This is a genomic window from Necropsobacter rosorum, from assembly GCF_964241405.1.
In the GTDB taxonomy this organism is placed as follows: domain Bacteria; phylum Pseudomonadota; class Gammaproteobacteria; order Enterobacterales; family Pasteurellaceae; genus Necropsobacter; species Necropsobacter rosorum.
On the sequence record NZ_CAXSXF010000002.1, the window covers coordinates 173,015 to 288,357 of the forward strand.

The following is a 115,343-nucleotide window of genomic DNA, read 5'->3' on the forward strand; positions in this document are numbered from 1 at the left end:
CCGCTTTCGCCAACGGATGACCGGCGCCCTGCTCCAGCCCGGCTGCCAGTTCGATAACCTGCATATCGCCAAAACCGTTAAAACAATGCAACCCTGTCACAAGCGGTTCGCCTTTGGTCAGGGTACCGGTTTTATCGAATACTACCGTATCCGCGGAAGCGGCTTTTTGCAACGCATCGGCGTCACGCACCAGCACGCCCAGTTCCGCCGCCCGTCCGACCCCGGCAATAATCGACATCGGTGTCGCCAGTCCTAACGCACACGGACAGGCAATGATCAGCACCGTGGTGAAAATCACCAACGCATAGGATAACTGCGGTGCCGGCCCGATAAAATACCAGATCAGCGCGGCAAGCAAAGCGATACCGATCACCACCGGCACAAATACCGCCGCAACTTTATCGGCGATCTGCCCGATTTGCGGTTTACTGCTTTGCGCCTGACGCACCAGTCTGATGATATTCGCCAGCGTGGTCTGACTGCCGATTTGCTCGGCACGGAATAATAAGGTGCCGTCGGTCACGGTGGTACCGGCGCTGACTTTATCGCCCGGCTGTTTTTCAACCGGCAGCGGTTCGCCGGTCAGCATACTTTCATCCAGCCAGCCGGCGCCTTGCTCAATAATACCGTCCACCGACACCCGATCACCGGTTTGTAAACGCAAAAGCATCCCCTGTTGTACCTGCTGCAACGGAATTTCACGCTCGCCCTGTTCGTCCACCACTTTGGCAGTGGGCGGCGTTAAATCCAGCAATCGTTCCAAGGCAGTGGAAGAACGCTGTTTGGCTTTGGCTTCCAGCATTTTACCGATATTGATCAAACCGATAATCATCGCGCTGGCTTCAAAATACAGATGGCGTGAATTTTCCGGGAAAAAGGTCGGATAAAGGCACACGAACATGGAATATAACCATGCGGTTCCGGTGCCCAGCGCCACCAGCGTATCCATGGTGGAGGTGCCTTTGCGCAGATTTTGTAGCGCTTTGCGGTAAAAATGACCGCCGGTGAAAACCATCACCGCCAAGGTTAATAACCCCAGCAACAGCCAATAATAATGATTTTGTTCAGTCACCGACATATCGCCGAACAAGCCCCAGAAGGTTAAACCGAAGCCCAAGATCAGAGCGATGATACCCTGCCATTTGCGTTGTGCGATTTCATGCCGAATCTGGGTTTGCTGTTTTTCACGGCGGATCTGTTCATCTTCAATCAGTTCTGCGCCGTAACCCGCCTCGACTACCGCATCAACCAACGCAGCGGGCTGCGCCTGTCCGAAAACCAGTGCGGTTCGTTCCGCCAGATTGACTTGCGCATTATTCACGCCCGGCACCGCTTGCAACGCTTTCTGAACTTTCAGCACACAGGCGGCGCAGCTTAATCCGTCAAGCAATAATGTCACCTGATCCCCTTGATTTTCCGCTGCCACAGGATCAGGATTCACCACCGGTTCGGCAGTTTTTTCCGGCAGCGAAGCTACTTTGCCTCGGAAGCCAACACCGCCTGATAGCCGGCCTCTTGCACGGCGTGAATCAAGACCTGCGGATCAACCTCGCCGACTACGGTGGCGCGTTCCAGCGTCACATCCGCGCTTTGTACGCCGTCAATCGCTTGCAACGCTTTAGTGACCGATTTCACGCAATGCTGGCAGGATAATTCGCTTAATGCTAAAACTGTGGTTGTCATGTTGATACTCCTTAGTTAACAAGATGGGTTAATCTACGCGGCTTAGCATAAAGCTTAACCTTAGGTTAAGGTCAAGCGGTATTTTTCTCACTCTTTTTATTCGGCGAGAATGCCTTAGAAACGCTGCTTAACGGACGCTATATTACGGCGTCCGCACTTTATCTGTTTTTAGAGACCGGAAACGGCGGGCAGAATGAAGGTAATAGACGGTAGATTTTAAGCAAAAACCAACCGCGCTTTTCCGCTGTAAACGGTGGCACGTCCTTCGCGGGCAAAACCAATCAGCGTTAAATCGCTTTGTTGCGCCATTTTCACCGCCAGATCCGTTGCCGCGGAAATGGCAATCAGCATTTCAATGCCGCAGGTGGCGCTTTTCTGCACCATTTCATAACTGGCGCGGCTGGTGACTAATACAAACCCCGTCGGTTTGTGCTGTTTGGCATGCCAGCCCAGCAATTTATCCAGCGCCACATGACGGCCGACATCTTCACGCAGCGCCAGCAGTTCGCCGTTCGGGGTAAAAAATGCCGCCGCATGGGTCGCCCCGGTTTGCCTGCCGAGGGTCTGCGCGGCATAAAGTTGTTGCAGGCAATCGTCAAGCCGCATTAAATCAAACGTAAAAGTGCGGTCTAAAACCGGCAAGTTTTTATACACCTGGTTTAGCTGTTCGCTGCCGCAGATACCGCAGCCGGTACGTCCGGCAAGCGTGCGGCGTTTTTCTTTCAGCAGAACGAAACGACGCGTCGCCAGTTCGATATGCACTTCAATACCATTGACAACCGGCACAATCTCAATGTCGTAAATCTCCGCCGGACTTTGGATTATCTCTTCAGCCAGCGAAAACCCGAGTGCGAAATCCGCCAAATCATGCGGCGAACACATCATCACCGTATGCGATATGCCGTTATAAACCAAGGCGACCGGCACTTCCGCGGCGACGGATTCCTTTTTTTGCTGATAATGAAAGGTTGATTCCGCGTTTCCGGATTGTTCCTTGTTTGTTAATTTTTTGAAAAAATTAATTGCAATTTCTGTGATCCATATCACGTTTTGTTGTCAACTCCATAAAATTAGTTATAGATTATTGCTCAAAAAATAGGTATTCTAGGTCGGATTTTTAGCGCTTCGCGCGCTATACTATCAAATCTATCCGACTACGAAAAAGAATTTACGCCATTTTTATTCGCCGAATATACAAGTTTTCGGCAAAAAAACAACTCTACTACTTACACTAAAGGAGTGATTATGCAGATCACTAGAAGAAAATTCTTTAAGATCTGTGCAGGCGGTATGGCGGGAACATCTGCGGCATTGCTGGGTTTTGCCCCGGCGACGGCGCTGGCGGCTCCCCGCGAATACAAACTATTACGCGCCCAAGAAACACGTAATACCTGTACTTACTGTGCGGTAAGCTGCGGTATGCTGATGTACAGCACCGGCAAACCGGCGACCAGTCTCAGTTCTCATACCGGCACAAATACCCGCAGTAAACTGTTCCATATCGAAGGCGATCCCGATCATCCGGTCAGCCGCGGAGCGCTGTGTCCGAAAGGCGCCGGCGCACTGGATTATGTCAACAGTGCCAGCCGCAGTCTCTACCCGGAATATCGTGCACCCGGTTCCGATAAGTGGGAGCGTATTTCCTGGCAGGATGCGATAAAACGCATTGCCCGTCTGATGAAAGACGACCGCGATGCCAACTTTATCGAGAAAAACGAGGCCGGCAATACGGTGAACCGCTGGACAACCACCGGCATTCTGACCGCCTCGGCAATCAGCAATGAGGCGGCATTATTAACCCATAAATGGATTCGCATGCTTGGCATGTTGCCGGTCGGCAACCAGGCCAATACTTGACACGGACCAACGGTAGCAAGTCTTGCTCCATCATTTGGTCGCGGTGCGATGACAAATAACTGGGTTGATATTAAAAACGCCAACCTTATCCTTGTGCAAGGCGGTAATGCGGCTGAAGCACATCCTGTCGGTTTCCGCTGGGCGATTGAGGCGAAGAAAAACGGTGCGAAAATCATCGTGGTTGACCCGCGCTTTAACCGGACTGCGGCGGTGGCGGATTTCTATACCCCAATCCGTTCGGGATCAGATATCGTGTTCTTAATGGGCGTGGTGAAATATCTGCTGGATAACGATAAAATTCAGCATGAGTATGTCAAACATTACACCAACGCATCTTACCTGATCAACGAAGGTTATAAATTTGAAGACGGTTTATTCTCCGGCTTTAATGAAGAAAAAAACAGCTACGATAAATCAAGCTGGTCTTATCAATTAGACGAAAACGGTTATGCCAAACGGGATATGACCTTGCAGCATCCGCGCTGCGTATTGAATATTCTGCGCGAGCACGTTGCACGTTACACGCCGGAACTGGTGGAGCAAATGTGCGGTGTAAAACAGAAGGATTTCGCCTATATCTGTGAGGAAATTGGCAAAACCGCTGCGCGCGATAAAACCATGACGCATTTGTATGCGCTGGGCTTTACCGAGCATTCTATCGGTACGCAGAATATCCGTTCGATGGCGATTATCCAGCTCTTGCTGGGGAATATCGGTATGCCGGGCGGCGGGATTAATGCGTTACGCGGTCACTCTAACGTGCAGGGTACCACGGACATGGGCTTGCTGCCGACGTCATTACCCGGTTATATGCGTTTACCGAACGATAAAGAAACCTCTTACGAGCAATATATTGACGCCATTACGCCGAAAGATATCGTGCCGAATCAGGTAAATTATTATCGTAATACGTCGAAATTCTTCGTCAGTTTAATGAAGTCGTTCTATGGCGATAACGCCACCAAAGAAAACGGCTGGGGATTTGATTTCTTACCGAAATTCGAACGGCTTTATGATCCGATTACCCATATTCATTTAATGAACGAAGGAAAAATGCACGGTTATATTTGTCAGGGCTTTAACGTGTTAAATTCCCTGCCGAATAAAAATAAAACCATCGCCGGTTTAAGCAAGCTGAAATATCTCATTATTTTAGATCCGTTGCAGACCGAAACTTCCGAGTTCTGGAAAAACTTCGGTGAATCCAATGATGTGAACCCGGCGGACATTCAGACTGAAGTGTTCCGTTTGCCGACCACCTGCTTTGCGGAAGAAGACGGCTCAATCGCCAACTCTGGCCGTTGGGCGCAGTGGCACTGGAAAGCCTGCGATCAACCGGGAGAAGCCTTACCGGATGTAGATATTCTTTCGATGCTGCGTGAAGAGATGCTGGAACTGTATCATCGCGAAGGCGGTCGCGGACTGGAATCGTTTGAGGCGATGAGATGGGACTACATTCAATCGCATTCACCAAGTGCGGAAGAATTATGTAAAGAACTGAACGGTTATGCGTTAGCCGATCTCTATGATGACAACGGCAACCTGATGTATAAAAAAGGACAATTGCTCAACGGATTTGCGCATCTGCGCGATGACGGTACGACCTCATCGGGTAACTGGCTCTATGCGGGACAGTGGACCGAAAAAGGCAACCAAACGGCAAACCGTGATAATTCCGATCCGTCCGGGCTGGGTTGTAATATTGGTTGGGGCTTCGCATGGCCGGCAAACCGCCGCGTGCTGTATAACCGCGCCTCACTGGATATTAACGGCAACCCTTGGGATCCGAAACGTCAGCTGATTAAATGGAACGGTAAAAACTGGAACTGGATGGATGTGGCCGATTACGGCGCCATTCCGCCGGGCGCGGATACCGGGCCGTTTATTATGTCCGCCGAAGGGGTCGGTCGTCTGTTTGCGGTGGATAAGATCAACAGCGGTCCGTTGCCGGAACATTATGAGCCGATAGAAAGCCCGATCGGCACTAATCCGCTGCACCCGAATGTGGTGAGCGATCCGACTACGCGTATTTATCAGCAAGACCGTGAATTTATCGGTTCAAGCAGCGAGTTCCCGTATGTCGGTACCTCCTACCGCTTGACCGAGCATTTCCACAGCTGGACGGCGCAATCCGCCTTAAATATCATCGCGCAGCCGCAACAGTTTGTGGAAATCGGTGAAGCGCTGGCGGCGGAAAAAGGGATCGAGAAAGGCGATATGGTCAAAGTTACCTCCAAACGCGGCTATATTAAAGCCGTCGCTGTCGTCACGAAACGGATTAAGGCATTAACCATTAACGGACAGACCGTCCACCAAGTGGGTATGCCGATCCACTGGAATATGAAAGCGCTGAACGGTAAAGGAAACCGCGGTTTCTCCACCAATACGCTGACACCGTCTTGGGGTGATTCCAATACTCAGACACCGGAATACAAAACCTTCCTGGTGAACATCGAAAAAGTGACTGAAAGCGCAGGAGGTGCAAAATGACATCATCGGTAATGACGCAGGATATCGTCAAAGTCTCCGCCACCTCAGGCTATACGCCGCCACCGCATGCGCGTGATCATAAGGTTGAAGTGGCGAAACTGATCGATGTGACTACCTGTATCGGCTGCAAAGCCTGTCAGGTGGGATGTTCCGAATGGAACGATATCCGTTCGGCGGTGGATGCGAAATGCGTCGGCGTTTATGACAATCCGACCGATCTGAACGCAAAAGCCTGGACGGTGATGCGCTTTAACGAAGTGGAAGAAAACGATCGTCTGGAATGGCTTATCCGCAAAGACGGCTGTATGCACTGCACCGAACCGGGCTGTTTGAAATCCTGCCCGGCACCCGGTGCGATCATCCAGTACGCCAACGGTATTGTGGACTTCCAGTCGGATAAATGTATCGGTTGCGGTTATTGTATCGCCGGTTGTCCGTTTAATATTCCGCGTATGAATCCGGAAGATAACCGGGTATATAAATGCACGCTTTGTGTCGATCGCGTGTCTGTCGGCCAAGAACCGGCCTGTGTGAAAACCTGCCCGACCGGCGCCATTCGTTTCGGTTCCAAAGAGGAAATGAAAGTCTATGCGGAACAACGTATCGTCGATCTCAAATCGCGCGGTTACGACAATGCCGGACTTTACGATCCGCCGGGTGTCGGCGGCACCCATGTGATGTATGTGCTGCATCATGCCGACAAGCCGGAACTTTACTCCGGCTTGCCGAAAGATCCGCACATTTCACCGACCGTCACATTGTGGAAAGACGTACTCAAACCGGTTGCGGCAATCGCCATGGGCGGTCTGGCGTTGGCCGAAGTCGCCCACTACCTCACCGTAGGGCCGAACGAAGAGGAAGATGTAGAAGACCACAGCGAACAGTTTGAGGCAGAAGACAGAGGGGGAAAACATGAGTAAATTCAATCTCAGCAATGACACGAAAATCGTGCGCCATAAACCTTTGGCGCGGGTGAGTCACTGGTTCCTCGTGATCTGCTTTTTCTTAACCATGTTCACCGGCGTTGCGTTCTTCTTCCCGGATTTCGCCTGGTTGCATGAAATTCTCGGTACGCCGCAACTTGCGCGTGCCGTGCATCCGTTCACCGGCATTATTATGTTTATCTCGTTTATTATTCTGGCCTTTATTTATTGGCATCATAATATTCCGGAGAAAAACGATATTCGCTGGCTGAAAGGCATCAAACAGGTGTTGCTCGGTAACGAACATGCCGTGGCTTACAACGGAAAATACAACCTCGGACAGAAAATGCTGTTCTGGACGTTGATCCTCGCCATGCTCACCTTGCTGACCACCGGTATCATTATGTGGCGACAGTATTTTTCCCATAATTTCCCGATTCCGGTCATACGCGTTGCGATTTTGCTCCATTCCGCCAGTGCGTTTGCACTGTTTACCGGCATTTTGGTGCATATCTACATGGCATTCTGGGTAAAAGGCTCAATCCGCGGTATGGTGGAAGGCTGGGTGACGGTGCGCTGGGCCAAAAAACACCATCCGAAATGGTTTAAAGAAGAAGTGCTGCCTGAATTGGAAAAACAGGCAAATAACCCGAAATAACCCTGAAAAGTGCGGTCGAATTTTTATAAATTTTTAAATTTTTCACCGCACTTTCTTTTAATATAAAGACAATTATGGCAATCCGAATTTTACCCGAAGCAGAAATTCAAAAGGCGACTGACTCCTACCAGCGCCCTGCGTTACTGTTTTCGAATCCGAAAAATATCTATTCCCGCCGCGCCGCACGCTTAAAAGCGCTGGCGGAAAATCATCCGTTGGCGGATTATCTCAACTTCGCCGCCACCGTCGCGGAGGCCCAGCTGGATGTGTTAAATACCCTGCCGCTGGCAAAAGATCAGCTGACAAATCAAACATTAGCGCAATATGTGCCGCTCAATACCGCCACTTGGCAGCGTGATCCCTATTGGATTAAAGCGCTGCACGCCCTGCTCGCCCGCTTGAAAAGGGAGGCAAATGAGACGGTTAAAGACGTCATCGAAAGCCTTGAACAGTGCTCCGATGATGCGCTGGAACAAATGGCCGATGCGCTGTTGGCGCAAAATCTGTCCGAACAGCTTGCCGATAAGGCGGTGTTTCTCTGGGCGGCATTATCCCTGTACTGGGCACAACTCACCGAGCAAATTCCGCACGGGCATAATTTAGAAAATACGCAGCAACTGCATCACTGTCCGGTTTGCGGCTCGGCGCCGGTATCCAGTCTGGTCCATTTCGGTGCGTCACAAGGTTTGCGTTATCTTCATTGTTCCCTGTGCGAAAGCGAATGGAACGTCATGCGCGCGCAATGCACAAACTGCGCGCAGGACGGTAACGTCTCCTATTGGACATTAGATAACGAAATGGCGGCGGTGCGCGCGGAAAGCTGCGGCGACTGCAATAGTTATCTGAAAATTCTCTTTCAGGAAAAAGATCACAATGTGGAACCGGTGGCAGACGATTTGGCGGCGATTTTTCTGGATATCGAACTGGAAGAAAAAGGCTTTGCACGAAGCGGTCAGAACCCGTTTATGTTCTCTGCCGCAGACACGAAATAACACGCCGGATAGCCCGCATCATCCACCGTTATAACCGAGCCCAAAAGCTGCCTCCGCTGGCAAATCGGAGGCAGCGCCGAGATAAAATGCCCGCCGATTAACCGCCTGTTTGCCGGTTTTTGGTTTATTTTCAGTAACAAAGCCTCTATACTTGTACTATTGTGAAACATAAGAGAGAGGAAAACATGACATTTCAGGCCATTGCTTTTGACCTTGACGGCACCTTATTAAACAGCCAGGGACAGATTTTAACTTCAAGCCAACGCGCCATTCAAAACGCCCGTGAAAAAGGCATTAAAATTATTTTAGTTACCGGGCGCCATCACACCGCCGCTCGCCCTTATCATTATCAATTGGGCTTAGATACCCCGATTATCTGCTGTAACGGCACCTATATTTACGATGTCGAAACGGACAGTATGCCGATTGCCAATCCGCTGTCCAAGGCTCAGGCGGCGCAGGTTATTGAAGTGGCGGAAAAATACGGTACGCATTTATTAATGTATTCCCGTGATGCGATGAATTACCTGCAACTTAATGATCATATGAGAAAATTCAGCCAATGGGTAGCCGGCTGTCCCGAATCCGTACGCCCTCACCTTCAGCAAGTGCAGGATTTCCGTCAGCTGCTGGAAAAAGACAATGAGGTGATCTGGAAATTTGTCGTCAGCCATCCGGATCGAGCTGTTATGGAACAAACGGTTGCGGCACTGCCGGCAGCAGATTTCAGCTGCGAATGGTCTTGGATAGACCGCGTCGATATTGCCAAAAACGGTAACAGTAAAGGCAGACGTCTGCTTGAATTACTGAATACATGGAAAATCGATCCGAGAAACGTTATTGCCTTCGGTGATAATCATAATGATATCAGCATGCTGACTTCCGCCGGACTGGGGATCGCCATGGGCAATGCCGAACCGGCCGTCAAACAGCAAGCCACTCTGGTTACGCTATCCAATGATGAAGACGGAATCGCCGCCGCACTGGCCGAACATCTTTAATTATTATTCCCCGGTAAAAGCCGTAAGTATAATACTTACGGCTTTTTTACAGATGATAAAAAATATAACGTTATTCATCATTCTCTATCCTCGCTTAAATTTTTATTGCCCAAACAAACTGTCCGATAATAAAGCGCCGTAACATTTCCCATTAAATGAAATAAAAGTTAATAAGCTGAACATTTGATATATTAAATTTCAATCCCTTTACAAAAGTTCAGCAGTAAATATTTTTACTTCGTTTATCAAAAACCTGAAATTTGTGATTAATCTCACGATTTTTAGATCTTTTTATTAAATCCATGTGAGATCGATCATATATTCAGGGATTCCTATATTGAGCAAATAATCATTATTTGTTAGTTTGTTCAAAATAATATTAATAAGGAAGCCCACATTGCGATAAACGGATTTATTTAACATTTCTATCTGCATAAGCTAAAGGAGATTGATATGAAAATGAAGTTAATCAGACACCTCGCCATATTAATGGCACTCCCTATGATTGGCTTTTCTGCTCAGGCAAAAGAGCTGATTGTCTCAACCACTGCCAGCGCCGGATCTTTACAATACAATACCACCCAGCATTTTGTTGATACGGCAAACGAAAAATTATCCGCCGTAAAATCCGATTACCAGCTCAAATTTTTTGGTTCAGGCCAGCTGGGTTCCGATAAAGATACTCAGCAGAAATTAAAACTGGGTACGATTAATATCGCTTTATTATCATCCACCTTAGCAACCAATATTCCTCAAATGGCTATTTTTGAATTACCGTTTCTGATCACCAACCGCGCGCAATTAGCTAAAGTCGAAAGCGAGGTGTTTTATCCTTATATTGCGCCGGAAGCGGAGAAAAAAGGTTATAAAATTATCGGATTATGGGAAAACGGATTTCGAAATATTACCAATAACAGCCGCCCGATTAATAAACCGGAAGATTTAAAAGGTTTGAAAATCCGCACGCCGAACAGTTCATGGCGGTTAAAAATGTTTAAAGCCTGGGGCGCAAATCCGACACCGATTCCGTTCGGTGATGTATTTATCGGGTTAAGAACCGGTGTAATAGACGGTCAGGAAAATCCGCTCACCAATATTTATGCCGCAAAATTACAGGAAGTACAAAAATATCTGAGTATGACTAACCATGTTTATTCTCCGGCTTATTTAACCGCCGGAACGCAGTCATATAAAAAACTGCCGGCAGAGGTCAAAGAAATTATTGAAGCTGCGGCAAAAGAAGCGCAATCATGGGCGTATCATGAAGCGGAACAATTGGATAAACAGTTGGAAATGAAGCTCACCGAAAGCGGTATGCACTTAAATGTCGTTGATATTTCAGCCTTTATTGACGCCAGTAAACCGATTTATCAGGAATTTACAACCGAAGTGCCTAACGGTAAGTTCTTATTGGAAAAAACTCAAGACGCGATTAAATAATACACATTGGGATCATACTTATGGAAAGATTATTTAATGTCGTGAAGAAAATTCTAACCATCATTTCTTCATTAATTCTGGTCGCGTTGGCAATAATCATTATCCTGTCCATTTTCAGCCGCTTTTTCGGTGTGTCGCTGCATTGGTATGATGAAATTGCGGCGATTTTGCTCGCTTGGCTCACCTTTTACGGCGGGGCATTATGCGCTATTAATCGCAGCCATATGGGATTCGGCAATCTGGTCGCCTCAATGCCGCTTGCGCTGAAAAAAGCGGTATTCGTTTTAAATGAAATCATTATTATCGGTTTCTTTGCCCTGCTGGCATGGGCCGGTTTTTACATTTTATCCGTTTTCGGCGAAGAAACGCTGACCAGTCTTGATTTTATACCGTTAGCGGTCACCCAATCCGCCTTACCGATCGGTTGCGTATTATTCATTATTGCGGAGCTGTTATCCATGCCAAAAGCATTTCATGCGATCATGGCGGGTAAAACGCAAGACGATGAAGAAATCGAACAAGCACTAAAAGACGTCACCGACAGTGCGGATATGCAAATGGCTAAGGAGAAAATACAATGATTGCATTTTTAGTGTTAATCGGCTTAATTTTACTCGTTATGATCAACGTGCCGATTGCGGTTGCCATCGGCGTGGTCTCCGTGCTGGGCATGTTAGCCACAAACAGCTTCGATTCCGTTTATAATATCGCATTATCGATTTTTGACGGTGCCGCCAACTTTTCCTTATTGGCCATTCCCCTCTTTATCTTAGCCGGCACCTTAATGAATACCGGGGGCATTTCGGTCAGGCTGATCAATTTTGTTAATGCTATTATCGGTTTTATTCGCGGCGGACTGGCGATGGTTAATGTCGGGGTCTCGATGATTTTTGCCGAAATCTCCGGTTCTTCCGTGGCGGATGTTGCGGCATTGGGGTCGATTTTAATTCCGGCAATGAAAAAACGGGGTTATAAAGCGACCTTTTCTGCCGCCGTAACCTCTTCCTCCGCCTCACTGGCGGTGATTATTCCGCCGTCACTACCAATGATTATTTACGGCGCCATGGCCGATGTATCGATTTCCAAGCTCTTTATTGCCGGCTTAGCCGCCGGCGGACTGGCATCCATCGGCATGTTTATGGTCTGTTACTATTACGCGGTGAAATACAATTTACCGCGGGAAGAATCCTTTAGCCTGCGTAAATTGTGCGAATCCTTTAAAGACGCCATCTGGGCATTAACCCTACCGGCAATTATTTTAGGCGGTATCATCAGCGGTTTCACCACCGCCACGGAAGCCGCCGGACTAGCCGTATTGCTGGCATTGATCATCGGTTTCTTTATCTATAAAGAGCTTACTTTCGCTTCTTTCCGTAAAGCGGTGGTAGAAAGCGTGAACGGTACTTCCGTTGTGATGTTATTGGTAGCGACTTCCGCCGCCTTGGGATTATTTCTGACCGAGCAGGAAGTTCCTCAGCATATGGCATCCGCGATTTTAGGCATCTCGGATAATAAATATATCGTACTCATGATGCTGAATATGATGTTATTTATTATCGGCATGTTCCTGCACGGTGCCGCCGCCATTATTCTGGTCGTGCCGATTGTAATGCCGCTTATCGCCCAATTGGGTATCGACCCGATTCATTTCGGCATTATCCTCACCTTAAATATCGCCGTGGGACAACAAACGCCTCCGGTGGCCAGCGTACTCATTACGGCTTCATCAATCGCTAAAAAAGATATCTGGAGCGTCACCAAAGACAACCTGTGGTTTATTTTAGTGTTGTTGTTTACATTAATGGCGGTCACTTATATCCCGGCCTTAACCGTGGGAATGGTCAATCTGTTGTACTAAAATAGATGCTTAACATCACCTCATAATATATGGGGTGATAATTTTGTCTTTTTTATTGCCAATATATTTCCGACGAATGTTGCAAAAACGCTGAAATTTTTCACCGCACTTTTAGCGCAATAAGGTTCATCAAGCTCATTTTTAAACCCGATTGAAACAGCCGCCAAAATGCAAGAAGGAAAGAAAAAGTGGAAAATAAAAAACTGCAAGCGCTTGGGTTTAATCCCTTTCTGCTTACAGTTTAATAAAATGGCGGAGGAAGTGAGATTTGAACTCACGGAGGGCGTAAACCCTCGCCGGTTTTCGAAACCGGTGCCTTCGACCGCTCGACCATTCCTCCATGCGATTTGGCAAAATATAGTACAGATAAGGTCGCGAGTAAATCAAAAAATCATATTTAGTCTATTAAAAGCTGATAATTTATTCGTTTCGGGTGAATTTCAAACAACAGCAATGAAAAAGATGCCGCCGATACATTGACTTTTAATAGGTTAACCAGTACTTTATGGCAATGTATTGATTATTACACAGGAGATTTTATGCAATCACGAATTATTGTTGACACCAGAGAAGCATCGGTTTTAGCAACCAATAAAGTATTACGGAATACCTATTTTCTGCTTGCTTTAACATTGACTTTCTCCGCTCTCGTGGCTTTTGCGGCAATGGCATTTAATCTGCCGCCGTTGCATTACGGTATTTTATTGATCGGTTTTTATGGATTGCTGTTTCTAAACAACGCCTTGGCTAATAGCGCATGGGGTATTCTGTCCACATTTGCGCTGACCGGATTTCTGGGTTATTCCCTCGGTCCGATATTAAACGCTTATGTCGGCGCAGGATTAGGTGAGCTGATCGTTTTCGCCCTTGCCGGTACTGCAGCGGTATTTTTTGCCTGCTCCGCTTATGTTTTAACCACCAAAAAAGATATGTCATTCCTATCCGGCATGATGTTTACCCTTTTCATCGTGCTGATTGTCGGAATGATTGCAAGTTTCTTCTTTAATATGCCGGGATTTTATGTCGCGTTAAGCGCATTATTTATCGTGTTCTCCAGTATGGCGATTTTATATGAAACCAGCAATATTGTGCACGGCGGCGAAACCAATTATATTCGTGCCACAGTCAGTTTATACGTATCGCTGTATAATATTTTCGTCAGTTTGCTAAACTTACTGCGTATTTTTGGCAGCGACGATTAGTTATCGGTTCAATAGGTAAATTCAACGCCCCTTTACAGGGGCGTTTCCGTATAATAACCACATTCAGCACAGTGTAAAATTATGTTAATCGTAAATGAGTTACAAATTGCAACGGATTCGGAAGGCTATCTGCTTGATCTGAACCAATGGTGTCCTGAGGTGGCGTTGGCCATCGCACAGCAGGAAAATCTGACATTAACCGACGCCCACTGGGAAGTTATTCACTTCGTGCGGGCGTTTTATCAGGAATATAAAACCTCCCCGGCAATCCGAATGTTAGTTAAAGCCATGGCACAAAAACTGGGAGAAGAGAAAGGAAACAGCCGCTATCTACAGCGCCTTTTTCCGGACGGGCCGGCAAAACAGGCCACCAAACTGGCCGGCTTACCGAAACCGGCAAAATGCCTGTAATTTAAAATTTGATAATCATTATCATTTACAACAAATTAATAACCCTATATAATGTGCCGGCACTTAACAACTTATATTTAAAGGAGAAATTATGTCACGCTTATTGCTATTGATTAGTGCCGCATTGTTTACATTGTTCAGCCTGCCGGGCTATGCCAAGTTTAAGGTCGTCACCACATTCACCATTATTCAGGATATTGCACAGAATATCGCCGGTGATGCCGCGACGGTCGAATCCATTACGAAACCCGGCGCGGAAATTCATGATTATGAACCCACTCCGAAAGATATTGTAAAAACCCAATCCGCGGATCTGGTCTTATGGAACGGTTTAAATCTGGAACGCTGGTTCGAACGTTTCTTCCAGAATGTTCAGGATAAACCTTCCGTTGTCGTCACCGAAGGGATTACACCGATTTCAATTTTTGAAGGCCCCTATAAAAACGCCCCGAATCCGCACGCCTGGATGTCGCCGACCAACGCGTTAATTTATATTGAAAACATTAAAAACGCATTGGTGAAATACGATCCGCAAAATGCCGATACTTATCGCCGCAATGCAGAAAATTATGCCCAGCAAATCAAAGCATTGGATGAGCCGCTACGCAAAAAACTGACGCAGATCCCGCAGCAGCAACGCTGGCTGGCGACCAGCGAAGGCGCATTCAGCTATCTGGCGCAGGATTACGGTTTGCAGGAAGTGTATTTATGGCCGATTAATGCGGAACAGCAAGGCACCCCGCAGCAAGTGCGTCATATGATCGATCTGGTGAAAAAACATCATATTCCGGTTGTCTTCAGCGAAAGCACCATTTCGCCAAAACCGGCACAACAAGTAGCAAAAGAAAGCGGTGCGAAATACGGCGGTGTGCTTTATGTGGATTCCTTATCCGCCGCCGACGGCCCGGTACCGACATACATCGATTTACTCAATACCACCGTCACCACCATTGTAAAAGGATTTGAAAAATAATGTCGTCTCAAACCCCAGCTTCGATTTCGGTTGAAAACGTAACAGTACGTTACAACAACGGTCATACTGCCATTCATGATGTCTCCTTTGAATTGCAGGGCGGCACGACCTGTGCCTTGGTTGGGGTGAACGGCAGCGGAAAATCCACCCTGTTTAAAAGCCTGATGGGATTAATCAAACCGCAGCAAGGTACCATTCGGTTATGCGGTTTGCCTATCTCTCAGGCGTTAAAGCAGAACATGGTGGCCTATGTCCCGCAAAGCGAAGATGTGGACTGGCAGTTTCCCGTGTCGGTTTACGACGTTGTGATGATGGGACGTTACGGCTATATGAATTTCCTGCGGATACCGAAAATCCTGGATAAACAGGAAGTTCAGCGCGCTATGCAGCGGCTGGGTATCGAACACTTGGCAGCGCGGCAAATCGGTGAGCTGTCGGGCGGTCAGAAAAAACGGGTATTTCTCGCCCGCGCGCTGGCGCAGCAAAGCCGTATTATTTTACTGGACGAACCCTTTACCGGCGTGGACGTGCAAACAGAAAACGCCATCATGGATTTATTGGCGCAGTTACGCACCGAAGGGTATCTCATTTTAGTTTCCACCCATAATTTAGGTTCCGTTCCCGATTATTGTGATCAAGTGGTAATGATCAACCGCACCGTACTGGCAAAAGGCAGCACGGAAACCACCTTCACCCAACAGCACCTTGAATTGGTGTTCGGCGGTGTGCTGCGTAATGTTAAACTGCTGGGACGCGATCTGCATGATGATGAAGACAGCCGTTCAGTGACCGTATTAACGGATGATGAATTGCCGGCGGTGTTTTACGGGCAGACGAAAAATGATCCGCCGGCGCCGATCACGAAAGAACATCCGGCCGGGACGGAGCATGACAAAAGCCGGTCGGCTAAGGAAAACCCCGCATGTTAGCGACGTTACTCGAACCGTTTTCCTACGACTATATGTTAAAAGCGCTGATTTTAAGCGCCACCGTAGGGGGAATCTGCGCATTCTTGTCCGCCTATTTAATGCTGAAAGGCTGGTCGCTGATCGGCGATGCCCTTTCTCATTCCGTGGTTCCCGGTGTGGCCATTGCTTATTCACTTGCCCTGCCCTATGCGCTGGGCGCATTTTTTGCCGGAATTTTAGCCGCACTTTCGATTCTGTGGATCAAATCCATTTCAAAATTGCGCGAAGACGCCATTATCGGCTTTATCTTCACCACCTTTTTCGCCATCGGATTGCTCATCATCTCGTTAAATCCGACCTCGGTCAACGTACAGGAAATTATTTTAGGCAACATTCTCGGTATTGCCGACGAAGACATTATTCAGGTTGCCATTATTATTGCAATTTGTCTGGTTTTACTGCTGATCTTCTGGAAAGATCTTTTATTGGTATTCTTTGATGAAACCCATGCCGCTTCCGTCGGGTTATCGCCGTTTTATTATAAACTGCTGTTTTTCGTCTTACTCAGCGCCTGCGTGGTCGCCGCCCTACAGACTGTCGGCGCCATCTTGGTCATCGCCATGGTGATCACTCCCGGCGCAACGGCATATTTATTAACCGATCGTTTTAAAACGCTGGTCGCTATCGCCGTCTCGCTCGGCATTGTTACCAGCGCACTGGGGGTTTATGTCAGCTACTATCTGGATGGCGCCACCGGGGGATTAATTGTCTGTTTTCAGACCGCACTTTTTCTTATGGCTTTTTTGTTCTCGCCTAAATACGGTTTACTCGCACAAAAACGCCCGGTCACACAGGCGGTGTCGCATGAATAATATCCTCGACTGGTTTCTTGAACCCTTTGCCTACCCTTTCATGCAAAACGCGCTGTTAACCGCGCTTATCGTGGCGATTATCTGCGCCGTGCTGTCCTGTTATCTGATTCTGAAAGGCTGGGCGCTGATGGGCGATGCCGTTTCCCATGCGGTGCTGCCCGGTATCGTACTTGCCTATTTACTCGGCCTGCCGCTTGCCGTCGGCGCCTTTGCCTCCGGTCTGACCTGTGCGTTAAGCATCGGCTATTTAAAAGAAAACAGCCGCATTAAAGAAGATACCGTGATGGGGATTGTCTTTTCCGGCATGTTTGCATTAGGTCTGGTGCTGTTTACTAAAGTGGATACCGATCAGCATCTTATGCATATCCTGTTCGGCAATCTGCTCGGCGTCAGTTCAGCCGAATTATGGCAGACCTTTATCACGGCCGGCCTGATTTTACTTCTCATCTTACTGAAAAGACGGGATTTTCTGCTTTATTGTTTTGATCCCAGCCATACCCGTGTTGCCGGCCTGTCTCCGCGTCTGTTGCATTACGGCTTACTCATCTTACTGGCGCTCACCATTATCAGCGCAATGCAGGTAGTCGGCGTGATTCTGGTGGTGGCGATGCTGATTTCACCGGGTATCACCGCTTACACCCTGAGCAAACGCTTCGATACTATGCTGATCATCGCCGTGTCGGTTTCGATTACCACCAGTATTCTGGGCACTATTATCAGCTATCATATCGACGGTGCGACCGGCGCCTGTATTATCCTGTTACAGGCGGTATTCTTCCTGCTCGCATTATGCTACAGCAAGCTGAAAAACCGTTAATGGCGCACGGAAAACTCGTTAAACGTTTGTTCACCGCTATAATCCTGCTCGATGACACGTTTCACCACGGCGGTGCGCGGCCCTTTTTGCAGCCAGCCGCGTAATGCCTCAAGCTGAGATGGCGAGCCGATTGCCACCACCTGTACGCTGCCGTCGGGCAAATTTCTGACCATACCGCGCACGCCGATTTTAACCGCCTCGCGCCAAGTAAAAAAACGAAAACCGACGCCCTGCACCATGCCATAAACGGTAAATTGTTTCTTTAACATATTTTCCTCCGTCATTTGCTTATCGCCGTTCAACTCAGGTAAAAAAATAAAAATTTTTCCTTGAAAACGAATTTTCCTATTTCCATTTTTCTTAAATTAGAATAGCATACGGCTAACACTTTATCGAATAGAGTGCGTTAGAATTAAAAGACATTATCCCATCATAGAGGAGCAAGTATGAAATTTCGGTTCGCTGCATTGGCTAGCGCAGCTTTATTAACCAGCACGGCAAGCTTTGCAGGTGTTGTGAGCAGCTCATCAAACGTTGATTTTCTGGCTATCGACGGACAAAAAGCAAGTAAATCATTATTAAAATCAGCCAAATCTTTTAATGTTAATGATACTCAAACCCATCAGGTTGTGGTTCGCGTCAGCGAAGTGGTGAAAGCCGGTTCCGATCGTTCATTATTCGAATCCAATCCGGTTATCGTCACCTTCCAAGGTTCGGCCGAAGATATCGTCATCTCCGCGCCGCGCATTGAAACCGAACGTGATGCCGCCGCCTTTAATCAGAAACCGGAAATTATGGTGAAAACCGTATCCGGTAAAGCGATTTCAAACAAGCAGGACACGTTAAAACAGGAAGGCTTTTTGCCGGGCGCCAATTTAATTGAAAATCTTTCCGAATATAACGCTTCCGGTGCAACGGCTTCCGTGCCGTCATTGGCAACCAGTGCGATTCCTGCCGCCGTGCCGGGATTTGCCAAAGCGCAAAAAGGTAAAGTGGTGGTACAGGGCGAAAACGTGGCTGAACAGCAGCTGCAATATTGGTTCCAGCAGGCGGACAAAGACACTCAGGCCCGCTTCCTTGACTGGGCGAAAAAACAAAAATAATTTTTTGTTTTGATGCTTATCTTGATCTTAAAGTGGGCCCGGTTGCTCACTTTTTTATTATGGAGACCGCTATGCAAACCACTACCCGCCAATTAGCGCCAGTCAAACACATTGCGCTGGTCGCCCATGATCACTGTAAACAGGATCTGATAAACTGGTGTAAAAACAACCGCACTTTATTGCATCCGCATCAACTGTACGCCACCGGCACCACCGGCAATCTGATTAATAAAGAAACCGGACTTACCATCACCAGTCTGCTCAGCGGGCCGATGGGCGGCGATCAGCAGCTCGGCGGCTTAATCGCCGAACAGCGCATTGATTTGCTGATTTTCTTCTGGGATCCGATGAATGCGGTGCCCCATGATCCGGATGTCAAAGCGCTGATGCGTATTGCGACCGTCTGGAATATTCCCATTGCGATGAACATGGCCAGTGCCGATTTTATAATAAGCTCGCCTTATTTCAATCAGGCGATCGATATCCGGATTCCCGACTATGCCGATTATCTAAAAGTGCGGTTAAAATAACCGCACCTTAAGGAGAAAATATGGCGTTAATTTTAAATATCCTGAATTTTATCCTCGGCGGCTTTGCCACCACATTAGGCTGGCTGTTCGCCACTTTCGCCAGCGCGCTTTTGATTATCACGCTGCCTTATACCCGCAGCTGCTGGGAAATCACCAAAATGTCGCTGGTGCCGTTCGGTAACGATATCGTTCATGTGAAATACCTTGAACCCACCAGTGCGGTCTGCAATACCGTCGGTTCGGTATTAAACCTGCTGTGGTTTGTGTTATTCGGCTGGTGGCTGTGTTTATTGCATATTATGTCGGGCATTACCCAATGCCTGACCCTGATCGGCATTCCGGTCGGTCTGGCCAACTTTAAACTGGCGGGCATCGCCCTGTTTCCCGTCGGTCAGCGTGTCGTTCCGAAAGAATTTGCCGAACTGCTTCGCCAACAGTACGCGCAGCGCCAGCTTGAAAAGCAATAAGTGAGCAAGATGCGAATGAATAACTGGCTTAATGCAAAAGTCATCGCGACGATTCCCATTTTTATCGCCGTCAATATCGCCGCCGTCAGCGTCTGGTGGCTTGATCTTTCCCAGCAAAGCATGCCGTTGGTGCTGGGCATTATTGCCGGCGGTCTGGTCGATCTGGACAATCGCCTGACCGGGCGGCTGAAAAATATTTTTTTCACCCTGATCGCCTTTTCCATCTCCTCGCTCAGCGTACAGCTTACCTTAGGCAAGGGGGTCGAGTTTACCCTGTTGATGACGGTGCTGACCTTTATCTTCACCATGCTCGGTGCGTTAGGGCAGCGTTACAGCACGATAGCCTTCGGCACGCTGGTCGTTGCGCTTTATACCACGCTGACCTATTTTCCCGGCACCCTGTGGTACCTCAATCCGCTGCTTATTTTATGCGGCACCCTGCTTTACAGCGCGGTGACTATCGTAGTTTACCTGTTTTTCCCCAATCGGCCGGTGCAGGAAAGTGTGGCGCGTTCCTTTATCGCCTTAGCCGAATATCTGGAAACCAAATCGCTGTTTTTTGACCCGGACGATATTGAACAGCTGGAAGACAAACAAATCCGGCTGGCCATGAAAAACAGTAACTTGATTACCGCGTTTAATGCCTGCCGCACCGCGCTGTTCTACCGGATTCGGGGGCAATATCGCCACAGCCGCACCAGTAAAATGATCAAATACTATTTTGCCGCGCAGGAAATTCATGAACGCGTCAATTCCAGCCATTTCGATTATCACATCCTCGCCGAACAATTAAAAAACACGGATCTGATATTCCGCATTCAGCGCCTGCTCGAATTACAGGCGCAGGCCTGCCGCGATATTGCCGCCAGTCTGCAACAGACCCGGACTTACCGTTATGATCCGCGGCTGGAAAAAGCCATTGCCGGGATCAATCAATCTTTAGAGCATTACACCCAATTTAAAACGGCCGAACCGCGACAGCTGATCGGCATCAAAAATCTGATCAATAATCTGCAAGGCGTCGATTGGCAGCTCAAGCATCTGGAACAGGAACAAAGCGCCGATAAAGTGCGGTCGGAAAACGCACAGATTCATACGGAACAGATTACCGGGTTAAAAAATATCCGGCTTGCCATTGTCAGTCATTTGAGCTTTGATTCACAGCTGTTTCGGCATGCCGTCCGCTTATCCATCGTCGTGTTTATTGCCTGCGCAATCGTTGAATTTTTTCAACTGGATCGCGGTTATTGGATTTTGCTTACCGCGGTGTTCGTCTGCCAGCCAAATTATTCCGCCACCAAATTACGCCTTAAACAACGCATCATCGGCACGATTTTAGGCGTGATTGTCGGTTCGCTGCTGCCTTATACCCAGCCGACCATCGAATTACAGCTCGGCTTAATCGTTGCCACCAGCGCGCTGTTCTTCTTTTTCAGAACCAATAATTACAGTTTTTCCACCTTTTTTATTACATTGCAGGTGCTCATCAGCTTTGATGTTATCGGTTTCGATATTCACACGGCCATGTATTCCCGCCTGCTGGATACCTTAATCGGCGCCTTTATCGCCTGGCTTGCGGTGTCCTATTTATGGCCGGATTGGAAATATCTGCAACTGAATAAAGTGATTCGTCAGGCGATTAAAAGCGATGCGCGGTATTTACTGCATATCATCAGCCAATTGCAGTTCGGTAAAAGTGACAATCTGAAATACCGTATTGCCCGGCGTAGAGCCCACGAATATGCCACCGCATTAAGCGCGACCTTATCCAATATGAATAACGAGCCGAAGCGTTATCGGGATTATCTGCAAGAAGGGTTTGAACTGCTGAAGCTGAATTATTCGCTGCTCAGCTATATTTCCGCGCTCGGGGCTTACCGTAACAATATGCAGCGAATGCAGCAGGATATTCGCTTTCTGGCCGAATTTTACCCTATCGCCAAAAAATTAATTTATGCGCTGGAACATATTGAAGAACTGACGCCGGCTCTGTTTGACAAATTACAGCGTAACATTACCGCGGCGTTAAACCAGTTTAATGCCGATCAAAGCGAAAATGTCAACCAATCGGAATTAAGTATTCCGCTCCAGCAGCTGAATCTGATAAGCCAGATTCTGCCGCCGTTATATGCGGCCTTTCAACGTCAATCGCATAGCCACGGCGCTGCACAACCGGCCTCAGACATCCAGTAATACCAGAATCGCCGCATCACCGCCCCATTGTTTCGGCGCCTGATGCAGCGCTCTCACGCGAGGGTGCTGCACCAGCCAACGGGGAATCTGGCGTTTCAGCGTATAAGTGCCATAACCGGTCATCACGCCGGCGCAATAAATATGTTCCTTTTCACAAGCCTGAATCAGCGCCGCCAGTTCGGTTTTCGCCTCTTGTTTGGTTAATCCGTGCAAATCCAGAAAGATCTGCGGCGAAAAATCACCGCGCCGCAGCTGTTTCAGCAAATAGGCATCTTCATTTTCACGCAAATATTTCACCGCACTTTCTTCGCTCAGCAGCGGTTCATACTCATCAGAAAAAAAGAATAAGGTATCCTGCGTTTCGCGTACCGCGCGCATTTCGGCTTTGCGCTTTACATGATTTAGTTTAGGGAGCACGACATTGTTCTGCATCAACGGTTTAACCCCCTTTACCGTTGCGCGAAATAAGGCGATATCTTCATCTTTCAGCATAGTTATCTCTGTTATCATTCAAATCGGGCTTAATCATATCACAGTTATATGATATAAATAGCGCCTGAAAACATAGTAACAAACGGGAATATCCATTGAATACCGCAACATTTAATCAACCGCTTATCGAAACGATCGCTCAAGACCGCCCGCACGACGATCTGCATACCATCAAAGATTTTTTACGCTGGACATACAGCACGTTTAACCGGGCCGATATTTATTACGGCCATGGCTACGATAACGCTTGGGATGAAGCGCAGCAGCTGATTTTCGCCGCATTGCAGGTCGCGCCCGATATGCCGCAGGCGTTATACGACGCCCGGCTTACCCGGTCGGAAAAAACACAACTCATTGAGTTGGTCGTCGCCCGTCTGCAAAAGCGTATTCCCGTGGCCTATCTGACCAATCGCGCATGGTTCTGCGGTCTGGAATTTTATGTTGATGAACGCGTTATTATTCCCCGCTCGCCAATCAGCGCCCTGATACAGGATCGCTTCAGCGGATTACTGAATAAAGAACCGACCCGTATTCTTGATATGTGTACCGGCAGCGGCTGTATCGCCATTGCCTGTGCGCAGCAATTTCCCCATGCGGAAGTCGATGCGGTGGATCTCTCGCTGGATGCCCTGAATGTGGCGGAAATCAATATCGACCAATATCATCTCAACCACCGGGTATATCCGATTCAGTCGAATCTGTTTACCGATTTAGCGACGGATAAATACGATTTGATCGTCACCAATCCACCTTATGTGGATGCCGACGATATTGCCGATATGCCGCAGGAATTTCACTATGAACCGGAAATGGCGCTCGGCTCCGGCCACGACGGGCTGCATATTACCCGACAGATTTTAGCCAGCGCATCGGATTACCTGGCAGACGACGGCATATTGGTATGCGAGGTGGGCAACAGTATGGTGCATCTGAGCGCACAATTCCCGCAGGTTCCTTTTCAGTGGCTCGAACTGAAAAACGGCGGGCTTGGAGTATTTGCCATCAGCCGGGCGAATTTGCTGGCTTACCAAGCCGCATTTAAACAGGCGGTTTGCCAACCGCGCGATATATAAAAGCGATCGGTCACTCAAACCGGAATCACGCATTAAAAAAGCCCTGTAATTTACAGGGCTTTTTTGCGCCATTGCCGCACTCAATCGTGCTCGGCTTTCGTAATTCATTCATTTCTTTCGTTTTTCCCTTCGCCATTTCGTGAAATAAATCACATTTTCTTACCTTATTTTCGCGTATATTGACGTTTAAATCTGATTACCTTACCAATAAAAAGGAGAAACTATGAAAGAAGAAGTCAATCCCAAAATGTTGATCGCAGGCACTATTTCCCTGTTATGCGCCATTATCTTTTTCGGCGGTTTTGCGAAAGACTGGTGGGGCGGTATTTTCGATTTCGGCAAGCTGACCGGACAATTTCCGGAATGGTTGAAAACCGCCGGCGGCTCGAGTGCGAAAGGCGGTTTCTTATTTGCCGTCACCCTGATCCCCAGTGTCATGCTGGCATTAGGCTTTGTGGCGATCTTTGAACATTACGGTGCGCTGGCGGCGGCATCAAAATGGCTAAGCCCGATTTTAAAACCTTTAATGGGCATTCCGGGAGTTTGTTCCATTTCATTAATCGCCAGTACACAAAGCACCGATGCCGGCAGTTCAACCACCAAATTTTTGTACAATGAAAGAAAAATCACCCATAAGGAACTGTTGATTTTTTCCGCCTTTCAATTCAGTGCGGGTGCATTATTAACCAACTTTTTATCTTCTTTTGCGCCGTTATTGCAAGTCAGCGATCAATCCGGCGCTGTTGCACCGGTGTCTATCGCAATGTGTTTAGGCATTATTTTTATTTTCAAAATATTCGGCGCCAATCTGATGCGTTTATATGTGAAAAAATTTGTTAAGGATGATGAGGAAACCGTATGAGCGGCAATGAAACAAAATTAGTCACCGACATCTTCGTCGAAGGGGCCAGAAAAGGCTGGAATATCGCTATTCACAGCACCGTGCCGAACGTGCTGATGGCATTTGTGATTATTTATATTCTCAACACCTCAGGCTTATTAAAATTTATCGGCGAATATATCGGCTTTATTATGGCGCCGTTAGGCTTGCCGGGCGAATCCATCGCCGTTTTTCTGGCCGCATTTTTAAGCTGGGGCGGCGCGGCCGGCGTGTTGGTCGCACTGGTGCAGGAAGGCACCTTAAATGCACAGCATATCGCCATTCTGCTGCCGGGTATGGCGCTGGTCGGCTCAACCGTGCAGTATATGGGCAGAGTGCTGGGCGTTTTGGGCATACCGGGAAAACATTATCCCGCCTTATTCGGTATTTGTCTGATCAATGCTTATCTGGCAATGTTATTAATGCGCTTTATCGTTTAATCAGGAGAACAGATTATGCAAAATGAACAACTGAGCACCTTTCTTGCCGAATTAAAAGAGTTAACCGAGATAGAAAGCCCGACCGCCTCGATTGAAGGAGTAAACCGGGTCGCCGATTGGTTTATCCGCAAAGCGACCGCACAAGGGTTAGCATACCGAAAAATTGCCTTAAACCCCAACGTGGCGGACAGTTTGCTTATCAGCAATAATCCCGATGCGGCGCAGTTCGATATACTTTTTATCGCGCATATGGATACGGTTTTCCCGGTCGGCACGCAACAAGAGGTCCCCTTTACCCGGCAAGGCGATCGAGTCAACGCCTTAGGCGCAATCGACGATAAGTCCGGCGCGTTATTAACCTTTTATCTTCTGCAGGAATTGGATCTGAACCGCTATAACATCGCCGTTTATCTTAACTCGCACGAAGAAATCGGCTCGCTGTACGCCAAAGAAAGTATTCGGCAATATGCGCGCAAATCCCGGTATTGTTTCGTGATGGAACCGGCGCGCGAAGACGGTTCCATGGTGGCGACAAGAAAAGGGGTGATCACCTACGATATCGAATTTCACGGTGTGGCGGCACATGCGGGAAATTGCCCGGAAAAAGGCCGTTCGGCATTGGTGGAAGCGGCCAATTTTATTGTCGAATTCGCCAAACTGAACGATTTTACAGCCGGACATACCTTCAATTGCGTCATCACAAACGGCGGCAGCGCACATAACGTGATTGCGGATTTCGCCTCGCTGACCATTGAAATGCGTTATAAGCAACCCGCTTCGGTCGACTATTTCAATCAGCATTTAAACCGCCTATTAAATAATCCGCGGGTGGAGGGCGTCAGCGCCAAGAAAACCTTAGTCAATGACGAAGCGCCGATGATTGATGAAGTTAATCTGCCGAAAATAAAACGGATTTTCGCTCAGGCGGGAGACGAATTGCAAATACCGGTAAGCTGGGTTGATGCCGGCGGCCTCAGCGACGGCAATATTGCCGCGTCCGTCGGCTGTCCGACCATCGACGGATTAGGCCCGACCGGCGGCAATATGCACGCCAAGACGGAATATCTGGAGATCAATTCCGTGGTGCCGAAATGCAATCTTTTGCTGGCGGTCATTAAAAAACTGTTTTCCGCCTGATTGCCGACAATCCTGCCCGGATGCGATAACGCGCCGGGCAAAAAGTGCGGTGGTTTTTTTGACCGTTTTTATCGTTGCCGCTGCGCTAAACAAACACGCGTTGCACCAGAAACATATATAATCCGGTACCGACCAGCATGGAAAGAAACATGTTCTTTTTCCAGAAATGCAGCAGCAATACGACGGCGCCGGCGATAAAATCCGGTGCGCCGTGATAGCCGGCGGTGAGATCGATATTTTTATAACAATACACCACCAGCATACCGAACATCGCGGCAGGCAGAACTTTGCCCAAATAACGGATATATTCAGGAATCGGGCGGTTAGCCGGAAATACCCAAAACGGCAGCAGGCGGGATAATTGCACGGCCAGCACGGCAACGCCGATTGTGATCACTTGTTCGACGAATGTCATTTACTCCTCCGCCTTTGCCAGTTTTGTTGCCAATTTAGGACGCCGCACGGTTAAAATGCCCCAAATGCCGACTAAAGTCGGGATTAAAAAATGCGCTTTGCCGACCGCGATCAAACAAATCAGCGCCAGCCCTAAGCCCAGCAACGAGCTTTCGTGATTTTTTTCTTTCATCCAGTTTTCGGCGAAAATAATCAGAAACAACGCCGTCATGGCAAATTCCACGCCTTTCAGATCAAGCGGCAAAATGCTGCCGAACAGATTGCCCAAACCGGCGCCGAGAATCCAATAACATTGCAGGTACAGGGTCACAAAAAACATATACCAGCCTTTATCTAAGTGCGGTGGAATTTTCGCCATATAATTGAGCGAAAAACTTTCATCCACCAAGGCGCTGATTAAATACCAGCGCTTTTTCCCGATATGCGCACCGTACTTTTCCAGCATGGATATGCCGTAAAAAATCTGACGGCCGCTCACCATTAAGGTAATCAAAAAAATATGCAGCGGCGCAAAGGACGCCACCAGCGCACCGGCGACAATAAATTCCACCGAACCGGCATAAATTAATGCCGCCATTAACACCGGATACAGCACATTAAAACCGAGGGCTTTCATATATAACCCGTAGGCGATCCCTAAAAACAAAAAGCCGATCATCATCGGCACGGAATAAGGAAACGCCGCTTTTGCCGCCGCCCAAACCGGGCTGACATTTTTTACATCCGACATACTACACACTACGCTAACACAGATAATCCCGGCAAAGTCGAAAAACTTTGTGTTTTCACCGTTTGATAAAAATCATCCACAAACGCCACCTCCGCATCCGCTTCCCGAAACGCGGCGTACAGATTACTGTACAGCCCCTTGTCGGTGATTTGGCGCGCCACCACATAACCGCGATCCAAATAGGGTTTCGCCGCCCAGAACGGTAACGCGGCAATTCCGCGTTTACTGGCCACCAGCTGAATAATCGCAATGGTCAGTTCGCTGGTGCGCCGCACCGGATTAATGCCTTGCGGTTGCAGCACTTTGCGCAACAAATCCAGCATATCGTCCGGCACCGGATAGGTGATCAGCGTTTGATCGATAAAATCTTCCGCCTGCCATACGGCTTTAACCGCTAACGGATGATCCTTTGCACAAAGCCCTACCATTTCATAAGAAAACAACGGTTTATGAATAATGCCCGCGGTCTCCTCAATTTCCGACACTACCGCCCAGTCTGCCCGATGCGTCAGCAGCAAACCGACCGTATCGGTATGAAAACCGGATACAATATCCAGCTCCACCAACGGCCAATCGCGGCGAAAACTATCCATTGCCGGCATCAGCCAGTCAAAGCAGGTGTGGCACTCCACCGCAATCCGCAGCTCGCCCGCCTCGCCCTGCTTGACCCGCGCCAGATCGCGCTCGGCTTCCACCACTTTGGGCAAAATTTCATCGGCCAGTTTAATCAGTCGTTCGCCGGCCGCAGTAAAATGCAGCGGCTGGGTTTTACGCTCAAACAGCGGCAGACCGTATTGATCTTCCAGCAATTTGATTTGGTGGGACAGCGCCGACTGGGTGAGATAAACCCGTTTCGCCGCCAAAGAGACGCTGCCGGTTTCTTTCAGAGCTAATAAGGTCTTCAAATGGCGTAATTCAAGAAAGATCGGTTTCATTAAAAATCATTCGGGGAAGCAAAAAAAGATGGGCGGAATTATACCGAAAAAACCACCGCACTTTAAGCAAAAAAGCGCGTTATATGCCGATAAAGCGCAATCCTTGTCACTATCGTTCATTGTCATAAAAGTGCGGTGGTTTTTTCGGCTGTTTTTCAGCGGCGAATAACCGAGCATGACAGGTCATCGACTGCATGCGGTTCACTAAAAGATAACAATTTAATTAACATTTAATAACAAAAAATGTGGCGATAATCACAAATCGCTAACAACGCCGAGATTTTGCTTGCCAAATAAAATAATCGGAGGATAATCGCAATGAAGATAAGAATTACTTTTATTTAGATTGGAAGTCATATGTCCGCACCTCAGTGTTATCGTTATATCCTCTGTCTTTTCAGTTTCTTTTTTATTTATTCCGCCCATGCGGCTGACAATTACCAGCAATGGGTCGCGGACATTGAACATCGTCTGGATAAAACCGCCGAGCTGTATCAGCAAAATAATATCGACGATGCCCGCACCGAAGTACAAATGGCGTATTTTGAAGTGTTTGAAAATCTGGAAGGTCCGATTCGGATTAATTTTTCCGCCCAAAAAAGTTACCAAATGGAAGCCACGTTCGGCGAAATCCGCAAAATGATCGGTCAGGAAAAGCCGTTCAGCGAAGTAAAAACCAAAATTGACGGGCTGAAAGCCGAATTGCAGGAGGTATTGCCTTCGCTGGCGGAAGGCCACCAGCTGAACGCCTCCGCTCAGCATGAAGTCTATGATCACCCGGATATCGCCCAGCATTGGCAGCAAAGTTTTAAAACTATCGACGATCTTCTGGCGCAGGCCATCAGCGCGTATCAGCAAGGCGACTACGCCGCGGCGAAAAAACAGGTGCAGCAGGCGCAATATGACGGCTATAAAAATTCTGAAATGGAAATGTCTATCCGCCAAAACCGTTCCGCTGCGGTTTCCTCCGCTATCAACCAGCAATTTTACGATTTAATCAAACTCAGCGAACAGCCTGATCAGATCAATGCGCTGGGTTATCAGATTACCCTGTTGCTGCAAGATATTGAAGAGCAGTTACCGAATTTGCCGACCACCCGTGAAAGCCAAGCGGTGAGCGCGCAGAGTGCGCCGCAAAACAGCGACGATAATGTGCCGGATCAGGATTGGGCGCAAGTCGCCGCCGAGGTGAATACGCAAATCCGCCAAGCCATTGCCTTATTTGAGCAAGGCGAAAGCAAAAAAGCCATGCTGGCGGTGCAGGATACTTATTTCGATGTGTTTGAAAACACCGGCATGGAAAACAAAATCGGTTCCCGTGACAGCAACTTCAAAGCACAGCTGGAAGGCTATTTCACCCGTTTGGTCAGCCTGATGAAAGCCGGCGAAAGCAGCGAGAAGTTACATCAGCAGGCGGACGGTTTAGCTCAAGGATTAAGCAAAGCGGTGGAAATGTTACAGGGCGGCGAACAAAGCGATTGGTCGATGTTTATTTACAGCCTGTTGATTATTCTGCGTGAAGGGCTGGAAGCGTTGCTTATCGTCGCGGCTATCGTGGCGTATCTGGTGAAAAACAATCATCAGGATAAGCTGCCGGTCATCAAACAATCCGTTTATGTGGCGTTAATCGCCAGTGTGATCACGGCCGCCGTCTTCCAGCTGCTGTTTTCCAACTCGGGCGCCAGCCGCGAACTGCTTGAAGGCTTTACTATGATGATCGCCGTGGTGATGCTGTTTATGATGAGTTACTGGCTGCTGTCCAAAGTGGAAGCGCAAAACTGGAAGCGTTATCTGGAAGGCAAACTTTCCGCCGCGCTGACCACCGGCTCGTTAATCGGTTTATGGCTGACCAGTTTTCTGGCGGTGTACCGTGAAGGGGCGGAAACCGTGCTGTTCTATTATGCGCTGGCGGGCGATGCGTCAAGTGCGGTCAGTTATTTATATCTTTTCGGCGGTTTTATCGTCGGCGCCCTGCTGCTGGCGGTCTGCTATTTCATTATGCGTTACACCGTGGTCAAACTGCCGTTAAAACCATTTTTTATGTTCACCGGTTCTTTCATGTATTTAATGGCGTTTGTCTTTGCCGGTAAATCGGTGCTGGAATTGATCGAAGGCAAATTATTTGAACCGACGCTGGTTTCAGGCATTCCTGAAATTTCCTGGTTAGGAATTTATCCTTATGTGGAAACGCTGATTCCACAAGCCGTTTTACTGATTGCCGCCGTATTTGCGCTGTGCTATATGAAATATCAAAGCAAAAAATCGGCGTAATTCGTTTCACCACACAATGTACTTACAGGAGACATAACCTATGAAAAAAACCTTGTTAGCAGCAACCTTACTGGCTAGCATTTTAACCGCCCCGTCCGCATTGGCGTTTAAAGAATATCCGATCGGCGAAGCGGTGACCATGAATGAAATGGAAATCGCCGCGGTTTATCTGCAACCGGTGGATATGGAGCCGCGCGGCATGGGGCTGTCGGCCAAAGATTCCGACATTCACCTCGAAGCGGATATTCATGCTACCAAAGGTAATAAAAACGGATTCGGCGAAGGCGAATGGATGCCGTATCTGACGATTAACTACACGCTGGTCAATACCGATACCGGTGAAAAACAGGAAGGCACCTTCATGCCGATGGTCGCCGGCGACGGCCCGCACTATGGCGCCAATATTAAAATGATGGGCGTCGGTAACTATAAACTGACTTATCATATCGATCCGCCGCCGAAAGCGGGGATGCATCGTCATACCGACGAAGAAACCGGCGTGGGTCGCTGGTGGAAACCGTTTGATGTCAATTATGAATTTAAGTTTACCGGCTTAAATTAATGACGGAGACAGGCGCGGACAGCGGTTCGCGCTTCAATTGATCGCATAAACAGACACCTGTCGCATAAGGTGTTTTGTCGTTTTAGAAGAAAACGAATTTTTATCTCCCGGCGGTAACGGAACGATTATGAATTATTACTTTGTCTTTCTCTTACAGGCTATTTTGCCGCTTGCCGTGTTACTCGGCTGCAACTGGGCAAACTATGCCGACATCAAATTAAAAAAACTGGTATGGCTCAGCCTGTCAGGCTTTGCGTTGGGAATAGTGATTTGTTTAAACTACCCTGCCGGCCAACAGGCTAATCTGGCGCTGAATCTGGTGCTGCTTGCCGCATTCGTGCTGTTTTATGTCAGCCAGTTTTTCCGTTCCGCCCCGCTGGCTTACGGCTGGCAGTTTATCTTTTGTCTTATCGCTGGCATTCTGTGGGCGAAAGATCCGAATATTGAAGCCATCACCAATACCGATGTGATCAATACGGATTTTATTCTGCATGTAAGTGCGGTCGTTTTAGGTCTGTTTTTCTGCATTTTTATTATCGCATGGCTGAATATTCTGTTTAAACAAAGTCAAACTCCGCCAAAACTGACCGCACTTCGTCCGCTTGTCATCACGCTTGTCACCCTTTTGCTGATTACGCCGCTTATCGGTGAGCTCTTATTGACCCTGATGAAACTGCAAGTCATTGAACTAACTAAAATGCGTTTAAGTTTTGTCGCCAAGGCCGGCAATGTAACGACCTTTTTCAATTATATCAACGGCGTTATTCTGTGTTGCGTGCTGATTTGCTTTATCTGCGCAGTATATGCGCCGCGCCGTGCCGCCGTGCAAGCAGAAAACCACCCCATTGAAAAACGCAAAAAAGCGGCGTTGTTGCGCAATGCCAAACGTACGCTCGTCTGGGGATTGGCGGCGCTGCTGATTCTGCTGAGCGCGCAGCTTTACTGGGATAAAGTCGCTTCGCAGCCGCCGCGCCTTTCCGAAGCCACGCCGGTATCGCTGGATCAGGATGAAAATATCCGTATTCCGGTCGAGCAGGTCAAAGACGGCAAACTGCACCGTTTCGTCTGGATCGCCGGCGACGGTAAAGCGGTGCGCTTTTTTATCATCAATCGTTCCAATAAAACCGTCAGTCTTGCCGCAGTGTTCGACGCCTGCATTTTGTGCGGCGATCAGGGCTATGTGATGGAAGGCGATCAAGTGGTTTGCGTCGGTTGCGGCGTGCGTATGTTTATCCCGTCCATCGGTAAACCGGGCGGCTGCAATCCCGTCCCTATCGAAAACTGGCAGCAAACCGCACACGAGGTGATCATCAGCCGCAAAAGTCTGGAAGACGGTTTAAATTATTTCTCCACCATTGTTGAGCTGGAAGTGGTCGATCCGGTGGACGGCAGCAAACTGAAAAACACCACCACAGAATATAAATATACCCACCAAGGCAAAACCTATTTCTTTGCCAGCGAGCAGAATCTTAACCGCTTCCGCGACGCGCCGGAGCAGTATTTACCGGCAACGGGAGGACAGCACTGATGTTGACCCGTATGCTATTTCAATCCTGGCGGCACGGCTTAAAGCGCAAACTGCTGGCGATCATCACCATTTTTCTGGCGGCGGGACTGGTTTCCGCCCTGCTTGCCGTTTCTATCGACATCGGCGATAAAATGGCGCGCGAGCTGAAATCCTACGGCGCCAATATTCTGGTCGAGCCCGCCAGCAGCGCCGTGCTGCCTGACGATGTCAACGGCAGCAGCGCCCTTTCCACCCAAGATTTTCTGGATCAGAAAGAATTGCCGAATGTGAAAGATATTTTCTGGCGCAATAATATCGTCGGTTTCGCCCCGTTGCTGAGCGCCGAGGTGGAAGCAGAAAATCTGTCGCAGCACAAACAGCAAAGCGTTGCGGTGCTGGGCACATTTTTTGATCATCACATCGCCATTCCCGACGAAGAGGATTATCACACCGGTCAGCGCATTATCAGCCCTTACTGGCAAGTGGAGGGAGACTGGGTGGACGACAGCCGCGATCAATTCGGCGAGTTTGTGCCGGCGCTGATCGGCGCGCAGCTGGCGAAATCCAGCGGCTGGAAAATCGGTGATCGGGTGGCATTATATTATCATGAAGGCGACAGCCGGCGCAGTATCCGCATCGCGTTAAGCGGTATCCTGTCCACCGGCGGCAATGAAGATCAGCAACTCGTGCTGCCCTTAAGTGCGGTGCAAAATCTGCTGGATTTAGAGGGCAAAATTCAGGGTATTAAAGTTTCCGCGCTGACCGTGCCGGAAAACGAACTGTCACGCAAAGCCCGCGCCAATGCCGATGCGCTGGCGGCGGAAGAATACGATCGTTGGTATTGCACCGCTTATGTCTCCTCCATTTCTCATCAATTGGAAGAAGCCATTTCCGGCGCTGTCGTGCGGCCGATCTGGCAGGTGGCGGCCTCGGAAGGCGTGGTGATTGAAAAAATTCAGTTACTGCTGGCGGTGGTGACCGTCGCCGCGTTAATCGCAGCGGCAATGGGGATCGCCTCACTGATGACCACCACCATTATCGAACGCGGCAAAGAAATCGGTCTGATGAAAGCGCTGGGCGCTTATCAATGGCAAATCGTATTGCTGTTTTATTGCGAAGCGGTGATCAGCGCGCTAATCGGCGGCATACTGGGCTGTGCGGCGGGTTGGGGATTGGCGAAATTTATCGGCATTACCCTGTTCGGCGCACCGCTCAGTTTCGCTTGGATCGTTATTCCCTGCGTACTGGTTTTGTCGGTGGTCATCGCCTTAGTCGGCACTTGGTTCCCGGCACACCGCATCGCACGCTTATATCCGGTGGAGGTGCTGTATGGCCGTCAATAGTGCAAAGGCGATGTTTTGGCGCTTGATTTTCAGCGCTTTACGGCTGCGCCTGCAACGGGTGTTGATTATTTTTGCCGCGCTGACCGTCGGCGCCAGTATCGTCACCGCCATGGCGGCAGTCTATTTTGACATTAATACCAAAATGAGCCAGGAGCTGCGCACGTTCGGGGCCAATTTTTATATCGGTTCCAGCAGCAGCGGCCTGATCAACGAACGCGAAATCAAACAGATTCTGCACCATGCGCCGCCCGCGCTGATTACGGCGGCAAGCCCTTATCTTTATGGCGTAGCCCGCGCCGATTTAGAAAAAATCGTGCTGATGGGCGTATGGTTTGAAGATATGCGCACGCTGGCGCCGTACTGGCAAATCAACGGGTCGGCCATCGGCGTGAATTTCGACCAACGCAACGCGATGATCGGCAAAACCCTGGCAGAACGGCTCAATCTCAAGGTCGGCAGTAAAATTACGCTCAGTAAAAACGCCGTTGAAAAACATACCTTTAACATTAAAGCGATCGTCGAAAGCGGCGATGCCACGGACAACATGCTGATTGTCAGTCTGGAATTTGCGCAGGATTGGCTGGAAAAAGACGGGCTGGTCACCAACGCGCTGCTGAATGTGAAAAACGATCAGGGGCAGGTGGAACAATTCGCCGCCCGCCTCCAACAGCGTTATCCCGATCTGGAAATCCGCCCGATTCGCAAAGTATCGGCATCGGAGGGGCAGATTCTGAATAAAATTAAAGGGCTGATGGGCTTAATTTCACTGGTGATTCTGGTGCTGGCAACGCTGTGCGTCAATACCACGCTGATTGCTATCGTCGGCGAGCGGGCGAAAGAATTCGCCCTGCAAAAAGCGCTCGGCGCCCGGCCGCAGGATATTATCCGCCAAATCGGCACCGAGATTCTGATTATCGCCATCTGCGCCATCGTCGCCGGGCTTATCATCGGTTATCTGCTGGCGCAAGTACTTGGCATCACCGTCTTTAAGGCTTATATTGATATGCGCCTGCCGGTGATTCCGATTACCGTCCTGCTTTCCTTAATTGTGGCGTTTATCGCGGTTATCGTACCGACCCGCCGGGCGCTGCAAATCCAAATGGCCAATGTATTAAAAGGCGAATAATAATGACTAATTATGTAATCGAAACTCAGCATCTGTATAAAAGATTCGGTCAGGTGACCGCACTTGAAGATATTAATATTCAAATAGCCGAAGGCGAATTCGTCGCCATTATGGGCGCCTCCGGTTCGGGCAAAACGACGCTGATGAACATTCTGACCGGTCTGGATACCGCCAGCGCAGGCAAGGTGATGTTAGACGGCATTGATGCCGCGCAACTTGATGAAAGCGGACGGCAGCGTTTCCGGGCGGAAAAAATCGGTCTGGTTTTTCAACAGTTTCACTTAATTCCTTACCTGACCGCGCTGGAAAACGTGATGCTGGCGCAGCATTATCACAGCGTGGTGGACGAAGCGGCCGCCAAAGCCGTGCTGCAACAGGTGGGGCTGGAACACCGTATCGATCACCGGCCGAGTCAGCTTTCCGGCGGCGAACAGCAACGGGTTTGCATTGCCCGCGCCCTGGTTAATCAACCGCCGGTCATTTTTGCTGACGAACCGACCGGCAATCTGGATGAAAAAAATGAAAAACTGGTGCTGGATCTGCTAACGACGCTGAATCGACAAGGCCGCACCGTCGTGATGGTCACGCATAATCCGGAACTGGGAAAACTGACCGATCGCACCATTTTTCTGCAACACGGCAAATTTTTACGCGAAGAACATAATCACTCATGACGAAACCTTATTTGTTGCGCAAAACCCTGCTGATAAGTGCGGTGATTTTCGGCTTAGTTTCCTGTAAAGACGACATTGCCGAGGTCGGCGCGCAGGCACCGGAGATTGCGGTGTTCGATCTGCAAGGCAATGCAGTGCATCTGGCCGATCTGCACGGCAAAATGATATTGCTCAATTTTTGGTCAGAAACCTGCGGCGCCTGCATTTTCGAACTGAAAACATTGCAGAAACTGGCACAGCGCCATCCGGCCAAAATGCAGATTTTAGCCGTGAATATCGACGGTGAAAAAAGCGATACCGCCGCGGTGGCAGAACATCATCAGATTCAGCTGTCGATCGTGAAGGATCAACTGCATATCACCGCCGAACGCTACGGGTTGGTCGGCACGCCAACCTCCTTTGTCATTGACCCGAACGGCAAAATCCTTTATAAATTCGAGGGGTTAATTCCCGACGAGACCCTACAACAACTGTTTAAAGGCTGATAATGAAAACACGCTACTCTATCCTGACATTACTACTGACATCCTCTCTGGCCGCCAGCGTACAGGCGGACACTAATCTTGAGCGCGGCAAACGTCTGTTTAATCAAAGCTGCGCCATCTGCCACGGCAAACAAGGCGAAAAATCCGCCTTAAATCAATCCATCCACATTAATACGCTGAAAACTGACGAAATTATCACCGCACTTGAAAAACGCAAAGCCGGAGAAATCGTCGGCGCCGGCAACGCCGCCAAATCCCGTCTCAATCCTGAAGATATGCAGGCCGTCGCCGATTATATTCAGAGTTTGAAATAAGGCTCGGCGGGCGCCTTTGCGCCCGTTTTCTCTTTCTATATACAAATTGAAACAAGAATAATTTTCATTTATAATTCAGCGATTCAAATCAAGTAATCATCAACGGTGAATCGCAGTGTTTCAACTCAATCAGGTTTTCTTTTCGATTTCCGACCGCACTTTACTGGCGCCTACCACGCTGTCTTTGCAAACCGGCAAAGTTTACGGGCTTATCGGACATAACGGTTCAGGCAAATCCACGTTGCTTAAACTGATGGCACGCCAGCAGCCGGCAAGCGGCGGAGAAATTCTGCTCGCCGGTAAACCACTCGGCAATTGGCATCATCGCGATTTTTCCAAACAGGTTGCCTATTTACCGCAACACTTGCCTTTAGGTACCAGTCTGACAGCCGTCGAATTGGTGGGTATGGGGCGTTATGCCTGGAATGGTTTGTTCGGGCGCAAAACTGAAACGGATCAGCTGGCAATACGGCGCGCCATGCAACTGACCCGGACGGAAAAATTTACCCAACAATTTGTTGATACTCTGTCGGGTGGTGAGCGCCTGCGCGTCTGGCTGGCGATGTTATTGGCGCAGCAAAGCCGCTTTTTATTGCTGGATGAACCCCTTGCGCCGCTGGATATTGCTCATCAGGTGGAGGTAATGCAATTGTTGTACAACCTGAGCCGGGAGTTAAATCTCGGCGTTGTGATCGTGATTCATGATATTAATCTGGCGGCACGCTTTTGTGATCAACTTATCGCATTGCACAGCGGCCGCATACTGGCGCAAGGAAACGCGCGTCAAATCGTCAATACCGAATCATTACAGGCAATTTACGGGATTCGGCTTAATGTTATCGATCATCCTCATTGTGATCGTCCGGTGAGTTTTTATTGATATGCGTTACATGCTGCTTTTTATCTTCGGCTGGCTGCCCTTGTTGGTACAAGGAATACAAACACCATCGCACAGCGCTTATGCCACTCTTGACTGGACGGTGGCGGAAACCCTTATCGCGTTAGAACAACCGCCGCTGGCGATGGGCGAGGTGAAAAGTTATCAACGCTGGGTCATAAAGCCCGAACTGCCGGATACGCTGATCGATCTCGGTATTCGTATGCAGCCTAATCCTGAACAAATACTGGCCTTATCGCAAATGTTACAGGGTAAACCGCTTTCTTTTATTAACAGCAGTTTTTATGCTTCTGTGACGCCAATCTTAGAAAGATTTGCGACCGTGGAAACGGTCGATTTTTACCGGCCGGGTAATGCGTGGCAAAATATTATCCGCGCCACCTATCAAATCGCACGCTTGATTGGCAAAACCGAAAATGCGGATCGGTTACTGAACCGATTTCAACAAAAACTCGCCCAAATCCGACCGCTCTTACAACGCTTTACTGATCGCCCGATCATTTTGGTGCAGTTTATTGATACCCGCCATTTACGCATTTATGCCGAAAACAGTCCTTTCGGCGCGGTGTTACAGCAACTCGGTTTTCACAACGCCTGGCAGGGCGAACATAATGATTGGGGTTTTCAGACTATTGAGGTGACACAGCTGGCGGCATTTCCCGCCAACAGTCGATTTGTCGTTATAAAACCTTATCCGGCCGATATTGCCACCGCACTGCGGCATAATACCCTGTGGCAACATCTCGGCATGGCACAGGACCCGCTGATTCTGCCCGCAGTGTGGACGTTCGGCGCTATTCCTTCAGCGCAGCGTTTTACCGAGTTACTGGCGCACGGTTTATTGCACGGAGGCGAAGCATGGTAAAAAATCAGCGTTTATTTTTCTGTGCGTTAAGTTTAATTTTCGTGATGCTGCTAATCACGTTATTAACGCGCCAGTTACCGGATAATCAATCCTTATGCGCGCTTTTTCTGCCGAGCGAATCGCTGGAACTGTTACTGCTGCAAAGCTATACCTTACCGCGTATCTGTATCGCCCTTCTCGCCGGCGGTATATTGGGCAGCGCCAGCCTTTTATTGCAGCAGGTCAGTGCAAATCCGTTGGCTTCCGATAACACCATCGGTATCAGCGCCGGAGCGCAATTCAGCCTGTTTGTCTGTGCAATTTTTATGCCGGACTGGCTGGAAAAAGGCACAAGTTTTATTGCCGTGATCGGTGCCGGTCTGAGTCTGCTCTTAGTGTTGGCGCTGGCATGGCGGAAAACCATGTCGCCCTTATTATTAATTCTGGCCGGTTTAGTGGTAAATCTTTATTTTGGTTCTTTCAGCGCCATGATGATGTTGTTTTATCCCGAAGAAAGCCGCGGTTTAGCCCAATGGGGTGCGGGTTCGCTGGTACAGGAAAGCTGGCGCGACAATCAATGGCTGTTTATGCAATCCTTACCTTTATTCGTACTGATCGCGTTGTTGCAACGGCCGTTCGCCATGTTGTCGCTAAACGAAGACAATGCGCGCAGTCTGGGTGTGCCGGTCGGCCGCCTGCGTTTTATCGGCATTCTTATCAGTGCATATTTAATCGCAGCCGTGGTCAGTGCGGTGGGCATGCTGGGTTTTATCGGGTTAGCCGCGGCAACGCTGGTGCGCCAGTTAGGCATTCGTACCTTCCCGCGCCGCCTTATCGGCGCATTTACTGTCGGCGCCTTATTGTTGAGTATCACGGACTTATCGCTGCAATTACTCACCTTGTTCAAACAAATTAATTTACCGACCGGCGCTGTCACCTCATTATTAGGTACGCCGTTGCTGCTATGGCTGATGTTCAAAACTTTACCTGACGACGGACGGATTTTGCAAACGCCATATCAAATCAAACGAATATTTAAACCGCACTATCCGATTATCCTGAGCCTGATATTATTCTCCGCCGTAGGCATCGCGCTTAGCCTCGGCAAAAGCGGTAACCAATGGCATTGGTCAGCCTTTTCCGATCCGTTATTGGCACTGCGTTATCCGCGCATTCTGACCGCCGCCGCAGTGGGCGTGTTATTAGCCACTGCCGGCGTACTCATGCAGCGCCTGACCTTAAATCCAATGGCAAGCCCGGAGCTGTTGGGGGTATCTTCCGGCACCGGTATGGGTATTTTGGTCGCCTTATTTTTCTTTTCCGCCATCCGGCCGGCGACCTTTTGGGCGGCAGGGATCATCGGTGCAATCATCGCATTATTTATATTAAGCGCCATAAATCAACGCAACGGCATGCGGCCGGAAAAAGTGCTGTTGACCGGAATAAGTTTATCGGCGCTGTTCAGTACGCTGCAAAGCATCGCGATCGCCGGCGGTGATCCGCGTGTCAGTCAGTTGATCGCCTGGACATCAGGTTCCACGCAGCAGACAGATTTTACATTCGCTTTACCGTTTTTCTTCCTCACTCTCGGTCTATTGGCGTTGAGTCTGATTTTCTCACGCTGGCTGGAATTGCTGGCATTACAGGCACCGATCGCACAATCGCTGGGGTTAAACCTGTTGCAGACACGGCGAGTTTTGATTCTATTCAGTGCGCTGTTAACCGCACTTGCAACATTGATTATCGGTCCGTTAAGTTTTATCGGCTTATTGGTACCGCACTTAACCCGATTCTTAGGGGTAGCCAAGGCGTCGCGACAAATTCTGTTTTCCGCCTTATTGGGTTGTTTGATTATGATCATCGCCGATTGGTTCGGACGTCAAATCTTATTTCCTTATGAAATCCCCGCCGGTTTGGTCGTCACCTTAATCGGCGGCTCCTATTTCTTAATTGCAATGCGAAAAATTTAACCCTCTACGGCAAATGCCGTGTTTTATTTTACTTACTATAGGAAAGCTAACATGAACAAAACATGTATTTATACCGGCGTTGCAGGCGCTGTGCTGCTTGCACTTAATTCCGCCTATGCGGAAGACAAACGGGAAGGACTGGAAGCAATTGAAGTCGTCGGTTCCGTAGTTAAAAGCGGCAAAGTGGAATATCTGTCGCCGAAATCCGTCAATACTATCGACAGTCGGCAGATCGCTGATATGGCCGTCAGCCAGCTTGATGCCGCATTACGTTATGAATCGGGTACCTCCGCCCAAACTTATGGTGCGGATCTAGATGACAGCGATTGGTTAAAAATCCGTGGTTTCGACGCCACCGTCACGCTTGACGGTTCTTCCTTTTATAAAGGCGGGTATTCCGGCTGGAATCCGGATCTATACGGTTTTGAAACGATAGAGATTATCAAAGGCGCCGATTCCTTAACTTATGGTTCGGCCAAAACAGGCGGTCTGATAAACCTCGTCAGTAAACGACCGACTCAACAACCACAGGGCGAATTTAAAGCCAAAATAGGCAACCGTAGCGAACGCGGTTTAAGTCTGGATATCAGTGACAGCGCAGCGGATAATCTGCGTTATCGCTTAGTGGGTAATTATAATAAAAAACACGGCGAAACTAACGGCACCTGGCTGGAACGTTATTATTTTGCCCCAAGTCTGACCTGGGATATTTCTTCCCGTTCATCGTTAACCCTGCTTGCCAGCCTACAAAAGGATGTGGGCGTACCGACAACATCCTTTTATCCGCTGATCGGCACACTGGATACCTCTGCCGGCACAATCTCCCGTCGTACTAATCTTGGCGATCCGACGACAGATTATATGGATCGTAAAGAATATTCTGTCGGGTATGAATTTAAACACGATTTCGACAGCGATTTAATTTATACTCAAACCTACCGTTTTAACGCGGATGATCGCCGTCAATTGTCCGGCTATTACGGCTGGGTATCCGCATTTCCAATGATTCAGCAAGGTTCGCTGTTCGTCGATGTCCTGACCCGTAATCACACCTTTGACAACCGGTTAAGCAAAACCTGGCATTTTGACAGCGGTGAAAATACCTTGCTTGGCGGTATTGAATATAAACATAACAGTGCAAGCGGTAAATACGGCTATGGTTCGGGTAACGCGTTAAATGCGCTTGCACCGACTTATGCGGGAATCCCAGAACCGAACGTTAATCCTTATGAGGCGAAGCAACGCCAGTTAGGTTTCTATTTACAGGATCAACTCAATATCGCCAATTGGCGTTTTTCCGCCGGCTTGCGCCATGATCGCGCACGCGGCGATTCCGATACGTTCGGTAAAAAAGACAGTTATCGAAATAATGAAACTTCTTATTCCGGCGGCATGATGTATGTTGCCGAAAACAGATTATCACCTTATTTCAGTTATTCCGAATCATTCGAACCGGTTGTAGGAAATGACGGTCAAGGTAAACGTTATGAACCGCTGAAAGGCAAGCAATATGAAACCGGTATTAAATATCTGCCAAGCTTTATCGACGGGAAATTCTCCGTTGCCTATTTTCATCTTAAGGAAGAAAACGGTTTGGTACAGACCGGCGCAATTACGACGCAAGCAGGTAAACAACGCAGCCGCGGTGTTGAAGTCAACGGAGATTTCAATCTGACTGACAATATTACCATCGCGCTGGCTTATACCTATACCCGGGCCGAACAAGACAAAACCGACGGCACGGAGGTTCGCAAACCGCTGATTCCGCGGCATACGGCATCGGTTCGTACTGGTTATACCTTCAAACATAACAGGCTGGACGGATTGCTATTAGGCGCGGGATTCCGCTATATCGGCACATCCAATGATGAAATAGGCAATCCGGGATATAAGCTGCCGGCAGTCACGTTGTGGGATGTCATGCTGAAATATCCGCTGGCTCAAAACTGGGTACTACAGGCCAATATTTCCAATCTAACCAATAAAAAATACCTGTCAGGCTGTTATTACTCCTGCTACTACGGTGAAGGGCGCAAAGTGACAGCGGAAATTACCTATAAATGGTAAAAAAATCGACCGCACTTTGAAAGTGCGGTCGATTATTATCGTATTTCCGTCAGCTTCTGTGGAGAGTAAAAATCCGCTTATACTAAGCGGATATTATCGCTTGCCGTTAGGCCTGCGGGTGTCTTTCCGCCACTTCGGCTAACAAGGTTTGCAGCTCGCCTTGCTGGAACATTTCCAGCACGATATCGCAACCGCCGATTAACTCGCCTTCAACCCATAATTGCGGAAAGGTCGGCCAGTTGGCATATGCCGGCAGTTCGGCGCGGATATCCGGATGTTGCAGAATATCTACATAACCGAAAGGAACTTTGCAATTGATCAGCGCTTCCACCGCTCTGGCGGAAAAACCGCAAGACGGGAATTTCGGCGAGCCTTTCATATAAAGCAGAATCGGGTTTTCACTGATTTGTTTTTTGATTTTATCTAGGGTTTCCATAATCGTCCTCGTATCGAATGAAGTGCGCTGATTGTAGCATAAGCCCGGGCGGATACCAATAACCCGACCAACATAATCAACTATTACCAGCTACCGCCGGCACCGCCGCCGCCAAAACTACCGCCACCGAAGCCGCCGCCGGAACCACCGCCAAAACCGCCATCGCCGAATCCTCCGCCGATTCCGCGATTGCTGCGCCGCCCGATGGTGGACTGACGGCGCAGTATCTGCCCGTTGTGGTTATTGGTCGGGCTGATATAGGGCGTGTTACGCCAACGTATTTCCCCCAAAATCACGATCAGCACAAAAATTGCGATCATGATAAAGGGAATATATTCCCCCATATCGTTCTGCGCTTGCTGCGCGGGGTCAAATTCGCCTTTGCTGGCGGCGATAATCTCATCCAGACCGTTGCTGATTCCGCGTGCATAATTGCCCTGTTTGAATTGCGGGGTAATCTTGTTGCGGATAGTCTGCGATAAAAAAGCATCCGGCAATACGCCTTCCAGCCCCTGTCCGGTGGCGATAAAAATTTTGCGGTCGTTAACCGCAATCAGCATTAATACGCCGTTATTCAGCTGTTTACGCCCGATTCCCCATTTATCGCCCAACTCGAAAGCATATTGCGCGATATCATATTCGCCAGTGGTGGCAACCAGAACCACGGCTATCTGAGAGCTGGTTTCCTGCGAATAGGCAACCAGTTTGGTTTCCAGTTGCTGCTTTTCGTTCGCGGTTAAGCGATTCGTGTAGTCATTCACATAACGAAACGGGTTCGGTGCGGCGGGAAAATTCGCTGCCGAAGCCGTAACGCTGAGCAAAACGCAGAAAAAAACCACCGCACTTTGTATCCATTTAGTCATGAATGATCACCTCATTGTCCAATTCATTGCTATCGTCCGGCTGAACCGGAAAATGCAGCGCCAACTTATCGGCAATACGCGCAATGGTACGAACCACGCCCTCGGTATATTGATGTTGTCCGAAATCCGCCGTCATCAACGCACATTGCTGTCGCCAGAAATCGTCACCGACATATTGATGAATGCCCGAATCGCCGATCACTGCGCACTGATGATCCTTATACGCGATATAAATCAGCACGCCGTTATGCGCCTGCGTGGCATACATTTCCAGCTGTTCGAAAATCTGCAATGCCCGTTCGATTACGGACAATTTTCTATCCGCTTGCGTCATATGGCGTTCAATATAAACCCGCAACTCCGCCGAGGTTTGCGCTTCAAGGTGCGCTATTGCAGCTTCAATCTGTTGTTTTTCAAAGGGAAGGCTTGAGAATAACGGCATAATATCAACCGGCTTTTAGTTAAAACTGACCACAGGGGCGTTTTCCGAACCTGCTGCGGATTTAAAATAAGGTTTTTCTTTGAACCCTAAAAGCATTGCGGCCAGTTTGGTCGGGAACTGACGGACTTTCTGATTGTATTCGCGCGCCGCCGCATTAAACGTATTGCGTGCCACATTAATACGATTTTCGGTACCTTCCAGCTGCGCCTGTAAGTTCATAAAACCTTCATGCGCTTTTAATTCGGGATATCTTTCTACGCTAACCAGTAAACGAGACAGCGCAGATCCTACATTCGTCTGTTCCTGCTGGAATTGCGCCAGCTGTTCTTCCGTCATATTACTCGGATCAATTTTTGTCTGGCTCGCTTTCGCCCGCGCTTCAATAACCTGAGTTAAGGTTTCCTGTTCAAAATTCGCCTGACCTTTTACGGTATTGACTAAATTCGGAATTAAATCCGCACGGCGCTGGTATTGGGATTCTACATTAGCCCAAACCGAGTCGATTTTTTCTTCCGCCTGAACCAGACCGTTATAGCTACTCATTAAGGTAAAACCCGCCACAATGACGACAAGAATAACAACTAACCATTTTTTCATTTTATAGTTCCTTTACATTCACAATATGCATGCTTTAATTTTTATCTTCGGGCTCATCAAATTGAAACCCCTCAATACGACAAAAGACCTAAACTTTCGTTCAGGTCTTTTAATCAATTTACTAAAGCGTTAACAAAAAATTATTTGTTACCTTTAACAGCGATTTCTACACGACGGTCGTCAGCTAAACATGCGATTAACGCTTTGCGTGCTTTAACTGAATCACATTTGTTGCCTGTTACAGGGTTAGCTTTACCGTAACCGGTCGCAGAGATAGAACTTTGAGCAACACCTTTAGATACTAAGTAGTTAGCTACTGTATCTGCACGACGTTGAGATAATTTCAAGTTGTAAGCTTCGGAACCGATGCGGTCAGTATAACCGGCAACAGCAACCTGCGGAGCGTTCAATTGAGCGATTTCACCGTAGATACCGTCTAATACGCCCTGCGCTTCAGGTTTTAAGTTAGCTTTGTTGAAACCGAAAGTAACGTCTGAATTCAAAGAGAAAGTTTTGCTTACGATTTCAGGCGCAACAACCGGTGCGGCACCCTGACCGAAACGGTAAGATAAACCGGCAGTTACAGAACCGATCCATGGAGTATAGTCAACACGGTTACCGTGAGCGTCTTCTAATTTACCAACGCTGTTAACCCATTGATATTCAACGCGTAATGCTAATTCTGGTAATGATGGCAAGCTGTATTCAACACCCGCAGCGAATACTGGAGATACTTTCAGGCTGTGGTTGCGAACTAAGTCGTGGCTGTTGCCAACAGAATCAATTTCTTCGCCTTTTTTAGCTTTGTAGTCAGAACGGATTAATGCAGCACCTACACGACCGTAAACATCTAAGCCTTCTAACACTTCATAGCTACCTTTCAAGCTTAAGTGTGCACCGTGGTTAGTGTGTTTAGCTACAGTAACGCCTTCTTTACGTAATTTAGCACGACCAAAATCATCGTAGCCTAATTCCACAGCCAAACCTAAGTTGTCTTGGTTAAGAATTTGGTAACCGCCGAATACACCGTAAGTTACCGAGTTACGCAAATAACCGTAACCTGCGTCTTCAGCTTGTGTATAACCATCGTGGAAAGATGCCCAACCAGCTTTTGCACCAGCGTAGAAAGTGTTTGCTTGTGGAGCTGCTTGTGCTACTGAAGCTGCTGCTAAGCCAGCGATTGCTAATGCGATTGCAGTTTTTTTCATTTGGATGATCCTCTATTTAGTCATCAATAATATTAAAAATTAAAGTTCCATCTAAATTTAGCTGAAACCTAAACACGATTTAGTGTTATTTCGATCTTAAACCCTTTTTATAAAAAAACAAACTTTTTTTATAAGAAATAAACTTTTTTCAGTTTATCCGGTCTAAGGCCTGTATCAATCTAGAGCGGAAAAACCGTCTCTATTCTGCTTTTGATTAATCGGTTCTTCTTATTCATTATTAGAGGAACCGTTCAAAAGTGAGTACATTATCATCCCGAAAAAACATAAAATCAAACCTTTTTTCCTCTTTTAGCTCAAAAAACGAACAATCAAACCATAAAATAGTTTATTTTTTGAACTTTTCCTCAATTCCTCATTAACTTCATACGAAGTATTTTATGCTATCGAATAACCGCTTTACATGCGGATTATCGGCAGAAAAATTTTCTAACTTAACCGCTTATCTATGTTAAAATCTCAGCGTTTTGCCAATACCCGACTTTCCGCTTTATTATAGAAAGAGTAATAAAATGCTACCTCGTTTAAAAGACATTCCTCAATTGGATCCGCTGGTTTCCGATTATCTGCAGAATTTAACCGACCAACATTTTGAAGGCGATATCGCATCCAATTATGCCGACCGTCTCAGTCTGGCAACGGATAACAGCGTATATCAGCAACTGCCGCAAGCCATCCTGTTTCCGAAAAGCACGGCGGATGTGGTGCGCCTCACCAAACTGGCGCAACAGGATAAATACCGCTCATTGACTTTCACGCCGCGCGGCGGCGGTACGGGTACCAACGGACAGGCGATTAATCATAATATTATCGTCGATCTTTCCCGCCATATGACGCGCATTCTGGAACTGGATGTCGAACGGCGTCGGGTAAAAGTACAGGCCGGTGTGGTCAAAGATCAGCTTAATCGTTTTTTAAAACCTTACGGTCTGTTCTTTGCGCCGGAACTGTCCACCAGCAACCGCGCAACCTTAGGCGGAATGATTAATACCGACGCATCCGGACAAGGCTCGCTAAAATACGGTAAAACCTCCGATCATGTGCTGGGCTTACGCTGCGTGCTGATCAACGGCGAAATCTTGGACACAAGTGCGGTCGAAAGCGACGGATTTTTAGACCATTTGGCTCAGCAGCCGCTTTCCGCATTAAGCAAACAACTGCATCGGGAAATATTCCAGCGCTGTAAAGCAAAACGGCAAACCATCATCCATGATTTGCCGCAGCTCAATCGTTTTTTAACCGGCTATGATTTAAAAAACGTGTTTAATGATGACGAATCCGAATTCAACCTCAGCCGCATTCTGACCGGTTCGGAGGGCTCACTGGCGTTCGTCTGTGAGGCGACATTGGATCTCACCCCGATTCCGCAATGCCGCACCCTGATTAATATAAAATATAATTCATTCGACGCCGCACTGCGTAATGCGCCTTTTATGCTTAAAGCAGACGCGCTGTCGGTGGAAACCGTGGACAGCAACGTACTGAATCTGGCTAAGCAGGACATTATCTGGCATTCCGTCAGCGAATTATTGACCGAAGACGAAAACCGGCCGATTCTCGGCTTAAATATTGTGGAATATGCCGGCAATCATAAACCTCTTATCGACAATCAAGTCGCCCGGCTGTGCGCCCGTTTAGATGAGAAAATCGCCGCCGCGCAGGACGGCATTATCGGCTATCAGGTGTGTACCGATTTATCCTCCATCGAACGCATTTACGCCATGCGTAAAAAAGCGGTCGGCCTGCTGGGTAATACGCAAGGCGCCGCCAAACCGATTCCTTTTGTGGAAGACACCTGCGTACCGCCGCAACATTTGGCGGACTATATCGCCGAATTTCGCGCCTTGCTGGACAGTCATCAGCTGCAATACGGCATGTTCGGCCATGTGGATGCCGGCGTGCTGCATGTGCGGCCGGCGCTGGATTTATGTGATAAAGAGCAGGTGATGTTATTTAAAAACATCTCCGATCAAATCGCCGCCCTAACTCATAAATACGGCGGTTTAATCTGGGGCGAACACGGCAAAGGCATGCGTTCTCATTACGGTGAAACCTTCTTTACGCCGGAATTATGGCAGGAGTTGCGTTACATTAAATTTCTGTTTGATCCCGACAACCGCCTAAATCCGGGCAAAATCTGTACTCCGCTGAATCACCAAGCATCGCTCTACTCGATCCTTTCGCCGATGCGCGCCGATCAGGATCGCCAGATTCCGATTCAAATACGGGAAGCCTTTCCCGGCGCAATGAATTGCAACGGCAACGGGTTATGCTTTAACTTTGATGAACACAGCATTATGTGTCCGTCCATGAAAGTCAGTAAAAACCGGGTTTATTCGCCGAAAGGACGGGCTGCTATGGTACGCGAATGGCTGCGCCTGATGGCAAAGGAAAACGTACAGCCGGCGCAGTTGGATTTTCGTCACCGCGAGGTAAAACTCACCGATCTGGTGCAACGGCTGCGCAACAGCCTGCGAAAACGCCGCGGCGAATACGATTTTTCTCACGAAGTCAAAGCCGCCATGGATACTTGTCTGGCGTGCAAAGCCTGTGCCAGCCAATGCCCGATAAAAATTGATGTGCCGACCTTCCGGGCGCAGTTCTTTTATCTTTATCACCGGCGTTACCTGCGTCCGCTGAAAGACTATGTGGTTTCAAATGTAGAGTTCGCCGCCCCGTGGATGTCGAAAGCGCCGAAATTCTTCAACTTTTTTACCGCGGCCAAAGCAAGCCGACCGCTAGCGGAAAAGCTGCTGGGCATGACGGATTTACCCTTGCTCAGCACCCCGACATTACAGCAGCAACTGGTAGAAATCGGTTATCAGGGCTATTCGCTGGAACAGCTTGAAAGCCTAAGTGCGGTGCAAAAACAGGATGTTTTGCTGATTGTGCAGGATCCGTTCACCTCATTTTATGATGCCAAAGTGGTGGCCGATTTTATCGAACTCAGCCGGCAATTAGGCTATAAACCGATTCTGCTGCCCTTTAAACCGAACGGCAAAGCGCAACATATTAAAGGCTTTCTGGCGCGTTTTGCCAAAACGGCCAAAAATCAGGCGGAGTTTTTAAATCGCATGGCGCAAACCGGCCTGCCGCTGGTGGGCGTTGATCCTGCCATCGTACTGTCCTATCGCGATGAATATCAGGAAGTGCTCGGCAATGCGCGCGGCGATTTTCAGGTGATAACTGCGCACGAATGGCTGAACAGCCAACTGCACAGTGAAAAATTACAACGTGCGGTCAAAAACTGCACGAAAAATAACCGCACTTTATCGTCGCCGTGGTATTTATTTCCGCATTGCACCGAAACGACCGCAATGCCGAACAGCCCGAAAGAATGGCAGCGGATTTTTTCTGCCTTCGGTCAACAGCTGCAAACCGAAACCGTCGGCTGCTGCGGTATGGCCGGCACCTTCGGGCATGAAACCCAGCACCTTGAAATGTCAAAGACGATTTATGCGGTGTCATGGGCGAAAAAACTGGCGGACAAAGACCCCGAGCGTTGTCTGGTCACCGGGTATTCCTGCCGCAGTCAAGTTAAACGCATGCAGCACTGGCAACCTAAACACCCGCTGCAAGCGCTATTGGGGATCGTAAAACAGGCATGAAAATCTGGAAAAAATCATTAACATTACAACAGCTTAATCAAATGAATGCGCATTGTGCGGTGGCTCATCTCGGCATCACGTTCAGTGCGCAAGGCGATAACTGGCTGGAAGCCACCATGCCGGTGGATCAACGCACCACTCAACCGATGGGCTTGCTGCACGGCGGCATTTCCGTCGCACTGGCCGAAACCGTGGCGTCAATGGCTGCGTTTTGCTGCGTTGATGAGCCCTGTGCGGTCGTTGGTCTGGAAATTAACGCCAGCCATTTACGCCCGGTCAGCAAAGGTTATGTCACCGCGCGCGCCACGCCGATTCGGCTGGGAAAATCCACTCAATGCTGGCAAATTGACATTAAAGATCAAACAGATAAACTATGCTGTAGTTCCCGTTTAACAGTTTCCGTGGTTAATCAATGAGTAAAAAAACCGGCATTATTCTTTCCAATCTGGGTACGCCCGACGCCCCGACACCGCCTGCAATCGCACAATATCTCCGGCAATTTTTGACTGATCCGCGAGTGGTGGATCTGCCCCGCTGGCGCTGGCTGCCGTTATTAAAATGGGTTATCCTGCCGCGCCGCGCCACGCGTATCGCCAAAACCTACCAAGCAATCTGGACGGAACAAGGCTCGCCGTTAGCGGTGATCAGCGAAAAACAAAAACATGCGTTACAGCAAGCCTTAAACGCCCGGCAGATCGAAGCGGTGGTGGAAATCGGCATGACTTACGGTAATCCGTCCATGGAAAGCGCGCTGCAAAAGCTGGCCGATCAGCAGGTGGAAAAAATCATCGTGCTGCCGTTGTATCCGCAATACAGCAGCACGACCACCGCTGCCGTGTTCGATGTTTTTGCTGCGGCAATGAAAAAACAGCGGCGCATGGTGCCCTTTGAGTTTATCCATTCTTATCATCTGAATGAACATTATATTCACGCTCTGCTTCAGTCGATTAAAGTGCGGTTTAAATCCGATGAGTTTTTGCTGTTTTCCTTTCACGGAATTCCGCTGCGCTATGAACATCAGGGCGACAATTACCGCGAATATTGCAAACAAACGGTGCTGGAAATTGTTGATCGCCTAGGGCTGACGGAAAACCAGTGGGGCTTGTCTTTTCAATCCCGTTTCGGCCGAGAGGAATGGCTGCAACCTTATACGGACAAGCTATTAACCCATATCGCCGCCCGGCAGGGGGTACAGAAAATCGCGGTGATTTGCCCGGGATTTGCCAGCGATTGTCTGGAAACGCTGGAAGAAATCGATGGGGAAAACCGCGCCTTGTTCTTGCGCAGCGGCGGCACGTCGTTTCAATATATTCCGGCCTTAAACGCCGCGCCCGCGCATATAAACATGATGCTGGAATTGATCCGCGCCCGTCTGTAAACGCCCGGCCGACAATATCGCCGCACAGCAAAAGGGCGCCCCATGCGCCCTTTATCCTTCAAATATCCTTCAAACGGCAAATGCCATCTGCCGTTTACAGCACTTAGCCGAGCACCTGAATCAGCACCGCATCGTCCTGCGGTTCAATCAGTTCGCCGACTTCAAATAACTCAATATTCTGCTGACCGGCGACGGCGAAAACGTCCGCTTCCGCCTCCGGTTTTACCGCAATCAGCAAGCCGCCGGAGGTCTGCGGATCACACAAAATCGCTTTCTGCAACTCCGTCATCGGGCCGATTTTATGCCCGTAGCTGTCGAAATTACGGCTGGTGCCGCCCGGTATGCAACCTTTTTCAATATAGCGCGGCACACCGTCTAATGTTTTGATTTTATCGAAATACACTTTCGCATTTAAATGGGAACCTTCGCAGATTTCGGACAAATGTCCCAACAGGCCGAATCCGGTGACATCGGTCATCGCCGTCACGCCTTCAATCTCGGCGAACTGACTGCCAATACTGTTCATGCGGCACATCACTTCAGTGGCTAATCCCGCATGTTCCGATTTGAGTTTTCCTTTTTTCTCCGCCGTGGTCAGCACGCCGATCCCCAACGGTTTGGTCAGATACAATTTACAGCCGGCTTGTGCGGAAGCGTTCTTTTTGACTTTTTGCGTGTCGATAATGCCGGTTACCGCCAGCCCGAAAATCGGCTCCGGTGCGTCGATAGAATGACCGCCGGCCAGCGAAATCCCCGCCTGCTGACAGGCAAAACGACCGCCCTCCACAATCCGGCGGGCAACGGACGGCGGCAATAATTTAATCGGAAAACCGAGAATAGCAATGGCCATAATCGGCTTGCCGCCCATCGCAAAAATATCGCTAATCGCATTCGTTGCGGCAATGCGGCCGAAATCGAACGGATCATCAACAATCGGCATAAAAAAATCGGTGGTGCTGATAATCCCGATGTTATTGCCGATGTCATAAACTGCGGCATCATCTTTGGTTTCGTTGCCGACCAGCAGATGAGGGTCAAGCCGTTTTTCCATGGTGGAATGCAATATGGTTTCCAGAACTTTCGGCGAAATTTTACAACCGCAGCCTGCACCGTGGCTGTATTGTGTCAGCCGAACCGTATGCGCGACGGTTTCCTCCAGCTCACTTTGAACTTCATTAAGATGTTGTGGTGAATGTTGTGCTTCCATATTTTTTCTCCCGCGAGTAATAAAATGACAAGTGGTTTTCGCATTATACGCTTTTAGATATAAAGTGCGGTTAATTTCGATAAAATTTTTCAGCGCCGCTTCACGCCATCTTCGACCGCCGCTTAATAAATTTTTCTTTTCTCTTCCGATTAATGGGTTAGAATACTCCGAAACAGCACTTACTGAATGGCAATGAATAAACGTAAACGCCCGACCCTACAGCATATCGCCGATCATCTCGGCATTACCAAAATGACGATCAGCCGTTATTTGCGTAATCCCGCTTCCGTCGCACCGGATACCCGACAGAAAATCGCCGCGGCAATAGAACAGTTCGGTTATATTCCGAACCGGGCGCCGGATATTTTATCCAATGCGAAAAGCCGTGCCATCGGTGTGCTGCTGCCCTCGTTGACCAATCAGGTTTTTGCCGATGTTCTGAAAGGTATTGAACTGATTACCGATAATGCCGGTTATCAAACCATGCTGGCGCACTACGGTTACAGTGAGCAAAAAGAGGAACAACGCATAGAAAGTCTGCTGTCCTACAATGTGGACGGACTGATTTTAGCGGAAAATCAGCACAGTAAACGCACGCTGAAAATGCTGGAAGTGGCCAATATTCCGGTGATTGAAATTATGGACTGTAGCGCCGTGGGGATCCGCCAGAGCATCGGTTTTGATAATATTGCCGCGGCGCACTCCATGGTGGAAACGATGATTAAACGCGGGCATAAACACGTCGTTTATTTTACCGCCCGTATGGATAAACGGACGAAACTAAAAATGCAGGGTTATGAACAGGCCATGCGCAAATACGGTTTGCAACCGCACAGCCTGATCACCGAACAACCCTCGTCGTTTACCTTGGGGGCTACGCTGTTACGCCAGACGCTGCATCAATATCCCGCAACCGACGGCATATTCTGCACCAACGACGATTTGGCCATCGGTGCGTTATTTGAGTGTCAGCGATTGGGAATAAAAATACCGCAGCAAATCGCCATCGCCGGCTTTCATGGGCATGATGTGGGGCAATCCATGACGCCGCAGTTAGCCACCGTCATCACGCCGCGGCTTGAAATCGGCAAAACCGCGGCGCAAGAGCTGCTAAACCGCCTCAATGGTATTCCGCAGCAAAGCAGTATGATCAATTTAGGCTATCAGATACATTTGGGCGACAGCATTTAGCGCATAAAAAAGGGCGACAATCAGTCGCCCTTCATTGTTTAACGGCTTTCCGGCGCCGGTATTTTCGGCTGCGTAAAACAGCGCAGTAAAAGATAACCGATGATCGCCGCCGCACCGGAACCCAGCAGAATACCCAGACGGGCGAAGGTATTTAATTCGCTGTTGCTGCTGCCGAAGGCAAGGCCGGATAAAAACATCGACATGGTAAAACCGATTCCGCACAATACCGACACGGCAAAAACCTGCTTAAAGTTGATGCCCTCGGATAATCTGGCAATCCCCAATTTGACGCCGAAATAACTGAATAAAAACACGCCGAGCGGTTTACCCAGCAATAACCCCAAGCTCACGCCCAAGGTTAGTGGCGATGTCAGGGTTTCCCAGCCCATGCCCGATAAAGACACGCCCGCATTTGAAAAGGCAAATAACGGCAAAATAAAAAACGAACACCACGGCGCCAACGCATGTTCCATATCATGCAGCACTTTACGTCCGCGTTTGCCCTTCAACGGCACACAAAAGCCGATGATTACCCCGGCCAATGTCGCATGCACGCCGGATTTTAACACTGAAACCCATAATACCAGCCCGACAATCGCATAGGCGCCCAGATTGGAGACTTTAAAACGGTTCAACAAAATCAGCCCGATAATAGCGATGGTCGCTAATATTAATGCGCGGGTACTCAAATCATGAGAGAAAAATAAAGCGATCACCACGATAGCGCCCAAATCATCAATAATCGCTAACGCCAGCAAAAAGATTTTCAACGCAAAAGGTACCCGGCTGCCTAACAGAGCCAGCACTCCCAGCGCAAAGGCAATATCCGTCGCCATGGGAATCGCCCAGCCGTCCTGATAGGCAGGAAAATCCCGGTTAATCAACCAGTAAACCAGCGCGGGAACCACCATACCGCCCAATGCGCCGATAGCCGGGAAAATCGCTTTCTGGTAGCTGGAAATCGCACCGACCAATAATTCGCGTTTCACTTCCAGCCCGACCAGAATAAAAAACACCGCCATAAACCCGTCGTTCACCCACATTAAAAGCGGTTTATTAATTTCGACGATCGAACCGAATTGCACCACCACCGGCGCATCAAGAAAATCAAAATAGAAGTGACTTAACGGAGTATTTGCCAACAAAATGGCAAATGCGGCGAAAAACAGCAGCATGATACCGCTGGACGACTCGAGTTTCATAAAATACTTAATATATTGAACCATTTACTCTCCTAATAAAAATAATAAAAAACATATATTCTTTTAACATAAATATTAAATTTCGGTCAACAAAAATCCGATTTATTCATTGTTAAATTAAAAATAAAGTGCGGTCGGTTTTCTGTTAAAAATCCGACCGCACTTTTCAGCGCCTGATCAATCAGGTTACAAACAGTTCTTCTCACCACGCGACAGGCTGATTAAACCGGAACGCACAATTTCAATAATCGGGCTTTCTTCTTTTACCGTCGCCACGAAAGCATCAAGTTTATCTTTAGTGCCAACTAATTGAATAGTATAAGATTTTTGGCTCACATCGACAATTTGCCCGCGGAAAATTTCCGTCAGACGTTTCAGCTCATCTCTTGAGGTTCCCTGCGCTTTGACTTTGACCAGCATAACTTCTCGCTCAACATGGTCGCAATCGCTCAGATTCATCACCTTGAACACATCCACCAATTTATGCAGCTGTTTTTCGATCTGCTCCAGCACCTGCTCATCGCCATAGGCTTCAATGGTCATGCGCGATAAGGTCGGGTCATCGGTCGGCGCCACGGTCAGGCTTTCGATATTAAACGCACGTTGGGAAAATAAGCCGACGACACGCGACAATGCGCCCGATTCGTTTTCCAATAAGACTGATAAAATTCTACGCATTATGCACTCTCCGGTTTAGTTAAAATCATCTCATTCATTGCGCCGCCGCGAATCTGCATCGGATAAACATGCTCCGTTTCATCCACTCTCACATCCACAAAAACCAGCTTATCTTTCTGCGCAAACGCCTGCGCCAGCTTTTCTTCCAGTTCGTCCGGCGTATCTATCTGAATACCGACATGCCCGTAGGCCTGGGTGAGTTTAACGAAATCCGGCAGCGAATCCATATAAGACTGCGAATGGCGCCCGGAATAGATCAAATCCTGCCATTGTTTTACCATGCCGAGAAAACGGTTATTTAAGCTAATAATCACCACCGGAATCCCATATTGCTGTGCGGTGGAAAGCTCCTGAATATTCATCTGAATACTGCCGTCGCCGGTGACACAAACGACGGTTTCCTGCGGATAAGCCAGTTTCACACCGAGCGCGGCCGGTAAGCCGAATCCCATGGTGCCGAGACCGCCGGAGTTGATCCAACGACGCGGCTGTGCAAAAGGATAATGCAGCGCAGTAAACATTTGATGCTGACCCACATCGGACGCCACATAGGCGCGTCCTTGAGTGAGGCGGTAAACGGTTTCGATCACTTGCTGCGGTTTAATCACCTGACTATGGCGATCAAACTCCAGACATTTTCTTGCCCGCCATTCTTCAATCTGTTTCCACCAATCGCTCAGATCCGCCTGCGATCTGACCAGATTTTCATCTTCCAACAAGGCTAAAAATTCATCCAGCACACTGTCGGCGCTGCCGACAATCGGGATCGCCGCCGGCACATTTTTGGAAATCGAGGCCGGATCGATATCAATATGAATCACCTTGGCATGCGGGCAATATTTTGCCAGATTATTGGTGGTGCGATCATCAAAACGAACGCCGATGCCCAGAATCAAATCGCTGTGGTGCATTGCGGTATTGGCCTCGAAAGTGCCGTGCATGCCCAGCATGCCCAGAAACTGTTCATCGGTTCCCGGATAAGCGCCCAGCCCCATTAATGATGACGTAACCGGCAGATGCAGCCGCTTGGCAAACTGTTTCAACTGTTCATGACAGTTGGCCGTAATCGCGCCGCCGCCAACAAACAGCACCGGTTTTTTCGCCACCAGTAAGGCTTTCAGCGCTTTTTTTATCTGACCTTTATGCCCGTGTACCGTCGGATTATAAGAACGCAGAGCAATATCTTCCGGATAATGGTAAGGATATTTATGGTTCGGATTCACCACATCTTTCGGAATATCGATCACCACCGGGCCGGGCCGTCCGGTCGAGGCGATATAAAATGCCTTTTTAATGACGGCGGGAATATCCTCCGCACGTTTAACCAGAAAACTGTGTTTTACCACCGGACGCGAAATGCCCACCATATCGCATTCCTGAAACGCGTCGCTGCCGATAAGATTCGACATTACCTGACCGGAAAAGATCACCAACGGCACGGAATCCATATAAGCGGTGGCAATGCCGGTTATCGCATTGGTGGCACCCGGTCCGGAAGTGACCAGCACGCAGCCGACCTCACCGGTGGCGCGGGCATAGCCGTCCGCCATATGTACCGCCGCCTGTTCATGACGCACCAGAATATGATCAATGCCCGCTAAGGTATGAATAGCGTCATAAATATCCAGTACCGCACCGCCGGGATAACCGAAAACATATTTAACGCCCTGATCGCGCAGGGACTGCACTACCATTTCTGCACCGGATAATTTTTTCATTTTCACCTCTCAAATTCACCGCACTTTTCCTGCCGGCTGACTGTTTAATTTCTGTCGATATTTTTACCCGAATCAGAATGGCTTGTCTATCAAAATTTACGCAACGAACCTTATAAAATAACAAATTTTACAGATTTAAATATTGTTTTTATGAAAAATAAAGAATTTTATAAATAAAAAATCACTTAAATACAAAAAAATGCGACTTTATGCCGCATTTTATAAATTACACAAAATTAAATATTTTTATTCGAAAGCGTGATAATGATCGCAAATCAGCGCTTCTTAAACAGGAAAATCAAGGTCGCTAAGCTCGCCCCGGTCGCAATAAATCCTAACAGTCCCGACTGCGTCACGCCGACGATGAGATAGCCGACAATAGTCGCCGCGGCAACCGTGAGCGCATAAGGCAGCTGAGTCGTTACATGATCCATATGATTACATTTCGCTCCGGTGGAAGATAAAATCGTCGTATCGGAAACCGGAGAACAATGATCGCCGCACACCGCACCGGCCATCACCGACGACAGACAAGGCAGCATTAACTCCGGCGCGGCATTTGCCGCAATGGCAGCGGCAATCGGCAGCATAATCCCGAACGTTCCCCAGCTGGTGCCGGTTGAAAACGCCATCACCGAGGCTAAAACAAACAACAGCGCAGGCAGTACGGCGACCGGCAGATTCCCCGACACCAGACCGGACAAATAAGTCCCGGTTTTCATATCGCCGACCACATTATTAATCGTCCAGGCAAAACACAGAATTAAAATGGCGCCGAGCATGGATTTCATCCCTACCGACCAGGATTTCACATAATCCGCCATGCTGATCTGACGGTCAAACAAAATGCACAGCGTGACCATCACAATGGAGGCGGAACCGCCCACAACCAGCGAAATGCCGACGGTCGTATTTTCAAAGGCGCCCAATACTGAAAACGGTTGTCCTTGCGCCGCCAGTGCCTGATTACCGGTGTATAACATGGTGGAAACCGTTGCGGCGATTAACACGATGATCGGCAAAAACAGATTACGCACATGGCCGGTGACGCCGGACTGCACGTCTTCGCTTTCGTTGCCCTTTTCCAGCGCCCGCTTCTCATGTCTTGCCATAGAACCGATATCAAAGGAAAAATAGGCCACGAAAAACACCATCAGAATGGAAAAAATCGCATAAAAGTTCATCGCACTCATCGCCATAAACGCACCGATCGGCGAATAATCCGTCATCGCATACGAGGCGAGCAAGCCGGAAATCAGCGTAATAATATACGCCCCCCAACTGGATACCGGCATCATTACGCACATCGGCGCAGCGGTGGAATCCAGAATATAGGCCAGTTTGGCGCGCGAGACATTGAATTTATCCGTAACCGGACGGGCAATTGCGCCCACCGCCAGACTATGAAAATAATCGTCGATAAAAGTGACGAAAACCAGCGACGCCGCCATCAGTTTCGCGCCGCGACGGTCTTTAATCCGCTTCTGCGCCCATTCGGCAAAAGCCCGGTTACTGCCCGAGGCGGTTAAAAGTGCGGTCAGAATACCCAATAATAATAAAAATAAAATGATATTGATGGTGTCGAAATTCAGACCGTCTTCACCGCGATACACCAGCGAAGCCACATTACCGAATAAATAAGTCAGCGCATCGCCGGGATGAAAATCCGCCAGCATGAATGACCCGACAATAATCCCGACACTTAACGACAAAATCACTTTACGCGTAATAATTGCCAGCAATAAAGCCAGAATCGGCGGTACAACCGACCACAAGGAGGAGGAATAATCTACAAGTTCCATTTATGTTCTACCTAAAAATAAGGGAGAACCACTGAAGTTAACTATTTTAAAGGATGGGTATGATTTAAAATAAAAAGGCAGGTAAACAAGTCATGACCTAACCTAACCAGTAGCGCTCCATAGTGACTAACAAGACTATGACAGTGACGTCTCTTTCGATGACGCCCCCAACCAATTAAGATGACTCTTAACTGATTTCGGCAACCATTCCTTTCCTTTTCCCTCATCGCTATCCACTCAGAAAAAATACTTATAATAGCTGCACCTCTACATACATAGGACGCAGCAAAGATTACAATAAGTTGATAAAAATGCCAAGAGCAAAAATAAAAATTTTTTATTTTTTAACCGCACTTTTCGCCTCCCCATATAAAAAAACAGGTGATTTAATTTAAAATAAGATTTACCTTACCGCATATTTTCGTTATTATGCAGCGACCGATTTAAATCTCTTTTATTAATTCTTAATCATTCCAGAGGAATAAAAATGAGCGAAATATTAAAAACATTAACAAATATTCGCAGTCTGCGTGCAGCGGCCCGTGAATTAACATTGCCACAATTAGAAAGTATTTTGGATAAATTACAAGCCGTTGCGACGGAAAAACGGGAAGCCGCCGCCCGCTTACAACAGCAGGAAGCCGAACGTCAGGAACGGATTGAAAAATACAGAGCATTATTAAAACAAGACGGCATCACCGCCGAAGAACTAGCCGAAATCCTGAATACGGAAGCCACCCCGCCACGCAAAAAAAGAACGCCGCGCCCCGCCAAATACCGCTATACCGATGAAAACGGCGAAAGCAAAACCTGGACCGGTCAGGGAAGAACGCCACGCGCGATTCAAAATGCGCTGAATGCGGGAAAATCATTAACTGATTTTGAAATTTAACCGCATTTATTATTTATCCGAAACCCATATTTAATTATATTTATGGGTTTTTGCTTTTTTATCACCTGACACGCACTGCGGCACAATATTATGATCGAAAATAAAATATTACTGACCGATTGTCCTGACGATAAAGGTTTAATCGCCAAAATTACCAATATTTGTTATAAACACCAGTTGAACATTATTCATAATAATCAATTTGTGGATTTTGAAACCAAACATTTTTTTATGCGTACCGAATTACAGGGTATTTTTAATCCGGAAACCTTACTCGCGGATTTGGCATTCAGCCTGCCGCAAGGCACCAATAACCGCTTAATCGGTGCCAAGCGCAAACGGATTGTGATTCTGGTCACCAAAGAAGCCCATTGTCTCGGCGATATTCTGATGAAAAACTATTACGGCGGTCTGGATGTGGACATTGCCGCGGTCATCGGCAACCATGAAACCCTAAGAAGCCTCGTAGAGCGCTTTGACGTGCCGTTTCACTGCGTAAGCCACGAAGGCTTGAGCCGGGTTGAGCATGACCGGCTTCTGGCGGAAAAAATCGACCAATACGCCCCGGATTACATCGTACTGGCAAAATATATGCGCGTGCTTAATCCCCAGTTTGTCGCCCGTTATCCGAACCGAGTGATTAATATTCATCATTCCTTCCTGCCGGCGTTTATCGGCGCCAGACCTTATCAACAGGCTTATGAGCGCGGAGTAAAAATTATCGGCGCGACCGCCCATTTTATTAATAACGAACTGGATCAAGGCCCGATTATCATGCAAAACGTGATCAATATCGACCATACCTACAGCGCCGATGCCATGATGCGCGCAGGGCGTGATGTGGAAAAAAGCGTGCTGACCCGCGCGCTGGATCTTGCGCTGCACGATCGGATTTTTGTCTATCAAAATAAAACTATCGTGCTGTAAAAAGAAAAAGTACGGTGAAAAGAAAAAGTGCGGTAAAAAACACCGCACTTTTTTCATGACCTTTATTCTTCCGCTACGCCGTCCAGACTGTCGGAAAATGCCTGCAAGCCCTGTGCATTGCCGGATTTCACCATATTCTGCATCGCTTTCGTCGGTTGGTGAAGCAGCTTGTTGGTCAGTTTATAGCTCAGTTCCTGTAACAGGCGCTCAGGGTTTTCGCCCTGCTGTAGGGATAACAGCGCTTTTTCCAATAGCTCCTGACGGATTTGTTCGGCGCTGTTGCGATAAGTGCGGATCAAGCCGGAAAACTGATGCACTTTCAGCCATTGATAAAAATCCTGATTTTCCTGCCGGATAATCGTTTCCGCCTGCGCCGAGGCTTGTTCCCTGCGGCTGACATTGCGCTGGATAATATGCTGTAAGTCATCCACCGTATAATGATAAACGCTTTCCAGCTCGCCGACGGCTTCCTCCACATCGCGCGGCACGGCAATATCCACAATCAGCATCGGTTGATAATGCCGCTTTTGCTGTGCCTGCCGCACCATATCCTGCGTAATCAGAATCTGCTGGCTGCCGGTCGAGCTGATAATAATATCCGCCAGATCCAGGCCTTGCTGCAATTCAGGTAATGACAACACCTGAATATACTGATCCGTCTCCAGTTTTTCGACCAGCGCCTGCGCGCGGGCTAAGGTGCGGTTTGCAATAGTCAGGCTTTTTACTCCGTGACGCAGCAAATGGCGGCTGACCAGTTCTATGGTTTCCCCGGCGCCGACCAACAGGATGTTCAGTTTGCGCAGGCTATCGAAGATTTGACGCGCCAGCGTACAGGCCGTATAAGCGACGGAAACCGCATTTTCACCGATATCGGTTTCCGTGCGCACCCGTTTGGCCGTGGCGAAGGTTTTCTGAAACAGCCGCGAAAACTCACCGGATACCGCACCGTCGTGGCGCTGATAAAACTGCTCACTGATTTGATATGCCTGTTTTACCTGACCTAAAATCTGCGGCTCGCCCAATACCAGAGAGTCCAGCCCGCAGGCAACGCGCATTAAATGCGCAGTAGCCTGTTGATTTTGCGCCGAATACAGGCAATCGTTCAGATCATCCACGTTTAAACCATGCGCCCCGGCAAACCAGTTGATACAGCGTTGCTGCCACTGCGCGGCTTCCTGCGGCGGGATCTGTTTATTATGCAAATACACTTCCGTGCGGTTGCATGTGGAGAGGATTACCGCGCTGTCGGCCAGTGCGGACTGCCGGATTTGCCGTAATGCCAAAAGCCGCTTTTCATCAGAAAAAGCGACCTTTTCACGCAATGCCACGGAAGCGGTTTTATGGTTGATACCTAACACAAGAATTGTCATAAATTTGTTGAAAATTGACCGCACTTTGCGCTCAACATCCCCACACACTCAAAACGGAAAAATAAATCCCTGTCATTTTAAGCAATTATGTTCACTGTAGCAAATCGGATTCTTTATTTTTGATCAGAATAACCTGATTTGATTAGAAATTATCTTTCGCTTTGCGCAAGGCGGTAAATTCCGCCGCCGTGGTGGCCTGTAAAAACGGATTAATGGTTTTCTCAAAGCCTAATGTTGTCGGCACGCTGGGCTGATTCGCCGCCCGCCATAATTTAACCTGTTCCTGATAGCGGCGCACTGCGACCTGATTGTGCGCCAGCGTGGCGGCAAAAGCCAGATTGCTCAGGGTATATTCATGCCCCGGACACAGGAGCGTTTCATCGGGCAGCGCTTTCAGCCGTTGCAGCGAGGCAAACATCTGCGCATAATCGCCGCTGAATACGCGGCCACAGCCGGCGGAAAACAACGTATCGCCGCAAAATAAATGTCCGTCGATCACAAAACTGACATGCTGTGCCGTATGTCCGCCGCAGGGGATGACCTGAATGCGGTAATGGGCTGTGCGGATTTCGCCTTGGTCAACAATTCGGGTTGCGCCTTTATCCGCCGTTTCCGCCGGGCCGAAAACCGGTAGTTGCGGATAAGCCTGCTTAAATGCCGCCACGCCGCCTACATGATCATCATGTTTATGCGTCAGCAGCAGCGCCTCCACCGTCAGTTGATGCTGTGCTAAAAAGTCGAACAACGGCTTCGTTTCCGGAATATCGATCACAATTACGGGCAAATTTTCTCGTCCGTAAACCCAAATATAGTTATCATGAAGCGCAGGAATCGGAAATAACATGCAATCATCCTCGAGGTTAATAATGAAATGGAACGCAAAATACCCCACCGCCATGAATCAGCCTACCAGCTGGCAGCAGTTACAGCGCGGCGATCAGTATTGTAATGCACTTAACCGCTATTTTGCCAATTGGTTTGCGAAAATTCCCGGCGATCAGCTGTTAAAAATCGGTGGCCTTAGCGCCGCAATCCGTTGTGATGCAGCGCGCTGTCACCAAATGGTTGTGTCCGCCGAAATCGATGAAAATCTGACCGCACTTTGCGCCGCTCAGTCTCTCTCGCTGATACAGGCAAGCCCGCTGGAGCTGCCTTTCGTTGAAAACGCCATTGATGCCTGTCTGATGATCAATATTTTAAATTTCAGTCAGGATCCGCACCAGATTCTGCGCGAAGTCAACCGCGTACTCCGTGATGACGGCTATTTGTTTATTTCACTGTTTAATCCGTTCAGCCGACTGTTGTTTAAGCGCTCGCTCGGTCTGAAACATCAAACGCCTTTTCCTTTCCGGCAATATTTACTGTGCCGGGTTATCGATTGGCTGGAACTGCTGAATTTCGATATTCTGGCGCAACAGCATTTACCCTTGCGCCCTGAACAGCGGCTGTTTTCGCCATTAACCGTAATCTGTGCGCAAAAACGCGTATATCCGCTTACCCTGCAACCGCAGAAAATGGCCTTTCGCACCGCCGGCAATCTCGAACCGGCAAGCGCCTTTAAGCAGATTAAGGAAAACTAAACGGCAAAATGCGCTCTGCACGGGCAAGCGACGGTAGATTATACTTGCCCGCCCCGCCAAACTCCCCTATTATGCACAGCTTTAACCCACAAGAGAAAAGCCCATGACAGCACAAACCTTTATTCCCGGTAAAGATGCCGCCCTTGAAGAAAGTATCGCCAAATTTCAACAAAAACTGACCGCACTTGGCTTTCATATTGAAGAAGCCTCGTGGCTGAATCCGGTGCCGAATGTCTGGTCCGTGCATATTCGCGACAAAGACTGCCCGCAATGTTTTTCCAACGGTAAGGGTGCCAGCAAGAAAGCCGCGCTGGCCTCTGCGCTGGGCGAATATTTTGAACGTCTGTCCACCAATTATTTCTTCGCCGATTTTTATCTCGGTCAGGACATCGCCAACGGCGATTTCGTGCATTATCCGTCGGAAAAATGGTTTCCGATTGAAAATGACGCCCAGCTGCCGGAAGGCATATTAAATCAGGAACTGCTGGATTATTATGATCCCAATCATGAACTAACGCCGGAATTGCTGGTCGATTTGCAATCCGGCAACGCGGAGCGCGGCATTGTGGCGTTGCCTTATGTACGCCAGTCGGATCAACGCACGGTTTATATTCCGCAAAGTCTTATCGCAAATCTGTATGTGTCCAACGGCATGTCCGCCGGCAATACCCTGTATGAAGCCCGCGTGCAAGGCCTGTCGGAAGTGTTTGAGCGCTATGTGAAAAATAAAATTATCGCCGAGGCGATCAGCCTGCCGTTGATCCCGCAACAGGTGATGGCGCGCTATCCTTCCGTGCAGGCGTCAATCCGGAAAATGGAAGAGGAAGGTTTTCCGATTTTGGCTTATGACGCCTCGTTGGGCGGCCAATATCCCGTCATTTGCGTGATTTTACTGAATCCGCACAACGGCACTTGTTTTGCCTCTTTCGGCGCCCATCCGAACTTTCAGGTGGCATTGGAGCGCACGGTAACGGAATTATTGCAAGGGCGCAGCTTAAAGGATCTGGATGTGTTCACCCCGCCGTCGTTCAATAATCATGATGTGGCCGACCATGCCAATCTGGAAACTCATTTTATTGATTCCAGCGGGCTGATTTCATGGGATTTGTTCAAACAAGAGGCGGATTATCCGTTCGCCGATTGGGATTTTTCCGGCGATACCCATCAGGAATACGATAATCTGATGGCGATTTTCCGGGCGCTGCAAAAAGAGGTATATATTATGGATTACACCCATCTGGGTGTGTACGCCTGCCGCATTATCGTACCCGGCATGTCGGATATTTACCCTGCCGATGATCTGATTTACGCCAATAACAACATGGGCATGGACTGGCGGGAAATTTTGCTGGATCTGCCGCATTTCCATCACGACCGCGAAACCTATCAGGAACTGCTGACGGAGCTGGATGAACAAGGCATTGACGATGCCACCAGAGTGCGTGAATTTATCGGTATTGTCGCCCCCGCTCAATCGGGCTGGACAACGCTGCGCATCGGGGAATTAAAATCCATGCTGTATCTGGCCTTGCAGGATCTGGACAATGCGCTGGAATGGGCGAACTGGACATTAAATATGAATGCTTCGGTTTTCAGCGCCGCGCGCGCCAATTATTACCGCTGTTTAATCAGCTCTCTGGAGCTGTTTGCCGACCAAACCCGCACACTGGAACAATACCGCATGGTATTTGAGAAAATGTACGGTAAAACGGCGCTGGAATTTGCCTGGCAAGCCATACAGGGCGGCAATCCGTTTTACGATTTGCCCGCCGACGACGAACGACTACAGCATTTTCACGCTCATCAGAAATTGCTGACCGCCTATGCAAAACTGCAAAAAGCAAAACGCGAAAACTGGCGCTAAACCGCTCTTTGTGCACATCGGCGCGTAAAAGGCTGCGCGCCGATTTATCATACTGTGATCCGGCGCAAAGAAATCAATTCAATTTAACGTTATGCTAACAAACGATCTTTTTCGCTCACACCTATAAGGAGTATATTATGCAAAGTTGGACTGGCGAAATGTGGCAGGCTGCGCTTATCGGTCTGGTTGTCGGCGTAATTATCGGGTATCTGCTGTTACGTTTAACCAAAGGTTCGGTGAAAAAACAAGTGAAAACCGAAGCGGAACTACAGCAGGTCAAAAACGAACTCGGTACTCAAAAACAACAGCTGGAAAAACATTTCGCCGAAAGCGCCGAGCTGCTGAAAACCCTGGCACAGGATTACCAGAAACTTTATCGCCATCTGGCTTCATCATCCACCGCAATGCTGCCCGAACTGGCGGATAAGGCATTATTCACGCAGAATCTTATCGTGCATAATAACGAACCGGACGAACATACCGCTCAGAATAAAGACGGCCAGCCGCGGGATTATTCCGAGGGTTCTTCCGGCATTCTGAAAGCGGAAAAATAACCGACCGACAGCCTACAATGGCGAATTTCGGATTCGCCATCGTTATGCCCTTGCCCGTCCGTCGCTTATACGGCGACGACATAAATACATCACAACGCACCGGCAGCTTAGCCTGCCGCAAGCGATAAACGCAAATCAAATCGACCGCACTTTTTATTTTATGCTATCATAACGCCGATTTAACTTTACCGGTTTACAGAGAATGACTATGACCAATCACATCCAGCCGCTTGATCCCGATAGCGCAATTGATATCGCCTACGATATTTTTCTTGAAATGGCGGGAGAAAATCTCGATCCGGCAGACATTCTGCTGTTTAACCTACAGTTTGAAGAACGCGGCGCCGTTGAATTCGTCGAAACCGCCGAAGACTGGGAACAGGAAATCGGTGTCCTGATTGACCCCGAAGACTACGCCGAAGTCTGGATCGGCCTGCTCAACGAACAGGATGAAATGGACGATATTTTCGCTAAATTTTTGATATCTCACCGCGAAGAAGGGCGAGAATACCATATCATCTGGAAAAAATAGCGCAGCGTTAAACTCAAAGTGCGGTGGTTTTTTGATTGAAATTTATAAATTAATCTTAATAGTTGTAACGCCCATTTATATTTCGCAATGTTATAATCAAGTTACAATAAGTTATCTGAAAAGATTAACGCAAAGCTCTACCCCTCTAAATCTTGATTTAGAGGGGTATCTTTTTTAGATAAAAATTAATCCTTATAGAAAGGGATTTTTAGCGGACAAACAAAAAACCAGAACATTATCTGTTCTGGTTTTCTATCTCTTTGAAAATTTCAAAGTACTGTAATATGGTGTCCGTGACAGGACTTGAACCTGCACTGCCCGAAAGCATTAGAACCTGAATCTAACGTGTCTACCAATTCCACCACACGGACGTCAACTTTTGATGGAATGAATTCTAGCACAACAAATTTGAAAATTTAACTACAAAATGCAGATATTGTTTCAATAGCGCAGAATTTAAGCATAAACGCGATAGTGCGGTCGTTTTTTCTTCGTTTTCTGCTGAAGGTATAAACTACGTTAAAAATCACCGCACTTTTATAGCGCAATATACTCCAGTTTTACTTCGCCCAAATACGCCAGCAGCTCTTCCGCCATTGTGCGGTAAGACAGGGTGAGCGGTCGTTCCACCAGTACGACGCGCGCAATATTTTCCACTTCATTGCCGTTTAACAATAAATAGTTCAATGCGCTTTGCAATGCCGGCAGGCTCGGATTAAAGGCGGCATTTTCCGCATAGCTGCCGTGAAATATTTGTTGATCCTGCAATTGAATCGCCACTCCGGAATAACAGCGGGAATAAGGCGCATGCGCACGGTTAGCGGCCTGAACTGCGGTGCGGACAAGCATGTCCTGGGTGGAGAATTGTAATCCGTGATCTTCCTGATCAAATAAACGATGAGCAATATTCAAATCCTTCGGCCCGAACGCGTCGGGTAAATATTGATCCAGTAAATTATTCTGATTATGCGGTAAATGGATGCGTAATATGTCGGCGCTGTTCAATTCGTTCATAAACTGACGACAATGGCCGCACGGCGTGTAATTTACGGTAATATCGGTCAGGCGCGTTTCATCGCGCATCCAAGCGTGCGCAATGGCGCTTTGCTCGGCGTGGATGGTTTGCTGAATATGTGTGGCGCAGAATTCTTGATTGGCGCCGAAATAAAAATGTCCGCTTTCGCCTTTTGCCACGGCGCCTACGCTGAAATGAGAAATCGTCGGATTGGCATAACAGGCGCTGAGCGGCAACAGCGCCAATGCCAGCTGTTTATCCGTGATGCGATATTTTTCACACAAATGGCGAACCACAAAGTGCGGTAAAAATCCCTGAAAATGCTGCTCGCCCAGAATATGCCATAGATCCTGAGCCAGGGTTTGATTTTCCATTTGACTTAACGCCTGCCGGATGCGCTGCGAAATGTGTTTTTGTGCCTGAGTGTTCATAACGGCTCCTCTCTGAATAAACCGGAATAGGGTTATCATAGAGAATAATGAGGCGAAAATCCCTGATGGAAATTCGATTCTGTGAGATGTATCAAAGATTTAAATTATCTGTGCGGAATTTTTAATCAGGCGCCGTGCGATGACGCCTGAGAACATGTGCCGTCAATGGCGGCGATTGTCATTAGCCTGTTGCAGCAGCTGGCGGCTTTCGTTCAGAAACTGCTGTGAATAGTCGCCGAACCATTGCCGTACCCGGTTAAAACAATCAATAAAGCCTTGTTTATCGCCGTTTTCAAAAAATGCCAGACTTTCCGCATAACTTTGTTGCAGACTTTCGATGACCGCCAGATTTTCCGGTTTATCCATAATAATATCGGCGTACAGTGCGCCGTCCTGGGCGAATAAGCGACCGATCATCGCCAGCTCCAGCCGATAAATCGGTGAAGACAATGCCAGTAACTGAGACAATTGTACCGGCTGCTTGGATAAATGCAGGCCGTTGGCGAAGGTGGCAAAATGGCGCAGCGCCTGCACATAAGTCATACTGCGGTCATGTTCGGCGGCATCCGCCTGATAGATTGTCGCTCCCCAGATCCGAATCTGATCCAGCAGCCACTGATAACGCGCCGCATCGCGCCCCTCACAGCACACCACCACCTGCTTTGCCATACTGGCGATATCCGGGCCGAACATGGGGTGTAACCCCACCACCGCACCGCGATGCACTTCCAGCATTTTTGCTAACGGCGCACGTTTAACCGAGGTTAAATCGGTCAGCAGCATGTTTTCCGTTAAATACGGTTTCAGCCGTTCTATGGTTTCCACGGTTTTGACAATCGGCACTGACACAATCACCACATCGGCGCCGGCTAAAATCGTTTCCGCCTGCGCCCAATCCTGACTGCCCAGCGCCTGCACCGTATAACCGGACAGAGTTAAATAACGTCCGAATAATGCCCCCAGCTTCCCTTTGCCGCCGACAATCACAATTTTTCGGATAGCGGGATTGACGGTTTTAAAGCCGAACTGATTTTCCCGGCTATAGGATTCGCGCATTAAACGGCGCAACACATCTTCTATCAGATCCGCCGGCACACCGATTTTTTCCGCCTCCCGCCGTCTTGCCGCCAGCATATCCGCCTCCCGTTCCGGCGCATAAATCGGCAAGCCGTGCCGGTGCTTGAGTTCACCGACTTGCTTTACCAGCGCCAGTCGTTTGGCAAATAATTGTAATAATTCCCGATCCAGAGTATCGATTTCGGTTCTCAGTTCTTTCAGCGCATCCACTTATTGATTTCCTTATGATATAAACCATCCCGTTCAGGGCAATCATTATAACAACAACGAGACAATTCGCGCGGTTTAAATCATGCCTTTTTGCCTAATGCCGCCGCCATAGTTCTTAACAGCCGCTCCGAAGTGTCCCAATCGATACAGGCGTCGGTAATGGATACGCCGTATTGCATGTCGCTGACCGGCTGCTCCGCACTTTGATTACCGGCGTAAAGATTACTTTCCAGCATTAAGCCAATAATGGCGCGGTTACCGTTGACAATCTGGCGCACCGCCTCTTCCGCCACCGCCGGCTGACGGCGATAGTCTTTATTGGAATTGCCGTGGCTGCAATCGATCATAATCGCACTTTCCAGCCCCGCCGCATGCAATGCCTGCTCACACTGACTGACAAATTCCGCCTGATAGTTCGGATGTTTGCCGCCGCGTAAAATCACATGGCCGTCCGGATTGCCCGCGGTATGCAGTAAATTCACCTGTCCGCGCTGGTTAATGCCGATAAAACTGTGTCCCATCGACGCGGCTTTCATCGCGTTAATCGCGGTTGCCAGACTGCCGTCGGTACCGTTTTTGAATCCTACCGCCATCGACAGCCCGGATGCCAGCTCGCGATGCGTCTGCGATTCGGTAGTACGCGCGCCGATTGCCGACCAGCTGAACAGATCCGCCATATATTGCGGAGTAATCGGATCCAGCGCTTCAGTCGCCAGCGGCAAACCCATTTCCGCCAGTTCCAGCAACAACTGGCGGGCAATGTGCAAGCCGTGTTCCACATCAAAACTGCCGTCAATTTTCGGATCGTTAATCAACCCTTTCCAGCCGACGGTGGTGCGGGGTTTTTCAAAATACACCCGCATTACAATGTATAATGTCTCTTTCAATTCATCGGACAGCGCTTTCAACCGCTGCCCGTACTCCACCGCAGCAAGGGGATCATGAATGGAGCAAGGGCCGATAACCACCAATAAACGGTTATCCTTTTTATGGATAATATCGGCAATATCGCGGCGCGATTGTTCGATTTGGCGGCGCAGTTCCGCCGGTAGCGGCAGCTTCGCTTTTAATTCGTGCGGGGTAATCAACACTTTTTCATGCACAATATTCACATTATGGATACTGTCTTTGTGTGTCACGTTCATCATTTTCGCTTTCCTTTTTTGTAAATTTTTATATACATCAAATGTACGGATTAAATTACACTTAAATACACTAAAATTCAACCGCTTTTATCACTTTTTTCTTTTTGCCAAACATAAAGCCGGATAACATGGCGTGCTATCCGGCTTTCAAAAGTGCGGTGATTTTTTTCTGCGTTTTCTGCGTTTTCTGCGTTTTCTGCGTTTAGCGCACGGTAGCGCAATTTATACAGTACAGATACTGCCCTTTCGGGTCATTAAACCGCTCCAGCAGATTCAGCTGCTTTCTGATTTGCCCGAATTCCTGCGGGAAAACGATAAATTGCGCCACCGTCTGTTTCAACAGGTTTTGACTGCCGCGTTTGAAATCGCTCATCAACATGCCTAAGAAAGAGTTATCCTCTTCCGTCAGCCATTCGACGGCAAACTGCGCCACCTGTTTTTCTGCGCTCCGTTTGCGGTTAACCAGCTCGCCGGCCTTATTGACTGCGGCATCAAAATCGCCCAATTCATCAACCAGCTGATGCTTATACGCCTCCGTGCCGAGCCAAACCTGCCCCTGCGCAATGCTGTCGGCCTGCGCTTTCGGCATATTGCGCCCTTTGCTGACTAAAGAGAGAAACCGATCATAACCGTGCTCGATTTCCAGCTGCATAATCTCGCCGTTGAGCGACGGCAATCCGCTGAAGGCCGAACCGCGGCTCAGTTCCGTCGTCGCCACGCCGTCGGCCGAAATGCCCGCCTGTTTAATGGTGTTTTCAAAGGTCGGGAACAGCGCAAAAATGCCGATCGAGCCGGTAATCGTATTCGGATCCGCCACAATATAATCCGCCGTGCTTGCAATCCAATAACCGCCGGAGGCTGCCATTCCGCCCATCGACACCACCACCGGCTTGCCGGCTTGTTGCAGATTATCCACTTCCTGACGAATCAGCTCCGAGGCAAAGGCGCTGCCGCCCGGGCTGTTGACCCGCAGCACCACCGCATTGACCGCCTCATCCTCATAAGCCTGACGCAATAACGCCGCGATACTGTCGCCGCCCACATCCTGATCTTCACTGTCACCGTCGATAATGGTGCCTTCCACATTGATCACGGCGATTTTATGCTCACCGTCCGCCGTCATCCGATCCGGCAAACTCGCCAAATAGCGATCCAGCTCAACGGATTTCACCTCACCGTCGTCATTTTTGCCGAAAAGTGCGGTCAGTTTTTGCTCTAAAGTGAATCTGTCGGCAACCTGAGTAACCAGATTACGCTGTTTCGCATAAGCCGTACTGTCGCCGCCCAACGCCTGCAATTGGCGCAGATAGGTCTGACCTTCCGGCAAAACCGCCTGCGGCGTAATGCTGCGGTTATGGGCAACGGTGGCTTTGTAACTGTGCCACATTTCCCCCAGCCATTGCTGCATATTGGCTTTGGCCTGCGCCGACATATCGTCGCGCAAAAACGGCTCCACCGCGGATTTATAGGTGCCGACGCGGAAAACATGCGGGGTTATCGCCAGTTTGTCCAGCAGAGATTTAAAATACAGATTTTCCGCCGACATGCCTTCGATCGCCACCTGACCTATCGGATTGAGATAAATCTCATCGGCATAACTGGCCAGCAAATATTGTTTCTGCGTATAGTTATCCGCATAAGCGATAACCGGTTTGCCGCTTTGTTTGAAGCGTTCAATCGCTTTGCCGACATAATTCAGCGCCGGCAAATCCGCCCCGTCAAAGCGGTTCAGATCCAGCACCAGCCCTTTAATGCGTTCATCCTGCGCGGCGGTACTGACCGCATACACCACATCAAAGGTGGAAATCTGGCGCGGCACATATTGGTTATCCAGCTGTTTCAGGGTGTTGCGCCATGACATGCTGTCATCACGGTTATCCGCCAGATAGCCGTCGAGATTCAGCATCAGCGCGCCCTGATCGCCGTTAAGCGCCGCATTTTCTTTATACACCAGTCCGGCCGTCAGGCTGATTATCGTCCCAAGGAATAAGACAAAAAATAAAAACACCACATTCATGACCAAATCACGAATAAAATTCAGCATTCGCCAACACAATTTCAGACATTTAATAATAAGTCGCATAATTTCTCTGTCAGGTTTAATAACAAGCTCAACATTCAGCGCCATTGATGCGCCGTTTTATTTTACGCCGAAGCGGCGCCGTCACCAAGGTTCATAACATATCACAACCCACCATTTCAATAAATCCGAATTAAAAAAATATGCTAAACTAGACCGCACTTTTTACTACATTGAAAGGAAGAATTTATGGACGCACTACATTTGCTGACCACCCGCCGTTCGGAAAAAAAACTGCAACCGCCGGCGCCGAATAAACAACAGCTGGAACAGATTTTTCAGGCCGCGCTGCACGCCCCGGATCACGGCAAATTACAGCCTTACCATTTTGTGGTGATCGAAAAAGACGGCCTGCCGCGCTTTGCCGCGCTGCTGAAAAGTGCGGTGCATGAATTTAATTTAGGCGAAGAGCGGTTAAAAAAAGCCGAGGATTTGGCCTTGCGCGCGCCGATGATCATCGCCGTCGTTGCCAAAATTAATACCGACATCGCCAAAGTGCCCGCCTGGGAGCAAACACTGGCTGCCGGCTGCGCAACCTATGCTATGCAGCTGGCGGCCAATGCGCAGGGGTTCGATAACGTATGGGTAACCGGCCCTTGGGTAAACGGCAACGACCTGCGCAATGCGTTAGGTTGCACTGAAAACGATAAGATTATCGCGTTTCTGATGCTGGGCCGCGGCGAGGAAAAAATTCCGCGCGAACCGAAAGCGGCGGATTTCCGCCACTTGGTCAGCTATCTGTAATCCGCCGGCAGGACGGATTAAAAAATCCGTCTTTTTTTACCGCACTTTTAACCCGCTTTAATCACAATCGGCGCGCCTTTTTATTAAAAAATCCGTCTTTTTTTTACCGCACTTTTTAACGGGTCAGAATGGCCTCAAAGCGTCCGCTGCGTTTCAGTACGCGTGCCGCGGCGCGATCCAGATTTGTTTTCGTGACAATCTGATCCAGCTGCTGATACAAATAAATCAGGCGCGGCGAATGATCCAAGCGGTAGCTCTGTTCGATCTTTTCCGCCACATACAGCAACGAATCAAACTGCTGTTTAATCTGTATTTGCTTTTCCGCCCGTTTTTTTGCCACTTCCTGTTCGCTTATCCCCTGTTCGGCCAGTTGATCCAAAATCCGGTGAGTTAAATCCAGCAACGCGTCCGCCCGTTCCGGCGCACAGCTGAAGGTGATTTTGCCTTCAATCTGCGTGCTGTGCGGCTCCTGCGACAACCAAGTGTTGACGGAATAAATGCCGCTTTGTTGCTCGCGTAACGTGATGCGCAGTTTTTCCTGCATAATATCGGCCAACACCTCCAGTAGATATTCGTCTTCCGCCCGCCAGTGATTTTCCGCAGTTAAATATAATTCCACTTCGGCTCTCGGCTCCGTCAGTCCCTTAAGCACAAAGCGCTGCGCCGGCACGCTGGCGCGCAACGGCCGGAAAGTGCGATGCTGGCGTTTAACCTCGACATTGGCAAGGTATTTTTCCGCCAGCGATTTAACGGTCGCCTCCGGCACATCGCCGATAATAAAATAAGTGAAATCCGTTTTTCCGTTAATCATGCTCTGGTATAAGCGGGATAAGGTTGCGCCGTCGGCATTCAGGCTCTGCGCCTTATGCCGGCTGTACACGGTTTCCGAGCCGGGATAACGCCGTGCGGCCACCGCCTGCATAAATTCGGTTTCTTTATCGGCGTCGGCAAAATACTGTGCGGTTTCCTGTTTGTATTGCCGCCACACGCGTGGCGAAATCGGGCTGGCAGCCAGTTTGAGACGAAACAATGTCATCAGCGTTTCCAGCGCATCGGTTTTGCCAACGCCCACAAAGCCCTGATAATCGTCATTCAATAAGGTGGAAAAGACCAACTGCTTTTGGGTAAATAAATGCTGCATTTGTTCCTGTGACAACGTGCCGATTCCCGTCTCGTCCACCATGCTCACGGCGGCGCGCAGCCGGTGATAATCCGCCTGCGCCACGGAACGCAATCCGCCGTCGGTCAGCGCTTTAAAATACACCTGTCCCGGTTGCTTATCCGAATAATGGTAAATCAGGCGGCTGCCGTTGTGTAGGGTAAATTCCGTAATATTGCCCTGCGGATGATAAACCGCTTTGCTGACCGGCGCCGGCGGCAGATTTAACGGTGGCAACAACGCGTTATGTTCCGTGCGCGCCGCCGTTTGTTGCGTTGTGGCGGCGGCATGTTCCCATTGGCGTTCAATATCCGTCACGTTAAACGGCAGCTTTTTCGCCGGATAAGGTTGCGTAATCAGCAGCAGCTTCGCCGGCTGCGCCATGAGCTGACGAAAATCGGCGTTCACCTCCGCCGGCGTCACGGTCGCTAATAGTTGCCGGTTTAATTCGTATCTGTCGCGCGGGTTTAAACTGACCTGTTCGTTTGCCGCAACCGGGATTAAATCATCCGCCAGCTTTAAACTGCCGACCCGGATTTCCAGCTGTCTTTCATTCCGCTTTTGCAGACGCGCAATTTCATCCTGCAATTCCTGCTCACTAAAGCCCTGTTGTTTGAGGTCGGCAATAAAACCGAACAGCGCGGTAATCGCATCCTGATAGCGGGTATCGGACAGCTGCACGGAAAACAGATGCTGAATATTATATTTGCCCGGATGGCGCTGATAAAAATTCGCAGAACTGACCGCACTTTGCCGGTTTTCCCATTGTTGCAGTCTGACATTCACCAGCCGAATCAGAATCTGGCGAATCAGTTCCGCACGATATTCCGCGCGGGTATTTTGCGCGGCAAACTCGGTGAATAAACTCAGTTCAATGGAAGGCGAACTGATGCCTGCCTCGTCAATGGTGGCCAGACGCCAACGGTTAATCAGCGGAATCCGGTAGTCGATGTTTTCCAGCGCCGGCAACGGCGCCGCCGATGCCGCTAATTTCGTGTTCAGCAAGGCTTTTATATGGCGTTTATCAATATCGCCGACCACAATAACCGCCATATTATCGGGGCGATACCATTTGCGGTAAAAATCCTTCACCCGCCGGGCGGAAACGGTTTTTATCACATCAACATCGCCGATAGGATCTCGTAATACATAGCGTGAGCCGGCCATTTCCAGCGCACTTTTTTTATCCCCCAGACGCAGCATCGGGCTTAAGCGCGAACGCCATTCTTCCAGCACCACGCCGCGCTCTGCCGCCAAATCATCCGGCAGGACGGTGACATGGTTCATCCATTCGTGAATCACTTCAAAAGCCAGCGCCAAACGCGCCGGATCATTATTCGCCAGATTTAAGGTATAAACCGTATTCTCGAAATCGGTGAAGGCATTAATATCGCGGGCGAATTTCATCCCCAGCCGTTCCAGCGCATCGATAATCTGATTTTGCGGAAAACGCCGGGTGCCGTTAAACGCCATATGTTCGACAATATGCGCCACGCCTTTCTGATCATCCTCTTCGTTCATCGAACCGGCATTCACCACTAAACGAATATACACCCGGCCGGCGGGCTGATCATTGGGCATAATATAATAGCGTAACCCGTTATCCAGACGGCCATAAGCGATGTCCGGATCAAAGGGCAACGCCTGTTCGTCCCGATCCGGCACCAGCGCGCTATGACAACCGGACAGCAGCAATAAAGTCAGGCAATAAAATAGATATTTTTTCATAAACATCACGATAGAAAAATCATCTGCGCACATTATCGCGCAGATGTTGTTATGATCATCGGTTAGAAGTTATAGCCGACTTCCAGCCAGAACTCACGACCGGCACTGTAAATCCCGTATTCATCGGAGGTGGAAAGACTTTTCGAGGATTTCTGCCGCACTTTATTCAGCACATTTAACACATCAAGCTGAAGATAGGCGGAATGCGTACCGCTCAGCGGCAGCTGCCAGCGCACGCTGCTGTCCCATTGATAATGCGTGCCGTAGTCAAAAGAGCGATAACGCGAAATGGGTTCGGCATCGGAATTTATCTGCTCATAACCTCTTATCGGTGCTTTCACATACAATCTGTTCGACCAAGTGATCGCATAATCCGGTATGCTCATATCCAGCCCGGCGCGCACAATCCAGTCTTCCGTACTGCTGTTGACTTTTTGTTCCATTTGCCGCCGCGTCATGAATTTACCGTCTAAATAAACCCGCTCATCCGGATTGAGATCTTTATTCAGGTCGGCGCGTTTGGTATTCAGCCAATCAAAGCCCAGACTGGCGTTCCAGTAGCTGTTTCCCCATTCCCAAGGCTCAATATTATTCAGTTGCAGGGTGTACACATCCACACCGAAATCATTGCCGTTACGATACACGGTTTTGCGGTTATCGCGTTTTAGTACGATGCGGTTTTTATTTTTACGGTGAATATAATTCAGTTTCAGCGCCCAGTTGGCAATATGCTGTTCAAAGCCTAAACTCAGTTCATCGGCATAAGGCGTTTTCAGCGAGCCGAATGCCTGATGCTGTCTTGAAGTATCGTTATTCAGGCGTAAAATTTCATTGGTGAGTTTAAAGGAGGAAAAAGACCGCCCGTAATAGCGATTCAGACCTAAACTGAACTTGGTGTCCGCCCAAGGGCTATAACGCGCCACAAAGCGCGGTGCGATATTGTTGTTTTTTAAGTAATCGTCCCGTTCGGCGCGAATACCCGGACGCAATTCCACATTCCGCCATGTGATTAAATCCTCCGCATAAAAGACGATATTCCGATAGTCGGTTTTCACCCTGCCGGCCGGCACGGTTTCTTCCAGCAACACTCTGGGAGCGGAATCGGGATAAATATCAATCACTTTAGTCTTCACCGGTTTCGGCCGGTGAAAGCGGTAAGCGGTTGCCTGATAGATAGCGCCCAAGGAAACGGAATGGCCGACATTACCCCAATGAAACGGATTTACGGCATATTCGGTGGAAAAATGCAGATTCCGCTGCGTCAGCTCGCTGTCGCCCCAACCGCCTTTTTCATAGCTGTATAGCACATCATAATTATCATCATAGACAGAGACGGTTTCCACACTGTCGGCGCGCGATTTACGTTTATCAACAAACTGATCATAGGCCAAGGTATTGGTCAACACGCCCGAATCAAAGGCGTGTACCCAGGATAATGTCATGCCGTAGGCATTATGATAATCATCCACGTTATTGTCGATATTATCCTGATAATATTTGGTTTCTTTATAACCGGAATAACGCAAGCCCAGCTCGAAACGATTCGTATCATCCGGCGTATAATTAAAATTCAGCAATGCCGTATCGGCCAGACGCGAATGGTTTTCTTTGTCCAGCTGAGCCGGTTTATCTTTTTCCGGACGAATCAAGCGGTTCTGTTCAATCCGGCTGGTTCGGCGGCTGAAGCCGAACACCATGCCTAAGTTATCGGTTAATCCTTGTTCCGCCGTCAAAGCGAAAAACTGTTTACCGTATTTCGGCTGAAATATCGCCGCACCGCTATTATCCGGCCGAACCTGAGCCAGGGTTTTGCGTAACGACTCATCGGTTTTCATTCTTGCCCAGGACGAATGCGTCGTACGGTATTTTAAGCCGACCCGATTGTGGCCGTCATATTGTTTGGTTTTCGCCACCACCGCACCGCCGGTAAAACCGCCCAAACTGGCGGAAATATTACTGTCATGCAGTTCTACTTTCGAGAGCATCGTCGCATCAAAAAAATACGCCTGAGTGCTGCTCAGCCCCGGCACCGTCTGCAATGAGCCGTCAAAAATTTCGCTGTCAACGGTCAAATCATTATTTATGTTTACATTATCCACAAAATAAGCGGTTTGATTCGCATCCGCGCCGTTAATCGAAATATTCTCCGGCTTAATTTCGCCGCGCGACAAGCCGTCTTTGTCGCTGTGTTCATAGCGCACATGCGGATCAGAAGCCAAATAATCGGAAATATTGCCGTTTGCCGCCGGTGTTTTGCGCATCTCTTCGCGGCGAATGGTCTGAGTTGAGGATAAAGAGCGGTTTTGTTCGCCATAGACGACAATCTCTGCCAGTTTATTATTGGAATCGGCATTACCGGCCTGTGCGGCATATAAACCGGTGGATAATACGGAACTGATGAGCGCCGCAACCAGATTTTTATTGTAATTAAACATTAAATGGTCCCTTAAAAGATAAAATTAAGTAAATGATAATTATTATCGTTTTAATTTTAAATTAAACGGACTTTGGAGTAAAGAAAAGATGATTAAATAAAATCTGATATTAAACTTCAGTTTATGGAAAGGAATAAAAAACGCCGGAACAGGCTGCCGGCGTGGGGGTTATTTATTGATTAGCGTTAAAAATTCTTTGCGGGTTTCCCGATCATTGAGGAAAATACCGCCGAATGCCGAGGTGACCGTGTAACTGTTGGTATCCTTGATGCCGCGACATTTTACACAAAAGTGCGTGGCTTTGACATATACCGCCACATCTTCCGTCTCCAGAATGGTTTGAAACGCCAGCAGAATCTGTTCCGTCAGCCGTTCCTGTACCTGCGGGCGCTGGGCGAAAAAAGCCACCACACGGTTAATTTTAGATAAGCCGATCACCCATTTTTTCGGATAATACGCCACCGAAACCATACCGTCGATCGTCACGAAATGATGTTCGCAGGTGCTGGTCAGCGTCACATCATTCACTAACACCATTTCGCTGACTTTCATCCGGTTTTCGATATTGGTGATTTTAGGGAAATTGGCGTAATCCAGACCGCTGAAAATTTCATCGACGAACATTTTCGCCAGACGGGCGGGCGTTTCTTCAAGGCTGTCGTCGCTTAAGTCTAAGCCGATTAATTTCATCACTTCGCGCATATGCCGTTCGATGCCCGCGCGCCGTTGTGTTTTTGTCCGGTTAAGTGCGATTGTCGGCGTTTCTATCCCTTTTTCTATCAGCGCACGACGCACCTTCTCCGCTTCTGGTGAAATACTACTCATTTCCCGCTCCATGAATGATTAATCCGGCTATTCTACCAGACAACAAAACAATAATAAAATGAGAATAATCGTTAGATCCTATGAAAAAAATAAGTAAAATAATCGGGTATTTTATCGAAAAAGGAATCTGCTATGCTCAGTCTCGCTCAAGCTTTAAACCAAATGTTGGTACAACTGCCCTCCCCGTCATCCGCTCATGCGAAAATCATCAAGCTGGATCAGGCGGTTAACCGCATCTGCGCGCAGGATGTGGTTTCGCCCATCAATGTTCCGGCGTTCGACAATTCGGCGATGGACGGCTATGCCGTGCGCCTGTCGGATTTACACCGCTCCATGCGTTTGAACGTGATCGGAAAATCCTTTGCCGGCAGCCCGTTTCAGGGCGAATGGAGCGCACAAAGTACGGTGCGGATTATGACCGGTGCGATGCTTCCGCCGGGCACCGACGCGGTAATTATGCAGGAAGAGGCGGAATGTCACGCCGACGGTACCGTCACCTTTAAACAGATGCCGAAAGCCGGACAGCATATCCGTCGCTGCGGCGAGGATATCAAACAAGGCGAAGTGGCATTAAAAAGCGGCGAAAAACTGACCGCACTTTCCCTGCCGCTGCTCGCCTCACTAGGCATTGCCGAGGTGGCGGTGCTGCCGCGCCTGAAGGTGGCAATTTTATCCACCGGCGATGAGCTGGTGCCGGTAGGTCAGCCGTTAAGCACAGGGAAAATTTACGATACCAACCGTTTTAGCGTTAAACTGATGCTGGAAAAACTGAACTGCGAAGTGCTGGATTACGGCATTTTGCCCGACGATGAACAACAGTTCGAACAGGCGTTTATCGCCGCCCAGCAACAGGCGGATCTGGTGATTACCAGCGGCGGGGTTTCCGTGGGCGAAGCGGATTTCACCAAAACCGTGCTGGAAAAAATCGGTCGGATTAATTTCTGGAAAATCGCCATCAAACCGGGCAAACCTTTCGCTTTCGGTAAGCTGGAAAATGCCTGGTTCTGCGGGCTGCCGGGCAATCCGGTTTCCGCGTTGGTGACCTTTTATCAATTGGTTCAGCCGGCCATCGCCAAATTAAGCGGACACACGGCCTGGCAACCGCCGCGCCGTTTACCGGCAGTTGCCGCCGTCAAGCTGAAAAAAGCCCCCGGCAGACAGGATTTTCAGCGCGGCAACTACCAACTGAACGCACAAGGACAACTTGAAGTGGCGCCCATCGGTTTTCAGGGCTCGCATATGTTCAGTTCATTTGTTAAAAGCAACTGTTTTATTGTGCTTGAGGCCGAACGCGGCGATGTCGGCGCCGGCGAAACGGTGACAATCGAACCGTTCAACGATATATTAGGTTAATTTATGACAGAACTTACTGCGGCGGAAGAATACCGTTACAACCGCCAGATCGTACTGAAAGAGGTGGATTTCGACGGTCAGGAAAAACTGAAAGACAGCACCATGCTGATCGTCGGTCTCGGCGGATTGGGCTGCGCCGCCGCGCAATATCTGGCGGCGGCGGGCGTCGGCACATTGATTTTACTGGATTTCGACAAAGTTTCCCTGTCCAATCTACAGCGCCAAATCTTACATAATGACAGCCGTCTGGATAACTTAAAAGTGGAATCCGCCAAAATCGCCCTGCAACAGATTAATCCGCACATTCAAATCGATACCGTCAGTCGCATATTGGATGACGAACCGCTCGCCGAGTTAATCCGCCGGGCGGATGTGGTGCTGGATTGTACCGATAATGTCGCCACCCGCAACCAATTGGATCGCCACTGTCAGCAAAGTCGGACGCCGCTGGTTTCCGGCGCCGCCATCCGCATGGAAGGACAGGTTTCGGTATTTACTTACGCGCCGCAAACGCCGACTTATCACAGTCTCAGCCGCTTATTCGGCGACAACGAACTCAGCTGCGTGGAAGCGGGCGTGCTGTCGCCGATTGTCGGCATTATCGGTGCGATTCAGGCGCTGGAAGCAATAAAAGTGCGGTTAAATATCGGCAAGAATTTATGCGGTCGGTTATTGATGATCGACGGACTCAATATGAACGTCCGGGAAATTAAACTGCCGGCATAAAAGATAATGCGGCGGCTTAAGCTTTTCTTAAGATTTATCTGTTTTAATCCTGCGCCATTAGTCAATACGTTATAGTTGAGGAGTATGTATGATTAAAAAACTGATGGCAGTGGCTCTGCTGAGCGCATTTTTGAGCGGTTGTTTTCTTCCTTGGCACGGCCCGCACGGCGGCGGTGGCGGCGGCCCGATGATGCAGCAAGGGGGCGGCGCCGGCGGACACGGAAACGGCGGCCCGCGCTGATCCTTGCCCTCGCCACGACAACAATAAAGGGAACCGAGGTTCCCTTTGCTTTTTTCACTTGCCGAATTTACGCCTACCGCCTATCCTGTTCCCCAGCGCGGAAACAGATCCTTTTGCAGAACAATACCGAATTGATCGCATAACCGGTTCACGCTCTGATTAATCAGATCATCCACGCTGGCGGGACGATGATAAAAGGCCGGCATTAACGGCGCTATTTGCGCGCCGATTTCCGCCGCCTGCGTCATCAGGCGCAAATGCCCCAAATGCAGCGGCGTTTCGCGCACGCACAACAGCAGCGGTTTACGCTCCTTCAGGCACACATCCGCGGCACGGCTTATCAGATCATCACTGTAACTGTGCGCCACCGCGGACAAGGTTTTGATTGAACAAGGCACAATCAACATCCCCAGCGTGCGGTAAGAACCGGATGATACCGCCGCGCCGATGTCCCGCACATCATGATTCACATCCGCAAGCGCGCGCACCTGCGCGACGGAATAATCGGTTTCGGCAGCAATCGTTCGTTTCGCGGCGTGGCTGATAATCAAGTGCGTTTCAATATCCGGCAGATTTTTCAGCACCTCCAGCAAACGGATGCCGTAAATCGCACCGGATGCCCCGGTGATGCCGATAATCAGCGATTGTTTATCTTTCATTATGCATTTCAAGGTTAGTGGCGTCTTTCTCGCGCTTTTTCTTCGCCTTATCGTTGCGCAGCCCGGCGATCGTATCCAAATAATCCGGCGTAATATCACCGGTCACATATTCACCGGTAAACACCGAACAGTCGAACGCCTGAATCGCCGGATTTTCCTGCTGAACGGAACCGGTTAACGCATCCAAATCCTGAAAAATCAGTTTATCTACGCCGATCAAACGGGCGATTTCGTCCACATTGCGGCCGTAAGCGATAAGCTCGTGCTTGGTCGGCATATCAATGCCGTACACATTCGGATAACGAATTTCCGGCGCGGCGGAGGCAAAATAAATTTTATTTGCGCCGGCCGCTCTTGCCATATCCACAATCTGCTCGGAGGTCGTACCGCGGACAATGGAATCATCTACCAACAGTACGTTTTTGCCTTTAAATTCCGATGAAATGGTGTTCAGTTTACGCCGCACCGCACTGACCCGCTGGGTTTGTCCCGGCATAATGAACGTGCGTCCTACATAACGGTTTTTCACAAATCCCTGACGGTACGGTTTACCCAGCACATGGGCGATGCGCAAAGCAATATCGTTGGACGTTTCCGGCACCGGAATCACCACGTCAATATCCAGATCGCGCCACTGGCGTGCGATTTTCTCGCCCAGACGCTCGCCCATATGCACGCGGGCGGCATACACGGAGACGCCGTCGATATAAGAATCCGGACGGGCAAAATAGACATATTCGAAAATACAAGGCGTCAACTGCGGATTATCGGCGCATTGCTCGGCATACAGTTCGCCGTCGAAGGTGACATACACCGCTTCGCCGGGCGCAATATCGCGCACAAATTCAAACCCGACCACATCCAGTGCAATGCTTTCCGAGGCAAACATATATTCGGTTTTGCCGTTTTCTTCCCGTTTGCCCAGCACCAGCGGACGGATGCCGTGCGGATCGCGGAACGCCACCATGCCGTGACCGATAATCATCGCCACACAGGCATAGGCGCCGCGAATATCCCGGTGGGTTTCTTTAATCGCCCGGAAAATATCTTGCGCCGACAAATGACGGGTATCAATCTGATCCAGATGATAGGCCAGAATATTCAGCAAAACTTCCGAATCCGAATTGGTGTTGACATGACGGCGCGCACGATTAAACAGGGTTTCTTTCAGCTGTTCGGAATTGGTCAGATTACCGTTGTGTACCAGCGTCAGGCCGTACGGCGAATTCACATAAAACGGCTGCGCTTCGGATACACTGGAGCTGCCCGCCGTCGGATAACGCACATGCCCGATGCCGGCATTTCCCTGCAAACGCAGCATGTGAACCTGCTGAAATACGTCACTGACCAAACCGTTGGCTTTGCGCAAACGGAAACGGTTCTCATCATCAACGGTGATAATTCCCGCCGCATCCTGCCCGCGATGCTGCAGCAAGGTTAACGCATCATAAATGGATTGATTCACTGGACTGTGACTGACAATACCGACAATACCACACATATTGGTGCTGATCCTCTATTTAGTTAAGGTTGAATTTAATAAACTTGAATTCGCCTGTAGCTGTTGAAAAAACCACTCGACGATAAAACCGAAGTGCGGTATTAATTTTGACGATTTCCACACTTCGGTCTGGCTGAAATTGGTAAAGGTATCCACAAAAAACAATAACGCCGCAACAATCAGTACGCCGCGCAAAAAGCCGAAACAGGCGCCTAACACGCGATCCGTTCCGCTTAATCCGGTTTTATCCACTAACTGACCGATAATGTAATTGACGATGGCGCCGACAATTAAGGTGGCGAGAAACAGGATGCCGATAGCGCTTCCGTTACGCACATAAACCGATTCGATCTGGGTGAGATAATTGGCGAGGTAAGGATAAAAATGATTTGCCACTAAAAAAGCCACTACCCAACTGGCCAGTGACATCACTTCGCGCACAAAACCGCGTAATAAACTTACAATCACGGAAAAAATAATGATTCCGATAATAATCAGGTCAATATAATTGTTCATTAATAATCTCTAACAAACAGGACAATTTACGACCGCACTATTCTAGCAAAAAACGAAACCGTTTGCGCAGTTTAATTACGGTTTTCAATAAATTCCTTCGGTTAATACCAAACCGCGGCGTGATCACTGCTCATGACGCGGCAAAACAAGGGTTAAATTTCCTGCCAGAAATCCGGCGGCAGTTTTTTCTGCGCTTTGCTCAGCACCTCCGCCAAGTCCTGATAGGTCGGCCGGGCCGGCGGCACAACCGTTTCATTCACCGCGTGCAAACGGGCGCAAATTTTATCAAACCACACCGCACTTTGTGCCGGCAACGGGGTCTGCGCCCGTTTTCCCAGCCAGTATAATCCCTGTAGCGGCAAGCTCAGCGCGAACAGCGCGGTCAACAGCGCAATCGCCAGCGCCGCGCCGTCACCTTTGCTATAAACCTGCTGCCAAGCCACGGCAAACACCGCCACAAAAGGCATAAATTTCTGCCCGAAAAGGGTGCTTTTAATGATCCGGTTTTCCGGAAAAATCATGCCGAGTTTATTTTCCGCCGGCCAGCTGGTTAAATAGCGCTGTCCCCGTTTACAGATCGCATAAATTCCCATCATCGTTATAACACCGTCACCCGTTAATCACTGAAATTTTCCCGGCGGCTATTCTAGCACAAAATCGCCGTGCTGATTTTTATTCCGGCATGTTAAATTTTAATCATTTTCCGAGAAAAATCGCATTTTTTAACGTTCAGAATTTATTTTGCCGGCCGAAAGGTGTATCCTATTGCGCAATCACGACTTTATGTGTCTGGCTCAGTATTCGAGCTGATTTCTTTTAACTCAAATCAAAAATAGGTTATTTATGTCACAAAAATTAGTCCTAGTGCTTAACTGCGGCAGCTCCTCATTGAAATTTTCCATTTTAGACCCGGTATCCGGAGAAGAAAAACTGTCCGGTTTGGCTGAAGCGTTTAATTTGCCGGAAGCTCGCATTAAATGGAAATTACATGGCGAAAAAAGCAATGCGGATTTAGGCGCAGGTGCGGCTCACAGCGAAGCGCTCGCCTTTATCGTGAATAATATTTTCTCATTGGATCCGTCTTTAAAAGACGAAGTTGTGGCAATCGGTCACCGTATCGTGCACGGCGGTGAAAAATTCACTTCTTCCGTCATTATTACCGATGAAGTGATTAAAGGTATCGAAGATGCGATTCAGTTTGCGCCGCTGCACAATCCGGCTCACTTAATCGGGATCAAAGAAGCTTTCAAAATGTTCCCGCACTTAAAAGAAAAAAACGTGGTGGTATTCGATACCGCATTCCATACCACAATGCCGGAAGAAGCCTATCTGTACGCGCTGCCGTACTCCCTTTATAAAGAACACGCCATCCGTCGCTACGGCGCACACGGCACCAGCCACTTCTATGTCAGCCGTCAGGCGGCACAGCGTCTGAACGTTGCGGAAGATAAAGTCAACGTCATTACCTGCCATTTGGGTAACGGCGCATCCGTTGCGGCGGTTCGCCACGGTAAATGTATCGATACCTCTATGGGATTGACGCCGTTGGAAGGTTTGGTGATGGGTACCCGTTCCGGTGATTTGGATCCGGCGATCATTTTCTATCTGCACAACAATCTGGGCATGTCGGTGGAAGATATCAACATTCTGCTGACTAAAAAATCCGGCCTGCTCGGTTTAACCGAAGTAACCAGCGATTGCCGTTACGCCGAAGACAATTATGAAAAAGAAGTACCGGCCAAACGCGCACTGGATGTATTCTGCTACCGTTTAGCCAAATATATCGGTTCTTACATGGCCGTTATCGGCGAACGGCTGGATGCCATCGTATTTACCGGCGGTATCGGTGAAAACTCCGCCCATGTGCGCGAAATCACCTTGCAGCATCTGAAATTATTCGGCTATCAGCTGGATACGGAAAAAAATCTTGCCGCCCGTTTCGGCAATGAAGGGGTAATCACCGCAGACAATACGCCTATCGCCATGGTTATCCCGACTAATGAAGAATTGGTCATCGCACAGGATACAGCACGTCTTTGTATCTAACATTACTCACAAACTGCCGACATTCTCGGCAGTTTGTTTTTAATTACACAGATTATTAAGGTTTATTATGTCACGCACCATTATTCTCATCCCAATCAGCGCCGGCGTCGGTCTGACCAGCGTCAGCCTCGGCTTAATCCGTTCTCTGGAACAAAAAGGCGCTAAAATCGGTTTTATGAAACCGATTTCCCAGCCGAATACCGACGAAGATAAAATCGACCGCACCACTTCCATCGTCCGCACCAGCACGACGCTGGAAACCGCCGAACCGTTCATGCTAAGTGTGGCGGAAAGTTTAATCGGTCAGAATCAATCCGATGTACTATTGGAAAAAATCGTTGAAAATCATCAGCGCCTTTGCAAAAACAATGAAATCATCGTTGTAGAAGGGCTGATCCCGACCCGTAAGCACGCTTACGCCAGCAGCATTAACTATGAAATCGCACAGGCGCTTGATGCGGAAATCATTCTGGTCGCCGCACCGGCTACCGAAACGCCGGCAGAACTGAAAGAACGCGTGGAAGCCGCGGCTTCTCAGTTCGGCGGCCGCCACAACCCGAATCTGTTAGGGGTTGTGATTAATAAATTTAACGCACCAATCGATGAAACCGGCCGTACCCGTCCGGATCTAAACGAAATTTTCGACGCCTATCAGCACAGCCATAATAACGCCTCCGAAGTGTACAAACTGTTTGAAGCCAGCCCGATCAAAGTATTGGCCTGTATTCCTTGGAACGCCGAACTTATCGCTACCCGCGTCATCGATCTGGTGAACCATTTGGGCGCGGCAATCATTAACGAAGGGGAAATCAAAACCCGTCGTATCCGCGGTATTACATTCTGCGCCAGAACCTTAACCAACATGGTCGAACACTTCCGCACCGGCAGCCTGCTGGTGACTTCCGCCGATCGTCCCGATGTATTGGTCGCCGCCGCATTGGCCGCCAGCAACGGTATCGCACTGGGCGGGATACTGCTAACCGGCGGATATAAAATCGACAGCCAAATTAAGAAATTATGTCTGCCGTCGTTCCAAAAATCCGGCTTACCGATCTTCCGCATTGAAGGCAATACCTGGCAGACAGCGCTGACCTTGCAAAGTTTTAATCTGGAAGTGCCGGTTGACGATAAAGATCGTATCGAAAACATCAAACAATATACGGCGGCACAGTTCGATGCCGATTTCATCAACTACATCGTTGCCGAATCTTCTCGTTTGCAGCGCCTGTCTCCGCCGGCATTCCGTTTACAGTTGACCGAACTGGCGCGCGCGGCGAAAAAACGCATCGTTCTGCCGGAAGGCGATGAACCGCGTACCATCAGAGCCGCCTCGCTGTGTGCGGAACGCGGCATTGCCGAGTGCGTACTGTTGGCCGATCCGGTGGATGTTAAACGGGTTGCCGATGCGCAGGGCGTGAAACTGGGCGCGGGTATTACCGTGATTGATCCGGCAAGCGTGCGCGAAAATTATGTGGCGCGTTTGGTTGAGCTGCGTAAAAACAAAGGCATGACCGAACAATCCGCGCGCGAACAATTGGAAGATACCGTCGTGCTCGGCACCATGATGCTGGAAGCCGGTGAAGTGGACGGTCTGGTTTCCGGTGCGGTACACACCACCGCCAATACTATTCGTCCGCCGATGCAGATTATTAAAACGGCACCGGGCAATTCGATTATTTCCTCGATTTTCTTCATGTTGTTGCCGGATCAGGTTTTGGTTTACGGCGACTGTGCGGTCAATCCGGATCCGACGGCAGAACAGCTGGCGGAAATCGCTATCCAGTCCGCCGATTCCGCCAAAGCCTTCGGGATTGATCCGAAAGTGGCGATGATCTCCTACTCGACCGGCTCTTCCGGCAGCGGCGTGGATGTGGAAAAAGTGAAAGAAGCGACCCGCATCGCGCAGGAAAAACGCCCGGATCTGATTATCGACGGCCCGTTACAATACGATGCCGCCGTGATGGAAGACGTGGCGCGTTCCAAAGCGCCGAATTCACCGGTCGCCGGTAAAGCCACCGTGTTTATCTTCCCGGATCTGAACACCGGTAACACCACTTATAAAGCGGTACAGCGTTCGGCGGATCTGGTCTCCATCGGCCCGATGCTACAAGGCATGCGCAAACCGGTTAACGACCTGTCCCGCGGCGCCTTAGTGGATGATATCGTTTACACCATTGCGCTGACCGCCATTCAGGCGACCCAATAAGGCGATAAACTTTGCCAATAATGACCGCACTTTAGCCGTTTAATCTAAAGTGCGGTCATTTTTTTCACCGTTTTTGTCCGAATCAGTCTCTTTCGCTCCCCTTTTTCTATCCGGTTCATTAATTTCATTCATGTAATTTGTGAAAATTATGATATTGCATAATACACCGGCTTTCGGCATTATAAACCTCACAGAGACGTTTAGACGTCTATTTAATGAAAACGGTTTATAATACAAACAGGAGCAGCACATGACGACATTTCACTTATCCGGTTTTCCGCGCGTAGGCGCAAAACGCGAACTTAAATTTGCCCAGGAACGTTACTGGCGCGGCGACATCGCCGAACAGGACTTACTGGATATTGCCAAAGCGCTGCGCGAAATCAACTGGAAACATCAGGCGGCGGCAAATGCGGACTATGTGGCGGTCGCCGATTTCACCTTTTATGATCATATTCTGGACCTTCAGGTTGCCACCGGCGCGATTCCGGCACGTTTCGGTTTTGACGGCCGCAATCTGACGCTGGCGCAATATTTCCAGCTGGCGCGCGGCAACCAAGAACAATTTGCGATCGAAATGACCAAATGGTTTGATACCAACTATCATTATCTGGTGCCGGAATTTAGCCAAGAGACCGAATTTAATGCCAATCCGGCGCATTATGTGCAACAAATCCGTGAAGCAAAAGCGCTCGGATTTAACGTCAAACCGACGATTGTCGGCCCGCTGACGTTCCTCTTTCTGGGTAAAGAAAAAGGCTCGACATTTAATCGTTTGGATTTATTGCCTAAGCTGTTGCCGGTTTATGTGGAAATCCTCAATGCGCTGGCGGCGGAAGGTACCGAATGGATCCAAATCGACGAACCGGCACTGGCGGTGGATCTGCCGGCGGAATGGCTGGCCGCTTATCAGGAGGCGTATCGCACCCTTGCCGGCGTCAAAGCGAAATTATTGCTTGCCACCTATTTCGGTTCCGTGGCCGAGCATGCCCCATGGTTAAAAGCCTTGCCGGTTGACGGTTTACATCTTGATTTAGTGCGCGCACCGGAACAGCTTGCCGCTTTCAGCGATTATGACAAAGTGTTATCCGCCGGGGTGATCGACGGCCGTAATATCTGGCGCGCCAATCTGAACGACGTGCTGGATGTACTTGAACCGTTAAAAGCGACCTTCGGCGAGCGTTTATGGATCGCGCCGAGCTGTTCGCTGCTGCATACGCCGTACGATTTAGCCGTCGAAACCCAATTGCAAGCCGACAAACCGGAATTGTATGAGTGGCTGGCATTCAGCTTGCAGAAAATTCAGGAATTACGCGTAATTAAGACCGCACTTGAGCAAGGTCGCGCCGCAGTCAGCGCCGAGCTGGCCGCCAGTCAGGCCGCCGCACAGGCTCGGGCGAACAGTCAGGAAATTCACCGTCCGCAGGTGGCACAGCGATTGGCCGAGTTGCCGGCGGGAGCGGATCAACGTCAATCGCCGTTTGCCGAACGAATTAAAAAACAAAATGCCTGGTTAAACTTACCACTGCTGCCGACTACCACTATCGGTTCTTTCCCGCAGACGGCGGAAATCCGTCAGGCTCGCGCCCGGTTTAAAAAAGGCACGCTCAGCGCGGCCGATTATGAAGCGGCGATGAAAAAAGAAATCGCCTATGTGGTGCGTCGTCAGGAAGAGCTGGATCTGGACGTGCTGGTTCACGGCGAAGCGGAGCGCAACGACATGGTGGAATATTTCGGCGAACTGCTGGACGGTTTTGCCTTCACCAAATTCGGCTGGGTGCAAAGTTACGGTTCGCGCTGTGTGAAACCGCCGGTGATCTACGGTGATGTCGTTCGCCCGGCAGCGATGACGGTGCGCTGGTCAACCTATGCGCAAAGCCTGACCGACAAAGTGATGAAAGGCATGCTGACCGGGCCGGTAACGATTTTACAATGGTCGTTCGTGCGCAACGATATTCCGCGCGCCACCGTCTGTAAGCAAATCGGCGTGGCGCTGTCCGACGAAGTATTGGATTTGGAAAAGGCCGGCATTAAAGTGATTCAAATCGATGAGCCGGCTATCCGCGAAGGGTTGCCGTTAAAACGCGCGGATTGGGATGCCTATCTGCAATGGGCGGGTGAAGCGTTCCGGCTAAGCTATATGGGCGTGCAGGATGATACGCAAATCCACACGCATATGTGTTATTCCGAATTTAACGATATTCTGCCGGCAATTGCCGCGCTGGATGCGGATGTAATCACTATCGAAACCTCCCGTTCCGATATGGAGCTGTTGAACGCATTCGCCGATTTCAAATACCCGAACGACATCGGCCCGGGAGTGTACGATATTCACAGCCCGCGCGTGCCGAAAGCGGAAGAAATCGAGCATTTATTGCGCAAAGCGCTGAAAGTGGTAGCGAAAGAGCGCTTATGGGTGAATCCGGACTGCGGTTTGAAAACCCGCGGCTGGCCGGAAACTGTCGCGCAGTTGAAAGTGATGGTTGACGTCACCAAAAAATTACGCGCTGAGTTTGCCGCATAACCAAAAACATCGCCAAAAACTACCGCACTTTAGTGCCGACCGGCTTAAAGTGCGGTTTATTTTGGCCGAGAATCCGTCAATAAAATAAGGTGATTAGCGTCAGCGTCCAGATAATGCTTAACGCCGGCCCCAAAAAGCCGATAATCACTCCACCTAAGCGAAATTCCGATTGCTTAATTAACCCGGTACTGAAGGCAATGGCATTCGGCGGCGTCGAAACCGGTAAAAACAAGGCGCAGGAGGCGCTCAGCCCGATAACCAGCGGCAAAATCAGCGAATTAATTTCCGCCCCGCCGCCGACCATCGCCAATAAAGACACGCCCATTGGGATCAAAATGGTGGTCGCCGCAGTATTGCTCATAAAATTCGACAACACGACGGTAATAAAGCCGAATAAAACCAGCAACGTGATAAAACTGACCTGAATATGGCTGATCTGCTCCACAAAATGCGCCGCAATGCGTTGTTCTTCAATCGCCAAGCCCAGCGCCAGACCGCCCGCCACCAGCATCAGCGTATCCCACGGCAGCTGACGGATATCTTTTGCATCCAGAACGCCGGTAATGGTCAGACAGACGATCGGAATACCCGATGCGGCCGCCACCGGAATACCAATCCATTTGGAGGTCAGCCAGCAGAATAACGTTACCGCCAAAACGATTAAAACGACCGTTTTTTGCAGATTTTCCGCCCGATTGGACTGTACCGCCGCCGTTTCTCGCAGAAAAGCGAAATCCAGCGGCGCTTCCCGATCCACCTGATATTTTTTCACTAAAACCCGCCAGAAAATCAGCAGTAACACCAGCGCCAGCGGCGTGCCGACCATCATCCATTCTAAAAAGGAAATCGGATACCCCAGTTTTTCCAGCGCGCCGACGGCAATAGCATTCGGCGCCGAACCGATAATCGTTCCCATACCGCCGACCGAGGCCGCCGCCGGAATGCCCAGTAATAATGCTTTGGACAGGTTCGAACCGCTCGCCAGCCGAGTAAATAACGGGCTGATTGTGGCAATCATCATCGCCGTGGTGGCGGTGTTACTCATCAACATGGACATCACCGCCGTCACCAGCATCAAGCCCCATAACACGCGGGCGGGTTCGGTACCGAATTTTGGCAGAACAATCTTCAGCAAGCGCAAATCCAATTTGGTCTTTTTCATCGCTTCCGCCAGAAAAAAACCGCCCAGAAACAGCCAGATAACGCTGTCCGACCAAGTTTGCAGATACTGAAAGGCATCATAGGCTTCGCTTTTGCCCATCACCAGAACCAGAAAGCCGACGATCAGAATACTGACGGAAAACGGCGGAATGGCTTCCGTCACCCACAGGCAGACCGCAAAAAACAGTAAAAACAGCACATAATTCTGGATCGAAGAAAAGCTCTCGTCGGAAAACAATAATGTCATCCCCAAAGCAAAAACGACAGAAAAAAAGAACAAGACAACATTTCGGTTACGCACGATTTTCATTGCCTGCCAAAACTGCGCCACATTCATACACACCTCTCCGCTGGTTAATTAATATCTTGTTTGATTGTAATGGAAACCTATGATTTGTAATGTGATCGCATTCAAACAAATCGGTTTTACTTTGTATTTTCCGTGATATTATGTGAATTTTAGGTTAAATTTGTTAATTTAAACAGCTATTTTGCCGGCGTTTGTTAAATCGAGTTCGGGTTTAATGCCCTGCCGGCGAGGAATTTTATGCTATACTCAAGCGATTCAAACGCTATATCGGCACATATTCAACCAATAAGGAGGATCTATGCACGTCACCAGTTCAGCCATTCAACAGGGGGTTTTTGCAGACAAATACGGCAAGCGCGGCACACAGTTCAGCCCGAACGGCATGCCGACCTACTCCATTCCCTTTGAAATTCAGGATGCACCGGCCGAAACCAAATCCTTTGCCGTGGTGCTGGAAGATAAAGATGCGATTACCGCCAGCGGCTTTGTTTGGATCCACTGGCTTATCGCTAATCTAAAACGCCGTTCGGTACAGGAAAATGAAAGCCAACATGCCACCGATTATGTACAGGGCGCCAACAGCTGGGCCAGCGTGCTGGGCAAATTCGATATTACGGAAGCCGCTTTTTACGGCGGTATGGCGCCGCCGAATTGCCGGCATCGCTATGAGTTAATCGTCTATGCGCTGGACTGTGAACTCGATCTGCCGACCGGATTCCGCTTTAATGATCTGCATTTTGCCATGCAGGGGCATATTTTGGCTCAGGCGAGCGTTATGGGAACCTACGATGTCTAACCGCCCTGATGCCAAGCGGTGCTAAACGAGAAAAAGTGCGGTCGATTTTTTAACCAAAAAACGTTAACAATTTCTACCGCACTTTTTGGTTAACTTCTTAACATTATTAGCTGCGTAACCCGACGCCTTGTTTAATCAGGTAAAAGGCGAGGCCGTAAAGTGCGGTGATAAATAACGCCAATACGCCGAATGTATAAGTCAGCCCTACATCACTGATGCCGAGAAAGCCGTAACGAAAACCGTTGATCATATAAACAATCGGGTTCAGTTTGGAGACCGCCTGCCAGAACGGCGGCAGCAATGAAATGGAATAAAACACCCCGCCGAGATAAGTCAGCGGCGTCAACACAAAAGTGGGAATAATGCTGATATCGTCAAACGAACGGGCAAACACCGCATTAATCAGCCCGCCCAGCGAAAACGTGGCGGTCGTCAACAATAAGGTGACGGCAATCACCCACCAGGCATGAATATCAAAAGAAACGAAAAACAGCGAAACCATGGTCACCAATATGCCGACGCCGATGCCGCGCGCCATACCGCCCGCCATATAACCGAGAATGATAATATGCGGTGAGGTGGGCGAAATCAGCAACTCCTCCACATTGCGCGCGAATTTGGTGCTGTAAAAAGAAGAGGCCACATTGGCGAACGCATTGGTCAGCGACGACATCATAATCAGCCCCGGTACAATAAACTGCATATAGCTGAAACCGCTCATTTCGCCGATACGGCTGCCGATTAACTGACCGAAAATCACAAAATATAAGGTCATGGTAATCACCGGCGGCACCAATGTCTGCACCCAAATGCGGGTAAAGCGGCGGATTTCTTTGGTTAAAATCGTGGTAAAGGCAATCCAGGATTGTGTCATGTTAGGCTCCCTGTCCATCTTCATGCGGTTTATTCAACGCCATGGAAACAAATAATTCTTCTAATCGATTGGCTTTGTTGCGCATACTCAATACTTTAATGCCCTGCTCGGTAAGCTGGGCGAACAGCTGGTTCAATCCCTGTTCGCGCCGGACTTCCACCTCAATGGTATTGGCGTCCACATAATCCAGCCGATAATGCTGGATTTGAGGAAGCGGGCTTTTCATCGCCAGATCCAGAATAAAGGTTTCCGTTTCCAGTTTAGCCAGCAGATCTTTCATCGGCATATTCACCACCAAACGCCCCTGCTGAATAATGCCGATATTGCGGCACAGCATTTCCGCTTCTTCCAGATAATGGGTAGTCAGAATAATGGTGGTTCCCTGTAGATTCAATTCGCGCAGAAATACCCACATGGTGCGGCGCAATTCAATATCTACCCCAGCGGTGGGTTCATCCAGAATCAATAACTTCGGATGATGCATTAAGGCGCGGGCGATCATTAACCGGCGCTTCATCCCGCCGGATAAACGGCGCGACTGCTGATGACGTTTATCCCACAAATCCAGTTTTTTCAGCCAGATTTCCGCCCGCGCCAGAGCGGTTTTGCGCGCAATGCCGTAATAGCCCGCCTGATTGACTAAAATATCAATAACGTTTTCGAACTGATTAAAATTAAATTCCTGCGGCACTAAACCGATGTGCTGTTTCAGGCGGCTTAAATCCTTATCCAGATCGTCGCCGAAAACCCGCACGCTGCCCGCGCTTTTGTTCACCAGCGAGCAGATAATGCCAATAGTGGTGGATTTTCCCGCACCGTTATGTCCCAGCAAGGCGTAAAAATCCCCCGCCTGCACGGTTAAATCAATGCCGTGCAACGCTTTGACGCCGTTTTTATATTCTTTGGTTAATCCTTTAATTTCTAATGCAAACATAATGTTCTCAATTAAATTTTGCTTATATCAAAGCGGGTTAAATCAATGCCGTCCGGTGTGGCATAAAATGCCGCCAGCGCCTGACGCAGCGTTTCCGCACGTTTCGGCAAACCGTTTTCCGCATAGGCTTTCACCTGAGCATAAACCGCCTGTTTAAATGGCTGCGTATCGCCCGGATCGCCGTTTAAATTATCCGCACTGGCGATATAGCGAAAACCGGCCGCCGTAGCCAGAATCCACTCAATCGCCTGCGGTTTGACTTCCACTTTTTCAAATTCGCGCTGGCGCGCCGCCGACCGCCCGTCCGGCTCATACCAGTAACCGAAATCCTCCAGCTTACGCCGTTCCTTACCCGCCACCAGCCAGTGCGCAATCTCATGCAGTGCGCTGCTGTAAAAGCCGCGAGCGAAATAAATCGCGTTGTACGGACAATCCGCATTGGCCGGCACATAAAGCGGTTCTTCGCCGCCTTTGACTAACCGGGTGTTATATTCCCATGCAAAACACCGATTAAAAATCGCGATAATGTCTTCCAGACGATGTTCCATCAAAACTCCAAATCAATCAAAAAATTAAGGACGTCAAAAGGACGTCCTCACATTATCCGCTATTCTGGCATTATTTAAAACTGTCTAAATTTTTTAATGCTTCAATGCGTTTTTCCAGCGGCGGATGGCTTAAAAACAACGCGCTTAAACCGCCGGTTTTACCGTTAATGGCAAACGCCGCCAGTTGGCCTTCCATATCCTGCGGTTCGTGAATCTGCTGCAAACGTTGCAGAGCGGCGATCATTTTCTGTTTGCCGACTAAACTGGCTGACCCCGCATCGGCACGAAATTCGCGATACCGGGAAAACCACATGGCGATCATGCTGGCCAGAAAACCGAACACCAGTTCCAATACCATCGAAATCATAAAATACATGCCTTGACTGGTTTCGCCGTCACGGTTGCTTGCCGCCACTTTGGCGATCATACGGGAAATGAAAATCACAAAGGTGTTCAGCACCCCTTGCAGCAAGGTCATGGTAACCATATCACCGTTTTTGATATGGCTCATTTCATGCGCCAGCACCGCTTCCGCTTCATCTTTAGTCATCGCATTGAGCAGACCGGTACTGACCGCCACCAGCGAATTTTTTTTACTCGCGCCGGTGGCAAAGGCATTAACATCGGCAGAATGATAAATCGCCACCTCCGGCATCGGTAATGCCGCGGCGTTTGCCTGCGAGCGCACGGTTTCCAGCAACCAACGCTCCTGCTCGTTGCGCGGCTGTTCGATAATCTGTCCGTTTACCGCTCGCAGCGCCATGGATTTGGATAACAACAATGAAATCAGCGAGCCGGAAAAACCGAACAGCGCCGCCATAATCAGCAAGCCCGCCGCATCCTGCGACTGAATGCCGGTCAGACTTAAAATAATATTGAAGACGACTAAAACCGCCATATTGGTTGCTAAAAACAGCAAAATTCTCATCATAGAAAGTTCCTCGTTGATAAATCAGGGTAGTGTGTAAACTGTTGTTAATAATAGTTATAAATTTGTTAAATTCAAGGGTCAACAGAAAAAATTTACCATAAACTCATCTGTTGCAGACGGTTTTGCGCCGGCACGTTCACATGTAAGCCTATTAAACGCACTTCACGCCCTTGGCAGCGTTGCCAAATTTGCCGTAATAAGGCAATAAAATTTTCTCGCTGAAATGCCACCGCACTTTTTTCCAGCGTGGTGATCTGAAAATCGGCAAATTTCAGTTTCACCCCGATTTTATTGAACGCAGACAGCGGCAGTTGAGGACAGGCATGCTGCACGCGCTGCAATAACATCGGGTATAAGCGATCCAGTATGCGAAGCCCATCATCAAAATGGGAAATATTTGTGCTTAACGTGGTTTCCACGCCGACGGATTTGCGGACGCGGTGCGGTTGCACTTCCCGCTCATCAATGCCATGACTGAAAGACCAGATACGGCGCCCTATTTTACCGAATTGATGCAACAGGATAGCTAAATCGAACCGCTGTACATCGGCACAGGTTTGTAAACCGAGCCGGGCCAGACGTTGAGTGGTGACTTTTCCCACGCCGGGAATTTTATGCAGCGCTAAGGTGCGCACAAATTCCGCCACCTCTTCCGGTTTAATCACACACTGTCCGTTCGGTTTATTCTGATCGGAGGCGATTTTGGCCAGAAACTTTAGCGGCGCCACGCCGGCGGAGGCGGTCAGCCCCACTTCATCGAAAATCGCCCGGCGGATGGCCTGCGCGATCCAAGTGGCCGAACCGGAACATTGCCGGCAATCCGTCACATCCAGATAGGCTTCATCTAAAGACAACGGCTCCACTCTATCGGTATAACGCAAAAAAATCTGCCGGATTTGCTGCGAAACCTGTTTATACAGCGGCATATTCACCGGCAGCAACACTAAATCCGGACACAGTTTCAGCGCCTGCGCGGTCGGCATTGCACTGTGTAAACCGAAACGGCGGGCAATATAATTGCAGGTACTCAACACGCCCCGCTGACTCAAAGCACCGCCGACCGCCACCGGTTTGTCCTGTAAATCGGGATTATCCCGTATTTCAATGGAGGCGTAAAAACAGTCCATGTCAATGTGAATAATTTTGCGGGTCATCAGATTCATAACAAGTGCGGTCAAAAATAGCGAAATTTTTAACCGCACTTTAGCACAACAAACTGTATAAATAAACAGTTATTCGCGAGCCAGCGTCAATACTTTGGAAAACAGCCGTTTAAATTCCAGCGGAACGGACTGACTGCCGCGTTTTTCGATTTCCGCCGATAAGGCAATGGCCAGATCCGGCTTGGATGTGCGCTGAATGGCGCGCTGAATGATGCGGCTGACCGGATAATTGTGCGCCGGCGAGGTCTGCCCGCGCGCCAGCCGGATAAATACCGATTCGAATCCGGCATAATAGAAAAAATGTTCTATATCGCGTTTCGGCAATATGGTGATGCGGCTGTTGTCGTTGTCATCCTCCTCCAGCATACTGCGCGCCGATTCCGCGTATTTGCGCCCGGCTTCATCGCCGTCGGTCAGTACATACCATTCGATGCCCATGGCTTTCACATATTTCAGCAGCGGACGTAAACCGCACTGCGCAAATTCCACGATACGAATGCCTTCCATCGCCAGATCGATCCCCATTAATGCGGCCAGTTCGGTTAAAATCCAGACTTCCGTTTCCCCTTCGACCAGCAACCACAGGCGGGAAAACAGCGCCAGACTGCGGTTATGGTGAATATGAAACGTCAGCCGGCGCAAATCCTCCCGCCCCAGGGTTTTGGATGTCAGCTGGAAAGCTTTGGTGCGATCCACCGCTCGGATCAGGCGGCAGATGGCGCGTAATTCCACCTGAGAAATCAGTTCCACGGAATTTGTCGTGGTAATCCGCTGCATCGGCAAATAGCTGACCAGTTCCCAGGCAATGGCCACCATGCGCGGGTGCAGGCGCGATTCCGGCGCTTCAAATAAAATAATCGGGCGGATTAATTTACTGAGCGAGATCTGCTCGGAGGTAATAAAAAGCGATGCCAGATAACGGAATAACTGTTTGTGTAATACGCGGGTCTTATCCTGACGCAGTTTCAGACAAAGCGCTTTGGCGTCATTCCAAAGTGCGGTCACATCCTGCATTAAATCGGCGCTGTCGTGACGACGCAGAAAATAATACTGCAACAATAAACCCACCGACTGAATTTCTTTGTTCAGCCGGGCATCCTGCTGGCGGCCGTTTTGCGCCAAGAACGGCGGATTAAGCACAGTCGGCGTATGATGATTCAGGCGGGCGTCACGAAAACGGTAAACCGGATGGCGGGCGATTAAGGATAAAGCGATGTGTTCGCTGTCCGGCAGCGGAATTTTTTTGCCTTCCTGATCCAAAAACGCATATTCCGTTACAACCCGATTGTCGTAAATGCCGCCGCTAACCTGAAAATAAAGCCGCGCGTAACCGTCGTCGTTGTGAACAAATAAGGGTTGATACGCAAGATTGGCGGGCGCCGAACGCTCTGTGGTCTCATGTTCGCAGAAGGTAAACAGAATATTGATTTCGTTGGTTTGTTCATTTTTATCATCGGCGAGATAAAAATCCGTCGGCGTAAAGCGGTACAGTTTTTTTTCGGTATTAAAAATCAGACTGAGTGCCGCCAGCAAACTGGATTTGCCCCACGCATTTTCACCGATCAGCACCATATTCGGATACAGTCTGAAAGATAAGCGGTTGATTCCGCGAAATCCCATTATCTCCAATCGTCGTAAATACATAATCCCCTCTTTGTGTTTCCTGCCACGGTAACGTAAAATAACACACAATGATCAACAACCCCTAACACTTTCACGTTAAATAATATTATTCACTATGTACGAAGGATTACTGATTGTCTTAGGCCCGATGTTTGCGGGTTACTGCATTAAAACCCATCACGCCGCACTGCTGCATCGCATTAATCAGATCGTGATGCTGCTGTTGTATATTATTTTATTCGTGATGGGATTTTCATTAGGGCAGCTGGATGATCTTGCCACCCAGTTGCCGCGGATTGCCTTATCCGCACTGACCTTTGCGGTGATTATTCAAAGCTGCAATCTTGTCGGTCTGCTGGCTTACGACAAGCTTTTTCCCTGCCCGTTGCAGCGCCGGCGTTCGGATATGCCGCCGCGCCGTCGCCTGTTGCTGGATAGTGTTATTCTTTGCGCGATGGTGTTGTTCGGTTTTCTGGCGGGCTTGTTGGGAAAGGCATGGATAGCGCTGCCTTTCGGCACCAGCACGTATATTTTGGTTGCGCTGATCTTTTTTGTCGGTATTCAGCTGCGCAATAACGGCATTTCGCTGCGCGAGGTGTTGTTTAACCGGCGCGGGATTTATACCGGCGTCATTTTTATTATTACCTCGCTGCTGGGCGGCGTTATCTCGGCTTATGTTTTAAATCTGCCGCTCACTCAGGGACTGGCGATCGCCTCCGGTTTCGGCTGGTATTCTTTATCCAGCGTCATTATCAACGATGCCTGGGGCGCCGTATTCGGCAGTATCGCTTTTTTCAACGATCTCTCACGGGAAATTCTCAGTCTCTTTATTATTCCGTTTTTTATGTTTAACCACCGCTCTACCGCCGTCGGGATTGCCGGCGCCACCGCGCTGGACTGCACACTGCCGATTATTCAGCGTGCCGGCGGCATTGAAGTGGTACCGCTGGCAATCAGCTTTGGTTTTATCACCAATATCGTACCGCCGGTTTTACTGGTGTTTTTTTCCTCGCTGCCGGTTTAATTTATTGGCGTTTTTTCCTGTCCGTGCTTACAGCTGCTGATACACTTTCAGCGCATACGCATCGGACATACCGGCGATATAATCGCAGATCATTCTTTTTTTATAGTTAGCCGCCGCATTCCGCCAGCGGTTTGCGGTATTGCGCGGCAACAGGCGCAGCGGGTCGCTTTCGAAAATCTGAAACAGCTCGGTCAGAATACGCTGGCCTTTATATTCGATCCGCTGGGTTTCCACATCTCTGATCACATATTGCCAGACGAATTTTTTAAACACATTTAATACCGCGATCACCTCCGCCGGCAATTCGGCGTTATAGCGCAGCAAAGGCTCGGAAAAATCCGCCGTGACTTTCCAGCGTACATGGGTAATAAAATAATTCACCAACGCGCCGATGGCATTTTTGCGTTCATAATGGAAATCGGAAAACAGCTTTTGTGTAATCTCATCGATATGTTCTCTGATCCAACCGGATTGACAGCTTTTCAGCGCGTTCAACGCCTCCTGCCATTGATGCCGGTTTACCACGCCGACCACAATGGCATCTTCCAGATCATGCACACCGTAGGCAATATCGTCGGCCAGCTCCATAATGCTGCAATCCAGCGATTTATAACGGGTTTTCAAGGTTTGCGCAGCATTTTGGCGATTTTCCGTAAAGGCGCCGAATAAAGTGCGGTCGTTTTCGGACAAAGGTTCCAGCAGCCAGTGAAACATTTCAATATCATCGCGGAATAACCCTTTGCCCGGCCGCCAGTCATCGATTTTGACATAGCGGGGATCGGTGTTTTCAACCGACGGCAGCTGGTCGTATTGCGGTGAGGAGACATCCAGAATCGTCGGGTATTTCACAATACCGAGCAGAGTGCGGCGGGTAAGGTTCATGCCGGCTGTCGGCGTATAAGGCTCCAGCCGGGTCAACAAGCGGAAAGTCTGCCCGTTGCCTTCAAAACCGCCGTGATGACGCATCATATAATTCAGCGCCACTTCGCCGCCATGCCCGAACGGCGGGTGTCCGATATCGTGAGCAAAACACAGGCTTTCGATCAAATCATTGGTGGGCAACAATAATTTCAGCTGTTTTTGCAGCGCCGTTTTATCCGCTTCTGATATAAATGCGCCGAAAGCATCGGCAAATTTCAGTTGCGAGACCAAACTGCTGCCGATTTGCGCCACTTCAAGGGAATGGGTCAGACGGGTGCGATAAAAATCATTTTCGCCCACCGCATGAATCTGGGTTTTTGCCTGCAAACAGCGAAACGCAGCACTGTGTAAAATACGCCCGCGATCGCGGCGAAAAGGCGGGCGGTGATCTTTTTCGCGCGGCTTGTCGGCCACAAAACGCGCCTGCCAAGCCGGATTAATGAGGTTTTTCATGTTCGTTATGCCACAAAAAGATACATGACTTTAAAAATCAAAGGCGCCAGAATGGAACTGATAATACCGCATAACACCAGAGAAATCGAGCTATAACCGCCGGCTTTCAGATCCAGCTCCATACAGCTGACCGTACCCAGCGCATGCGAGACGGAACCGACCGATAAACCGATAGCCTGCGAATGTTTCAAACCGATTTTCTTCAAGACCAGATAACCGAACATAGACCCTTGCAAACCGGCAATAATTACGCCGACGGCGGCCACGGACGGAATACCGCCGATATTTTCCGCCACCGCCATGGCTATCGGCGTGGTTACCGATTTAGGCAGAATGGTGGCGACGATTTCCGGTTTCGCTCCTAATAACCATGCCAGCAGCGCACCGCTTGCCATCGACAACAGCGATGCCGCGGTGGTGACGGTCAGAATAATTTTCCAGCGCTGACTAATCTGGCGCAGCTGTTCGTATAAAGGCAGCGCCAGCGCAACAACACTCACACCGAGCAGATTATTCAGCGGCATATTGCCCGTCATATAATCGTCATAGGGAATATCGGCGCTCAGCAATACAATAATCAGAATTAACACGGTTAAGACAAAACTGTTCAGCACAACGGACTTTAACACTTTGCTGATTTGCAGCGCGACCAAAAAGGCGACAATGGTTAAAAGTGAATAAAGGTAGATCATGCCTGCTCCTTGGCGCGCTTTTTCAGTACTTTTTTACGCAATCCGGTAAACGAACTTTGTGAAAACAAATAATCGGACAGCAGCCCGACGACCACCAGCGTCACGCAGGTACTGACAATATTGGGAATCAGCAGCGCCTTGGCCTGACTGAGCAGCAAATCGGAATACTTAATCACCCCGACGCTCACCGGCACAAACAGTACCGCCATATAACGGATTAATAAACTGGCGCCGAAAAACACCCAGTTCATCCGAATGATCTTGGTCGCCAGACCGGTAAACAGCAGCAACAGCCCCCAGATACTGCCCGGCACGCCGACCGGGATAAAATGCGAAATCAACTCCCCCAAATAAAGCATCAGGTAAAGAATCGCAAAGGATCGCAATAATTGAAATATTTTTCGCCCCATCGTCTCATCACTCAACTTTTCTGATAAAAAATATAGGATAATTTTACTCTTATTTTCTAGTTTTGTTATCGTTTTTCGGTACAATACTGCTGTTTCAGATCAAACTTATACCAATAAAATGTTAAAAAAATACGTTTTTCTGCTCTCGGCGCTGATAATCGGTATCTTACCGGTTCATGCCGAACGCAGCTTAACCTGTCTGGCGGTGGCGATTTCCGACGGTGATACGTTTACCTGTTTGCTGCACAACAAAAAGCAAATTAAAGTCCGCCTGCAGGAAATTGACGCGCCGGAGAAAAAACAGCCCTTCGGCACCCAGGCGCGCCGCACATTAGGCCGGCTGATCCATAAAAAGACCGTGCGTTTGTCCGTGTCCGGTTATGATCGCTATCAACGCGTCTTAGCCACCGTGTATGACTTGCAGGGCACCAATATTAATTTAAAAATGGTTCGGCTGGGCATGGCGTGGGCTTATGCCCGCTATGTCCGCGACCCGGCTTATCACCGGGCGCAACAACAGGCACAGCGCCGGCGTATAGGATTGTGGCAATCGCCCGCGCCGATTGCCCCGAGTCAATGGCGCAAAGGATTACATTCCTCATCCAGAAGAGAAACATAATGTTATTTGATTATCAGCAATTTCGCCGCCAGTTTCCGTATTTTAATCAGCAACACGCCGCCGTCTATCTGGACAGCGCGGCAACCGCGCTCAAACCGCAATGTCTGATTGAGGCAACGGTGGACTTTTATCAATCTTCCGGCTCCGTACACCGCAGCCAATATGATGAAAAACAGACCGCACTTTATGAGCAGGCCCGCCGCCGGGTGAAAAAACTGCTCAACGCCGAAAGCGAACAGGCCGTGATCTGGACTTCCGGTACCACGCAGGCGATCAATATCGTTGCAAACGGTTTACTGGCGGAGTTATCGGCACAGGACGAGATCATTATCAGTCAGGCGGATCACCACGCCAATTTCGTCACCTGGCATGAAATCGCGCGTAAAAGCGGCGCCAACATCATCGTGTTGCCCATCACCGACAACTGGCTGATTGACCCGCAAACCTTGCTTGATGCGCTGAATCCGCGCACCAAACTGGTGGCGTTAAATTTCGTTTCCAATGTCACGGGCAGCGAACAACCGGTGGCACAATTAATCCGCCTGATTCGCCGCCATTCCGAAGCGCTGGTTTTGCTGGATGCCGCACAGGCAATCAGCCACTGCGCCATTGATCTGCAAGCGCTGGATGCGGATTTTATCGCCTTTTCCGCCCATAAGCTCTACGGGCCGACCGGATTGGGCGTGCTGAGCGGAAAATTATCCAGCCTGAACCGGCTGCAACCGTTGATCTTCGGCGGCAAAATGGTTGATCGGGTATCGGAATCGGCCATCAGTTTTGCCGATTTACCATACCGACTGGAGGCCGGCACGCCGAATATTGCGGCGGTTATCGGCTTTAACGCGGTGTTGCAATGGCTGGAGGAATGGGATTTAACCGCCGCCGAACACTATACCCGGCAGTTAAGCGAACAGATAAAAGTGCGGTTAAAAAATTATCCGGATTGCCGCGTATTTGCATCGCCGCAACCGAGTTCAGTAGTCAGTTTCGTCTTTGAACATATCGCCCTTTCCGATTTGGCCACCCTGCTGGCGGAACAGAATATCGCCCTGCGCAGCGGACAACACTGCGCCCAGCCTTATCTGACCCGGCTGGGACAAGCGGGAACCTTGCGCTTATCGCTGGCGCCTTATAACAGCGCGCAGGACATCGAGCTGTTTTTCACCGCGCTGGATACGGCGCTCAACTTACTGGAAAGCGTATGAAAGCACAATTCGGACAAGCGACCCATTGGGAAGAACGCTATCGTTTAATTATGCAGGCGGGCAAAAATCTGCCCCGCCCCGAGCCGCAGCAACTGGCGCAAATGCAGCTGATTGCCGGCTGCGAGGCGAAGGTCTGGTTTCAATTCTGCCCGCAAAACGACCGCACTTTTACCTTTAACGCTTACAGCGAAGCAAGAATCCTCAACGGTCTGCTCTGGCTGTTAGTGCAGGAAATCAACGGCAAAAGCGCGCAGCAGCTACAGCATTTCGATATCACCGCTTATTTCGCCGAACTGGGTATTGCGCAGCGCTTAAGCGCAACACGATTAAACGGGCTGAAACAGATCGAACAGATCCTGCATCGGTTATAATCTCCGTCGCAGGCGAGCGTTTATTCCGGCATGCGCCGCCGCATAAAAAAAGAGCTGATCCGTTCAACGGATCAGCTCCTGCAAATCAAGGTCTGTCTTGAATTATTTCTGATAAAGCGGTGCCGGGCCGGTTTTTCCGCCCTGTACGCCGCTTTCGTATTGTTTCAGGGTGGTGCCGGAGGCCGAAACTTCCACACGACGATTAGGACGCAGACAATCTCTTAACGCCTGACCGGATTCATTATTACAGGCTTTAATCTGCTGCGCTTTACCGTAGCCGACAGCCATAATATCCGCATTAACGCCCTGCTGGATCAAACGCGCTTTGACGCGATCGGCACGACGCTGAGATAAATTCAGATTATAAGCCTCCGAGCCCAGACGGTCGGTAAAGCCGGCCACTTTCACCTGTTTGGCATTCGAGGTTTTCAACTGCGCGGCAATATTATCCACCACTTCGGCACCTTTTACCGTTAACGTGTCTTTATCAAAGTCAAACAGGAAATCACCACTTAAATTAAATGAAGAGTTGCCGTTACAGCCGTTCGGATACCAGAAGAAATTCTGCGCGTTCATGTTTTTATCGAACAGAATTTTATATTGACAGATTTTGTGTTCACCGTTTTCACGATAGTTGAACGCGTAATCCCACTCACGCACGCCGTACAAGCCCTCGCTGAAATGCGGACGACCTAACAGATTATAAATCTGATCCTTATTCATACCGCGTTCAACCATACGTACGTTATCCCAGTTCGGCCAGGATCCGAACTGACTGCCGTCATGATTAAACACCGATTGATCGATTTTCGGCCATACCAGATTATCGGACGTGCCTTCATCGGTGACTTTGCTTAAGTTACCGCACGCCGCTAAGCCGGCCGCCGCAACCGCAGATAATAAAAGATGTGATAATTTCATTTGCGTTACCTTAAATTTTTGATTCCTTACTTTAATCGTCAACCATAAAATGATGGTTTAAACCTTGACGCCGAAAACCGCCGGCCGCCGTATTGAATTAAAGTTGTATAATAATGAAATCAGTGTTATTTCAGCGCCGTATGGTAATGGCAATTAAAATCGAAGTAAATTAAAAACACAATAACTTACAAAAATTTACACGCTGCCGCACAACATCCCGAATGCTTTACATTTACAACAAAGTACGCCGATCGCGCTGTAGCCAGTTAGTCAACACCGCCTCAGTGCTTTCTTCCGCCTGTTTTCCCAGTTTTTGCACCAGTGTTTTCTTCAACGCGTATTTTACCGCAAGCACGGTTTTGTCTTTAACGGCCTGCAAAATCAAATCATCGCTGGTGATTATTTCATCCACCAGCTTTAACGCCAGCGCCTGTTGTCCGAACCAGTGTTCACCGGTGGCGATTTGCTCAATATCGATCTGCGGACGATGGCGGCTCACGAAGGTTTTAAATAACTGATGGGTTTCCTCCAGTTCCTGCTGAAATTTCTGCTTGCCTTTTTCGCTGTTTTCGCCCAGCACCGTCATGGTGCGTTTATATTCGCCGGCGGTCATTACGTCCACATCCACATCATGTTTTTTCAGCAAACGGTGAATATTCGGAATCTGCGCCACCACGCCGATAGAACCGACAATCGCAAACGGCGCCGCCGCGATGTTATCCGCCACGCAAGCCATCATATAACCGCCGCTGGCAGCAACTTTATCCACCACCACAGTCAGTTTGATGCCGTGGGATTTCAATCTGGCAAGCTGCGATGCCGCCAAGCCGTAACCGTGTACCATCCCGCCCGGACTTTCCAGCCGCAGCAGCACTTCATCCTGTGGCTGCGCCACGGCGATAATCGCACTGATTTCCTCGCGCAGCGCCGCGGTTTCCGTTGCGGCAATATCGCCTTTAAAACTCAGCACATAAAGGTGCGGTTTACGCGATGGCGCATTCTCGCCCTGCTTAAGTTTTTCCTTTTCCGCTTTGGCTTTCGCCTTATCGGCTTTTTTACGCGCTTTTTCCGCCTGTTTCAGTGCGGCTTCGCTTAAATGGAAGTCACGCAGCTTAGTGCTGTTTTCCTCGTAGGCCTGCGATAAATCGGTAATGACCAGCTCGCCTGCCGGATGAGCTTTTTTCTGTTTTAAGCCCAATATCATCGCCACGATCGCGGCGATAATCAATAAAACGGTCACGATTTCCAAAATAAATAATCCATAGCCCATCATCAATTCAGACCACATAATTTTTCCTTTATTATTACTAAAACATTAATCCGCGCTCATCATAACTTATCTGGTTTAAAGTGCAATTTCCCCGTTTTATTTTTTACTTATTATTAATAATCTTTTTACTTAAACGGGCTTTATTTATTAAAAATACATTTTATAATGACAATCAATTCGCAGTTAATTCATTCAAAGGAACAATTATGAGCAATATCTTAGTATTAAAATCCAGCATTCTTGCCGAGCATTCACAAACCAACCAGCTTTCTGATTACCTGATCTCAAAACTACCCGGCGCCAATGTGGTGGAACGCGATCTCGGTGCCAATCCGCTGCCGTATTTCGACGGCGTTGCCGCCAACGCACTGCGCGGCGAGCCGCAAACCGAGCAGGATCAAGCGTTGCTGGCCTTATCCGACAGCTTGATCGCCGAACTCAAAAACGCCGATACCATTATTATTAACGCGCCGATGTATAACTTCAATATTCCGACGCAGTTAAAAAGTTATATCGATTTTATCGCCCGTCCGCGCGTTACGTTCCAATACGGCGCAAACGGTGCGGAAGGGTTGATTCACGGTAAAAAAGTGATTGTGCTGGCGGCATTCGGCGGTATTCACCAAGGACAGGCGACGGATTTCGTCACGCCGTATCTGAAAACCTTCCTGGCCTTTATCGGCATTACGGACGTTCAATTCGTTTATGCCGAAGCCATCGGTTTCGGCCCGGACGCCATCGCCAAAGCACAGGCGGGCGCTAAAGCCAAAATCGACGACATCGTCAAATCCCTGTAATACGGCTTTAGCTAATACCTCTTCAGGCGGCATCAGGCCGCCTGTTCCATTGCGCCTTAAGCGCGTCGATGATTCACGTCATTATTCCGAATCCGTAGCCGATAACAGATAACACTTGACAAAACAATAATGCACTAGTTTAATAGTGCAAGTTATCATTTGATGCAAGGAAGTTATTATGTCCGTTCCCTTTATTCATGTATTCAGTCAGCCGGTGGATTATCATAACGATCCCACCGCCGTGTTTGCCACCCTGTGCCAAGAGCAAAAAAACACCTTATTACTGGAATCTGCGGAAATCAGCAGCAAAAACAGTCTGAAAAGCCTGTTCCTGATTAATCCGGCGGTTAAAATTACCTGCCGCGGCCAACATGTCACATTTAACGCCTTAACAGTCAACGGCGAGGCGGTATTACCGCTGATTCAGAACATGTTACAAGGTCGGGCCGCCGTACTTTCCCAATGCCGCAGTCAACTGACCGTCGCCTTTCCGCCGCCCGATCCAAATCTTGATGAAGACAGTAAATTACAGGCCGCCACCGTGTTTGACGGATTGCGCTGTATCACCTCGCTCTACGCGCACAGCACCACGCCGGTGTTGTTAGGCGGGTTATTCGCCTACGATTTAGTGGCCAATTTTATCCCGATGCATGATATCGAACTGCAAGACGACGGCCTAACTTGTCCGGATTATGTATTCTATTTAGCGGAAAATCTGCTGGTTTTTGATCACCAAGCGCAGACTTCCACCCTGCAAACCTTCTGTTTTCACGCCCGGCAGCAACCTCAACTGCAGCAAAGTGCGGTGGAAATTTGCCGCAAATTACAAAAAATTCAACCGCACTTAACGTTGCAGCACGGCGCAACGGAGGTGCATACCAATCTTGACGATGATGAATTCAAAGCCATTATCAGCGCCCTGAAACGGCATATTAATATCGGCGATGTTTTCCAGATCGTGCCGTCGCGCCGTTTTTCCATCGATTGCCCGAATCCGCTGGCCGCCTACCGTCAGCTAAAACGTACCAATCCGAGTCCGTATATGGTGTATATGCAGGATGAGGATTTCACCCTGTTCTGTGCTTCACCGGAAAGCGCGCTGAAATACGCGGCGCCGACCCGTCAATTGGAAATTTATCCGATTGCAGGCTCCCGCCCGCGCGGTTTTGATGCGCACGGCCGGATCGACCCTGAACTGGACGCCCGTTTAGAACTGGAGCTGCGGCTGGATAAAAAAGAACTGGCCGAGCATTTAATGCTGGTGGATCTGGCGCGCAACGATGTGGCGCGGGTGTGTCGCAGCGGTACCCGCCAGGTCAAAAATCTGATGCAGGTGGACCGCTACTCTCACATTATGCATCTGGTGTCCCGCGTGGTCGGCGAGCTGCGTCCCGAGCTTGACGCGCTGCACGCCTATCAGGCCTGTATGAATATGGGCACGCTGACCGGTGCGCCGAAAATCAAAGCGATGCAGTTAATCTACCGTTTCGAACGGCAAAAACGTCACAGCTACGGCGGCGCGGTGGGCTATTTAGCCTCCGACGGCAATTTCGACACCTGTATCGTTATCCGTTCCGCTTTCGTGCAACACGGCGTGGCTTATATTCAGGCCGGTTGCGGCGAAGTGCTGGATTCCGATCCGCAGGCGGAAGCGGATGAAACCCGTCACAAAGCCAAAGCGGTGCTCAACGCGATTATTCAGACCAACCGACAGGCACAGCAACAAGGATAATTCATCATGGCGACGATTGTATTTTTAGATAATTTTGATTCCTTTACCTATAATCTGGTGGATCAATTCCGCGCGCTGGGTCATCAGGTGCAGGTTTACCGCAACGATTGCGATATTAAAGTGCTGGAACAAGCGGCGACCCGCCAATCCGATACTATTCTGGCGCTTTCGCCGGGGCCGGGCAATCCGAGTGAGGCGGGGATTTTGCTGCCGCTGATTAAAACGCTGAGCGGAAAAGTGCCGATGATCGGCATCTGTCTGGGCCATCAGGCGTTAATTGAAGCCTTCGGCGGCAAAGTGGTGCATGCCGGCGAAGTGATGCACGGTAAAGTCTCCGCGATCCGGCACGACGCACAGGCAATGTTCGCCGGTCTGACCAATCCTATGCCGGTGGCGCGCTATCACTCGCTGATGGGAACCGAACTGCCGCAGGAATTGATTGCCAACGCCGAATATCAAGGTATTATTATGGCAATCCGCCACAAAACATTACCGATCTGCGGCTTTCAGTTTCATCCGGAAAGTATTCTGACCGTACAGGGCGCCAAACTGCTGGAAAATGCCGTTCACTGGCTGCTGACACGGTAATATTGCCGCATATTAAACAACACGGACAACCCGACAGCCAAAAAGGACAAACCGATGATTATCGTTTACGGACTTAAACCGCAGCTGAATCCGCGCAAACAGCAATTAATGGCGATTATTTTTCACTGCCTGCAACTGGAATTAGGCATTCCGCCACGCAAGCACGCCCTGCGCTTTATTGGTCTGGAGGCGGAAGACTATTTTTACCCCGAAGGGCGCAGCGAAGATTTCACCGTGATTGAAATCAACCTGATGCGGGGGCGTACGGAATTTACCAAAAAACGGCTGATTAAAATGCTGTTTTGTGAACTGGAGGACAAACTCGGCATTGCGCCGATTGACCTTGAAATCACCATTAAGGAACAACCGGCGCATTGCTGGGGATTCCGGGGCATGACCGGCGACGAAGCCGCCGATTTGACCTACAGTATTTATCGCTGAAAACCACCGCACTTTTATACCGACAAATATACCAACAAAAAGGAAAAGAATATGCAAACCGCTCAACTTCTCAGCCGACTGTTTGAGAAACACACCTTAAGCCAGTCGCAAACGGAAACCCTGTTTAATGCCATCATGCGCGGGGAATTAAGCAACGAACAGCTGGCCGGCGCCTTAATCGCGTTAAAATTACGCGGTGAAACGGCGGAAGAAATCAGCGGCGCCGTCAATGCGGCGCTCGCCAACGCCCGTCCCTTCCCGACTCCGCGCTACGCTTTTGCCGATATTGTCGGCACCGGCGGCGACGGCGCCAATACGATCAATATCTCCACCGCCGCCGCCATTGTTGCCGCCACCGACGGCATAAAAGTGGCGAAACACGGCAATCGCAGTGTCTCCAGCAAAACCGGCGCCAGCGATGTGCTCGGCGCGCTGGGGGTTAAAATCGATATGGATGCCACCAGCGCACGCCAAGCCTTGGATGACATCAACCTCTGTTTTTTATGGGCGCAGCAATATCACCCCGGTTTTAAATATGCCGTGCCGGTGCGTCAGGCGCTGCAAACCCGCACCATCTTCAATATTCTGGGCCCGCTGTGCAATCCGGCGCGGCCGAAGCGCCAGCTGTTAGGCGTTTATTCAGCGGCGTTAATCCAGCCTTATGCGGAAACCGTCGCCCGCCTCGGTCATAAACACAGTATCGTGGTACACGGCGCCGGCTTAGACGAGGTCGCCATTCACGGCAAAACCGAGGTGGCGGAAATCCGCGACGGAAAAATCGAGCGTTATACCCTTTCTGCCTATGATTTCGGTTTTCAGCCGCAACCGCTGGATACCCTGCGCGGCGGCGATCCGACGGAAAATGCGGCGATTCTGACCGCACTTTTACAAGGGCGCGGCAAGGCGGAACATGTGCAGGCGGTGGCGATGAATACCGCCCTGCTGTTAAAATTGTTCGGGCACGACGATCTTAAATACAACGCCGAACGCATCGCCGACCTGATCGCAACCGGCAAAGCCTTCGACACATTGCGCAAATTAACCGCGTATTAATCCGATCCGAAGTAAGGAGCCTATGATGTATAAACTGTATTTTTACGCCCCGTTATCGTCCTGGTCATTGCGCCCGTGGATATTGTTAAAAATGCTGAATATTCCTTTTGCGGAACAACAGATTCCCTACACGCAGGACAAAACCGAACTGAGCCGTCTGCTCGCCACCTTTTCGCCCACTGCCAAAGTGCCGGTATTGCAGGACGGCGAACATTATATCTGGGACAGTCTGGCCATCGTCGAATATCTCGCCGAAAGCTATCCGCAGGTTTGGCCGGCCGATCCCGTTGCGCGTGCCTGGGCGCGCAGTGCCTGTGCAGAAATGCATTCCGGTTTCGAGCAGTTGCGCAGCCTCTGTTCTTACCAGCCGCTGAAACGTATCGAATTGGCGGAAATTCCGCCCGCACTTGAGGCGGACATTCAACGCATCAACCGATTATGGCAAGAAGGTCTGACCCGTTTCGGCGGCGATTATCTGGGCGGTCGGCAATTTACCGCCGTTGACGCCTTCTTCGTGCCGGTCGTGGGCAGAATCGAAACCTACGGTTTACAGCCTTATCTCGCCCCGCAGCCGTACGCCTATTTTCAACGCATCAGCGCATTGAGCGCGTTGCAGGAATGGTTAAATAAATAAGTGAATTCAGTATGATGACAATAAATCTGGATAATAAACCGACGATTTTGCAACAAATCGTACGCGACAAACTCCGTTGGTTGGAACAACAGCAGGCGGCGCTGCCGCTGGCTCAATTTAAAGCGCAGATCAGCCCGTCCGAGCGCGATTTTTATGCCGCGCTGAGCAAAGGCACCCGCCAGCGCCCGGCATTTATTCTGGAATGCAAAAAAGCCTCGCCGTCCAAGGGCTTAATCCGCGCGCAGTTTGATCCGGCGCAAATCGCGGCGGTCTATAAACATTACGCCTCGGTCATTTCCGTGTTAACCGACGAAGCATATTTTCAGGGCGATTTCGCTTACATCGAACAGGTGCGCCAAATCGCCCCGCAGCCGGTACTGTGTAAAGATTTTATGCTCAGCGAATATCAGGTTTATCTGGCGCGTTATTATCAGGCGGATGCGATTTTATTAATGCTGTCGGTGCTGGATGATGACACCTATACCACCCTTGCGGCACTGGCGCATAAACTGGGAATGGGCGTGCTGACGGAGACCGCCAATCAGGCGGAACTAGAGCGCGCCATTGCGCTGGGCGCCAAAGTGATCGGCATCAACAACCGTAATCTGCACGATCTTTCCGTCAATATCCGGCGCACCCCGCCTTTGGCGGAACAAATTCCGACGGATCGTATTGTGGTCAGCGAATCGGGCATTTATCATCACCGTCAGGTACAGCAGTTAAAACCTTATGTGCACGCTTTTTTAATCGGCAGCAGCCTGATGGGCAGCGACGATCTGAACAACGCGGTGCGCGAGGTAATTTTCGGTGAAAACAAGGTGTGCGGCTTAACCCGTCCGCAGGATGTCGACGCGGTTTACGCCGCAGGTGCGCTGTATGGCGGGCTGATTTTTGCCGAAGGTTCTCCGCGTCAGCTGTCGTTGCGTCAGGCGCAGGAATTAGTGACGCGGGCGTCGCTACGTTTTGTCGGCGTATTCCAAAACCAACCGATTGAATTTATTTGTAAAATCGCTGCACAACTGGACCTGTTTGCGGTACAGTTACACGGTGCTGAAACGGCGGAATTTATCACCGCACTGCGCGCCGAACTGCCGCCGGCCTGCCGAATCTGGAAAGCGGTATCGGTAGATAGCGCCGCCAAAAGTGCGGTGCGAATCGAACGGATTTCCGCCGTGGATCGTTACCTGCTGGACAGCAAAAGCGGCAACCGCCAAGGCGGAACGGGCGTGGCTTTCGACTGGTCGCAAATTCCCGCCGAATGTAAGGAGCAGGTTATCCTCGCCGGTGGCATTAATGCGGATAATATCGCACAGGCGTTGCAGCAGCGATGCGCCGGTGTGGATCTTAACTCCGGCGTGGAAAGCGCGCCGGGCATTAAAGATCCGCATAAACTGGCGGCAGTGTTCAGTAAAATCTTAGATGATTAATCCGCCCTTTGAACCGGAGGCGGCTTTCGGCGCTTTCGGTTCGCCGCCTCGCGGACGGACATCAACCGATTCATCCGTTCCGTTGATTGCCGGCAGACGCAACATACCGAGCCGCTGGCCTGAAATATACCATTTCGGGCAAGTCATTACCCGTTACATGCCCCGATGAACTCCGAATCATGACAATAGACAAGCAGAGCGCGCCGTCAATAACAGGATAATAAAAAAATCCGACATTTTTCTTAAAAACCGCTACACTTTTATGTACTAGTGTAGTAGTATTTCAAGCATTCAACATCATCAGCATGAAGGAAGCCTTATGACAGACACACTTTTAGATCCCTACTTCGGCGAATTCGGCGGCATGTATGTGCCGGAAATTCTGGTGCCGGTGTTAAAACAGCTGGAACAAGCCTTCGTCGAAGCCAAAGACGACCCTGCCTTTCAGCAGGAATTTCAGGATTTACTGAAAAATTATGCCGGCCGACCGACCGCACTGACCCTGTGCCGGAACCTGACCAAAGGGTCAAAAACCAAACTGTATTTAAAACGCGAAGATTTGCTGCACGGTGGCGCACACAAAACCAATCAGGTGCTGGGGCAGATTCTGCTGGCCAAACGCATGGGCAAAACCCGCATTATCGCCGAAACCGGTGCCGGCCAGCACGGCGTTGCCACGGCGCTTGCCTGTGCGATGCTGAATATGCCGTGCAAAATTTATATGGGCGCGAAAGATGTGGAGCGCCAATCGCCGAATGTTTTTCGCATGCGCTTAATGGGCGCGGAAGTCGTGGCGGTGGAAAAAGGTTCCTGCTCGCTGAAAGACGCCTGCTGTGAAGCGATGCGCGACTGGTCCGCCAATTATGAACACACTCATTATTTATTAGGCACCGCCGCCGGCCCGCATCCGTTTCCGACTATCGTGCGCGAATTTCAGAAGATGATCGGCGAAGAAACCAAACGGCAGATTCTGCAAAAAGAAGGGCGTTTGCCGGATGCGGTTATCGCGGCGGTGGGCGGCGGTTCCAATGCTATCGGCATGTTCGCCGATTTTATCGCGGAACGTTCCGTGCGCTTGATCGGGATTGAACCGGCGGGCAAAGGCATTGCGACCGGCGAACACGGCGCGCCGCTGCGGCACGGCACGGTCGGCATTTATTTCGGCATGAAATCACCGCTTATGCAAACCGCAGACGGGCAGATCGAGGAGTCTTACA

General features: G+C 49.3%; 108 protein-coding genes, 2 tRNA genes and 1 riboswitch (2 of these 111 running past the window's edge). Of the genes, 64 read left to right on the forward strand and 46 right to left on the reverse strand.

Features of this window, described 5'->3' with window-relative positions; genetic code table 11:
- The 3 genes from ACESOH_RS04805 to fdhD all read right to left on the reverse strand — a co-directional run.
- On the reverse strand, positions 1 to 1,426 hold the 5' portion of the coding sequence (locus ACESOH_RS04805) for a copper-translocating P-type ATPase (protein ID WP_373100065.1). Its footprint begins 809 nt before the window's first position; the window shows 1,426 of its 2,235 coding nt (coding positions 1-1,426); it begins with the start codon at positions 1,424 to 1,426; its stop codon lies beyond the left edge, outside the window.
- A gap of 47 nt (positions 1,427 to 1,473) precedes the next feature.
- Positions 1,474 to 1,683, reverse strand: coding sequence for a cation transporter (locus ACESOH_RS04810; protein ID WP_032092726.1), 210 nt, complete (start codon positions 1,681 to 1,683; stop codon positions 1,474 to 1,476).
- 216 nt (positions 1,684 to 1,899) lie between these two features.
- Positions 1,900 to 2,730 carry a formate dehydrogenase accessory sulfurtransferase FdhD gene (fdhD, locus tag ACESOH_RS04815; RefSeq protein ID WP_373100067.1) on the reverse strand — a complete coding sequence of 277 codons (831 nt, stop codon included), beginning with the start codon at positions 2,728 to 2,730 and terminating at the stop codon, positions 1,900 to 1,902.
- A gap of 198 nt (positions 2,731 to 2,928) precedes the next feature.
- Here fdhD and fdnG point away from each other — a divergent pair, with 198 nt between their 5' ends.
- From fdnG to ACESOH_RS04855, 8 genes are all read left to right on the forward strand, one after another.
- Complete coding sequence (gene fdnG, locus ACESOH_RS04820) at positions 2,929 to 6,030, forward strand: formate dehydrogenase-N subunit alpha (protein WP_373100069.1); 3,102 nt, start codon at positions 2,929 to 2,931, stop codon at positions 6,028 to 6,030.
- Positions 6,027 to 6,950: a formate dehydrogenase subunit beta gene (gene fdxH / locus ACESOH_RS04825; RefSeq protein ID WP_032092730.1), complete on the forward strand. Its 924-nt coding sequence runs from the start codon at positions 6,027 to 6,029 to the stop codon at positions 6,948 to 6,950. The genes fdnG and fdxH overlap by 4 nt, the downstream gene beginning before the upstream one ends.
- Positions 6,943 to 7,611 carry a formate dehydrogenase subunit gamma gene (locus tag ACESOH_RS04830; protein WP_373100071.1) on the forward strand — a complete coding sequence of 223 codons (669 nt, stop codon included), beginning with the start codon at positions 6,943 to 6,945 and terminating at the stop codon, positions 7,609 to 7,611. Before fdxH ends, ACESOH_RS04830 begins: the two co-directional genes overlap by 8 nt.
- A gap of 74 nt (positions 7,612 to 7,685) precedes the next feature.
- Positions 7,686 to 8,603, forward strand: coding sequence for a formate dehydrogenase accessory protein FdhE (gene fdhE, locus ACESOH_RS04835; protein ID WP_373100073.1), 918 nt, complete (start codon positions 7,686 to 7,688; stop codon positions 8,601 to 8,603).
- A 185-nt stretch (positions 8,604 to 8,788) separates the two neighbouring features.
- Positions 8,789 to 9,604, forward strand: a complete 816-nt coding sequence (locus ACESOH_RS04840; RefSeq protein WP_373100075.1) for a pyridoxal phosphatase — start codon at positions 8,789 to 8,791, stop codon at positions 9,602 to 9,604.
- A 453-nt stretch (positions 9,605 to 10,057) separates the two neighbouring features.
- Positions 10,058 to 11,044 (forward strand): TRAP transporter substrate-binding protein, encoded by a 987-nt coding sequence (locus ACESOH_RS04845; protein WP_373100077.1) that lies wholly within the window; start codon positions 10,058 to 10,060, stop codon positions 11,042 to 11,044.
- Positions 11,045 to 11,064: 20 nt separating this feature from the next.
- Positions 11,065 to 11,625, forward strand: coding sequence for a TRAP transporter small permease (locus ACESOH_RS04850; protein ID WP_032092735.1), 561 nt, complete (start codon positions 11,065 to 11,067; stop codon positions 11,623 to 11,625).
- Complete coding sequence (locus tag ACESOH_RS04855) at positions 11,622 to 12,902, forward strand: TRAP transporter large permease (protein WP_032092736.1); 1,281 nt, start codon at positions 11,622 to 11,624, stop codon at positions 12,900 to 12,902. The genes ACESOH_RS04850 and ACESOH_RS04855 overlap by 4 nt, the downstream gene beginning before the upstream one ends.
- A 250-nt stretch (positions 12,903 to 13,152) precedes the next feature.
- Here the strand turns inward: ACESOH_RS04855 and ACESOH_RS04860 are convergent.
- Positions 13,153 to 13,242: transfer RNA gene (locus ACESOH_RS04860), tRNA-Ser, on the reverse strand.
- A gap of 199 nt (positions 13,243 to 13,441) precedes the next feature.
- Between ACESOH_RS04860 and ACESOH_RS04865 the strand changes: the two genes are divergently transcribed.
- The 6 genes from ACESOH_RS04865 to ACESOH_RS04890 all read left to right on the forward strand — a co-directional run bounded on the left by ACESOH_RS04865 (position 13,442) and on the right by ACESOH_RS04890 (position 18,085).
- Complete coding sequence (locus tag ACESOH_RS04865; protein WP_032092737.1) at positions 13,442 to 14,104, forward strand: Bax inhibitor-1/YccA family protein; 663 nt, start codon at positions 13,442 to 13,444, stop codon at positions 14,102 to 14,104.
- 81 nt (positions 14,105 to 14,185) lie between these two features.
- On the forward strand, positions 14,186 to 14,515 hold the full coding sequence (locus ACESOH_RS04870; RefSeq protein WP_032092738.1) for a TusE/DsrC/DsvC family sulfur relay protein: 330 nt from the start codon (positions 14,186 to 14,188) through the stop codon (positions 14,513 to 14,515).
- Positions 14,516 to 14,606: 91 nt separating this feature from the next.
- Positions 14,607 to 15,488, forward strand: a complete 882-nt coding sequence (locus tag ACESOH_RS04875; RefSeq protein ID WP_373100080.1) for a metal ABC transporter substrate-binding protein — start codon at positions 14,607 to 14,609, stop codon at positions 15,486 to 15,488.
- Positions 15,488 to 16,417, forward strand: coding sequence for a metal ABC transporter ATP-binding protein (locus tag ACESOH_RS04880; protein WP_373100082.1), 930 nt, complete (start codon positions 15,488 to 15,490; stop codon positions 16,415 to 16,417). Before ACESOH_RS04875 ends, ACESOH_RS04880 begins: the two co-directional genes overlap by 1 nt.
- The gene (locus ACESOH_RS04885) at positions 16,411 to 17,268 is read left to right on the forward strand and encodes a metal ABC transporter permease (protein ID WP_373100084.1); all 858 of its coding nucleotides are present in this window, start codon (positions 16,411 to 16,413) and stop codon (positions 17,266 to 17,268) included. Before ACESOH_RS04880 ends, ACESOH_RS04885 begins: the two co-directional genes overlap by 7 nt.
- Positions 17,261 to 18,085: a metal ABC transporter permease gene (locus tag ACESOH_RS04890; protein ID WP_373100086.1), complete on the forward strand. Its 825-nt coding sequence runs from the start codon at positions 17,261 to 17,263 to the stop codon at positions 18,083 to 18,085. The genes ACESOH_RS04885 and ACESOH_RS04890 overlap by 8 nt, the downstream gene beginning before the upstream one ends.
- Here the strand turns inward: ACESOH_RS04890 and ACESOH_RS04895 are convergent.
- Positions 18,082 to 18,354, reverse strand: coding sequence for an acylphosphatase (locus tag ACESOH_RS04895; protein WP_032092743.1), 273 nt, complete (start codon positions 18,352 to 18,354; stop codon positions 18,082 to 18,084). The two genes, ACESOH_RS04890 and ACESOH_RS04895, sit on opposite strands and share 4 nt — an antisense overlap.
- A gap of 177 nt (positions 18,355 to 18,531) precedes the next feature.
- Here ACESOH_RS04895 and ACESOH_RS04900 point away from each other — a divergent pair, with 177 nt between their 5' ends.
- From ACESOH_RS04900 to yccS, 4 genes are all read left to right on the forward strand, one after another.
- The gene (locus ACESOH_RS04900) at positions 18,532 to 19,188 is read left to right on the forward strand and encodes a curli polymerization inhibitor CsgI-related protein (RefSeq protein ID WP_032092744.1); all 657 of its coding nucleotides are present in this window, start codon (positions 18,532 to 18,534) and stop codon (positions 19,186 to 19,188) included.
- Between the two features lie 71 nt (positions 19,189 to 19,259).
- Positions 19,260 to 19,718, forward strand: a complete 459-nt coding sequence (gene mgsA, locus ACESOH_RS04905; RefSeq protein ID WP_373100088.1) for a methylglyoxal synthase — start codon at positions 19,260 to 19,262, stop codon at positions 19,716 to 19,718.
- A 20-nt stretch (positions 19,719 to 19,738) separates the two neighbouring features.
- Positions 19,739 to 20,185: a YccF domain-containing protein gene (locus ACESOH_RS04910; RefSeq protein ID WP_032092745.1), complete on the forward strand. Its 447-nt coding sequence runs from the start codon at positions 19,739 to 19,741 to the stop codon at positions 20,183 to 20,185.
- A gap of 15 nt (positions 20,186 to 20,200) precedes the next feature.
- On the forward strand, positions 20,201 to 22,378 hold the full coding sequence (yccS, locus tag ACESOH_RS04915; RefSeq protein WP_373100090.1) for a YccS family putative transporter: 2,178 nt from the start codon (positions 20,201 to 20,203) through the stop codon (positions 22,376 to 22,378).
- On the opposite strand, the gene smrB is transcribed toward yccS, so the two are convergent.
- Positions 22,364 to 22,870 carry an endonuclease SmrB gene (gene smrB, locus ACESOH_RS04920; protein WP_373100091.1) on the reverse strand — a complete coding sequence of 169 codons (507 nt, stop codon included), beginning with the start codon at positions 22,868 to 22,870 and terminating at the stop codon, positions 22,364 to 22,366. The two genes, yccS and smrB, sit on opposite strands and share 15 nt — an antisense overlap.
- 95 nt (positions 22,871 to 22,965) lie before the next feature.
- On the opposite strand from smrB, the gene prmB reads away from it, so the two are divergent.
- The 4 genes from prmB (at position 22,966) to ACESOH_RS04940 (ending at position 26,400) form a co-directional block, all read left to right on the forward strand.
- Positions 22,966 to 23,943 carry a 50S ribosomal protein L3 N(5)-glutamine methyltransferase gene (gene prmB / locus ACESOH_RS04925; protein WP_373100093.1) on the forward strand — a complete coding sequence of 326 codons (978 nt, stop codon included), beginning with the start codon at positions 22,966 to 22,968 and terminating at the stop codon, positions 23,941 to 23,943.
- Between the two features lie 223 nt (positions 23,944 to 24,166).
- Entirely contained in the window at positions 24,167 to 24,805 is a 639-nt protein-coding gene (locus ACESOH_RS04930) for a nucleoside recognition domain-containing protein (RefSeq protein ID WP_032092748.1), read from the forward strand.
- Complete coding sequence (locus ACESOH_RS04935; RefSeq protein WP_032092749.1) at positions 24,802 to 25,263, forward strand: YjiG family protein; 462 nt, start codon at positions 24,802 to 24,804, stop codon at positions 25,261 to 25,263. The genes ACESOH_RS04930 and ACESOH_RS04935 overlap by 4 nt, the downstream gene beginning before the upstream one ends.
- Before the next feature lie 15 nt (positions 25,264 to 25,278).
- Positions 25,279 to 26,400, forward strand: a complete 1,122-nt coding sequence (locus ACESOH_RS04940) for a M20/M25/M40 family metallo-hydrolase (protein WP_373100096.1) — start codon at positions 25,279 to 25,281, stop codon at positions 26,398 to 26,400.
- Positions 26,401 to 26,485: 85 nt separating this feature from the next.
- Here ACESOH_RS04940 and ACESOH_RS04945 read toward each other — a convergent pair whose 3' ends face one another.
- Genes ACESOH_RS04945 through ACESOH_RS04955 form a run of 3 tightly spaced genes read right to left on the reverse strand, consistent with a single transcriptional unit; the run spans position 26,486 to position 28,479 of the window.
- Positions 26,486 to 26,815 (reverse strand): branched-chain amino acid transporter permease, encoded by a 330-nt coding sequence (locus tag ACESOH_RS04945; protein WP_032092751.1) that lies wholly within the window; start codon positions 26,813 to 26,815, stop codon positions 26,486 to 26,488.
- Positions 26,816 to 27,544, reverse strand: a complete 729-nt coding sequence (gene azlC / locus ACESOH_RS04950; RefSeq protein ID WP_373100097.1) for an azaleucine resistance protein AzlC — start codon at positions 27,542 to 27,544, stop codon at positions 26,816 to 26,818.
- 8 nt (positions 27,545 to 27,552) lie between these two features.
- Positions 27,553 to 28,479, reverse strand: a complete 927-nt coding sequence (locus ACESOH_RS04955; RefSeq protein ID WP_373100099.1) for a LysR family transcriptional regulator — start codon at positions 28,477 to 28,479, stop codon at positions 27,553 to 27,555.
- A gap of 357 nt (positions 28,480 to 28,836) precedes the next feature.
- On the opposite strand from ACESOH_RS04955, the gene ACESOH_RS04960 reads away from it, so the two are divergent.
- From ACESOH_RS04960 to ACESOH_RS05015, 12 genes are all read left to right on the forward strand, one after another.
- Positions 28,837 to 30,750, forward strand: a complete 1,914-nt coding sequence (locus ACESOH_RS04960) for an FTR1 family iron permease (RefSeq protein WP_032092754.1) — start codon at positions 28,837 to 28,839, stop codon at positions 30,748 to 30,750.
- A gap of 40 nt (positions 30,751 to 30,790) precedes the next feature.
- A complete protein-coding gene (locus ACESOH_RS04965; protein WP_032092755.1) occupies positions 30,791 to 31,312 on the forward strand; it encodes an iron transporter in 522 nt (173 codons plus the stop codon).
- 127 nt (positions 31,313 to 31,439) lie between these two features.
- Positions 31,440 to 32,840, forward strand: a complete 1,401-nt coding sequence (locus tag ACESOH_RS04970; protein ID WP_373100101.1) for a Fe-S-containing protein — start codon at positions 31,440 to 31,442, stop codon at positions 32,838 to 32,840.
- A complete protein-coding gene (locus ACESOH_RS04975; protein WP_373100103.1) occupies positions 32,840 to 34,162 on the forward strand; it encodes an ABC transporter permease in 1,323 nt (440 codons plus the stop codon). The genes ACESOH_RS04970 and ACESOH_RS04975 overlap by 1 nt, the downstream gene beginning before the upstream one ends.
- Positions 34,149 to 35,288, forward strand: coding sequence for an ABC transporter permease (locus ACESOH_RS04980; RefSeq protein WP_373100105.1), 1,140 nt, complete (start codon positions 34,149 to 34,151; stop codon positions 35,286 to 35,288). The genes ACESOH_RS04975 and ACESOH_RS04980 overlap by 14 nt, the downstream gene beginning before the upstream one ends.
- Positions 35,289 to 35,290: 2 nt before the next feature.
- Positions 35,291 to 35,962, forward strand: a complete 672-nt coding sequence (locus ACESOH_RS04985; protein ID WP_032092759.1) for an ABC transporter ATP-binding protein — start codon at positions 35,291 to 35,293, stop codon at positions 35,960 to 35,962.
- The gene (locus tag ACESOH_RS04990) at positions 35,959 to 36,447 is read left to right on the forward strand and encodes a TlpA family protein disulfide reductase (protein WP_373100106.1); all 489 of its coding nucleotides are present in this window, start codon (positions 35,959 to 35,961) and stop codon (positions 36,445 to 36,447) included. Before ACESOH_RS04985 ends, ACESOH_RS04990 begins: the two co-directional genes overlap by 4 nt.
- Before the next feature lie 2 nt (positions 36,448 to 36,449).
- The gene (locus tag ACESOH_RS04995; protein WP_032092761.1) at positions 36,450 to 36,761 is read left to right on the forward strand and encodes a c-type cytochrome; all 312 of its coding nucleotides are present in this window, start codon (positions 36,450 to 36,452) and stop codon (positions 36,759 to 36,761) included.
- A 115-nt stretch (positions 36,762 to 36,876) separates the two neighbouring features.
- Complete coding sequence (locus ACESOH_RS05000; RefSeq protein ID WP_373100108.1) at positions 36,877 to 37,641, forward strand: ABC transporter ATP-binding protein; 765 nt, start codon at positions 36,877 to 36,879, stop codon at positions 37,639 to 37,641.
- 1 nt (position 37,642) lies between these two features.
- Complete coding sequence (locus ACESOH_RS05005) at positions 37,643 to 38,524, forward strand: iron-siderophore ABC transporter substrate-binding protein (protein WP_373100109.1); 882 nt, start codon at positions 37,643 to 37,645, stop codon at positions 38,522 to 38,524.
- The gene (gene fhuB, locus ACESOH_RS05010) at positions 38,518 to 40,473 is read left to right on the forward strand and encodes a Fe(3+)-hydroxamate ABC transporter permease FhuB (protein ID WP_373100110.1); all 1,956 of its coding nucleotides are present in this window, start codon (positions 38,518 to 38,520) and stop codon (positions 40,471 to 40,473) included. The genes ACESOH_RS05005 and fhuB overlap by 7 nt, the downstream gene beginning before the upstream one ends.
- A gap of 51 nt (positions 40,474 to 40,524) precedes the next feature.
- Complete coding sequence (locus ACESOH_RS05015) at positions 40,525 to 42,540, forward strand: TonB-dependent siderophore receptor (RefSeq protein ID WP_373100111.1); 2,016 nt, start codon at positions 40,525 to 40,527, stop codon at positions 42,538 to 42,540.
- A 106-nt stretch (positions 42,541 to 42,646) separates the two neighbouring features.
- Here the strand turns inward: ACESOH_RS05015 and grxD are convergent, their stop codons facing one another.
- The 5 genes from grxD to ompA form a co-directional block, all read right to left on the reverse strand.
- The gene (gene grxD / locus ACESOH_RS05020) at positions 42,647 to 42,976 is read right to left on the reverse strand and encodes a Grx4 family monothiol glutaredoxin (RefSeq protein WP_032092766.1); all 330 of its coding nucleotides are present in this window, start codon (positions 42,974 to 42,976) and stop codon (positions 42,647 to 42,649) included.
- 83 nt (positions 42,977 to 43,059) lie between these two features.
- Positions 43,060 to 43,839 (reverse strand): TPM domain-containing protein, encoded by a 780-nt coding sequence (locus tag ACESOH_RS05025; RefSeq protein WP_373100113.1) that lies wholly within the window; start codon positions 43,837 to 43,839, stop codon positions 43,060 to 43,062.
- Positions 43,832 to 44,281: a TPM domain-containing protein gene (locus ACESOH_RS05030; protein WP_373100114.1), complete on the reverse strand. Its 450-nt coding sequence runs from the start codon at positions 44,279 to 44,281 to the stop codon at positions 43,832 to 43,834. The genes ACESOH_RS05025 and ACESOH_RS05030 overlap by 8 nt, the downstream gene beginning before the upstream one ends.
- Positions 44,282 to 44,296: 15 nt before the next feature.
- Positions 44,297 to 44,878 carry a LemA family protein gene (locus ACESOH_RS05035; RefSeq protein ID WP_032092769.1) on the reverse strand — a complete coding sequence of 194 codons (582 nt, stop codon included), beginning with the start codon at positions 44,876 to 44,878 and terminating at the stop codon, positions 44,297 to 44,299.
- A 140-nt stretch (positions 44,879 to 45,018) separates the two neighbouring features.
- The gene (gene ompA, locus ACESOH_RS05040) at positions 45,019 to 46,086 is read right to left on the reverse strand and encodes a porin OmpA (protein ID WP_032092770.1); all 1,068 of its coding nucleotides are present in this window, start codon (positions 46,084 to 46,086) and stop codon (positions 45,019 to 45,021) included.
- A gap of 530 nt (positions 46,087 to 46,616) precedes the next feature.
- Here ompA and ydiJ point away from each other — a divergent pair.
- Genes ydiJ through hemH form a run of 3 tightly spaced genes read left to right on the forward strand, consistent with a single transcriptional unit; the run spans position 46,617 to position 51,090 of the window.
- Positions 46,617 to 49,712 carry a D-2-hydroxyglutarate dehydrogenase YdiJ gene (gene ydiJ, locus ACESOH_RS05045; protein WP_373100116.1) on the forward strand — a complete coding sequence of 1,032 codons (3,096 nt, stop codon included), beginning with the start codon at positions 46,617 to 46,619 and terminating at the stop codon, positions 49,710 to 49,712.
- Positions 49,709 to 50,128: a hotdog fold thioesterase gene (locus ACESOH_RS05050; protein WP_373100118.1), complete on the forward strand. Its 420-nt coding sequence runs from the start codon at positions 49,709 to 49,711 to the stop codon at positions 50,126 to 50,128. Before ydiJ ends, ACESOH_RS05050 begins: the two co-directional genes overlap by 4 nt.
- Positions 50,125 to 51,090, forward strand: a complete 966-nt coding sequence (hemH, locus tag ACESOH_RS05055) for a ferrochelatase (protein WP_373100119.1) — start codon at positions 50,125 to 50,127, stop codon at positions 51,088 to 51,090. Before ACESOH_RS05050 ends, hemH begins: the two co-directional genes overlap by 4 nt.
- Positions 51,091 to 51,193: 103 nt before the next feature.
- On the opposite strand, the gene selD is transcribed toward hemH, so the two are convergent.
- The gene (gene selD / locus ACESOH_RS05060; RefSeq protein WP_373100121.1) at positions 51,194 to 52,297 is read right to left on the reverse strand and encodes a selenide, water dikinase SelD; all 1,104 of its coding nucleotides are present in this window, start codon (positions 52,295 to 52,297) and stop codon (positions 51,194 to 51,196) included.
- 192 nt (positions 52,298 to 52,489) lie between these two features.
- On the opposite strand from selD, the gene gntR reads away from it, so the two are divergent.
- Positions 52,490 to 53,488 (forward strand): gluconate operon transcriptional repressor GntR, encoded by a 999-nt coding sequence (gntR, locus tag ACESOH_RS05065; RefSeq protein WP_032093002.1) that lies wholly within the window; start codon positions 52,490 to 52,492, stop codon positions 53,486 to 53,488.
- Positions 53,489 to 53,526: 38 nt separating this feature from the next.
- Here gntR and nhaA read toward each other — a convergent pair whose 3' ends face one another.
- From nhaA to ACESOH_RS05085, 4 genes are all read right to left on the reverse strand, one after another.
- The gene (nhaA, locus tag ACESOH_RS05070; RefSeq protein ID WP_373100123.1) at positions 53,527 to 54,714 is read right to left on the reverse strand and encodes a Na+/H+ antiporter NhaA; all 1,188 of its coding nucleotides are present in this window, start codon (positions 54,712 to 54,714) and stop codon (positions 53,527 to 53,529) included.
- A gap of 162 nt (positions 54,715 to 54,876) precedes the next feature.
- Positions 54,877 to 55,368 (reverse strand): acetolactate synthase small subunit, encoded by a 492-nt coding sequence (ilvN, locus tag ACESOH_RS05075; protein WP_032092775.1) that lies wholly within the window; start codon positions 55,366 to 55,368, stop codon positions 54,877 to 54,879.
- Positions 55,368 to 57,086, reverse strand: coding sequence for an acetolactate synthase 3 large subunit (locus ACESOH_RS05080; RefSeq protein WP_373100126.1), 1,719 nt, complete (start codon positions 57,084 to 57,086; stop codon positions 55,368 to 55,370). Before ACESOH_RS05080 ends, ilvN begins: the two co-directional genes overlap by 1 nt.
- A 275-nt stretch (positions 57,087 to 57,361) precedes the next feature.
- On the reverse strand, positions 57,362 to 58,888 hold the full coding sequence (locus tag ACESOH_RS05085) for a Na+/H+ antiporter NhaC family protein (RefSeq protein ID WP_373100128.1): 1,527 nt from the start codon (positions 58,886 to 58,888) through the stop codon (positions 57,362 to 57,364).
- A gap of 102 nt (positions 58,889 to 58,990) precedes the next feature.
- Positions 58,991 to 59,166: riboswitch (Lysine riboswitch) on the reverse strand.
- Between the two features lie 209 nt (positions 59,167 to 59,375).
- Between ACESOH_RS05085 and ACESOH_RS05090 the strand changes: the two genes are divergently transcribed.
- Together ACESOH_RS05090 and purU are read left to right on the forward strand one after the other, a co-directional pair.
- Positions 59,376 to 59,780, forward strand: a complete 405-nt coding sequence (locus tag ACESOH_RS05090; RefSeq protein ID WP_373100130.1) for an H-NS family histone-like protein — start codon at positions 59,376 to 59,378, stop codon at positions 59,778 to 59,780.
- A 90-nt stretch (positions 59,781 to 59,870) separates the two neighbouring features.
- Positions 59,871 to 60,707 (forward strand): formyltetrahydrofolate deformylase, encoded by an 837-nt coding sequence (gene purU / locus ACESOH_RS05095; protein ID WP_032092779.1) that lies wholly within the window; start codon positions 59,871 to 59,873, stop codon positions 60,705 to 60,707.
- Between the two features lie 62 nt (positions 60,708 to 60,769).
- On the opposite strand, the gene hemA is transcribed toward purU, so the two are convergent.
- A complete protein-coding gene (hemA, locus tag ACESOH_RS05100; RefSeq protein ID WP_373100132.1) occupies positions 60,770 to 62,077 on the reverse strand; it encodes a glutamyl-tRNA reductase in 1,308 nt (435 codons plus the stop codon).
- Between the two features lie 142 nt (positions 62,078 to 62,219).
- Positions 62,220 to 62,921 carry a hydroxyacylglutathione hydrolase gene (gene gloB / locus ACESOH_RS05105; protein WP_373100134.1) on the reverse strand — a complete coding sequence of 234 codons (702 nt, stop codon included), beginning with the start codon at positions 62,919 to 62,921 and terminating at the stop codon, positions 62,220 to 62,222.
- A gap of 22 nt (positions 62,922 to 62,943) precedes the next feature.
- On the opposite strand from gloB, the gene ACESOH_RS05110 reads away from it, so the two are divergent.
- The 4 genes from ACESOH_RS05110 to ACESOH_RS05125 all read left to right on the forward strand — a co-directional run bounded on the left by ACESOH_RS05110 (position 62,944) and on the right by ACESOH_RS05125 (position 66,607).
- Positions 62,944 to 63,657, forward strand: coding sequence for a class I SAM-dependent methyltransferase (locus tag ACESOH_RS05110; protein ID WP_032092782.1), 714 nt, complete (start codon positions 62,944 to 62,946; stop codon positions 63,655 to 63,657).
- A 103-nt stretch (positions 63,658 to 63,760) separates the two neighbouring features.
- Entirely contained in the window at positions 63,761 to 65,521 is a 1,761-nt protein-coding gene (gene ycaO / locus ACESOH_RS05115) for a 30S ribosomal protein S12 methylthiotransferase accessory factor YcaO (protein WP_373100135.1), read from the forward strand.
- A gap of 137 nt (positions 65,522 to 65,658) precedes the next feature.
- Entirely contained in the window at positions 65,659 to 66,075 is a 417-nt protein-coding gene (locus ACESOH_RS05120; RefSeq protein WP_373100137.1) for a Z-ring associated ZapG family protein, read from the forward strand.
- 208 nt (positions 66,076 to 66,283) lie between these two features.
- Positions 66,284 to 66,607 (forward strand): HI1450 family dsDNA-mimic protein, encoded by a 324-nt coding sequence (locus ACESOH_RS05125; RefSeq protein ID WP_373100424.1) that lies wholly within the window; start codon positions 66,284 to 66,286, stop codon positions 66,605 to 66,607.
- 285 nt (positions 66,608 to 66,892) lie between these two features.
- Here ACESOH_RS05125 and ACESOH_RS05130 read toward each other — a convergent pair.
- From ACESOH_RS05130 to sppA, 5 genes are all read right to left on the reverse strand, one after another.
- Positions 66,893 to 66,978: transfer RNA gene (locus ACESOH_RS05130), tRNA-Leu, on the reverse strand.
- Positions 66,979 to 67,144: 166 nt separating this feature from the next.
- Complete coding sequence (cdd, locus tag ACESOH_RS05135) at positions 67,145 to 68,053, reverse strand: cytidine deaminase (RefSeq protein WP_373100139.1); 909 nt, start codon at positions 68,051 to 68,053, stop codon at positions 67,145 to 67,147.
- A gap of 162 nt (positions 68,054 to 68,215) precedes the next feature.
- Positions 68,216 to 69,340 (reverse strand): bifunctional chorismate mutase/prephenate dehydrogenase, encoded by a 1,125-nt coding sequence (gene tyrA, locus ACESOH_RS05140; protein WP_032092787.1) that lies wholly within the window; start codon positions 69,338 to 69,340, stop codon positions 68,216 to 68,218.
- 80 nt (positions 69,341 to 69,420) lie between these two features.
- Positions 69,421 to 70,488, reverse strand: a complete 1,068-nt coding sequence (locus ACESOH_RS05145) for a 3-deoxy-7-phosphoheptulonate synthase (protein WP_373100140.1) — start codon at positions 70,486 to 70,488, stop codon at positions 69,421 to 69,423.
- Between the two features lie 199 nt (positions 70,489 to 70,687).
- Positions 70,688 to 72,568, reverse strand: a complete 1,881-nt coding sequence (sppA, locus tag ACESOH_RS05150) for a signal peptide peptidase SppA (RefSeq protein ID WP_373100142.1) — start codon at positions 72,566 to 72,568, stop codon at positions 70,688 to 70,690.
- 186 nt (positions 72,569 to 72,754) lie between these two features.
- On the opposite strand from sppA, the gene ACESOH_RS05155 reads away from it, so the two are divergent.
- Complete coding sequence (locus ACESOH_RS05155; RefSeq protein WP_373100143.1) at positions 72,755 to 73,309, forward strand: NAD(P)H nitroreductase; 555 nt, start codon at positions 72,755 to 72,757, stop codon at positions 73,307 to 73,309.
- 115 nt (positions 73,310 to 73,424) lie between these two features.
- On the opposite strand, the gene ACESOH_RS05160 is transcribed toward ACESOH_RS05155, so the two are convergent.
- From ACESOH_RS05160 to folE, 3 genes are all read right to left on the reverse strand, one after another.
- Positions 73,425 to 76,196: a M16 family metallopeptidase gene (locus ACESOH_RS05160; RefSeq protein ID WP_373100145.1), complete on the reverse strand. Its 2,772-nt coding sequence runs from the start codon at positions 76,194 to 76,196 to the stop codon at positions 73,425 to 73,427.
- A 62-nt stretch (positions 76,197 to 76,258) separates the two neighbouring features.
- Positions 76,259 to 78,631 (reverse strand): TonB-dependent receptor plug domain-containing protein, encoded by a 2,373-nt coding sequence (locus tag ACESOH_RS05165; protein WP_373100147.1) that lies wholly within the window; start codon positions 78,629 to 78,631, stop codon positions 76,259 to 76,261.
- A 168-nt stretch (positions 78,632 to 78,799) separates the two neighbouring features.
- On the reverse strand, positions 78,800 to 79,456 hold the full coding sequence (gene folE / locus ACESOH_RS05170) for a GTP cyclohydrolase I FolE (protein ID WP_032092791.1): 657 nt from the start codon (positions 79,454 to 79,456) through the stop codon (positions 78,800 to 78,802).
- Positions 79,457 to 79,588: 132 nt separating this feature from the next.
- On the opposite strand from folE, the gene moeA reads away from it, so the two are divergent.
- The 3 genes from moeA (at position 79,589) to ACESOH_RS05185 (ending at position 81,776) form a co-directional block, all read left to right on the forward strand.
- Positions 79,589 to 80,809, forward strand: coding sequence for a molybdopterin molybdotransferase MoeA (gene moeA / locus ACESOH_RS05175; protein ID WP_373100148.1), 1,221 nt, complete (start codon positions 79,589 to 79,591; stop codon positions 80,807 to 80,809).
- A 3-nt stretch (positions 80,810 to 80,812) separates the two neighbouring features.
- Positions 80,813 to 81,535 (forward strand): molybdopterin-synthase adenylyltransferase MoeB, encoded by a 723-nt coding sequence (gene moeB, locus ACESOH_RS05180; RefSeq protein WP_373100150.1) that lies wholly within the window; start codon positions 80,813 to 80,815, stop codon positions 81,533 to 81,535.
- A gap of 88 nt (positions 81,536 to 81,623) precedes the next feature.
- Complete coding sequence (locus tag ACESOH_RS05185; protein ID WP_373100152.1) at positions 81,624 to 81,776, forward strand: hypothetical protein; 153 nt, start codon at positions 81,624 to 81,626, stop codon at positions 81,774 to 81,776.
- Between the two features lie 80 nt (positions 81,777 to 81,856).
- Here the strand turns inward: ACESOH_RS05185 and ACESOH_RS05190 are convergent, their stop codons facing one another.
- The 4 genes from ACESOH_RS05190 to yfbV all read right to left on the reverse strand — a co-directional run bounded on the left by ACESOH_RS05190 (position 81,857) and on the right by yfbV (position 85,045).
- A complete protein-coding gene (locus ACESOH_RS05190) occupies positions 81,857 to 82,435 on the reverse strand; it encodes a UbiX family flavin prenyltransferase (protein ID WP_373100153.1) in 579 nt (192 codons plus the stop codon).
- A complete protein-coding gene (purF, locus tag ACESOH_RS05195; RefSeq protein WP_373100155.1) occupies positions 82,425 to 83,936 on the reverse strand; it encodes an amidophosphoribosyltransferase in 1,512 nt (503 codons plus the stop codon). Before purF ends, ACESOH_RS05190 begins: the two co-directional genes overlap by 11 nt.
- A gap of 15 nt (positions 83,937 to 83,951) precedes the next feature.
- Entirely contained in the window at positions 83,952 to 84,452 is a 501-nt protein-coding gene (locus tag ACESOH_RS05200; RefSeq protein WP_032092796.1) for a CvpA family protein, read from the reverse strand.
- Positions 84,453 to 84,604: 152 nt separating this feature from the next.
- Positions 84,605 to 85,045 carry a terminus macrodomain insulation protein YfbV gene (gene yfbV / locus ACESOH_RS05205; RefSeq protein ID WP_373100425.1) on the reverse strand — a complete coding sequence of 147 codons (441 nt, stop codon included), beginning with the start codon at positions 85,043 to 85,045 and terminating at the stop codon, positions 84,605 to 84,607.
- Between the two features lie 250 nt (positions 85,046 to 85,295).
- Between yfbV and ACESOH_RS05210 the strand changes: the two genes are divergently transcribed.
- From ACESOH_RS05210 to metE, 3 genes are all read left to right on the forward strand, one after another.
- Positions 85,296 to 86,498, forward strand: a complete 1,203-nt coding sequence (locus tag ACESOH_RS05210) for an acetate kinase (protein ID WP_373100157.1) — start codon at positions 85,296 to 85,298, stop codon at positions 86,496 to 86,498.
- 67 nt (positions 86,499 to 86,565) lie between these two features.
- On the forward strand, positions 86,566 to 88,704 hold the full coding sequence (gene pta, locus ACESOH_RS05215) for a phosphate acetyltransferase (protein WP_373100159.1): 2,139 nt from the start codon (positions 86,566 to 86,568) through the stop codon (positions 88,702 to 88,704).
- A gap of 250 nt (positions 88,705 to 88,954) precedes the next feature.
- Entirely contained in the window at positions 88,955 to 91,228 is a 2,274-nt protein-coding gene (gene metE / locus ACESOH_RS05220) for a 5-methyltetrahydropteroyltriglutamate--homocysteine S-methyltransferase (RefSeq protein ID WP_373100160.1), read from the forward strand.
- A 76-nt stretch (positions 91,229 to 91,304) separates the two neighbouring features.
- Here metE and ACESOH_RS05225 read toward each other — a convergent pair whose 3' ends face one another.
- Positions 91,305 to 92,699, reverse strand: coding sequence for an SLC13 family permease (locus tag ACESOH_RS05225; protein WP_373100426.1), 1,395 nt, complete (start codon positions 92,697 to 92,699; stop codon positions 91,305 to 91,307).
- 298 nt (positions 92,700 to 92,997) lie between these two features.
- Here ACESOH_RS05225 and ACESOH_RS05230 point away from each other — a divergent pair, with 298 nt between their 5' ends.
- Positions 92,998 to 93,495, forward strand: a complete 498-nt coding sequence (locus ACESOH_RS05230) for a YbhB/YbcL family Raf kinase inhibitor-like protein (RefSeq protein ID WP_373100162.1) — start codon at positions 92,998 to 93,000, stop codon at positions 93,493 to 93,495.
- Positions 93,496 to 93,601: 106 nt separating this feature from the next.
- Here ACESOH_RS05230 and ACESOH_RS05235 read toward each other — a convergent pair whose 3' ends face one another.
- From ACESOH_RS05235 to ACESOH_RS05260, 6 genes are all read right to left on the reverse strand, one after another.
- On the reverse strand, positions 93,602 to 94,369 hold the full coding sequence (locus ACESOH_RS05235) for an ABC transporter permease (protein ID WP_373100163.1): 768 nt from the start codon (positions 94,367 to 94,369) through the stop codon (positions 93,602 to 93,604).
- 1 nt (position 94,370) lies between these two features.
- Complete coding sequence (locus ACESOH_RS05240) at positions 94,371 to 95,303, reverse strand: ABC transporter ATP-binding protein (RefSeq protein ID WP_373100165.1); 933 nt, start codon at positions 95,301 to 95,303, stop codon at positions 94,371 to 94,373.
- Positions 95,304 to 95,314: 11 nt separating this feature from the next.
- Entirely contained in the window at positions 95,315 to 95,851 is a 537-nt protein-coding gene (locus ACESOH_RS05245) for an elongation factor P hydroxylase (RefSeq protein WP_373100166.1), read from the reverse strand.
- A 70-nt stretch (positions 95,852 to 95,921) separates the two neighbouring features.
- Positions 95,922 to 96,782: a protease HtpX gene (gene htpX / locus ACESOH_RS05250; RefSeq protein WP_373100168.1), complete on the reverse strand. Its 861-nt coding sequence runs from the start codon at positions 96,780 to 96,782 to the stop codon at positions 95,922 to 95,924.
- Positions 96,783 to 96,874: 92 nt separating this feature from the next.
- Complete coding sequence (gene dinB, locus ACESOH_RS05255) at positions 96,875 to 97,945, reverse strand: DNA polymerase IV (RefSeq protein WP_373100170.1); 1,071 nt, start codon at positions 97,943 to 97,945, stop codon at positions 96,875 to 96,877.
- 69 nt (positions 97,946 to 98,014) lie between these two features.
- Positions 98,015 to 99,589, reverse strand: a complete 1,575-nt coding sequence (locus ACESOH_RS05260; protein WP_373100171.1) for a DUF2813 domain-containing protein — start codon at positions 99,587 to 99,589, stop codon at positions 98,015 to 98,017.
- Between the two features lie 94 nt (positions 99,590 to 99,683).
- On the opposite strand from ACESOH_RS05260, the gene ACESOH_RS05265 reads away from it, so the two are divergent.
- Positions 99,684 to 100,592 (forward strand): LysO family transporter, encoded by a 909-nt coding sequence (locus ACESOH_RS05265; RefSeq protein WP_373100172.1) that lies wholly within the window; start codon positions 99,684 to 99,686, stop codon positions 100,590 to 100,592.
- 27 nt (positions 100,593 to 100,619) lie between these two features.
- Here the strand turns inward: ACESOH_RS05265 and ACESOH_RS05270 are convergent, their stop codons facing one another.
- From ACESOH_RS05270 to ACESOH_RS05280, 3 genes are read right to left on the reverse strand one after another with little or no spacing between them, the layout of a single operon-like run.
- Positions 100,620 to 101,966 carry an anti-phage deoxyguanosine triphosphatase gene (locus ACESOH_RS05270; protein WP_373100174.1) on the reverse strand — a complete coding sequence of 449 codons (1,347 nt, stop codon included), beginning with the start codon at positions 101,964 to 101,966 and terminating at the stop codon, positions 100,620 to 100,622.
- Between the two features lie 5 nt (positions 101,967 to 101,971).
- Complete coding sequence (locus ACESOH_RS05275) at positions 101,972 to 102,658, reverse strand: CidB/LrgB family autolysis modulator (protein WP_373100175.1); 687 nt, start codon at positions 102,656 to 102,658, stop codon at positions 101,972 to 101,974.
- A complete protein-coding gene (locus ACESOH_RS05280) occupies positions 102,655 to 103,068 on the reverse strand; it encodes a CidA/LrgA family protein (RefSeq protein ID WP_373100177.1) in 414 nt (137 codons plus the stop codon). The genes ACESOH_RS05275 and ACESOH_RS05280 overlap by 4 nt, the downstream gene beginning before the upstream one ends.
- Positions 103,069 to 103,186: 118 nt before the next feature.
- Here ACESOH_RS05280 and ACESOH_RS05285 point away from each other — a divergent pair, with 118 nt between their 5' ends.
- From ACESOH_RS05285 to ACESOH_RS05295, 3 genes are read left to right on the forward strand one after another with little or no spacing between them, the layout of a single operon-like run.
- Positions 103,187 to 103,687, forward strand: a complete 501-nt coding sequence (locus tag ACESOH_RS05285; protein WP_373100178.1) for a thermonuclease family protein — start codon at positions 103,187 to 103,189, stop codon at positions 103,685 to 103,687.
- Positions 103,687 to 104,892, forward strand: a complete 1,206-nt coding sequence (locus ACESOH_RS05290; protein ID WP_373100180.1) for an aminotransferase class V-fold PLP-dependent enzyme — start codon at positions 103,687 to 103,689, stop codon at positions 104,890 to 104,892. Before ACESOH_RS05285 ends, ACESOH_RS05290 begins: the two co-directional genes overlap by 1 nt.
- The gene (locus ACESOH_RS05295; protein WP_373100182.1) at positions 104,889 to 105,263 is read left to right on the forward strand and encodes a SufE family protein; all 375 of its coding nucleotides are present in this window, start codon (positions 104,889 to 104,891) and stop codon (positions 105,261 to 105,263) included. Before ACESOH_RS05290 ends, ACESOH_RS05295 begins: the two co-directional genes overlap by 4 nt.
- A gap of 102 nt (positions 105,264 to 105,365) precedes the next feature.
- On the opposite strand, the gene ACESOH_RS05300 is transcribed toward ACESOH_RS05295, so the two are convergent.
- Together ACESOH_RS05300 and sohB are read right to left on the reverse strand one after the other, a co-directional pair.
- Positions 105,366 to 106,184: an OmpA family protein gene (locus ACESOH_RS05300; RefSeq protein WP_032092814.1), complete on the reverse strand. Its 819-nt coding sequence runs from the start codon at positions 106,182 to 106,184 to the stop codon at positions 105,366 to 105,368.
- Between the two features lie 232 nt (positions 106,185 to 106,416).
- Complete coding sequence (gene sohB, locus ACESOH_RS05305; protein ID WP_373100184.1) at positions 106,417 to 107,472, reverse strand: protease SohB; 1,056 nt, start codon at positions 107,470 to 107,472, stop codon at positions 106,417 to 106,419.
- 188 nt (positions 107,473 to 107,660) lie between these two features.
- Here sohB and ACESOH_RS05310 point away from each other — a divergent pair, with 188 nt between their 5' ends.
- From ACESOH_RS05310 to trpCF, 7 genes are all read left to right on the forward strand, one after another.
- On the forward strand, positions 107,661 to 108,251 hold the full coding sequence (locus ACESOH_RS05310) for an NAD(P)H-dependent oxidoreductase (protein WP_373100185.1): 591 nt from the start codon (positions 107,661 to 107,663) through the stop codon (positions 108,249 to 108,251).
- 178 nt (positions 108,252 to 108,429) lie between these two features.
- Positions 108,430 to 109,983, forward strand: coding sequence for an anthranilate synthase component I (gene trpE, locus ACESOH_RS05315; protein WP_373100186.1), 1,554 nt, complete (start codon positions 108,430 to 108,432; stop codon positions 109,981 to 109,983).
- A gap of 6 nt (positions 109,984 to 109,989) precedes the next feature.
- Positions 109,990 to 110,571, forward strand: a complete 582-nt coding sequence (locus tag ACESOH_RS05320; protein ID WP_373100187.1) for an aminodeoxychorismate/anthranilate synthase component II — start codon at positions 109,990 to 109,992, stop codon at positions 110,569 to 110,571.
- 54 nt (positions 110,572 to 110,625) lie between these two features.
- Positions 110,626 to 111,012 carry a tautomerase family protein gene (locus ACESOH_RS05325; protein WP_032092818.1) on the forward strand — a complete coding sequence of 129 codons (387 nt, stop codon included), beginning with the start codon at positions 110,626 to 110,628 and terminating at the stop codon, positions 111,010 to 111,012.
- Between the two features lie 51 nt (positions 111,013 to 111,063).
- A complete protein-coding gene (gene trpD / locus ACESOH_RS05330; protein ID WP_373100189.1) occupies positions 111,064 to 112,065 on the forward strand; it encodes an anthranilate phosphoribosyltransferase in 1,002 nt (333 codons plus the stop codon).
- A gap of 22 nt (positions 112,066 to 112,087) precedes the next feature.
- Positions 112,088 to 112,699: a glutathione S-transferase gene (locus tag ACESOH_RS05335; RefSeq protein ID WP_373100191.1), complete on the forward strand. Its 612-nt coding sequence runs from the start codon at positions 112,088 to 112,090 to the stop codon at positions 112,697 to 112,699.
- A gap of 11 nt (positions 112,700 to 112,710) precedes the next feature.
- On the forward strand, positions 112,711 to 114,126 hold the full coding sequence (gene trpCF, locus ACESOH_RS05340) for a bifunctional indole-3-glycerol-phosphate synthase TrpC/phosphoribosylanthranilate isomerase TrpF (protein WP_373100192.1): 1,416 nt from the start codon (positions 112,711 to 112,713) through the stop codon (positions 114,124 to 114,126).
- Here trpCF and ACESOH_RS05345 read toward each other — a convergent pair.
- The gene (locus ACESOH_RS05345) at positions 114,115 to 114,273 is read right to left on the reverse strand and encodes a hypothetical protein (protein ID WP_373100194.1); all 159 of its coding nucleotides are present in this window, start codon (positions 114,271 to 114,273) and stop codon (positions 114,115 to 114,117) included. The genes trpCF and ACESOH_RS05345 overlap by 12 nt on opposite strands.
- A 172-nt stretch (positions 114,274 to 114,445) precedes the next feature.
- Here ACESOH_RS05345 and trpB point away from each other — a divergent pair, with 172 nt between their 5' ends.
- On the forward strand, positions 114,446 to 115,343 hold the 5' portion of the coding sequence (gene trpB / locus ACESOH_RS05350) for a tryptophan synthase subunit beta (RefSeq protein WP_373100195.1). Its footprint extends 299 nt past the window's final position; 898 of the gene's 1,197 nt are visible here — the first part of the coding sequence; it begins with the start codon at positions 114,446 to 114,448; the stop codon falls past the right edge of the window.

Bases quoted from the DNA above. Each gene is read 5' to 3' on its own strand.
- ACESOH_RS04810 (WP_032092726.1), bottom strand. From the start codon at position 1,683: ATGACAACCACAGTTTTAGCATTAAGCGAATTATCCTGCCAGCATTGC.
- fdxH (WP_032092730.1), top strand. From the start codon at position 6,027: ATGACATCATCGGTAATGACGCAGGATATCGTCAAAGTCTCCGCCACC.
- ACESOH_RS04830 (WP_373100071.1), top strand. From the start codon at position 6,943: ATGAGTAAATTCAATCTCAGCAATGACACGAAAATCGTGCGCCATAAA.
- fdhE (WP_373100073.1), top strand. From the start codon at position 7,686: ATGGCAATCCGAATTTTACCCGAAGCAGAAATTCAAAAGGCGACTGAC.
- ACESOH_RS04840 (WP_373100075.1), top strand. From the start codon at position 8,789: ATGACATTTCAGGCCATTGCTTTTGACCTTGACGGCACCTTATTAAAC.
- ACESOH_RS04845 (WP_373100077.1), top strand. From the start codon at position 10,058: ATGAAAATGAAGTTAATCAGACACCTCGCCATATTAATGGCACTCCCT.
- ACESOH_RS04850 (WP_032092735.1), top strand. From the start codon at position 11,065: ATGGAAAGATTATTTAATGTCGTGAAGAAAATTCTAACCATCATTTCT.
- ACESOH_RS04855 (WP_032092736.1), top strand. From the start codon at position 11,622: ATGATTGCATTTTTAGTGTTAATCGGCTTAATTTTACTCGTTATGATC.
- ACESOH_RS04865 (WP_032092737.1), top strand. From the start codon at position 13,442: ATGCAATCACGAATTATTGTTGACACCAGAGAAGCATCGGTTTTAGCA.
- ACESOH_RS04870 (WP_032092738.1), top strand. From the start codon at position 14,186: ATGTTAATCGTAAATGAGTTACAAATTGCAACGGATTCGGAAGGCTAT.
- ACESOH_RS04875 (WP_373100080.1), top strand. From the start codon at position 14,607: ATGTCACGCTTATTGCTATTGATTAGTGCCGCATTGTTTACATTGTTC.
- ACESOH_RS04880 (WP_373100082.1), top strand. From the start codon at position 15,488: ATGTCGTCTCAAACCCCAGCTTCGATTTCGGTTGAAAACGTAACAGTA.
- ACESOH_RS04885 (WP_373100084.1), top strand. From the start codon at position 16,411: ATGTTAGCGACGTTACTCGAACCGTTTTCCTACGACTATATGTTAAAA.
- ACESOH_RS04890 (WP_373100086.1), top strand. From the start codon at position 17,261: ATGAATAATATCCTCGACTGGTTTCTTGAACCCTTTGCCTACCCTTTC.
- ACESOH_RS04895 (WP_032092743.1), bottom strand. From the start codon at position 18,354: ATGTTAAAGAAACAATTTACCGTTTATGGCATGGTGCAGGGCGTCGGT.
- ACESOH_RS04900 (WP_032092744.1), top strand. From the start codon at position 18,532: ATGAAATTTCGGTTCGCTGCATTGGCTAGCGCAGCTTTATTAACCAGC.
- mgsA (WP_373100088.1), top strand. From the start codon at position 19,260: ATGCAAACCACTACCCGCCAATTAGCGCCAGTCAAACACATTGCGCTG.
- ACESOH_RS04910 (WP_032092745.1), top strand. From the start codon at position 19,739: ATGGCGTTAATTTTAAATATCCTGAATTTTATCCTCGGCGGCTTTGCC.
- yccS (WP_373100090.1), top strand. From the start codon at position 20,201: ATGAATAACTGGCTTAATGCAAAAGTCATCGCGACGATTCCCATTTTT.
- smrB (WP_373100091.1), bottom strand. From the start codon at position 22,870: ATGCTGAAAGATGAAGATATCGCCTTATTTCGCGCAACGGTAAAGGGG.
- ACESOH_RS04930 (WP_032092748.1), top strand. From the start codon at position 24,167: ATGAAAGAAGAAGTCAATCCCAAAATGTTGATCGCAGGCACTATTTCC.
- ACESOH_RS04935 (WP_032092749.1), top strand. From the start codon at position 24,802: ATGAGCGGCAATGAAACAAAATTAGTCACCGACATCTTCGTCGAAGGG.
- ACESOH_RS04940 (WP_373100096.1), top strand. From the start codon at position 25,279: ATGCAAAATGAACAACTGAGCACCTTTCTTGCCGAATTAAAAGAGTTA.
- ACESOH_RS04945 (WP_032092751.1), bottom strand. From the start codon at position 26,815: ATGACATTCGTCGAACAAGTGATCACAATCGGCGTTGCCGTGCTGGCC.
- azlC (WP_373100097.1), bottom strand. From the start codon at position 27,544: ATGTCGGATGTAAAAAATGTCAGCCCGGTTTGGGCGGCGGCAAAAGCG.
- ACESOH_RS04955 (WP_373100099.1), bottom strand. From the start codon at position 28,479: ATGAAACCGATCTTTCTTGAATTACGCCATTTGAAGACCTTATTAGCT.
- ACESOH_RS04960 (WP_032092754.1), top strand. From the start codon at position 28,837: ATGTCCGCACCTCAGTGTTATCGTTATATCCTCTGTCTTTTCAGTTTC.
- ACESOH_RS04965 (WP_032092755.1), top strand. From the start codon at position 30,791: ATGAAAAAAACCTTGTTAGCAGCAACCTTACTGGCTAGCATTTTAACC.
- ACESOH_RS04970 (WP_373100101.1), top strand. From the start codon at position 31,440: ATGAATTATTACTTTGTCTTTCTCTTACAGGCTATTTTGCCGCTTGCC.
- ACESOH_RS04975 (WP_373100103.1), top strand. From the start codon at position 32,840: ATGTTGACCCGTATGCTATTTCAATCCTGGCGGCACGGCTTAAAGCGC.
- ACESOH_RS04980 (WP_373100105.1), top strand. From the start codon at position 34,149: ATGGCCGTCAATAGTGCAAAGGCGATGTTTTGGCGCTTGATTTTCAGC.
- ACESOH_RS04985 (WP_032092759.1), top strand. From the start codon at position 35,291: ATGACTAATTATGTAATCGAAACTCAGCATCTGTATAAAAGATTCGGT.
- ACESOH_RS04990 (WP_373100106.1), top strand. From the start codon at position 35,959: ATGACGAAACCTTATTTGTTGCGCAAAACCCTGCTGATAAGTGCGGTG.
- ACESOH_RS04995 (WP_032092761.1), top strand. From the start codon at position 36,450: ATGAAAACACGCTACTCTATCCTGACATTACTACTGACATCCTCTCTG.
- ACESOH_RS05005 (WP_373100109.1), top strand. From the start codon at position 37,643: ATGCGTTACATGCTGCTTTTTATCTTCGGCTGGCTGCCCTTGTTGGTA.
- fhuB (WP_373100110.1), top strand. From the start codon at position 38,518: ATGGTAAAAAATCAGCGTTTATTTTTCTGTGCGTTAAGTTTAATTTTC.
- ACESOH_RS05015 (WP_373100111.1), top strand. From the start codon at position 40,525: ATGAACAAAACATGTATTTATACCGGCGTTGCAGGCGCTGTGCTGCTT.
- grxD (WP_032092766.1), bottom strand. From the start codon at position 42,976: ATGGAAACCCTAGATAAAATCAAAAAACAAATCAGTGAAAACCCGATT.
- ACESOH_RS05025 (WP_373100113.1), bottom strand. From the start codon at position 43,839: ATGACTAAATGGATACAAAGTGCGGTGGTTTTTTTCTGCGTTTTGCTC.
- ACESOH_RS05030 (WP_373100114.1), bottom strand. From the start codon at position 44,281: ATGCCGTTATTCTCAAGCCTTCCCTTTGAAAAACAACAGATTGAAGCT.
- ACESOH_RS05035 (WP_032092769.1), bottom strand. From the start codon at position 44,878: ATGAAAAAATGGTTAGTTGTTATTCTTGTCGTCATTGTGGCGGGTTTT.
- ompA (WP_032092770.1), bottom strand. From the start codon at position 46,086: ATGAAAAAAACTGCAATCGCATTAGCAATCGCTGGCTTAGCAGCAGCT.
- ydiJ (WP_373100116.1), top strand. From the start codon at position 46,617: ATGCTACCTCGTTTAAAAGACATTCCTCAATTGGATCCGCTGGTTTCC.
- ACESOH_RS05050 (WP_373100118.1), top strand. From the start codon at position 49,709: ATGAAAATCTGGAAAAAATCATTAACATTACAACAGCTTAATCAAATG.
- hemH (WP_373100119.1), top strand. From the start codon at position 50,125: ATGAGTAAAAAAACCGGCATTATTCTTTCCAATCTGGGTACGCCCGAC.
- selD (WP_373100121.1), bottom strand. From the start codon at position 52,297: ATGGAAGCACAACATTCACCACAACATCTTAATGAAGTTCAAAGTGAG.
- gntR (WP_032093002.1), top strand. From the start codon at position 52,490: ATGAATAAACGTAAACGCCCGACCCTACAGCATATCGCCGATCATCTC.
- nhaA (WP_373100123.1), bottom strand. From the start codon at position 54,714: ATGGTTCAATATATTAAGTATTTTATGAAACTCGAGTCGTCCAGCGGT.
- ilvN (WP_032092775.1), bottom strand. From the start codon at position 55,368: ATGCGTAGAATTTTATCAGTCTTATTGGAAAACGAATCGGGCGCATTG.
- ACESOH_RS05080 (WP_373100126.1), bottom strand. From the start codon at position 57,086: ATGAAAAAATTATCCGGTGCAGAAATGGTAGTGCAGTCCCTGCGCGAT.
- ACESOH_RS05085 (WP_373100128.1), bottom strand. From the start codon at position 58,888: ATGGAACTTGTAGATTATTCCTCCTCCTTGTGGTCGGTTGTACCGCCG.
- ACESOH_RS05090 (WP_373100130.1), top strand. From the start codon at position 59,376: ATGAGCGAAATATTAAAAACATTAACAAATATTCGCAGTCTGCGTGCA.
- purU (WP_032092779.1), top strand. From the start codon at position 59,871: ATGATCGAAAATAAAATATTACTGACCGATTGTCCTGACGATAAAGGT.
- hemA (WP_373100132.1), bottom strand. From the start codon at position 62,077: ATGACAATTCTTGTGTTAGGTATCAACCATAAAACCGCTTCCGTGGCA.
- gloB (WP_373100134.1), bottom strand. From the start codon at position 62,921: ATGTTATTTCCGATTCCTGCGCTTCATGATAACTATATTTGGGTTTAC.
- ACESOH_RS05110 (WP_032092782.1), top strand. From the start codon at position 62,944: ATGAAATGGAACGCAAAATACCCCACCGCCATGAATCAGCCTACCAGC.
- ycaO (WP_373100135.1), top strand. From the start codon at position 63,761: ATGACAGCACAAACCTTTATTCCCGGTAAAGATGCCGCCCTTGAAGAA.
- ACESOH_RS05120 (WP_373100137.1), top strand. From the start codon at position 65,659: ATGCAAAGTTGGACTGGCGAAATGTGGCAGGCTGCGCTTATCGGTCTG.
- ACESOH_RS05125 (WP_373100424.1), top strand. From the start codon at position 66,284: ATGACCAATCACATCCAGCCGCTTGATCCCGATAGCGCAATTGATATC.
- cdd (WP_373100139.1), bottom strand. From the start codon at position 68,053: ATGAACACTCAGGCACAAAAACACATTTCGCAGCGCATCCGGCAGGCG.
- ACESOH_RS05145 (WP_373100140.1), bottom strand. From the start codon at position 70,488: ATGATGAACGTGACACACAAAGACAGTATCCATAATGTGAATATTGTG.
- sppA (WP_373100142.1), bottom strand. From the start codon at position 72,568: ATGCGACTTATTATTAAATGTCTGAAATTGTGTTGGCGAATGCTGAAT.
- ACESOH_RS05155 (WP_373100143.1), top strand. From the start codon at position 72,755: ATGGACGCACTACATTTGCTGACCACCCGCCGTTCGGAAAAAAAACTG.
- ACESOH_RS05160 (WP_373100145.1), bottom strand. From the start codon at position 76,196: ATGAAAAAATATCTATTTTATTGCCTGACTTTATTGCTGCTGTCCGGT.
- ACESOH_RS05165 (WP_373100147.1), bottom strand. From the start codon at position 78,631: ATGTTTAATTACAATAAAAATCTGGTTGCGGCGCTCATCAGTTCCGTA.
- folE (WP_032092791.1), bottom strand. From the start codon at position 79,456: ATGAGTAGTATTTCACCAGAAGCGGAGAAGGTGCGTCGTGCGCTGATA.
- moeA (WP_373100148.1), top strand. From the start codon at position 79,589: ATGCTCAGTCTCGCTCAAGCTTTAAACCAAATGTTGGTACAACTGCCC.
- moeB (WP_373100150.1), top strand. From the start codon at position 80,813: ATGACAGAACTTACTGCGGCGGAAGAATACCGTTACAACCGCCAGATC.
- ACESOH_RS05185 (WP_373100152.1), top strand. From the start codon at position 81,624: ATGATTAAAAAACTGATGGCAGTGGCTCTGCTGAGCGCATTTTTGAGC.
- ACESOH_RS05190 (WP_373100153.1), bottom strand. From the start codon at position 82,435: ATGAAAGATAAACAATCGCTGATTATCGGCATCACCGGGGCATCCGGT.
- purF (WP_373100155.1), bottom strand. From the start codon at position 83,936: ATGTGTGGTATTGTCGGTATTGTCAGTCACAGTCCAGTGAATCAATCC.
- ACESOH_RS05200 (WP_032092796.1), bottom strand. From the start codon at position 84,452: ATGAACAATTATATTGACCTGATTATTATCGGAATCATTATTTTTTCC.
- yfbV (WP_373100425.1), bottom strand. From the start codon at position 85,045: ATGGGAATTTATGCGATCTGTAAACGGGGACAGCGCTATTTAACCAGC.
- ACESOH_RS05210 (WP_373100157.1), top strand. From the start codon at position 85,296: ATGTCACAAAAATTAGTCCTAGTGCTTAACTGCGGCAGCTCCTCATTG.
- pta (WP_373100159.1), top strand. From the start codon at position 86,566: ATGTCACGCACCATTATTCTCATCCCAATCAGCGCCGGCGTCGGTCTG.
- metE (WP_373100160.1), top strand. From the start codon at position 88,955: ATGACGACATTTCACTTATCCGGTTTTCCGCGCGTAGGCGCAAAACGC.
- ACESOH_RS05225 (WP_373100426.1), bottom strand. From the start codon at position 92,699: ATGAAAATCGTGCGTAACCGAAATGTTGTCTTGTTCTTTTTTTCTGTC.
- ACESOH_RS05230 (WP_373100162.1), top strand. From the start codon at position 92,998: ATGCACGTCACCAGTTCAGCCATTCAACAGGGGGTTTTTGCAGACAAA.
- ACESOH_RS05235 (WP_373100163.1), bottom strand. From the start codon at position 94,369: ATGACACAATCCTGGATTGCCTTTACCACGATTTTAACCAAAGAAATC.
- ACESOH_RS05240 (WP_373100165.1), bottom strand. From the start codon at position 95,303: ATGTTTGCATTAGAAATTAAAGGATTAACCAAAGAATATAAAAACGGC.
- ACESOH_RS05245 (WP_373100166.1), bottom strand. From the start codon at position 95,851: ATGGAACATCGTCTGGAAGACATTATCGCGATTTTTAATCGGTGTTTT.
- htpX (WP_373100168.1), bottom strand. From the start codon at position 96,782: ATGATGAGAATTTTGCTGTTTTTAGCAACCAATATGGCGGTTTTAGTC.
- dinB (WP_373100170.1), bottom strand. From the start codon at position 97,945: ATGAATCTGATGACCCGCAAAATTATTCACATTGACATGGACTGTTTT.
- ACESOH_RS05260 (WP_373100171.1), bottom strand. From the start codon at position 99,589: ATGTATTTACGACGATTGGAGATAATGGGATTTCGCGGAATCAACCGC.
- ACESOH_RS05265 (WP_373100172.1), top strand. From the start codon at position 99,684: ATGTACGAAGGATTACTGATTGTCTTAGGCCCGATGTTTGCGGGTTAC.
- ACESOH_RS05270 (WP_373100174.1), bottom strand. From the start codon at position 101,966: ATGAAAAACCTCATTAATCCGGCTTGGCAGGCGCGTTTTGTGGCCGAC.
- ACESOH_RS05275 (WP_373100175.1), bottom strand. From the start codon at position 102,658: ATGATCTACCTTTATTCACTTTTAACCATTGTCGCCTTTTTGGTCGCG.
- ACESOH_RS05280 (WP_373100177.1), bottom strand. From the start codon at position 103,068: ATGGGGCGAAAAATATTTCAATTATTGCGATCCTTTGCGATTCTTTAC.
- ACESOH_RS05285 (WP_373100178.1), top strand. From the start codon at position 103,187: ATGTTAAAAAAATACGTTTTTCTGCTCTCGGCGCTGATAATCGGTATC.
- ACESOH_RS05290 (WP_373100180.1), top strand. From the start codon at position 103,687: ATGTTATTTGATTATCAGCAATTTCGCCGCCAGTTTCCGTATTTTAAT.
- ACESOH_RS05295 (WP_373100182.1), top strand. From the start codon at position 104,889: ATGAAAGCACAATTCGGACAAGCGACCCATTGGGAAGAACGCTATCGT.
- ACESOH_RS05300 (WP_032092814.1), bottom strand. From the start codon at position 106,184: ATGAAATTATCACATCTTTTATTATCTGCGGTTGCGGCGGCCGGCTTA.
- sohB (WP_373100184.1), bottom strand. From the start codon at position 107,472: ATGTGGTCTGAATTGATGATGGGCTATGGATTATTTATTTTGGAAATC.
- ACESOH_RS05310 (WP_373100185.1), top strand. From the start codon at position 107,661: ATGAGCAATATCTTAGTATTAAAATCCAGCATTCTTGCCGAGCATTCA.
- trpE (WP_373100186.1), top strand. From the start codon at position 108,430: ATGTCCGTTCCCTTTATTCATGTATTCAGTCAGCCGGTGGATTATCAT.
- ACESOH_RS05320 (WP_373100187.1), top strand. From the start codon at position 109,990: ATGGCGACGATTGTATTTTTAGATAATTTTGATTCCTTTACCTATAAT.
- ACESOH_RS05325 (WP_032092818.1), top strand. From the start codon at position 110,626: ATGATTATCGTTTACGGACTTAAACCGCAGCTGAATCCGCGCAAACAG.
- trpD (WP_373100189.1), top strand. From the start codon at position 111,064: ATGCAAACCGCTCAACTTCTCAGCCGACTGTTTGAGAAACACACCTTA.
- ACESOH_RS05335 (WP_373100191.1), top strand. From the start codon at position 112,088: ATGATGTATAAACTGTATTTTTACGCCCCGTTATCGTCCTGGTCATTG.
- trpCF (WP_373100192.1), top strand. From the start codon at position 112,711: ATGATGACAATAAATCTGGATAATAAACCGACGATTTTGCAACAAATC.
- ACESOH_RS05345 (WP_373100194.1), bottom strand. From the start codon at position 114,273: ATGACTTGCCCGAAATGGTATATTTCAGGCCAGCGGCTCGGTATGTTG.